At 71.8% G+C, this 115,343-nt stretch carries 92 protein-coding genes, 3 tRNA genes, 1 other RNA gene and 1 riboswitch (2 of these 97 cut by a window edge); of the genes, 37 read left to right on the top strand and 59 right to left on the bottom strand.

What is annotated here, in order from left to right:
• Together sdhA and BJ979_RS06565 are read left to right on the top strand one after the other, a co-directional pair.
• Window positions 1-729: the 3' end of a succinate dehydrogenase flavoprotein subunit gene (sdhA, locus tag BJ979_RS06570; RefSeq protein ID WP_179566370.1), read on the top strand. Its footprint begins 1,068 nt before the window's first position; 729 of the gene's 1,797 nt are visible here — the last part of the coding sequence; the start codon falls outside the window, past its left edge; its stop codon occupies window positions 727-729.
• 40 nt (window positions 730-769) lie between these two features.
• A complete protein-coding gene (locus BJ979_RS06565; RefSeq protein WP_179566368.1) occupies window positions 770-1,570 on the top strand; it encodes a succinate dehydrogenase iron-sulfur subunit in 801 nt (266 codons plus the stop codon).
• A gap of 70 nt (window positions 1,571-1,640) precedes the next feature.
• Here the strand turns inward: BJ979_RS06565 and BJ979_RS06560 are convergent, their stop codons facing one another.
• The 4 genes from BJ979_RS06560 to ptsP form a co-directional block, all read right to left on the bottom strand.
• Entirely contained in the window at window positions 1,641-2,006 is a 366-nt protein-coding gene (locus BJ979_RS06560) for a PIN-like domain-containing protein (RefSeq protein ID WP_343046774.1), read from the bottom strand.
• A gap of 25 nt (window positions 2,007-2,031) precedes the next feature.
• Complete coding sequence (locus tag BJ979_RS06555) at window positions 2,032-2,697, bottom strand: DUF433 domain-containing protein (protein WP_246286708.1); 666 nt, start codon at window positions 2,695-2,697, stop codon at window positions 2,032-2,034.
• A 227-nt stretch (window positions 2,698-2,924) separates the two neighbouring features.
• Complete coding sequence (locus tag BJ979_RS06550; RefSeq protein WP_179566362.1) at window positions 2,925-4,658, bottom strand: sigma-70 family RNA polymerase sigma factor; 1,734 nt, start codon at window positions 4,656-4,658, stop codon at window positions 2,925-2,927.
• 263 nt (window positions 4,659-4,921) lie between these two features.
• Entirely contained in the window at window positions 4,922-6,568 is a 1,647-nt protein-coding gene (gene ptsP / locus BJ979_RS06545) for a phosphoenolpyruvate--protein phosphotransferase (protein WP_343046773.1), read from the bottom strand.
• Window positions 6,569-6,804: 236 nt separating this feature from the next.
• On the opposite strand from ptsP, the gene BJ979_RS06540 reads away from it, so the two are divergent.
• From BJ979_RS06540 to BJ979_RS06520, 6 genes are all read left to right on the top strand, one after another.
• Window positions 6,805-7,818, top strand: a complete 1,014-nt coding sequence (locus BJ979_RS06540) for a YihY/virulence factor BrkB family protein (protein ID WP_179566358.1) — start codon at window positions 6,805-6,807, stop codon at window positions 7,816-7,818.
• Window positions 7,819-7,879: 61 nt separating this feature from the next.
• Window positions 7,880-8,713: an exodeoxyribonuclease III gene (locus tag BJ979_RS06535; RefSeq protein WP_179566356.1), complete on the top strand. Its 834-nt coding sequence runs from the start codon at window positions 7,880-7,882 to the stop codon at window positions 8,711-8,713.
• A gap of 153 nt (window positions 8,714-8,866) precedes the next feature.
• Complete coding sequence (gene trpS / locus BJ979_RS06530) at window positions 8,867-9,868, top strand: tryptophan--tRNA ligase (RefSeq protein ID WP_179566354.1); 1,002 nt, start codon at window positions 8,867-8,869, stop codon at window positions 9,866-9,868.
• A gap of 13 nt (window positions 9,869-9,881) precedes the next feature.
• A complete protein-coding gene (locus tag BJ979_RS06525) occupies window positions 9,882-10,448 on the top strand; it encodes a GNAT family N-acetyltransferase (protein ID WP_179566352.1) in 567 nt (188 codons plus the stop codon).
• The gene (locus tag BJ979_RS18090) at window positions 10,445-10,822 is read left to right on the top strand and encodes an HAD family hydrolase (protein WP_343046793.1); all 378 of its coding nucleotides are present in this window, start codon (window positions 10,445-10,447) and stop codon (window positions 10,820-10,822) included. The genes BJ979_RS06525 and BJ979_RS18090 overlap by 4 nt, the downstream gene beginning before the upstream one ends.
• On the top strand, window positions 10,714-11,229 hold the full coding sequence (locus tag BJ979_RS06520) for an HAD family hydrolase (RefSeq protein WP_343046772.1): 516 nt from the start codon (window positions 10,714-10,716) through the stop codon (window positions 11,227-11,229). Before BJ979_RS18090 ends, BJ979_RS06520 begins: the two co-directional genes overlap by 109 nt.
• A 254-nt stretch (window positions 11,230-11,483) precedes the next feature.
• Here BJ979_RS06520 and BJ979_RS06515 read toward each other — a convergent pair whose 3' ends face one another.
• From BJ979_RS06515 to BJ979_RS06500, 4 genes are all read right to left on the bottom strand, one after another.
• Window positions 11,484-12,395 carry a hypothetical protein gene (locus BJ979_RS06515; RefSeq protein ID WP_179566350.1) on the bottom strand — a complete coding sequence of 304 codons (912 nt, stop codon included), beginning with the start codon at window positions 12,393-12,395 and terminating at the stop codon, window positions 11,484-11,486.
• Between the two features lie 293 nt (window positions 12,396-12,688).
• The gene (gene glpK, locus BJ979_RS06510; RefSeq protein ID WP_179566348.1) at window positions 12,689-14,200 is read right to left on the bottom strand and encodes a glycerol kinase GlpK; all 1,512 of its coding nucleotides are present in this window, start codon (window positions 14,198-14,200) and stop codon (window positions 12,689-12,691) included.
• 132 nt (window positions 14,201-14,332) lie between these two features.
• Window positions 14,333-15,019, bottom strand: a complete 687-nt coding sequence (locus BJ979_RS06505; RefSeq protein WP_218853643.1) for an MIP/aquaporin family protein — start codon at window positions 15,017-15,019, stop codon at window positions 14,333-14,335.
• A 193-nt stretch (window positions 15,020-15,212) separates the two neighbouring features.
• Window positions 15,213-16,937, bottom strand: a complete 1,725-nt coding sequence (locus BJ979_RS06500; protein WP_179566344.1) for a glycerol-3-phosphate dehydrogenase/oxidase — start codon at window positions 16,935-16,937, stop codon at window positions 15,213-15,215.
• A gap of 95 nt (window positions 16,938-17,032) precedes the next feature.
• Between BJ979_RS06500 and BJ979_RS06495 the strand changes: the two genes are divergently transcribed.
• The 7 genes from BJ979_RS06495 (at window position 17,033) to BJ979_RS06465 (ending at window position 24,199) form a co-directional block, all read left to right on the top strand.
• Window positions 17,033-18,016: a sugar-binding transcriptional regulator gene (locus BJ979_RS06495; RefSeq protein WP_179566342.1), complete on the top strand. Its 984-nt coding sequence runs from the start codon at window positions 17,033-17,035 to the stop codon at window positions 18,014-18,016.
• A 164-nt stretch (window positions 18,017-18,180) separates the two neighbouring features.
• Window positions 18,181-18,303: riboswitch (FMN riboswitch) on the top strand.
• A 78-nt stretch (window positions 18,304-18,381) separates the two neighbouring features.
• Complete coding sequence (ribD, locus tag BJ979_RS06490; protein ID WP_179566340.1) at window positions 18,382-19,527, top strand: bifunctional diaminohydroxyphosphoribosylaminopyrimidine deaminase/5-amino-6-(5-phosphoribosylamino)uracil reductase RibD; 1,146 nt, start codon at window positions 18,382-18,384, stop codon at window positions 19,525-19,527.
• The gene (locus BJ979_RS06485; RefSeq protein ID WP_179566338.1) at window positions 19,527-20,222 is read left to right on the top strand and encodes a riboflavin synthase; all 696 of its coding nucleotides are present in this window, start codon (window positions 19,527-19,529) and stop codon (window positions 20,220-20,222) included. Before ribD ends, BJ979_RS06485 begins: the two co-directional genes overlap by 1 nt.
• Window positions 20,219-21,607: a 3,4-dihydroxy-2-butanone-4-phosphate synthase gene (gene ribB / locus BJ979_RS06480; RefSeq protein ID WP_179566336.1), complete on the top strand. Its 1,389-nt coding sequence runs from the start codon at window positions 20,219-20,221 to the stop codon at window positions 21,605-21,607. Before BJ979_RS06485 ends, ribB begins: the two co-directional genes overlap by 4 nt.
• Window positions 21,604-22,098: a 6,7-dimethyl-8-ribityllumazine synthase gene (ribH, locus tag BJ979_RS06475; protein WP_179566334.1), complete on the top strand. Its 495-nt coding sequence runs from the start codon at window positions 21,604-21,606 to the stop codon at window positions 22,096-22,098. Before ribB ends, ribH begins: the two co-directional genes overlap by 4 nt.
• A gap of 232 nt (window positions 22,099-22,330) precedes the next feature.
• Window positions 22,331-23,758, top strand: a complete 1,428-nt coding sequence (locus tag BJ979_RS06470; protein WP_179566332.1) for an MFS transporter — start codon at window positions 22,331-22,333, stop codon at window positions 23,756-23,758.
• A 153-nt stretch (window positions 23,759-23,911) separates the two neighbouring features.
• A complete protein-coding gene (locus tag BJ979_RS06465) occupies window positions 23,912-24,199 on the top strand; it encodes a GNAT family N-acetyltransferase (protein WP_179566330.1) in 288 nt (95 codons plus the stop codon).
• Between the two features lie 18 nt (window positions 24,200-24,217).
• Here the strand turns inward: BJ979_RS06465 and BJ979_RS06460 are convergent, their stop codons facing one another.
• From BJ979_RS06460 to BJ979_RS06445, 4 genes are all read right to left on the bottom strand, one after another.
• Window positions 24,218-25,075, bottom strand: a complete 858-nt coding sequence (locus BJ979_RS06460; protein WP_179566328.1) for an ABC transporter permease — start codon at window positions 25,073-25,075, stop codon at window positions 24,218-24,220.
• On the bottom strand, window positions 25,072-25,989 hold the full coding sequence (locus tag BJ979_RS06455) for an ABC transporter permease (RefSeq protein ID WP_179566319.1): 918 nt from the start codon (window positions 25,987-25,989) through the stop codon (window positions 25,072-25,074). The genes BJ979_RS06460 and BJ979_RS06455 overlap by 4 nt, the downstream gene beginning before the upstream one ends.
• The gene (locus tag BJ979_RS06450) at window positions 25,986-26,921 is read right to left on the bottom strand and encodes an ABC transporter ATP-binding protein (RefSeq protein ID WP_179566311.1); all 936 of its coding nucleotides are present in this window, start codon (window positions 26,919-26,921) and stop codon (window positions 25,986-25,988) included. Before BJ979_RS06450 ends, BJ979_RS06455 begins: the two co-directional genes overlap by 4 nt.
• A gap of 62 nt (window positions 26,922-26,983) precedes the next feature.
• The gene (locus BJ979_RS06445) at window positions 26,984-27,319 is read right to left on the bottom strand and encodes a CHY zinc finger protein (protein ID WP_179566303.1); all 336 of its coding nucleotides are present in this window, start codon (window positions 27,317-27,319) and stop codon (window positions 26,984-26,986) included.
• Window positions 27,320-27,450: 131 nt separating this feature from the next.
• On the opposite strand from BJ979_RS06445, the gene BJ979_RS06440 reads away from it, so the two are divergent.
• A complete protein-coding gene (locus BJ979_RS06440; RefSeq protein WP_179566301.1) occupies window positions 27,451-29,361 on the top strand; it encodes an ABC transporter ATP-binding protein in 1,911 nt (636 codons plus the stop codon).
• Between the two features lie 52 nt (window positions 29,362-29,413).
• Here the strand turns inward: BJ979_RS06440 and BJ979_RS06435 are convergent, their stop codons facing one another.
• The 6 genes from BJ979_RS06435 to ykgO all read right to left on the bottom strand — a co-directional run bounded on the left by BJ979_RS06435 (window position 29,414) and on the right by ykgO (window position 34,671).
• Complete coding sequence (locus BJ979_RS06435) at window positions 29,414-29,995, bottom strand: isochorismatase family protein (RefSeq protein ID WP_179566299.1); 582 nt, start codon at window positions 29,993-29,995, stop codon at window positions 29,414-29,416.
• A gap of 32 nt (window positions 29,996-30,027) precedes the next feature.
• The gene (locus BJ979_RS06430) at window positions 30,028-31,560 is read right to left on the bottom strand and encodes a D-alanyl-D-alanine carboxypeptidase (RefSeq protein ID WP_179566297.1); all 1,533 of its coding nucleotides are present in this window, start codon (window positions 31,558-31,560) and stop codon (window positions 30,028-30,030) included.
• A 360-nt stretch (window positions 31,561-31,920) separates the two neighbouring features.
• On the bottom strand, window positions 31,921-32,292 hold the full coding sequence (locus BJ979_RS06425) for a histone-like nucleoid-structuring protein Lsr2 (RefSeq protein ID WP_179566295.1): 372 nt from the start codon (window positions 32,290-32,292) through the stop codon (window positions 31,921-31,923).
• Window positions 32,293-32,544: 252 nt separating this feature from the next.
• A complete protein-coding gene (gene sufU, locus BJ979_RS06420) occupies window positions 32,545-32,994 on the bottom strand; it encodes a Fe-S cluster assembly sulfur transfer protein SufU (protein WP_179566293.1) in 450 nt (149 codons plus the stop codon).
• Window positions 32,991-34,340: an aminotransferase class V-fold PLP-dependent enzyme gene (locus BJ979_RS06415; protein ID WP_179566291.1), complete on the bottom strand. Its 1,350-nt coding sequence runs from the start codon at window positions 34,338-34,340 to the stop codon at window positions 32,991-32,993. The genes sufU and BJ979_RS06415 overlap by 4 nt, the downstream gene beginning before the upstream one ends.
• 208 nt (window positions 34,341-34,548) lie before the next feature.
• Window positions 34,549-34,671: a type B 50S ribosomal protein L36 gene (ykgO, locus tag BJ979_RS06410; RefSeq protein WP_179566289.1), complete on the bottom strand. Its 123-nt coding sequence runs from the start codon at window positions 34,669-34,671 to the stop codon at window positions 34,549-34,551.
• Between the two features lie 132 nt (window positions 34,672-34,803).
• Here ykgO and BJ979_RS06405 point away from each other — a divergent pair, with 132 nt between their 5' ends.
• The 3 genes from BJ979_RS06405 to BJ979_RS06395 all read left to right on the top strand — a co-directional run bounded on the left by BJ979_RS06405 (window position 34,804) and on the right by BJ979_RS06395 (window position 37,855).
• Window positions 34,804-35,856: a GTP-binding protein gene (locus BJ979_RS06405; protein ID WP_179566287.1), complete on the top strand. Its 1,053-nt coding sequence runs from the start codon at window positions 34,804-34,806 to the stop codon at window positions 35,854-35,856.
• 131 nt (window positions 35,857-35,987) lie between these two features.
• Entirely contained in the window at window positions 35,988-37,418 is a 1,431-nt protein-coding gene (locus BJ979_RS06400) for an NAD(P)/FAD-dependent oxidoreductase (protein ID WP_179566285.1), read from the top strand.
• Window positions 37,415-37,855, top strand: a complete 441-nt coding sequence (locus BJ979_RS06395) for a cupin domain-containing protein (protein ID WP_343046618.1) — start codon at window positions 37,415-37,417, stop codon at window positions 37,853-37,855. The genes BJ979_RS06400 and BJ979_RS06395 overlap by 4 nt, the downstream gene beginning before the upstream one ends.
• 34 nt (window positions 37,856-37,889) lie before the next feature.
• Here the strand turns inward: BJ979_RS06395 and BJ979_RS06390 are convergent, their stop codons facing one another.
• From BJ979_RS06390 to BJ979_RS06335, 12 genes are all read right to left on the bottom strand, one after another.
• Window positions 37,890-38,795, bottom strand: coding sequence for a DUF1444 domain-containing protein (locus BJ979_RS06390; RefSeq protein ID WP_179566283.1), 906 nt, complete (start codon window positions 38,793-38,795; stop codon window positions 37,890-37,892).
• A 128-nt stretch (window positions 38,796-38,923) separates the two neighbouring features.
• A tRNA-Thr gene (locus BJ979_RS06385) sits at window positions 38,924-38,996 on the bottom strand.
• A gap of 111 nt (window positions 38,997-39,107) precedes the next feature.
• Window positions 39,108-39,770, bottom strand: a complete 663-nt coding sequence (locus BJ979_RS06380; RefSeq protein WP_179566281.1) for a TetR/AcrR family transcriptional regulator — start codon at window positions 39,768-39,770, stop codon at window positions 39,108-39,110.
• Window positions 39,770-41,371: an alpha/beta hydrolase gene (locus BJ979_RS06375; protein WP_179566280.1), complete on the bottom strand. Its 1,602-nt coding sequence runs from the start codon at window positions 41,369-41,371 to the stop codon at window positions 39,770-39,772. Before BJ979_RS06375 ends, BJ979_RS06380 begins: the two co-directional genes overlap by 1 nt.
• Window positions 41,368-42,525, bottom strand: a complete 1,158-nt coding sequence (locus tag BJ979_RS06370) for a DNA polymerase III subunit delta' (RefSeq protein ID WP_179566279.1) — start codon at window positions 42,523-42,525, stop codon at window positions 41,368-41,370. Before BJ979_RS06370 ends, BJ979_RS06375 begins: the two co-directional genes overlap by 4 nt.
• A gap of 150 nt (window positions 42,526-42,675) precedes the next feature.
• Window positions 42,676-43,332, bottom strand: a complete 657-nt coding sequence (tmk, locus tag BJ979_RS06365; protein ID WP_343046617.1) for a dTMP kinase — start codon at window positions 43,330-43,332, stop codon at window positions 42,676-42,678.
• Window positions 43,333-43,342: 10 nt separating this feature from the next.
• Window positions 43,343-46,066: a type I DNA topoisomerase gene (gene topA, locus BJ979_RS06360; RefSeq protein ID WP_179566278.1), complete on the bottom strand. Its 2,724-nt coding sequence runs from the start codon at window positions 46,064-46,066 to the stop codon at window positions 43,343-43,345.
• A gap of 134 nt (window positions 46,067-46,200) precedes the next feature.
• Window positions 46,201-46,581, bottom strand: a complete 381-nt coding sequence (locus tag BJ979_RS06355) for an Rv3654c family TadE-like protein (RefSeq protein ID WP_179566277.1) — start codon at window positions 46,579-46,581, stop codon at window positions 46,201-46,203.
• Window positions 46,582-46,674: 93 nt separating this feature from the next.
• Window positions 46,675-47,139, bottom strand: coding sequence for a TadE family type IV pilus minor pilin (locus BJ979_RS17535; protein WP_246286704.1), 465 nt, complete (start codon window positions 47,137-47,139; stop codon window positions 46,675-46,677).
• Window positions 47,136-47,426 (bottom strand): DUF4244 domain-containing protein, encoded by a 291-nt coding sequence (locus BJ979_RS06345; RefSeq protein WP_246286703.1) that lies wholly within the window; start codon window positions 47,424-47,426, stop codon window positions 47,136-47,138. The genes BJ979_RS17535 and BJ979_RS06345 overlap by 4 nt, the downstream gene beginning before the upstream one ends.
• Window positions 47,427-47,584: 158 nt before the next feature.
• Window positions 47,585-48,508 (bottom strand): type II secretion system F family protein, encoded by a 924-nt coding sequence (locus tag BJ979_RS06340; protein WP_179566276.1) that lies wholly within the window; start codon window positions 48,506-48,508, stop codon window positions 47,585-47,587.
• A gap of 326 nt (window positions 48,509-48,834) precedes the next feature.
• Complete coding sequence (locus tag BJ979_RS06335) at window positions 48,835-49,794, bottom strand: TadA family conjugal transfer-associated ATPase (protein ID WP_343046616.1); 960 nt, start codon at window positions 49,792-49,794, stop codon at window positions 48,835-48,837.
• 906 nt (window positions 49,795-50,700) lie between these two features.
• Between BJ979_RS06335 and acs the strand changes: the two genes are divergently transcribed.
• The gene (acs, locus tag BJ979_RS06330) at window positions 50,701-52,665 is read left to right on the top strand and encodes an acetate--CoA ligase (RefSeq protein WP_246286702.1); all 1,965 of its coding nucleotides are present in this window, start codon (window positions 50,701-50,703) and stop codon (window positions 52,663-52,665) included.
• A gap of 76 nt (window positions 52,666-52,741) precedes the next feature.
• Here acs and BJ979_RS06325 read toward each other — a convergent pair whose 3' ends face one another.
• Window positions 52,742-53,227, bottom strand: a complete 486-nt coding sequence (locus tag BJ979_RS06325) for a RidA family protein (RefSeq protein ID WP_179566264.1) — start codon at window positions 53,225-53,227, stop codon at window positions 52,742-52,744.
• Window positions 53,224-53,394 carry a Sp36 family protein gene (sp36, locus tag BJ979_RS06320; protein ID WP_179566262.1) on the bottom strand — a complete coding sequence of 57 codons (171 nt, stop codon included), beginning with the start codon at window positions 53,392-53,394 and terminating at the stop codon, window positions 53,224-53,226. Before sp36 ends, BJ979_RS06325 begins: the two co-directional genes overlap by 4 nt.
• A 53-nt stretch (window positions 53,395-53,447) precedes the next feature.
• On the opposite strand from sp36, the gene BJ979_RS06315 reads away from it, so the two are divergent.
• The 4 genes from BJ979_RS06315 to BJ979_RS06300 all read left to right on the top strand — a co-directional run bounded on the left by BJ979_RS06315 (window position 53,448) and on the right by BJ979_RS06300 (window position 57,763).
• Window positions 53,448-55,988 carry a transglycosylase domain-containing protein gene (locus tag BJ979_RS06315; protein ID WP_179566260.1) on the top strand — a complete coding sequence of 847 codons (2,541 nt, stop codon included), beginning with the start codon at window positions 53,448-53,450 and terminating at the stop codon, window positions 55,986-55,988.
• A complete protein-coding gene (locus BJ979_RS06310) occupies window positions 55,988-56,950 on the top strand; it encodes a metallophosphoesterase (RefSeq protein WP_179566253.1) in 963 nt (320 codons plus the stop codon). Before BJ979_RS06315 ends, BJ979_RS06310 begins: the two co-directional genes overlap by 1 nt.
• A 31-nt stretch (window positions 56,951-56,981) precedes the next feature.
• A tRNA-Pro gene (locus tag BJ979_RS06305) sits at window positions 56,982-57,055 on the top strand.
• A gap of 93 nt (window positions 57,056-57,148) precedes the next feature.
• Window positions 57,149-57,763: a hypothetical protein gene (locus BJ979_RS06300; protein ID WP_179566251.1), complete on the top strand. Its 615-nt coding sequence runs from the start codon at window positions 57,149-57,151 to the stop codon at window positions 57,761-57,763.
• A 104-nt stretch (window positions 57,764-57,867) separates the two neighbouring features.
• Here the strand turns inward: BJ979_RS06300 and BJ979_RS06295 are convergent, their stop codons facing one another.
• From BJ979_RS06295 to BJ979_RS06285, 3 genes are all read right to left on the bottom strand, one after another.
• Window positions 57,868-58,533, bottom strand: a complete 666-nt coding sequence (locus BJ979_RS06295) for a thymidine kinase (RefSeq protein WP_179566249.1) — start codon at window positions 58,531-58,533, stop codon at window positions 57,868-57,870.
• Window positions 58,534-58,535: 2 nt separating this feature from the next.
• A complete protein-coding gene (locus BJ979_RS06290; RefSeq protein ID WP_179566247.1) occupies window positions 58,536-59,246 on the bottom strand; it encodes a response regulator transcription factor in 711 nt (236 codons plus the stop codon).
• 147 nt (window positions 59,247-59,393) lie between these two features.
• A complete protein-coding gene (locus BJ979_RS06285) occupies window positions 59,394-60,548 on the bottom strand; it encodes an Rv2578c family radical SAM protein (protein WP_179566245.1) in 1,155 nt (384 codons plus the stop codon).
• Window positions 60,549-60,699: 151 nt separating this feature from the next.
• Between BJ979_RS06285 and BJ979_RS06280 the strand changes: the two genes are divergently transcribed.
• Window positions 60,700-61,200 (top strand): helix-turn-helix transcriptional regulator, encoded by a 501-nt coding sequence (locus BJ979_RS06280; RefSeq protein ID WP_179566243.1) that lies wholly within the window; start codon window positions 60,700-60,702, stop codon window positions 61,198-61,200.
• Window positions 61,201-61,234: 34 nt separating this feature from the next.
• On the opposite strand, the gene BJ979_RS06275 is transcribed toward BJ979_RS06280, so the two are convergent.
• From BJ979_RS06275 to BJ979_RS06255, 5 genes are all read right to left on the bottom strand, one after another.
• Window positions 61,235-62,941 carry an ABC-F family ATP-binding cassette domain-containing protein gene (locus BJ979_RS06275; RefSeq protein WP_218853456.1) on the bottom strand — a complete coding sequence of 569 codons (1,707 nt, stop codon included), beginning with the start codon at window positions 62,939-62,941 and terminating at the stop codon, window positions 61,235-61,237.
• A 474-nt stretch (window positions 62,942-63,415) separates the two neighbouring features.
• Entirely contained in the window at window positions 63,416-64,408 is a 993-nt protein-coding gene (locus BJ979_RS06270; protein ID WP_343046615.1) for a LacI family DNA-binding transcriptional regulator, read from the bottom strand.
• Window positions 64,409-64,623: 215 nt separating this feature from the next.
• A complete protein-coding gene (locus BJ979_RS06265; RefSeq protein ID WP_179566239.1) occupies window positions 64,624-66,093 on the bottom strand; it encodes a malate:quinone oxidoreductase in 1,470 nt (489 codons plus the stop codon).
• A gap of 74 nt (window positions 66,094-66,167) precedes the next feature.
• Window positions 66,168-66,959, bottom strand: a complete 792-nt coding sequence (locus BJ979_RS06260; protein WP_246286701.1) for an SGNH/GDSL hydrolase family protein — start codon at window positions 66,957-66,959, stop codon at window positions 66,168-66,170.
• Window positions 66,960-67,014: 55 nt separating this feature from the next.
• Window positions 67,015-68,085: an aspartate-semialdehyde dehydrogenase gene (locus BJ979_RS06255; RefSeq protein WP_179566237.1), complete on the bottom strand. Its 1,071-nt coding sequence runs from the start codon at window positions 68,083-68,085 to the stop codon at window positions 67,015-67,017.
• 126 nt (window positions 68,086-68,211) lie between these two features.
• Between BJ979_RS06255 and BJ979_RS06250 the strand changes: the two genes are divergently transcribed.
• Both BJ979_RS06250 and BJ979_RS06245 read left to right on the top strand, forming a co-directional pair.
• On the top strand, window positions 68,212-69,411 hold the full coding sequence (locus BJ979_RS06250) for an exonuclease SbcCD subunit D (protein WP_179566228.1): 1,200 nt from the start codon (window positions 68,212-68,214) through the stop codon (window positions 69,409-69,411).
• Window positions 69,408-72,443 (top strand): AAA family ATPase, encoded by a 3,036-nt coding sequence (locus BJ979_RS06245; RefSeq protein ID WP_179566226.1) that lies wholly within the window; start codon window positions 69,408-69,410, stop codon window positions 72,441-72,443. Before BJ979_RS06250 ends, BJ979_RS06245 begins: the two co-directional genes overlap by 4 nt.
• 173 nt (window positions 72,444-72,616) lie before the next feature.
• Here the strand turns inward: BJ979_RS06245 and BJ979_RS06240 are convergent, their stop codons facing one another.
• From BJ979_RS06240 to BJ979_RS06215, 6 genes are all read right to left on the bottom strand, one after another.
• A complete protein-coding gene (locus BJ979_RS06240) occupies window positions 72,617-73,882 on the bottom strand; it encodes an aspartate kinase (protein ID WP_179566224.1) in 1,266 nt (421 codons plus the stop codon).
• A 166-nt stretch (window positions 73,883-74,048) separates the two neighbouring features.
• On the bottom strand, window positions 74,049-74,447 hold the full coding sequence (locus BJ979_RS06235; RefSeq protein ID WP_179566222.1) for a VOC family protein: 399 nt from the start codon (window positions 74,445-74,447) through the stop codon (window positions 74,049-74,051).
• An 86-nt stretch (window positions 74,448-74,533) separates the two neighbouring features.
• Window positions 74,534-74,968 carry a helix-turn-helix transcriptional regulator gene (locus tag BJ979_RS06230; RefSeq protein ID WP_246286995.1) on the bottom strand — a complete coding sequence of 145 codons (435 nt, stop codon included), beginning with the start codon at window positions 74,966-74,968 and terminating at the stop codon, window positions 74,534-74,536.
• Window positions 74,969-75,305: 337 nt separating this feature from the next.
• Complete coding sequence (gene recR, locus BJ979_RS06225; RefSeq protein ID WP_141161861.1) at window positions 75,306-75,905, bottom strand: recombination mediator RecR; 600 nt, start codon at window positions 75,903-75,905, stop codon at window positions 75,306-75,308.
• A complete protein-coding gene (locus tag BJ979_RS06220) occupies window positions 75,905-78,967 on the bottom strand; it encodes a DNA polymerase III subunit gamma and tau (RefSeq protein WP_179566220.1) in 3,063 nt (1,020 codons plus the stop codon). The genes recR and BJ979_RS06220 overlap by 1 nt, the downstream gene beginning before the upstream one ends.
• Window positions 78,968-79,233: 266 nt before the next feature.
• The gene (locus BJ979_RS06215) at window positions 79,234-87,375 is read right to left on the bottom strand and encodes an IPT/TIG domain-containing protein (RefSeq protein WP_179566217.1); all 8,142 of its coding nucleotides are present in this window, start codon (window positions 87,373-87,375) and stop codon (window positions 79,234-79,236) included.
• 448 nt (window positions 87,376-87,823) lie between these two features.
• Here BJ979_RS06215 and ffs point away from each other — a divergent pair.
• Together ffs and BJ979_RS06205 are read left to right on the top strand one after the other, a co-directional pair.
• An RNA gene (gene ffs, locus BJ979_RS06210) (signal recognition particle sRNA small type) lies at window positions 87,824-87,920 on the top strand.
• A gap of 101 nt (window positions 87,921-88,021) precedes the next feature.
• Window positions 88,022-88,669 carry an SDR family oxidoreductase gene (locus BJ979_RS06205; RefSeq protein WP_179566215.1) on the top strand — a complete coding sequence of 216 codons (648 nt, stop codon included), beginning with the start codon at window positions 88,022-88,024 and terminating at the stop codon, window positions 88,667-88,669.
• A 27-nt stretch (window positions 88,670-88,696) separates the two neighbouring features.
• Here BJ979_RS06205 and BJ979_RS06200 read toward each other — a convergent pair whose 3' ends face one another.
• Together BJ979_RS06200 and pta are read right to left on the bottom strand one after the other, a co-directional pair.
• Complete coding sequence (locus tag BJ979_RS06200) at window positions 88,697-89,821, bottom strand: acetate/propionate family kinase (protein WP_179566213.1); 1,125 nt, start codon at window positions 89,819-89,821, stop codon at window positions 88,697-88,699.
• The gene (gene pta, locus BJ979_RS06195; protein ID WP_179566211.1) at window positions 89,818-91,932 is read right to left on the bottom strand and encodes a phosphate acetyltransferase; all 2,115 of its coding nucleotides are present in this window, start codon (window positions 91,930-91,932) and stop codon (window positions 89,818-89,820) included. Before pta ends, BJ979_RS06200 begins: the two co-directional genes overlap by 4 nt.
• A 158-nt stretch (window positions 91,933-92,090) precedes the next feature.
• Here pta and BJ979_RS06190 point away from each other — a divergent pair.
• From BJ979_RS06190 to BJ979_RS06180, 3 genes are all read left to right on the top strand, one after another.
• A tRNA-Ser gene (locus BJ979_RS06190) sits at window positions 92,091-92,175 on the top strand.
• 173 nt (window positions 92,176-92,348) lie between these two features.
• A complete protein-coding gene (locus BJ979_RS06185) occupies window positions 92,349-93,800 on the top strand; it encodes a hemolysin family protein (RefSeq protein WP_179566209.1) in 1,452 nt (483 codons plus the stop codon).
• A complete protein-coding gene (locus BJ979_RS06180) occupies window positions 93,787-94,860 on the top strand; it encodes a hemolysin family protein (RefSeq protein WP_179566207.1) in 1,074 nt (357 codons plus the stop codon). The genes BJ979_RS06185 and BJ979_RS06180 overlap by 14 nt, the downstream gene beginning before the upstream one ends.
• A 50-nt stretch (window positions 94,861-94,910) precedes the next feature.
• On the opposite strand, the gene BJ979_RS06175 is transcribed toward BJ979_RS06180, so the two are convergent.
• A complete protein-coding gene (locus BJ979_RS06175) occupies window positions 94,911-95,633 on the bottom strand; it encodes a DUF998 domain-containing protein (protein ID WP_179566205.1) in 723 nt (240 codons plus the stop codon).
• Window positions 95,634-95,770: 137 nt separating this feature from the next.
• Here BJ979_RS06175 and BJ979_RS06170 point away from each other — a divergent pair, with 137 nt between their 5' ends.
• The 4 genes from BJ979_RS06170 (at window position 95,771) to BJ979_RS06155 (ending at window position 99,287) form a co-directional block, all read left to right on the top strand.
• Window positions 95,771-96,373, top strand: a complete 603-nt coding sequence (locus BJ979_RS06170; protein WP_218853454.1) for a TetR/AcrR family transcriptional regulator C-terminal domain-containing protein — start codon at window positions 95,771-95,773, stop codon at window positions 96,371-96,373.
• Window positions 96,374-96,750: 377 nt separating this feature from the next.
• Window positions 96,751-97,842, top strand: coding sequence for a magnesium and cobalt transport protein CorA (locus tag BJ979_RS06165; protein ID WP_179566201.1), 1,092 nt, complete (start codon window positions 96,751-96,753; stop codon window positions 97,840-97,842).
• A gap of 105 nt (window positions 97,843-97,947) precedes the next feature.
• The gene (locus BJ979_RS06160) at window positions 97,948-98,571 is read left to right on the top strand and encodes a hypothetical protein (RefSeq protein ID WP_179566199.1); all 624 of its coding nucleotides are present in this window, start codon (window positions 97,948-97,950) and stop codon (window positions 98,569-98,571) included.
• Window positions 98,572-98,612: 41 nt separating this feature from the next.
• Window positions 98,613-99,287 (top strand): hypothetical protein, encoded by a 675-nt coding sequence (locus BJ979_RS06155; protein WP_179566197.1) that lies wholly within the window; start codon window positions 98,613-98,615, stop codon window positions 99,285-99,287.
• A gap of 1 nt (window position 99,288) precedes the next feature.
• Here the strand turns inward: BJ979_RS06155 and BJ979_RS06150 are convergent, their stop codons facing one another.
• The 3 genes from BJ979_RS06150 to BJ979_RS06140 all read right to left on the bottom strand — a co-directional run bounded on the left by BJ979_RS06150 (window position 99,289) and on the right by BJ979_RS06140 (window position 103,437).
• Window positions 99,289-101,232, bottom strand: coding sequence for a helicase HerA-like domain-containing protein (locus tag BJ979_RS06150; RefSeq protein ID WP_179566195.1), 1,944 nt, complete (start codon window positions 101,230-101,232; stop codon window positions 99,289-99,291).
• 102 nt (window positions 101,233-101,334) lie between these two features.
• Window positions 101,335-102,636 carry a saccharopine dehydrogenase family protein gene (locus BJ979_RS06145; RefSeq protein WP_179570072.1) on the bottom strand — a complete coding sequence of 434 codons (1,302 nt, stop codon included), beginning with the start codon at window positions 102,634-102,636 and terminating at the stop codon, window positions 101,335-101,337.
• Window positions 102,637-102,672: 36 nt separating this feature from the next.
• Complete coding sequence (locus BJ979_RS06140; protein WP_343046614.1) at window positions 102,673-103,437, bottom strand: phosphatase PAP2 family protein; 765 nt, start codon at window positions 103,435-103,437, stop codon at window positions 102,673-102,675.
• A gap of 259 nt (window positions 103,438-103,696) precedes the next feature.
• Between BJ979_RS06140 and BJ979_RS06135 the strand changes: the two genes are divergently transcribed.
• Window positions 103,697-105,223, top strand: a complete 1,527-nt coding sequence (locus BJ979_RS06135) for an HNH endonuclease signature motif containing protein (protein ID WP_179566193.1) — start codon at window positions 103,697-103,699, stop codon at window positions 105,221-105,223.
• A 177-nt stretch (window positions 105,224-105,400) separates the two neighbouring features.
• Here BJ979_RS06135 and BJ979_RS06130 read toward each other — a convergent pair whose 3' ends face one another.
• The 7 genes from BJ979_RS06130 to BJ979_RS06100 all read right to left on the bottom strand — a co-directional run.
• Window positions 105,401-106,627 carry a multidrug effflux MFS transporter gene (locus BJ979_RS06130; RefSeq protein ID WP_179566191.1) on the bottom strand — a complete coding sequence of 409 codons (1,227 nt, stop codon included), beginning with the start codon at window positions 106,625-106,627 and terminating at the stop codon, window positions 105,401-105,403.
• A 270-nt stretch (window positions 106,628-106,897) separates the two neighbouring features.
• Window positions 106,898-109,120 (bottom strand): ArnT family glycosyltransferase, encoded by a 2,223-nt coding sequence (locus tag BJ979_RS06125; protein ID WP_179566189.1) that lies wholly within the window; start codon window positions 109,118-109,120, stop codon window positions 106,898-106,900.
• Complete coding sequence (locus tag BJ979_RS06120) at window positions 109,117-110,448, bottom strand: bifunctional glycosyltransferase family 2/GtrA family protein (protein WP_179566187.1); 1,332 nt, start codon at window positions 110,446-110,448, stop codon at window positions 109,117-109,119. Before BJ979_RS06120 ends, BJ979_RS06125 begins: the two co-directional genes overlap by 4 nt.
• Before the next feature lie 187 nt (window positions 110,449-110,635).
• On the bottom strand, window positions 110,636-111,730 hold the full coding sequence (locus BJ979_RS06115; protein ID WP_179566185.1) for a substrate-binding domain-containing protein: 1,095 nt from the start codon (window positions 111,728-111,730) through the stop codon (window positions 110,636-110,638).
• 85 nt (window positions 111,731-111,815) lie between these two features.
• Complete coding sequence (gene mmsB / locus BJ979_RS06110; protein ID WP_179566183.1) at window positions 111,816-113,183, bottom strand: multiple monosaccharide ABC transporter permease; 1,368 nt, start codon at window positions 113,181-113,183, stop codon at window positions 111,816-111,818.
• Window positions 113,183-114,712: a multiple monosaccharide ABC transporter ATP-binding protein gene (mmsA, locus tag BJ979_RS06105; protein WP_179570068.1), complete on the bottom strand. Its 1,530-nt coding sequence runs from the start codon at window positions 114,710-114,712 to the stop codon at window positions 113,183-113,185. The genes mmsB and mmsA overlap by 1 nt, the downstream gene beginning before the upstream one ends.
• Before the next feature lie 254 nt (window positions 114,713-114,966).
• A protein-coding gene (locus BJ979_RS06100) for an ROK family transcriptional regulator (protein ID WP_179566181.1) crosses the window boundary here: on the bottom strand, window positions 114,967-115,343 show its 3' portion. Its footprint extends 817 nt past the window's final position; the window shows 377 of its 1,194 coding nt (coding positions 818-1,194); the start codon falls outside the window, past its right edge; the stop codon is at window positions 114,967-114,969.

Below are 115,343 nucleotides of genomic sequence, written 5' to 3'. Positions count from 1 at the left end.
GTTCCGGTCATGCCGACCGCGCATTACGCGATGGGCGGCATCCCGACCAACGTGAGCGCCGAGGTGCTGCGCGACAACACCACCGTCGTGCCCGGCCTCTACGCCGCCGGCGAGTGCGCCTGCGTCTCGGTGCACGGCTCGAACCGCCTCGGCACCAACTCGCTGCTCGACATCAACGTCTTCGGCAAGCGCGCGGGCAACAACGCCGCCGCCTACGCCAAGACCGCCGAGTTCACGCCGCTGCCCGAGGACCCGGCCAAGTTCGTGCGCGAGCTCGTCGAGACCACGCGCAACGCGACCGGCACCGAGCGCATCGCCTCCCTCCGCAAGGAGCTGCAGGAGGAGATGGACAAGAACGCGCAGGTGTTCCGCACCGACGAGTCGCTCGCCAAGGTGACCGAGACCATCCACTCGCTGCGTCAGCGCTACCAGCAGATCTCGGTGCAGGACAAGGGTCACCGCTACAACACCGACCTGCTCGAGGCGATCGAGCTCGGCTTCCTGCTCGACCTCGCCGAGGTCGTCGTGTTCTCCGCCCGCAACCGCAAGGAGAGCCGCGGCGGCCATATGCGCGACGACTTCCCGAAGCGCGACGACGAGAACTACATGAAGCACACGATGGCGTATCTGACCGGCGACCCGCACTCCGCCGACGCCGCCGACCACATCACCCTCGACTGGAAGCCCGTGGTCGTCACGAACTACCAGCCGATGGAGCGCAAGTACTGATGGCCGGCTCGCCGACCTTCCGTGACGAGAGGAAGCACTGATGGCCGAGGCCGCTGTTCTCGAGGGATCGAACTCCCCCGCACCCGCCGATGACGCTGCGCTGAAGCCGTTCACGGTGACGCTGATCATCCGCCGGTTCGACTCGGAGTTCGACGACGAGCCGCGCTGGGTCGACTACGACGTGGAGCTGTTCGCGACCGACCGCATCCTCGACGCGCTGCACAAGATCAAGTGGGAGCAGGACGGCTCGCTGTCGTTCCGCCGCTCGTGCGCGCACGGCGTCTGCGGCTCGGATGCGATGCGCATCAACGGCCGCAACCGCCTCGCCTGCAAGACCCTGATCAAGGACCTCGACATCTCGAAGCCGATCTACGTCGAGGCGATCAAGGGTCTGCCGCTCGAGAAGGACCTCATCGTCGACATGGAGCCGTTCTTCGCCTCCTACCGCGAGGTGCAGCCCTTCCTGCAGGCCTCGGGCAAGCCGGAGAAGGAGCGCATCCAGTCGGTCGCGCAGCGCGAGCGCTTCGACGACACGACCAAGTGCATCCTCTGCGCTGCCTGCACCTCCTCGTGCCCGGTGTTCTGGACCGACGGCCAGTACTTCGGCCCGGCCGCGATCGTGAACGCGCACCGCTTCATCTTCGACAGCCGCGACGAGGCCGCCCAGGTGCGCCTCGACATCCTCAACGACAAGGAGGGCGTGTGGCGCTGCCGCACGACCTTCAACTGCTCCGAGGCCTGCCCCCGCGGCATCGAGGTCACGAAGGCGATCGCCGAGGTCAAGGCGGCCGTGCTGCGCGGCAAGCCCGACGTGCCGAAGTCCGACCTCGTGTCGGCCTGATCGGCACCACGCACCATCCGGACGGCGCGGCTCCTGCGGGAGCCGCGCCGTTCGTCGTCTCGGGCCTGTCTCAGCGCAGTTGGATGCGATGAAGCTTGGCGACATCGACGCCGAGTACGAAAGGCCCGGGGTTCCTCGCGGCTCGCCCGATCGCCGACTCGTTGTCGAGCAGACGCCGCAGCATCTCAGAACTGGTGAGCTGCGCCGAGGCGATCACCAGTACTCGCGCCGCGTTATGGCGGATCGCCTCAGCTTCCAGCGGGCGTTTCGCGATCGCGCGATCCTTGCAGATCAGGACCTCGCCCCGGTTCGTCGCCTCGGTGATCCATTCGACGTCCGTGACTCTCTGCGAGCGTGTCGGCCCGTACCTCTCGTCCATCGTCGTGAGCGCCCGCCCGGCACGAGAGGGGACCCGATGCCGCGATCGATGAAGAATCGGAGTTCGGGATCCATCCGACTACTCAGGCGGCGAGTCGGTTGAGATTCAGAACATCGTCGTACCCGACCCCGTAGTCGTCGGCGACATCCCCGATGCTCTCTCCTGCGCGGAGGCGAGAGAGCACGTCGTCGACCGACACCGACCGGGACGCGAGAGAGGGCCGCCCTCCGTTGATCCGCGGATCGACTTGTACCGTCGGGCCGGGGTACTGCGGAAGACGCAGCACCGACGCGTAGCCGAAATCGCCGAAATCGATGTGACGCAGATAGTCCTCGACGACCTCGTTGAAGACCGCATCGCCGTTGCGGACGACGACCAGACGACGGTCGCCGGGATCTTTGCTGTCGAAGAGGATCTCGGCACCGTCGGTGAGCAGTTGTCCGTTGGCGAGGGCGTGCTCGAGACCGATTCCGTTCTTGAGGATCTCGACGGCAGGACGGATTCGCTGCAGCGGCAGCCCCGCCTTGCGGAACGCGTTGAGCACGAAGATCTCAGCGAGGCCGATGAACGGGATCGTCAATCCGCGACCAGCCGAGGCCGAGCCGATCACCGGAGGGTGCTCGGTCGATCCGTCGCGGTAGCCGTTGATCCAGCGATGAACCGTCGACCCGCTCACGCTCACGATCCGCGCCGCATCCGACTGCGAGTACAGCGGGATGAGATATTCGCGCGGGATCTCCGGGTACATGCCGTGATGGTACCGATCGCCGGAGACAGCGGGCAGGGCGGCGGGCCGGTCTGTGGAGAACGCAGAAGGACCGGCGTCGACCGGGCACTGGGATGCTCGGTCGACGCCGGTCCTGCGCCCTCGATTCGACGTCGGAGGGCTGCGACGCTGGGACCGTCGCGTGAGAAGAGACCGAGCGTTCCACGTTCTATGACGCGGAACCGCGAAGAAGTTTTCCGGCGAGCTCGTCAGTTGAGCAGCTTGACCACGACGCCGAGCGGGCCGGTGTCGAGGCTGAGCGGGGCCGTCAGCCCGAGCAGGTTCAGCACGCTGCCGATCGCGCCCCCGGCCTTCTGCGTCAGCGAGACGCTGCCGGCGGTCGTGGGCAGCGCGTCGATGTGCAGCGACCAGCGCCCGTCGGAGCCGACCGTCGTCGTCGCCCAGACCGCGCCGGCGGCCTGCGCCGCGACCGTCGCGCCCGGGGTGCCCCTGCCGCTGAGATCGAGAGCGACCGTGGTCGACACCGGAGCTCCGGGCGGGGCGGACTGGCCGGGAGGGGCCGTCGAGGGCGTGACCGCGCCGACCGCTCCGTTCACCGCACCGCCGACCGCATCCGCCGCACCGCCGACCACGGGGGCGACGACGCCGTTCACGACACCGCCCGCCACTGGGCCGACACCCGACACGACGCCGCCCACCAGGCCACCCGAATCGGTCTGGTCGCCGGACGTCGTGCCGGGTTCGGCGCTGCCGTCGGTGGCGGCATCCCCTGATCCGGTCGAGGTGGTCGTGTCGGCGCCGGTTGCCGCCGACGGGGTCGCCGCGCTGTCCAGGCGCAGCGCGCTCGCGGCGGCCGCCGGCGCGGAGGCCGCGACAGGGTCGGGCGCGGCCGACGTCGCCGTCGCGCTGAGGCCGACGGCGCCGCCGATCACGACCACGAGGGCCGCTCCGCCGAGGATCGAGCTGAGACCGCTGAACGCGCCGGCGCCGACGACGGCCGCACCGGCGGCTCCGGTTCCGGCGGCCACGGTCGAGGACGCGGCGGATGCGGTGGCCGCGGCTCCGGCGGCGGCCGACGCGCTCGAGGCCGCTCCACTCGTCGCCGCGGCGATCCCGGTTCCGGCTGCGGTCGCCGTCGCGCCGAGAGCCGCCGGCACTGCGGGGATGGCGGCCGCCATCGCCGCGCCCGGCGCGGCCAGCTGCGAGAGCACCGCGCCGCCGACGACACCGCCGAGCAGCAGCGGGATCATGACCAGCGCGAGGTGCGATCCGACCTCCTCGACCTCCTCGGAGATGATCGAGCACTTCGCGCAGTCGGCCAGGTGCGCATCCAGTCGGCGCTGCTCGCGGGCGGCCAGACTCTTGCGGGCGTTCGAGCCGAGGTGCTCCAGCGCCCAGCGGCACTCGCCCGCGGCGTCGGAGTCGTTGACGTGCGCCTGCAGCCACGCGGCGCGCAGCCCCTCGCGGGCGCGGTACGACAGCGCAGCCGTCGCGTTCGGCGTGATGCCGAGGATCGGGGCGACCTCGTGCGGGTCCATCCCCTCGATCTCGGTGTACCAGAGCACGGTGCGCCAGCGCTCCGGCAGCGAGCGGAACGCCCGCGCGGTCAGGGTGCGGTCGAGCGCCTCGGCGGCGGGGTCCTTCGGGATCCGCTCGTCTTCGACCTCGTCGATCGTGTCGACATCCACCTCCCGCGACTGGGCGGTGCCCCAGCTCGCCGCGAGATTGCGGATCGTCGTGTAGAGGTACGGGCGGAACGCCGTCGCGGGCCCGCCGCCCGCCAGAACACGCTGGTAGATGCGCACGTAGGCCTCGCTGACGAGGTCATCCGCATCGATACTCGACGTGATCTGGCGGGCGACACGAGCGGCAGGACGGTAGTGACGGAGCCACAGTTCGCCGAACGCGCTGCGATCCCCCGATCGCGCGTGCTCGATCAGCTCCGCATCCGAAGGCTGCACCTTCGATTCCTGATCGCTCATTCCCCCGTTGTCTCTCTCGTGAGGTGGGCCTCTTTCCCATCATCCTCGGTCGATCGGAACCCGTCGAGGCCGGCTCCGTTCATCTGAGAGACCAGAGGGGTTCGGAGTGATGACGCGAGGGGATGACCCCACTTCGGGGGTGATCTGATCTGCGCTCGTGTCCGTTCGGCGCTCTCGACGACGAAAACGGGTGGATGCGCGGCTCGGGTGAGCCGGTCATCCACCCGCTTCGGGGTCGCGGGGGCTGTGTCGAGCGACCGGCCTCAGGCCGTGCGGGCGGCCTCGCGGGCGCCGTCGGCCGAGTGCGCGGCGAGCGCCGCCGCGGCCTTGGCCTTTGCCTGCTCGAGCGTGACGCCGGCGAGCTCGGCGCGCACGTCGGCGAGCGCCGCCGGGGTCATGGACAGCGTGGTCGCGCCGAGGCCGACGAGCACGACCGCGAGCTGCGGGTCGGCCGCGGCCTCGCCGCAGATGCCCACGCCCTTGCCGGCGGCGGCGCCCGCGTCGCCGAGCGACTTCACGAGGCGCAGCACGGCCGGGTGCCACGGGTCCTGGTAGCTCGCGACGCTGCCGAGCATGCGGTCGGCGGCGAGCGTGTACTGGGTGAGGTCGTTCGTGCCGATCGAGACGAAGTCGGCCGACTCGAGCACCTGGTCGGCGACGACGGCGAGCGAGGGCACCTCGGCCATGACGCCGACGGTGTTGAGGCCGAGCTTCTTGCCGTACTCGACGAACCAGGCTGTCTCCTCGGCGTCGGCCACCATCGGGGCCATGACCCAGAGGTCGGCCTCGGTCGCATCCTGCGCGTTCTTCAGGGCGGTGAGCTGGTCGTGCAGGATCTGCTCGCTGGCCCGCAGCGCCCGCAGGCCGCGCAGGCCGAGCGCCGGGTTCTCCTCGTGGGCGTCGTTGAGGAAGCTCAGCGGCTTGTCGGCGCCGGCATCGAGGGCGCGCACGACGACCTTCTTGCCCGGGAAGAACTCGAGCAGTGCCGTGTACTGCGCCGTCTGGGTCTCGACGCTGGGCGCCTCACTCGCGTCGAGGAACAGGAACTCGGTGCGGAACAGGCCGACGCCCTCGGCGCCGAGCTCGACCGCTGCCGGGCCATCTTTCGCCGAGCCGACGTTCGCCAGCAGGGGCACCTTCGTGCCGTCGGCGAGGGCGCCGTCGGTGATCGGGGCGGCGGCCTGGGCGACGCGGTCGGCGATGCGCTGCTCGGCGTCGGCCACCTGCTCTGCGCTCGGGTCGACGACCACGGCGCCTGCGGCCGCATCCAGCACGATGCTCGTGCCGTCGGCCAGCTCGAGCGCACCGGTCACGCCGACGATCGCGGGGATCGACTTCGAGCGGGCGAGGATCGCCGTGTGGCTCGTCGGGCCGCCGTCGCTCGTGACCAGGCCGAGCACCTTCTCGAGGTCGAGCAGAGCCGTGTCGGCGGGAGCGAGGTCGCGGGCGACCAGGATGAAGGGCGTGTCCGACTCGGGAACGCCCGGCGCCGGCACCCCGCGCAGCGCGGCGATGATGCGCTGGGCGACGTCGGCGAGGTCGGTGGCGCGCTCGGCCATGTAGCCGCCGAGGGCGACCAGCTGCTCCTGGAACGACGCGAAGGCCTCGTGCACGGCGCGCTCGCCGGTCTTGCCGCCGTCGATGCGGGCGGTGACGTCGTCGGCGAGCATCGGGTCCTGCGCCATCATCACGGCCGCCTCGAGCACCTGCTGCGCCTCGCCGCCCGCCTTCTGAGCGCGGGCACCGAGATCCGCGGCGACCTTGGCCACCGCATCCTGCACCTTCTGCTTCTCGGCGGCGACGTCGCCGCCGTGCTGCTCGTCGGCGGGAGCGGCGAGCGGCTCCGGCATCCTCAAGATCGTTCCGACCGCCACGCCGCGACCGACGCCGACTCCACGAAGCTCCACGATGACTCCTTCTGTGCGGCGCCGGGTGGTGGTGAGGGGATGCGCCGCGACGGGTCCGCTCAGCCTAGCCAGTCGAGCGGGGACGCTGGATGGGCGAGACCGTCGGGCGTGCAGGCCGGCGCGTGCTGACGCTCGCGTGCCGACGGTCGCCGCGAGTGGTTCGGCCCGCCGGCGACGCGGCGGCTGGACGCGGCGTGAGAACGCGCCGGAGCGCGGGACCGCTTCGCTAGCGTCGAGGGATGGACGGGATCAAGCGGCTCGTGGCGTGGGTTCAGCAGACGCGGGCCGTGCGGGTGTTCCAGCGCTACAGCTCGCAGCGCGGGCCCATCCTCGCCAGCGGACTCGCCTATCAGGCGCTGTTCGCGATCTTCGCCGCGATCTGGGCCGGGTTCTCGATCGCCGGTCTCGTGATCAGCGGCGACCAGGTGCTGCGCGAGCAGCTGATCTCGACGATCGGCGGCGTCGTCCCGGGCCTCATCAAGACCAGCGCGGGCGGCGCCGGCGCGATCGACCCCGACGTGCTGCTCGCCGCCCCGGCGTTCAGCCTCACCCTCGTGATCTCGCTCGTCGGCCTGCTCGTGACCGCGCTCGGGTTCCTCGCGTCGCTGCGCGACGGCATCCGCGTCATCTTCGAGCTGCCCGCACTCACCGGCAACCCGGTGCTGCTCAAGGTGCGCGACCTCGTCGTCGGGCTCGGCTTCGCGGTCGTGCTGATCGCCTCGGCGGGGCTCTCCTACTTCGGCACGACCGGCGCCGAGACCGTGCTCGGCTGGCTCGGCATCTCGAGCGACTCGGTCATCGCCTTCGTCATCACGCGCATCATCACGATCGGCGTCATGTTCGCGCTCGACGCGTTCACTCTCGTCGCGCTCTACCGCGTGCTCACCGGCGTGCGCATCCCCGTCGAGCGGCTGCGCGGCGGGGCGATCATCGGCGCGGCCGCGCTCGGTGTGCTCAAGGTGCTCTTCTCGGCCGCGATCATCGGCGGCGTCGGCAGCAACCCGCTGCTGAAGTCGTTCGCCGTGATCCTCGGCCTCCTGATCTTCTTCAACTTCGTCTGCCAGGTCATCCTCATCGGCGCCGCCTGGATCGTCGTCGGGCTCGACGACAAGGGGATCGTCGCCGACCCGGTGTTCCTGCAGAAGCGGATCGTGGAGGCGCGCATCCTGCTGGCCGATCACGGCTACGCGAGCGGGCGTCCGCTCGAGCACAAGCGCGGGCGGGTGCGGATCGAGCGCGAGCCGCTCGGCTGATCCGGTGCCGGCGCCGATGCCGGCGTCGGCGAGTGTCAGCGGCCGTCCCTAGGCTGGGCGCATGCCCCGCCCCCTCCGCATCGTCAGCGTCAACGTCAACGGCATCCGCGCCGCCTTCCGCAACGGGATGGGGCCGTGGCTCGACGGGCGCGAGGTCGACATCCTCGCGCTGCAGGAGGTGCGCGCCGAGACCACGCACCTCGAAGAGCTGCTCGGCGACGAGTGGGACATCCTGCACGACGCCGCCACCGCGAAGGGCCGCGCCGGCGTCGCGATCGCCTCGCGCCGCAAGGCCAGCATCCACCGCGTCACCTTCGGCGCCGACGACTTCGACAGCGCCGGCCGCTGGCTCGAGGCCGACTACGAGGTGGATGGGTCGATCGTCACGGTCGTGAGCGCCTACGTGCACTCGGGCGAGGTCGGCAGCCCGAAGCAGGTCGAGAAGTTCAAGTTCCTCGACGCCTTCGCCGAGCGTCTGCCCGCTCTCGCCGAGCACAACCCGCTCGCCGTCGTGATGGGCGACTTCAACGTCGGCCACCGCAAGCTCGACATCAAGAACTGGCGCGGCAACCAGAAGAAGGCCGGCTTCCTGCCGGAGGAGCGCGCCTACCTCGACCGCTTCGTCGGCGCCGAAGACGCGGAGGACTACAACCGCGGCGGCGGCCTCGGCTGGGTCGACCTCGGGCGCCGCTTCCACGGCGAGGTCGAGGGCCCGTACACGTGGTGGTCGAACCGCGGCCAGGCCTTCGACAACGACACCGGCTGGCGCATCGACTACCAGCTCGCCACCCCGGCGCTCGCCGAGAAGGCCGTCGCCTACACGGTCGACCGCGCGGCGTCGTACGCCGAGCGCTGGTCGGACCACGCGCCGGTCGTCGTCGACTACCAGCTGTAGGTGGATGCGGCGGCGCGCGTCGGCTGGGCCGGGTGCGTTCCGTCCGTCGACCAGCGGTTCCGCTCGTTCTTCCCCGGGTCGCGCGATGCCGGGTTCTGCACAGCAGGCTGACCGGCCGCGCATCCGCCGCTCCCGACCTGGAAGACTGGGGCCGTGACCGCACGACTCTTCTCCGGAATGCAGCCCTCCGCCGACTCGCTCCACCTCGGCAACTACGTCGGGGCTCTCCTCCAGTGGAAGAAGCTGCAGAACGACTACGACGCCGTCTTCTGCGTCGTCGACCTGCACGCGATCACCGTCGCGCAGGATCCGGCGAAGCTGCGCGAGGCCACCCGCCGCACCGCGGCCCAGTACATCGCGGCCGGGATCGACCCCGAGTCGAGCATCCTCTTCGTGCAGTCGCACGTGGCGGCGCACCCGCAGCTGGCCTGGGTGCTCGACACCATCACGGGCTACGGCGAGGCCGCCCGCATGACCCAGTTCAAAGACAAGTCGCAGAAGCAGGGCGCCGACGCGACCACGCTGGGGCTCTTCGCCTACCCGGTGCTGATGGCCGCCGACATCCTGCTCTACAACGCCGAGGTCGTCCCGGTCGGCGACGACCAGAAGCAGCACGTCGAGCTCACCCGCGACCTCGCGACCCGCTTCAACTCGCGCTTCGGCGACACCTTCGTGGTGCCCGAGGTCAAGACCCTCGCCGACGGCGCCCGCATCTACGACCTGCAGAACCCCGGCTCGAAGATGTCGAAGTCGGGCGACTCGCCGCAGGGCATCGTCTGGCTGCTCGACGAGCCGAAGGCCGTCGCGAAGAAGATCAAGTCGGCGGTGACCGACACCGAGCGCGAGATCCGCTTCGACCGCGGGGCCAAGCCAGGCGTCTCGAACCTCCTCTCGATCCTCTCCGGCGTCACCGGCACCCCGGTCGCCGACCTCGAGGAGAACTTCGCGGGCAAGGGCTACGGCGACCTCAAGACCGAGACGGCGGATGCGGTCGTCGCCGAGTTCGAGCCGGTGCGCACGCGCGCGCTCGAGCTGCTCGACGACCCGGCCGAGCTCGACCGTCTGCTCGCCCACAACGCCGAGCGCGCCGCCGCGATCGCCGACGAGACCCTGCGCCTCGCCTACGACCGGGTCGGCCTGCTGCCGCGCGTCTGAGGCCGGCCACGTCGTGCAGCCCGTCGTCCTGACGACCGAGCGCCTCGTGCTCGAGGTGCCGACGCTCGACGACGTCGATCGCATCGTCGAGTACTGCCGCGATCCGCTGTTCGAGCGCTGGCTCACGACGCCGTGGCCCTACGAGTGGCACCACGCGACGGGGTGGGTGAAAGGGCTCGTGCCGGGCTGGCACGAGGATCGCGAGCTCACCTGGGCGCTGCGCACCGAGTCGGGCGGCGAGCTGCTCGGCGTCGTCGGCGTGACGCTGGGCACGCCGGATCGCCCCGCCGGGATGATCGGCTTCTGGCTCGGGGGTCCGCATCGGGGCTTCGGCTACATGCCCGAGGCGGCGCGCGCGGCGATCGACTGGGTGTTCGCGCAGGGGCTGCTCGACGAGATCCTGTGGGAGGCGGTCGTGCCGAACCGGGCGTCGCTCATCGTGGCCCGCAAGCTCGGCTTCACCTACACGGGAACGCGCCAGGCCGACATCGTGGGCCGCGACGGCGACCGCCCCTCGTCGTGGCACGCGGTGCTCGGCCGCGACGACGACCGCGGCGTGAAGGCGGGGTGGCCCGAGTGAGCGACGACGACTCGGTGCGTCCGGGCATCCGCGTGGCCCTGTTCGACCTCGACGACACCCTGTTCGCGCATCGCGCGGCGGTGGATGCGGCGATCATCGAGCACCGTCGCGAGCTGCCCGGCTGGTCGCCCGCCGAGGACGCCGCCGAAGCGCGACGTTGGACGGATCTCGAAGAGCACCACTACCACCGCTACCTCGCCGGCGAGCTCGACTTCCTCGGCCAGCGGGCCGCGCGCGCCCGCGACTTCGCGGCGCCCTACGGACTCTGCTCGACGACCCCGCCGAGGCCGAGACGTGGTTCGCGCGCTACTTCGAGCGCTACCGCGAGGCCTGGCGTCTGCACGACGACGCCCTCGCCTGCCTGCACGAGCTGACCGCGCCGAGTGCCGGCTCGGGGGCGGGCGCCGCCTCCGCCCCGCTGCGCCTCGGGATCATCACGAACGGCGACCTCGCGTTCCAGACGCGCAAGCTCGAACGGCTCGAGCTCACCGCCCACGTCGAGCACTTCGTGGCGAGCGGCGACTTCGGCGCGACGAAGCCGGATGCGTCGATCTTCCTGCACGCGGTCGATCTCTTCGGTGTCGAGCCGCACGAGGCGGCCTACATCGGCGACCGCTTCCGCACGGACGCCGTCGGCGCCGCCGACGCCGGCCTCACCGGCGTCTGGCTCGACCGCCCCGGCCGCGCGACCGACGCCGAGCGCACCGAGGCCGCCACCCGCGGCATCCCGATCCTCCGCTCCCTCGCCCCGCTGCCCGCGCTACTCCGCCCGCACCCCTGACACGCGCCGCCCGGCGTCCGCGCCCGGCGCCTCTCAGGAGCGCTCTCGTGGCAGCAGCATCACAATTCAGGACCCGCGGCGCGCAATTCAGGATCGGTCACCTCGACACGGCGAAAACTGGCCCGTGTCGGCGCCGAATCCTGAATCAGGCGGCCACGGATCCTGAATTGTGAAGCTGCTGGCGCGGTCGCGCATGTTCGGGCAGCGGCACGGGTCGAATGGCGCCCGAGGACCGCCGAGTGAACGTCCAGCGACTACGAGTCCGCAAGCGCAAGGCGCTCGAGGCGACGCAACGCGCGATCTGCCTTCGCACGGGCACCAGGTACCCGCCGATGCGTTCGCACTGCCGCGATCAGCGCGAGCGCGATCGCGCGCCGCGAGTAGATGACCTGGCCGTAGCGGAATCGCAACGTGGCGCGGCCGGCCTGAGCGTGCAGCAGATCACGGCGCCGATCCGAGGCGACGTCCGATTCGCGATGATGATGTTCGTGTCCGTCAGTCTCGACCACGATCCATCCTTCGATGACGAGGTCCGCTCGTCCGATACCCGCGTAGTCGACCTGTATCCGCAGATCGAACCCCAGGGCTAGCGCGAGGTCTCTGACGACGGTCTCGATTCCCGACTCCGCACGCCCGTCGACCGGAGACAGCTGACGTCCGACGGTCATCGGTATCGACGCGAGCACGGTCCCGAGGTCACGGCGAGAGAGCTGTCGCGTTTCCACAGCGCTGTCGAGCGAAGCCAGGAACGCGGGCGGCTCGAGACAGCGCGAGGACATGATCAGCGCATCGACGAGGCCGACATGGGATGCCGTTGCCGATTCGGGTCGGTGAAGCAGCGTCCAATGCACCTTGCAGTCGACACGATCCCCGCCGTCGGCCATGCGTTGGAATCGATCATCAGGTGTCCTCAGACGCGATCGCGATGGTTCGACCTGCACGTGCAATCGGCCGTCGTCGAGCACCCAGATCCCCCGCGATCGCAGCTCCGACACGCACGCCAGCCGCCCGCCGACTCGGACGGCGCGGATCATGTCCGCCTCGTCATCGGGGCGGGCGTAGTGGCCGCGGCGCACGCGGATCAGCCGGCCGACGTGAACCTCGTGTGCGATCCGGTCACCGGTCAGTCCGGTCGCGATCAGCTCGCCCCTCGTCACGGCATCCACATACCGACCCTGCCGCGCCCTGTCTCATTGCGGGGCGACCGCGAAACGAGCCGGGGACAGTTTCGCGCCGCGCCGTCTGTGGAGGACTCACTCGTCACGCAATTCAGGATCCTGCGGGCGTTTCGGCGAAAATCTCGGCCAGAAGCGCGACCGATCCTGAATTGTGAAGGATCCGATCCTGAATTGGGAAAGGCGAGCTCGCGCGGGGACGGGGAAGGGCCCGGCGACCGGAGTCGTCGGGCCCTTCCTCGCAGGGGCGCTGCTCAGTACACGCGCCGATCAGCGCGCGCGGATCACTTCACGTCGGCGTCGACCCAGTCCATCGACTTGGTGACGGCCTTCTTCCAGAGGCGCAGCTGGCGGGCGCGCTCGTCGGCGTCGAGGTTCGGCTCCCAGCGCTTGTCCTCCTGCCAGTTGGCGGCGAGATCCTCGAGGCCCGACCAGAAGCCGACCGCGAGGCCGGCCGCGTAGGCGGCGCCGAGGGCGGTGGTCTCCGCGACGACCGGACGCACGACCGGCACGCCGAGGATGTCGGCCTGGAACTGCATGAGCGTGTCGTTGGCGGTCATGCCGCCGTCGACCTTGAGCTCGGTCAGCTCGACACCCGAGTCGGCGTTGACGGCCTCGATGACCTCGGCCGTCTGGAAGGCGGTCGACTCGAGGGCGGCGCGGGCGATGTGGCCCTTGTTGACGTAGCGGGTGAGGCCGACGAGGGCGCCACGCGCATCCGGACGCCAGTAGGGCGCGAACAGACCCGAGAACGCCGGCACGATGTAGGCGCCGCCGTTGTCCTCCACCGACTTGGCCAGCTCCTCGACCTCGGGGGCGGAGGAGATGATGCCGAGGTTGTCGCGCAGCCACTGGATGAGCGAGCCGGTCACGGCGATCGATCCCTCGAGCGCGTAGTGGGTCGGCTGGTCGCCGAGCTTGTAGCCGACGGTGGTGAGGAGGCCGTTCTTCGAGTGGACGATCTCGGTGTCGGTGTTGAAGATCAGGAAGTTGCCGGTGCCGTAGGTGTTCTTGCTCTCACCGGCGGCGAAGGCGGCCTGGCCGAAGGTGGCGGCCTGCTGGTCGCCGAGGATGCCCGAGACGGGCACCTCGCGCAGCAGGCTCGACGACTCGACGTTGCCGTAGACCTCGGACGACGACTTGATCTCGGGGAGCATCGACTTCGGCACGCCGAAGTCGGCGAGGATGTCGTCGCGCCACGACAGCGTCTCGAGGTCCATGAAGAGGGTGCGCGAGGCGTTGGTGACGTCGGTCGCGTGCACGCCGCCGTCGGTGCCGCCTGTCAGGTTCCAGAGAACCCAGCAGTCGGTGGTGCCGAACAGCAGGTCGCCGGCCTCGGCCTTCTCGCGGGCGCCCTCGACGTTGTCGAGGATCCACTTGATCTTGGTGCCCGAGAAGTAGGTGGCGAGCGGCAGGCCGACGATCGACTTGTAGCGCTCGACATCGCCCTGGGCGAGCTCGTCGACGATCGACTGGGTGCGGGTGTCCTGCCAGACGATGGCGTTGTAGACGGCCTTGCCGGTGGTCTTGTCCCACACGACGGCGGTCTCGCGCTGGTTGGTGATGCCGACCGCGGCGATGTCGTGACGCGTCAGGTCGCCCTTCGAGAGCGCCTGGCCGATGACCTCGCGGACGTTGTCCCAGATCTCCGCCGGGTCGTGCTCGACCCATCCCGCCTTCGGGAAGATCTGCTCGTGCTCCTTCTGACCGGTGGAGACGATGCTCCCCTTCTTGTCGAAGATGATGGCACGCGACGAGGTCGTGCCCTGATCGATCGCGATGACGTAGTCAGCCATGTGCTGAAGACTCCTTTGTCGGATTGTGCGGGGAGGTGCGGGGAGATGCGGGTGGAGCTGCGACGGGGCCCGGCCGGGATGACCGCCCGGACCCCGTCAGTGGAGCAGGTTGTTCCGTGATGCGGCTGTGGCTCAGCCGAGGGTGAGCAGCGGCGCGGCGATACCGGCGATGGCGCCACCGATCAGCGGGCCGACGACCGGGATCCACGAGTAGCCCCAGTCGCTGGTGCCCTTGCCCTTGATCGGGAGGATCGCGTGGGCGATGCGGGGTCCGAGGTCACGGGCCGGGTTGATGGCGTAGCCGGTGGGACCACCGAGCGAGGCGCCGATGCCGACGACGAGCAGCGCGACCGCGAGGGCGCCGAGCGCGCCGAGGTTGACGCCCTCACCGAGCTTGCCGGCGCCGAAGCCGAGGATGACGAAGACCAGCACGAAGGTCGCGATGATCTCGGTGACGAGGTTCCATCCGGCGCTGCGGATGCCGGGGCCCGTCGAGAAGACGCCGAGCTTGGTCGCCGGGTCGGGCTCCTCGTCGAAGTGCTTCTTGTAGGCGAGGAAGACGAGCACGGCGCCGATGATGGCTCCGACCAGCTGCGCCGCGAGGGCGACGAAGAACTGGGCGGCGCCGATCGCACCGGTGATGAGCAGACCGACCGACACAGCCGGGTTCAGCTGCGCACCCGAGTACTGCGACACGATCACACCGGCGAAGACCGCGAGGCCCCAGCCGAAGTTGACGAGCAGGAACCCGCCGGCGTTGCCCTTGGTCTTGGTGAGGGCGACGTTCGCCACCACACCGCCACCGAGCAGGAGCAGCATCGCGGTGCCGATCAGCTCGGAGACGAAATACAGTCCCAGGTTGGTGTCCACGTTGACCTTTCTCGGGCTTCGCCGGCGAAGCGTCCAGAGCTTCGATACACCGGGATGCCGTGTGATTTCAGGGGAAAGCTAACGACTGTGCGCGATTTCTGACAAGCGAAACGCGTGCACATCCGTCCATTTCTCTGTTTGTTCAAGCCCCCGTCGGCGTGACGAGCGGCAGCACGACCCCGTGGGCGTCGCGCAGCAGGGTGACGGCGGCATCCACCTCGGCAGTGCGACGGGTGTCGTCCCAGCCGAGCTCGGCGGCGGCGATCCCGGCGATCTCGTCGAGCAGGTCGAGGCTGAGCCCGCCGACGAAGGCGAGCGAGGTGCGGCGCAGCAGGATGTCGTCGAGGTGCACGACCTGCTCGGCGCGCACGAGGTGGGCGATCTCGCCGACGCTGTATGCACGATCGTTCACCAGCGACTGGTCATCCGTTCCCGCGATCGCGGAGATGACCTCGGTCGCGCGGGTGCCGTAGCGCTCGAGCAGCTGCTCGACGCGGGCGGCGTCGAGGCCCTGCGCGTTGTCGCGCACCCAGGCGCGGCGCGCGGCGTCGTCGGCCGGCCAGTTCTTGCCGCCGCCGATCGCGAGGCCCGCGGTCGAGACGGCGCGCTCGACGCCGAGGCGCTCGAGCACCTCGTTCGTGAGGTGCTCGGCGAGGGCGCGGAACGTCGTCCACTTGCCGCCGACGAGGCTGAGCGTCGGCGTCCCGCCGAGCGAGCCCTCCTCGATGCGGTAGTCGCGGGAGACGAAGCCGGGGGCGGTGTCGTCGTGGCGCGGCAGGGGGCGGATGCCCGAGAAGCGGTAGACGATCTGCGAGCGGTCGACGGCGATCTTGGGGAAGACGTGCTTCACCAGGTCGAAGAAGTAGTCGACCTCCTCCTCGGTGCAGACGACCGGCTGCGCGGGGTCGGCGTCGATGTCGGTCGTGCCGACCATGACGCGGCCCTTGAGCGGGTAGATCAGCACGATGCGGCCGTCGGAGTGCTCGAAGAAGATCTCGCGGCCCTTGGTCGCGGCGACGAGCTCGGGGTTGTCGAGCACGATGTGCGAGCCCTTGGTTCCGCCCATGAACTTGGTCGGGGTGCCGAGCGCGGCGTTGGTCAGGTCGGTCCACGGGCCGGAGGTGTTGACGACGAGGTCGGCCGTGATCTCGAAGGTGTCGCCGGTGAGGGTGTCGCGCACGGTGACCGTGCCATCCACCGCCCCGACGGCCTCGAGGTGGTTGACCGCGCGGGCCTGGTCGCCGCCGGCGACGGCGCCGTCGTGCAGCACGTCGAGGGCGATGCGCTCCGGGTCGTGCATCGAGGCGTCGTAGTAGGTGGCGGTGTACTTCAGGCCCGGGTTCATCTCGGGCAGGTCGGCGAGGGCCTTCTTGCGGCCGAGGAAGCGGTGTCGGGGAACCGAGCCGCCGTCGCGCGAGAAGGTGTCGTAGATCGTCAGGCCGACCTTGATGAGCGCGGCGCCGCGCTCCTTCGGCTTGCCCTGCTTGTGGGTGATGAAGCGGAAGGGCGCCGAGAGGATGCCGCTGAACGTCGAGAAGATCGGCACCGTCGTCTGCAGCGGCTTGACGTAGTGCGGCGCGATGCGGATGAGTCCGTTGCGCTCGACGACCGACTCGTTGACGAGGCGGAACTCGCCGTTCTCGAGGTAGCGGATGCCGCCGTGCACCATGTGCGACGAGGCGGAGGACGCACCGGAGACGAAGTCGCCGCGCTCGACGAGCACGACGTCCACGCCCTGCAGCGCGAGGTCGCGGAACGTGGCGATGCCGTTGATGCCGCCGCCGATGACGAGCACCTGGGCTCGAGGGCGGGCGCGCAGCGCCTCCAGGTCGGAGCGGTTGGGGGACGTCGGCGTCGACGGGCTCACGTGGATCTGCCTTCCTCGGGTGGTTTCTGGGTACAGTCATACCGGCGGCGCACGATCTTGCAAGCCGTTTGAACGAACGTGCAGAGGAACGGACGATGACGATCCAGAGTGTCGAGCGCAGCAGCGCACCCGACTCGATCAAGTCGCGGGAGGCGCTGCGGGCGGCCCAGCTCTACTACCTGCAGGACCTGACGATGGATGCCATCGCCCGCGAGCTGCACACCTCGCGCTCCTCGGTGTCGCGGCTGCTCAGCTTCGCCCGCGAGACCGGCCTGGTGGAGATCAGCATCCACTCGCCGCTCGATCTGTCGACCCGCACACAGCACGAGATCCGCACCCGCCACGGCGTCACCGCCCACGTCGTGCCGGTGCCCGACCGCATCAGCGAGGTCGATCGGCTCGAGCGCGTGGCCATCTCGGCCGCACGCATTCTCAGCGGCCTGGTCGACTCGAACATGACGATCGGCATCGCCTGGGGCTCGACCCTCAGCGCCATGGGACGCCACCTGCTGAGCAAGAAGACGCACAACGTGCACCTCGTGCAGCTCAACGGCGCCGCCAACACCCGCACCTCGGGCATCCCCTACGCGGGCGAGATCCTCAGCCGCTTCGGCCTCGCCTTCGGGGCCGAGCCGCACCAGTTCCCGGTGCCGGCGCTGTTCGACGACCCGGAGACGAAGAAGGCGCTGTTCCGCGAGCGCAGCATCCGCCGCGTGCTCGACCTGCAGCGGCGCACCGACCTGGCCGTGTTCGGCCTCGGCTCCCCCGGCGCCGTCGTGCCCAGCCACGTCTACGCCGGCGACTACTTCGACCAGGCCGACCACGCGATCCTGCGCAAGGAGGGCGTGGTCGGCGACGTCGCGACGGTGTTCTACCGCGCCGACGGATCCGACGACGGCATCGCGCTCAACGCCCGCTCCTCGGGCCCGAGCCTCGACGAGCTGCGCGCCATCCCCCGCCGCCTCTGCGTCGTCAGCGGACTCTCGAAGCTCGACAGCCTGCGCGGCGCGCTCGAGGCCGGGATCATGACCGACCTCGTCGTCGACGAGGACACGGCGCGGCACCTGGTCGACGCCTAAGAGCTCGGTCGACGCGGGCGGAGCCACCAGCCGCGCGGCACCTGGTCGACGCGGAGCCCCCTGTCCCTGCGCGCACTGCCCCTGCCCGGACGCGCACCGTGCGACCGCGTGTGACGCGCGGGAATACGCGCGACGGATGCCCGTTGTATCGTGCAGAGAGAAGCAATGTGCTCCGGGGTCGGTGAAAATCCGAGCCGGCGGTGATAGTCCGCGAACCTCACTTCGGTGAGGCCGATCTGGTGGAACTCCAGGACCGACGGTCAAAGTCCGGATGGGAGGAGCGCAGGGCGTCCGACGTGTCGGGCGTCCCGCGGCGCATGCCGTCACCCCCGGACCCTGCTCGAGAACGAGTTCAGGAAGACCGGATGACCGAGACCACGCCGCAGCGCACCGCGAGCCCCGCGCCCGCCGATGCCCCGTCCGCCGCGCCTGCCGCCCGCGTCGACGGTGCGAGGATCGACGCCGCGACCATCGAGCAGGCGCTGCGCCACGCGCTGACGCTGGCCGCGCGCGGGCCCGTCACCGGCGGCAACCCCCAGGTGGGATGCGTGCTGCTCGACGCCGAGGGCCGCACGGTCGCCGAGGGCTGGCACCACGGCGCCGGCACCCCGCACGCGGAGATCGACGCGCTGTCGAAGCTGCCCGTTCCGCATGACGCGCGTGGACTCACCGCCGTCGTCACCCTCGAGCCCTGCAACCACACCGGCCGCACGGGCCCGTGCAGCGAGGCGCTGATCGCCGCGGGCGTCGCCCGCGTCGTCTACGCGGTCGCCGACCCGGGCGCGAGCTCGTCGGGCGGCGGCGCACGGCTGCGCGAAGCCGGCGTGGATGTGGAGGGCGGCGTGCTCGAGGCCGAGGCCGAGTTCTTCCTGCGCCGCTGGCTGACCGCCGTGCGTCGCGGACGCCCCTGGGTGACCGTGAAGTGGGCGTCGACGCTCGACGGCCGCGCGGCCGCCGCCGACGGCACGAGCCAGTGGATCACCGGCGCCGCCGCCCGGCAGCGCGTGCACGAGCAGCGCGCCGCGAGCGACGCGATCCTCGTCGGCACCGGAACGGTGCTGGCCGACGACCCCTCGCTCACGGCCCGCGGCGACGGCGGCGAGCTGCTCGCCGCGCAGCCGGTGCCGGTCGTCGTCGGCGAGACCGCGGTGCCCTCGGACGCGGTGCTGCGCTCGCATCCGGCCGGCCTGATCGAGACCGGCACGCGCGACCTCGCGGCGGTGCTCGCCGACCTGGATGCGCGCGGCCTCCGCCGGGTCTACGTCGAGGGCGGTCCGACCCTGGCCAGCGCGATCATCGCCGCCGGCTACGCCGACGAGTACCTCGTCTACCTCGCCCCCGCCCTGCTCGGCGGCGACAGGCTCGCCCTCGGCGACCTCGGCATCCGCACCATCGGCGAGGCGCTCAGCCTGCGCGTCACCGGCGTCGAGCAGCTCGGCGACGACCTGCTGATCACGGCCGAGCCGGCCCCCGCATCCACCACCGCTGTCACCAGCACCAAGGAGAACTGATGTTCACCGGAATCATCGAAGAGCGCGGCGAGATCATCGCCTGGCAGCCGCAGGGCGACGCGGCCCGCATCACCGTGCGCGCGCCCCTCGCCGCCTCCGACGCCCACCACGGCGACTCGATCTCGGTCAGCGGCGTCTGCCTGACCGTCGTCGACCAGGGCGCCGACTGGTTCACCGCGGATGTCATGGGCGTCTCGATCGCGATGAGCACCCTCGGTCAGCGCCAGGCCGGCGATCGCGTCAACCTCGAGCGCGCCATGGCGGCCGGCGGCCGTCTCGGCGGGCACATCGTGCAGGGCCACATCGACGGAACCGCACGTCTTCTCACCGTGGAGCAGGCCGACGGCTGGCGCGTGCTGCGCTTCAGCCTCGACGCCGAGCACGCGCCCCTGGTGGTGCGCAAGGGCTCGATCACGGTCGACGGCGTCTCGCTCACCGCGAGCGGCGTCGGCGACGACTGGTTCGAGGTCTCGCTCATCCCCGAGACCCTCGCCGCGACCACGCTCGGCGCGCTCGAGCCGGGCGCCGAGGTGAACATCGAGACCGACATCCTGGCCCGGCACATCCTGCGCCTGGCCGACCTGGGCCGACTGCCCGAGCACGCCGCCGCCCTCATGAACACCGCGGGCTCGTCCGAGCACGCCGGCACCACCACCGACACCACCACCACCGAGGAAGAGCAGGTGCGCGCATGAGCCTCGCGAGCATCCCCGAAGCACTGCAGGCCCTGCGGGAGGGCAAGCCCGTCATCGTCGCCGACGACGAGGGCCGTGAGAACGAGGGCGACGTCATCCTCGCCGCGCAGAGCGCCAGCCAGGAATGGATCGCCTGGACGGTCAAGCACAGCTCGGGCTTCATCTGCGCCCCGATGACGAACGAGATCGCCGACCGGCTGAACCTGCCGCCGATGGTCGAGCACAACGAGGACCCGCGCGGCACCGCCTACACGGTCAGCGTGGATGCGGCCGATCGGCTCAGCACCGGCATCAGCGCCAGCGACCGCGCGCACACCCTGCGCACGCTGGCCGATCCGGCCTCGACGCCCGCCTCGCTCTCGCGCCCCGGCCACATCATGCCGCTGCGCGCCGTCGACGGCGGCGTGCGCGAGCGCGACGGTCACACCGAGGCCGCGGTCGACCTGATGAAGCTCGCCGGGCTCATCCCCGTCGGCGCGATCAGCGAGATCGTCGCCGACAACGGCGAGATGGAGCGCCTGCCCGGACTCATCGCGCTGGGCGAGCGCGAGGGCGTGCCGGTCATCACGATCGAGGAGCTCATCCGCTTCATGGAGGCGAACCGCTGCGAGACCGACCCCGAGCCGGTCGTCGACGTGAGCGAGTGGCAGCGCGTGACCTTCGAGGTCGAGACGACCGTGCCGACCGAGCACGGCACCTTCCGCGTGCGCGCCTACCGCGACCGCTCGACCGGCGCCGATCACGTCGCCTGGATCTCCGACGGCCCGGACGGCGTCGCGCCCGCCGACGGCACGCTCGTGCGCGTGCACTCGGAGTGCCTGACCGGCGAGGCCTTCGGCTCGCTCAAGTGCGAGTGCGGACCCCAGCTGGATGCGGCGCTCGAGACCATCCGCGACCAGGGCGGCGTCGTGATCTACCTGCGCGGCCACGAGGGTCGCGGCATCGGGCTGATCAACAAGCTGCGCGCCTACCGCCTGCAGGAGGACGGCCTCGACACCCTCGACGCCAACCTGCGCCTGGGCCTGCCCGCCGACGCGCGCGACTACGGCGCCGCGACCGCGATCCTCGACGACCTCGGAGTGGAGCGGGTGCGCCTGCTCAGCAACAACCCCGAGAAGGCGCGCCAGCTGCGCGAGCGCGGCATCGAGATCGACGAGCTCGTGCCGCTCGTCGTCGGCGTCGGCGAGTTCAACGAGGGCTACCTCGACGCCAAGCGCGACCGGATGGGCCACGCCCTCCCGGCGCACGAGGTGCTCGACGAGGCCCGCCGCAGCGCCGTCGGCCGCGCGGGCGCGCTGCCCGTCGTCGGCGAGGTGACCGGCAGCATCCCCACCGCATCCACGACCACCACGACTTCCGCACCGACCGAGAGGACCGCATCATGAGCGGCGAAGGACAGCCCACCTACGAGATCGACGGCCGCGGCCTGAAGGTCACGATCGTCTCCGGACTCTGGCACCACAAGATCGCCGACGGCCTGCTCGCCGGCGCCCGCCGCGTGCTCGAGGCCTCGGGCGCCGAGATCACCGAGGTGCAGGTGCCCGGCAGCTTCGAGCTGCCCGTCGCCTCGAAGGCCGCCCTCGACGCGGGCGCGGATGCCGTGGTCGCCCTCGGCGTGATCGTGCGCGGCGGCACCCCGCACTTCGAGTACGTCAGCTCGGCCGCGACCGACGGACTCACCCGCGTCGCCCTCGACACCGGCAAGCCGGTCGGCTTCGGCGTGCTCACCCTCGAAGACGAGCAGCAGGGCATCGACCGCGCCGGCTACCCGGAGTCGAAGGAGGACAAGGGCGCCGAGGCCGCCTCGGCCGCTCTCGCCACCGCGATCGTGCTGCGCCAGATCGCGGGCCACGCTCGCACGAGCATCCCGGCCTGACCCGCGCCAGCTCCACCCGTCGACCCCGGCGCGCTTCGGCGCTCCGGGGTCGACAGCTGTCGGGCAGTGGTCGGAACACGGTTCTGAACAGGCGTAAGGTTTCCACCGGGTCGCCACAAGCGACCGCCCCTCCCACCACCTCGCGCCCCGCCGTCGAGCGAGCACGCCGCTGAACCCGCGCGGCGACTCGGCTCCGGCCCCGTGGCGCCGCTCACCCTCCCTGGAGTCCCGCATGTCCGCGTCGTCCACGACGCCCACCGGCAGCCCCGCCGGAAGCACCCCCGGCGGTCCCGCCGCCCCGGTCAACAAACGCTCGCGCGTCGTCTTCGCGAGCCTCATCGGCACCTCGATCGAGTTCTACGACTTCTACGTCTACGCGACCGCCGCCGTGCTGGTCTTCCCGGCGCTGTTCTTCCCCAACGCGGATGCGACCACCTCGCTGCTGTCGTCGTTCGCCTCCTTCGGCGCCGCCTTCATCGGCCGCCCGCTCGGCTCGATCCTGTTCGGCCACTTCGGCGACCGCATCGGCCGCAAGACGACGCTCATCGCGGCGCTGCTCACGATGGGCATCGCGACCTTCCTCATCGGCTGCCTGCCCGGCGCATCCACGCCCGGCTGGGCTGTGCTCGCCCCGGCGCTGCTCACGCTGTTCCGCTTCGGCCAGGGCATCGGCCTCGGCGGCGAGTGGAGCGGCGCCGCGCTGCTCGCGACCGAGAACGCCCCCGAGGGCAAGCGCGCGATCTACGGCACCTTCCCGCAGCTGGGCGCCCCGATCGGCTTCATCATCGCGAACGGTCTGTTCCTCATCCTGAACCTCACGATGACGCCCGAGACCTTCGCCGACTGGGGCTGGCGCGTGCCGTTCCTGGCGAGCGCGCTGCTCGTGATCGTCGGCCTGTACGTGCGCTTCCGCCTGGTCGAGGCGCCCGCCTTCACGAAGGTCGTCGAGCAGAACGCCGTCGCGCGGGTGCCGCTCGGCCGGGTCTTCCGCTTCAACTGGTGGCAGCTCATCCTCGGCACGTTCATCATGCTGGCGACCTACGTGCTCTTCTACCTGATGACCACGTTCACGCTGACCTACGGCACGACCCCGTCGACCGTCGAGGCCGGCAAGGCGGCGGCGGATGCGGCCGGCAAGCCCTTCAACGCCGACGCCTTCCTCGCGGGACTCGGCTACACCCGCACCGACTTCCTGATCATGCTGATCGTCGGCGTCGTGTTCTTCGGCATCTTCACGCTCGTCGCAGGCCCGCTCGCCGAGCGCTTCGGTCGGCGCAACATGCTCTCGGTCGTCACCGCCGGCATCTTCGTGTTCGGGTTCCTGTTCGTGCCGCTCGCCGACGCCGGCTTCGTGGGCGTCATGCTCTGGCTGATCATCGGCTTCTCCCTCATGGGCCTGACCTTCGGCCCGATGGGCGCCACGCTGCCCGAGCTGTTTCCGACGAACGTGCGCTACACCGGCTCGGGGGTCAGCTACAACGTGTCGAGCATCATCGGCGCGGCCGTCGCCCCGATCATCGCCCTGGCGCTGTGGGGCCTCGCGGGCGGCAGCATCATCCTCGTCGGCATCTACCTGAGCGTCGCCGCCGTGCTCACCTTCGCGGCGCTGCGTCTGTCGAAGGAGACCAAGCACGCCGACTTCTCGACGATCGTCGAGTGAGCGACCCGCGCTGACGTCGGCGGCCGCCCCGGTCGCCGTCTCGCGCCCAGAGCCCGGTGCCGCACTCGCGGCGCCGGGCTCTCGCGCATCCAGCGGGCAGCATCCAGCGCCCCGCACCCAGCGCTCCGCCGCCCTTTCGCGCACACTGGGGTCATGGCGGATGTCGTGATCGAGGACCAGAAGGATGCGTCGCGCTACGCGCTCAGCGTCGACGGCGAACTCGTGAGCGTGCTCGACTACCGGGTTCTCGGCGAGCAGATCTCGTTCCCGCACACCTTCACCAAGCCGCAGCACCGCGGACACGGCTGGGCCGAGAAGCTCGTCGACTTCGCGATCGACGACGTGGAGCAGAACTCCGCACGCCGAGTCGTGCCGATGTGCTGGTACGTGGCGCAGTGGTTCGACGCGCACCCCGAGCGCGCGGGGCTGCTCGCGCGCTGAGCCGGCCGACGCATCCCCTCAGTCGAGGAAGAGGGCCCGCAGCCGCCGCGTCGTGAACACCATGCCGATCGCGACCATCACCGCGTAGTAGGCGACGTGCACGAGCAGCATCGGCCCGATCGCCCCGGTCGTCAGGCTGCGGATGAGCTCGACGCCGTGCCAGAGCGGCATGGCCTGGATGAACCACTGGATCGGCTCGGGGTAGACCGTGAGCGGATAGAACGTCGCCGACAGCAGGAACATCGGCAGCATGACGAACTGGATCCAGTCCATGTGCTGGAAGGTCTTCAGGTAGCTCGTGATCGCCATGCCGATGCTCGCGAAGCCGAAGGCGATGAGCAGCAGGGCGGGCAGGGCGAGCACGGCCGTCCACGACAGGTTCAGCCCGAGCGCGGTCATGACGACGAGGAAGATCGTGCCATAGACGCCGCCGCGCAGCAGCGCGAGCAGGATCTCGCCGAGGGCGATGTCGAGCGGCCCGAGACTCGTGGCGAGCATGCCCTGATAGAGCTTGCCGAAGTGCATCTTGAAGAAGACGTTCCAGGTGGAGTCGTAGACGGCGCCGTTCATCGCCGAGACCGCGAGCAGCGCCGGCGCGATGAACGCGGCGTAGCTGATCGGGTTGCCGGCCGGGTCGGTCACGCCGGTCACATAGCCGCCGAGCCCGACGCCGAGCGAGAGCAGGTAGAACACCGGCTCGACGACGCCGGTGAGCACGACGATCCAGTTGGTGCTGCGGGTGGCGACGAGGCCGCGCACGACGACCGAGCGGGCGTTGCCGGCGTAGAGCGCGCGCACGCCTCCGCCGCGGCGACGGGGGCCGGTTCCGTCGCCCCGCGAGCGGGCGGCGGCGACGCGCGCCGTCGTGCTGCTCACTTGTCGAGCCTCCGCTTCACGATGCGCTGACAGAGCAGCCAGCCGACCGCGGCGAGCGCCAGCAGGTAGGCGAGGTGCACGAGCGTGAGCCAGAACGGCTCGGTCGGACCGTAGGCGACCTGACGGCCGAGCTCGCTCGCGTGCCAGAGCGGCGAGAGCCATCCGATCGGCTGCAGGTAGACGGGCAGCTGGGTCAGCGGGAAGACGGTTCCGCTGAACAGGGTGAGCGGCAGGATCACGACGCGCTGCAGCACCGCGAACTGCCCCTTGTCCTCCTTGATCGTGGCGGCGTAGGCCGCGACGAGGGTCCAGGAGAAGCCGGCCAGCAGGCCGATCGGGATGAGCAGCACGCCGGCGGGCGAGGGCATCGCCCCGAACAGCAGGATCACCAGGTAGTAGATGGTGACCGTGATCGTCATGCGCACGGCCGCGAAGAGGAAGTGCCCGGTCACGATCTGCGGGCCGGAGATCGGCGCCGCGTTCATGCCGACGAACACCGGGTTCCACTTCAGCCCGAGCAGGATGCCGAAGGTGAACTCCTCGGTCGCGACGAGCGTGCCGGCGGTGACCAGCAGCGCCGGCGCCACGAACTCGATGTAGCTGACAGGCCCGTTCGCACCGCCGGGGCCGACGTTGCCGGTGATGAGCGTCGCGAGCCCGACGCCGAAGGCGAAGAGGTAGATGAGGGGCGTGCCCGTCGCGGTCGCGATCATCGTCACGCCGAACTTGCTCATGGTGCGCAGCTGGTGCTCGGCGACGAACAGCGGGCCGAGCCGGCGCGGTCGGGAGCCGGTCGCGAGCAGCTCGTCACGGGTCGGGTACGGCCGGGCGCCGCCCGTCGTCGAGGAGCCGGGGCCCGTGCCCGGCGACGGCGCACCGGCGCCCGCGCCCGCGTTCGGAGTCGCGGAGCTCATTCGATCAGCGACCTTCCCGTGAGCCGCAGGAAGACGTCCTCGAGGCTCGACCGCCGCACGAGCGAGGTGACGGGCTCGAGTCCGCTCTCGATCACGGCGGCGAGCGCGTGCTCGCCGTTGTCGGCGTAGACGAGCACCCGGTCGGGCAGCTCCTCGATGCGCTCGCCCAGGCCGGCGATCGCGCCGATGCGCTTCGCCGCATCCGCGTTACGGTCCGAGCCGAAGCGCACCTCGACCACCTCGCGCGTCGAGTGCTGGCGGATGAGCGCCGCCGGGCTGCCCTCGGCCATGATCTGCCCCTTGTCGACCACGACGAGCCGGTCGCAGAGCTGCTCGGCCTCATCCATGTAGTGGGTCGTGAGCACGAGCGTCGTGCCCTGCTCCTTGAGGCGGAACAGGCGATCCCAGAGGATGTGCCGCGCCTGCGGGTCGAGGCCGGTCGTCGGCTCGTCGAGCAGCAGGATGCGCGGGTCGTTGATGAGCGCGCGGGCGATCGTGAGACGGCGCTTCATGCCGCCGGAGAGGTCGTCGACCTTGCTCTTCGCCTTGTCTTCCAGCTGGGCGAAGGCGAGCAGCTCGTCGGCACGCTGCGCGATCACCCGGCGCGGGAGCCCGAAGTAGCGGCCGTAGACGAGCAGGTTCTCGCGCGCCTGCAGCTCCATGTCGAGGTTGTCGAGCTGCGGCACGACGCCGAGCTGCGCGCGGATCTCGGGGCCGTGGCGGTCGGGATCGAGCCCCAGGATGCTCAGCTCGCCGGCTGTGCGCGTCGACACCGCCCCGACCATCCGCATCGTCGTCGACTTGCCGGCGCCGTTCGGCCCGAGCAGCCCGAACGACTCCCCCGGCGGCACGTCGAAGTCGATGCCGCCGACCGCGACGGTCTCGCCGTAGACCTTCGTGAGACCGGCGGCGTGGATGACAGGTTCGCTCACGGGTTCACCCTAGACAGACCGTGCGACATCGTGAACAGCGTCTACGATCGCGCCGCATCCGCTCAGACGGCGAAGTACAGGTGGGTGTGCAGCGCGCATCCCGGGTTGAATCCGGCGCCGCAGCGCGGGCACGAGGAGTCGGCCGCGAGGTACTCGGCGATCGTCAGCTCGGCCTTGCATTCGCCGCACAGCACCGCCCGGGTGTCGCGCGCATCGAGCGGCCAGACCTCGGCCGGGTGGTCGACGGTCTCGGCATGGCACGCGTGGCACGGGTAGTAGTCGCCGCAGCAGGCGAAGCGGATCGCGATCACGTCGAGCTCGCTGCGGTAGTGGATGCAGCGGGTCGCGTCGTCGACGACCGGCCCGAGCACACGGGGTGCGGGCGCGGCGGTCGTCATGCCGCCATCGTGCCACGGCCCCGGACGACGGGCCGCCCGGAGCCACCTCCGAGCGGGGATGTGGGACGCTCTACGGTGGACCGCGCCCCGGGCGTCGGCCCGGCCGAGACCCCCGCGCCCTGGAGAGAACCGTGAGCTCCCCCGCATCCCCCGCCCCTGCGCGCCGCAGCCCCTTCGCCCGCCCGGCGAAGGACGACGGCCCGCGCGCCTCGCTGCGCGACCTGCTGCCCTACCTGACCGAGCACCGCGGGGCCCTCATCGCGGTCGTGCTGCTGAGCCTCGTCGGCGCGGCCGCCTCGCTCGCGCAGCCCGCCCTGGTCAGCACGGTCATCGGCCGCGTCGAGAAGGGCGCGAGCCTCGGCCCGCTCACCTGGCTGCTCATCGCGCTGGTCGTCGTGAGCGCGCTCATCTCGGCCGTGCAGCACTACCTGCTGCAGCGCACCGGAACCAGCGTCGTGCGCTCGGCGCGCGTGCAGCTCGTGCGCCGCATCCTGCACCTGCCGATCACCGAGTTCGACCTGCGCCGCACCGGCGACCTGGTCTCGCGCGTCGGCAGCGATACGACCCTGCTCTACGCGGTCATGACCCAGGGTCTGGTGGATGCGGTCGGCGGCGCCGTCGTCTTCATCGGCGCGATCATCGGCATGGCCGTCATCGATCCGGTGCTGCTCGGGTTGACCGTGCTGGTCGTCGCCGTCTCGATCGTCGCGGTCGTGCTGCTGAGCGGGCGCGTGCGTGTCGCCAGCCGCCAGCAGCAGGAGCGCGTCGGCGACCTGGCCGCCTCGGTCGAGCGCGCCGTCAGTGCGATCCGCACCGTGCGCGCGGCCGGCGCGACCGAGCGCGAGGGCGCCGAGATCGAGAAGGACGCCGACGCGGCCTGGGGCGCCGGCATCCGCGTCGCCAAGGTGTCGGCGCTGATCGTGCCGATCGCGGGCATCGCGATGCAGGCCTCGTTCCTGGTGGTGCTCGGCGTCGGCGGATTCCGCGTCGCGAGCGGAGCGATCACGGTCGCGAGCCTGGTCGCGTTCATCCTCTTCCTGTTCCTCATGATCATGCCGCTGGCCACCGCCTTCGGTGCGATCACCTCGGTCAACCAGGCGCTCGGCGCGCTGGGCCGCATCCGCGAGATCATCGCGATCCCGAGCGAGAGCGAGGGGGATGCGGCGACCGCCGCCCGCGCGACGAGCCTCTCGGTCGCGCCGGTCGTGAGCGGGGCCGTGACGGCGCTGGCCGTCGACGAGCACGAGGATGCGGCGATCCGCTTCGACGAGGTCGTGTTCCGCTACCCCGAGGCCGCGCACCGCACCGAGCGCGAGAAGGAGATCGCCGCCGCGGTCGGCACCGTCGCCGAGCCGCGCGATCGCACCGTGCTCAAGGGCGTCTCCTTCGCGGTGCCGAAGGGGCAGCGCACCGCGCTCGTCGGGCCGTCGGGCGCGGGCAAGAGCACGATCCTCGCTCTCATCGAGCGCTTCTACGACGCCGACAGCGGGCGCGTGCTGTTCGGCGAGCGGGATGTGCGCACGATCGACCGCGGCGAACTGCGGTCGCAGCTGGGCTACGTCGAGCAGGATGCGCCGGTGCTGGCCGGCACGCTGCGCCAGAACCTGACGCTGGCGGCATCGGGAGCGAGCGACGAGGACTGCATCCGCGTGCTGCGCGAGGTCAATCTCGGCGCCGTGCTCGAGCGCAACGAGCTCGGCCTCGACGCGCCCGTCGGCGAGGACGGCGTCATGCTCTCCGGCGGCGAGCGTCAGCGCCTCGCGATCGCCCGGGCGCTGCTCGCGGCCCCGCCCGTGCTGCTGCTCGACGAGGCGACGGCCGCGCTCGACGGCGTCAACGAGCAGCTGCTGCGCGAGGCCATCGACCGCGTCGCCGCCGACCGCACGCTGCTCGTGATCGCGCACCGCCTCTCGACGGTCGTCGACAGCGACCGCATCATCGTGCTCGACGGCGGCCGGGTCGCCGGCATCGGAACCCACGCCGAGCTGCTCGAGTCGACGCCGCTCTACCGCGAGCTCGCGCGGCACCAGCTGCTCGTCTGAGCAGCCGCCCCGCGCGATGCCGCGCGGCTGACGACGCGCCGGCCGACGGTGGCTAGACCAGCACGGCCCCGGCGGCCGCGAGCTCGGCGAGGGCCGCGGTCGACGACTCCGGGGCGACACCGGCGATGAGCGAGGTCAGGATGCGCACCCGGCGTCCGCCGCGCAGCGCGTCGAGGGCGCTGGCACGCACGCAGTAATCGGTCGCGATGCCCACCACATCCACCTCGTCGATGCCGCGGCGGGCCAGCTCGTCGGCGAGCGTGCTGCCGTCGGCGAGGGTCCCCTCGAAGGCCGAGTAGGCGGGAACGCCCTGCCCCTTCTTCACGTGCACGTCGATGAGCGAGGCATCGAGCGCTGGGTGGTACTCGGCGCCGAGGGTGTCGGCGACGCAGTGCACCGGCCAGGTCTCGACGTAGTCGGGCTCGGCGCCGTCGGCGAAGTGCCCGCCATTGGTGTCGTCGCCGTGGTGCCAGTCGCGCGAGGCGACGACGAGCCCGTAGCGCTCCGGGTCGTCGCCGAGCAGCTGAGTCACGCCCGCGGCGACCGCCGCCCCGCCGCGCACGCCGAGCGCGCCGCCCTCGGTGAAGTCGTTCTGCACATCCACGATCAGCAGAGCCCTGGTCGCTGCCGCCATCGGCGTACCTCCTTGCTCGCGGATGCCCGCGCTCAGATGCTGGACAGATTCGCGCCGCAGTCGCGCAGCGCCGCGGCGAGCGCGTCGAGCGCGGGATCGGCGCTCTCGTTCACGGCGTCGCCGACGCCGAGGAAGGCGAAGGCGAGCATGGTGCCGTCGGCGGACTGCACGGTTCCGATCAGCGTGCGCACCCCCGGGCCGCCGCCGCTGAAGGCCTCGACCGCGCCGTCGGCCGCGCCGGTGCCGCCGAAGCGCCCCGCCAGCGCGCCGCTCTGGCCGCTGCGGCCCAGCTGGCTGCGCAGCAGCGCGAGCTCGTCGTGGCCCTGCGCGATCTCGGCGGCGAAACGCGAGAGGAAGACCGCCGAGACGGCGTTCTGGTCGCTGAGCCCGGAGCCGTCGTGCACGACGATGCCGGTGGTCGCGACGCCGTAGCCGGCGAGCGCCGTCGCATAGGTTCCGGTGAGCGACGCCGCGCTGCCGCCGTCGCCCTGCTTCTTCGAGACGAGCCGGCCGAGCGTCTCGGCGAGCGTCGCGTCGTCGAGGGTGAGCATCTGACCGACCAGCTGCGAGATCGGCTGCGACTGCACCTGGGCGATCTCGGTGCCGCCCGCGGGGGCGGTCGCGGCGAGGGTCGTGGCGTCGTCGGCGACGAGAGCGGGCGCCGCCGCCCGCAGCGCCGCGAGCGCCTTCGGGCCGACCGCGGCGACCGGGTCGTCGGAGCGCGGGCTGATCGCCGCAGCCGGGTCGGCACGGTCGCCGTCGAGCTGCAGCGAGGTCACCTTCGACACGACGCCGGTGGTCTGCAGCGTGGTCGGCCACGACGCATCCCAGCTGTCGCCCGTGCCCCAGTAGCTCGCGTCGAGCACGACCTTCGCGATCTTCTTGCCCGGGTGACGCTCACCCCAGGCCTTCGCGGCCGTGCTGAGCAGGTCTGCGAGCCGCGGAGCGCCGGCGTAGACCGAGACGCCGCCGGCCGGCAGCCCGCTGAGGGTGACGTCCCCGTGGCCGACGACCGCGATCGAGTCGTCTCCGGCGTCGATCACGGTGGTCGGGATGCGGTAGTCGGGCCCGAGCACGCTGAGCGCGGCTCCGGCCGTGAGCAGCTTCATGGCGGAGCCGGGGCGCACCGGGGTCGCACCGCCGCGGTCGTAGAGGGCGTCGCCGCCGGTCGCCGAGATGACGGTGCCCTCGAAGGTGCCGAGCCGGCCGTCGGCGGCGAGCGGGCTGATCGAGCAGCTGCGCAGTCGCAGGGGCGCGGGGATCGTGTCGGGTCGCGGGCGCGCGCTCGGCTTCGCGGAGGCGGCGTCGTCGGCCTTCTCCTCGGCGGCCGCGCGGCTCACGGCCATCTCGTGACCGCCGGCGACAGCGAGGGTGCCGAGCAGGGCGAACGCGGCGACGAAGGCGAGCGCGCCGATCAGCAGCCGACGCTCGCGGAGTCGCGCGACGACGCCGGCGAGGCGATCGCGCGGCGGGGCGCTGGACGCGGACGCGGCGGAGGATGCGGGGGCCGGCGATCCCGGTGCGGGATGCGGCGATCCCGGTGCGGGGTGCGGCGCGGCGGTCACGGAGTCCGGCGATCCCGGTGCCGGATCAGACGCAGGAGGCACGGAGCCGACGGGCTCGGGAGCGCTCGCCGACGGCTCGGGATCTGTCCCTCGCCTGCTCTCGCCGTCACGCGGCGGCGTCTCGTCCGTCACGCCGTCATCCTACGAGCGCCCGCCTGGGGCCGGCCTGCGGTGCGGGCAGAGGCGCACTGGTGGCCTCTTCACGCAGCGCGACCCGCGCAACTCCCCGAGCCCGCCGGCACACGCCGATGGGCCCCGCACCTGGCGGGGCCCATCGAGGTCGTGTGGTCGGAACGCGGCCGGTGGTCGCTTCCGATCGCGCGGCGTCGTCGCGCCGGGCGACGACGACGGCGGCTCGGCTCAGTGCGCCTTGTCGTAGGCGTCGAGGATCTCGCCCTTGACGCGACCGCGGTCGCCGACGCTGTAGCCGTTGGCGTTCGCCCATTCGCGGATCGCGGCGAGGTCTTCGGGGCTGCGGCCGCTGCCGCTCGATCCCGACCCGCCGGAGCCGGCGGCGCGGGCGCCGGAGCGGCGCAGTCCCGAGGGGGCGCCGACGCGGGTGCCGGCGTCGATGAAGGGCTGCAGCGCGGCCTCGAGCTTGGCGACGTTGTCGTCGGAGAGGTCGATCGAGTACTGCACGCCGTTGAAGGCGAAGGTCGTCGAGCGGGTGCCGTCGGGCAGGTCCTCGCCGCTGAGGTCGTCGGTGAACTGGATCACTGTGCGTCGCGCCATAAACCGAACACTAATGCGGAAAGCGGATTAGTCGCACATTATCTCCGCGCGCCAGCAATTCTTCTTCATGATTCCCCTAACCCGCATCCCTTTCCCGCAATCCGCGAAAGCGCCCGCGCAGAGAATCGATCGGTCGCAAATCGTCGCCTCGGCACCCCCGCAGGCGACGATGTGCGACCGATCGATTTCGGGATGCCGCAACGAGAAGGTCTCGCCCGGCCATGGTGGCGGGCCATCGCGACGGGACAGACCTCAGGCGTCGAGGCGGGTCAGCGCGTCTTCGGCGGCGACCCAGGCGAGCATCGCGCACTTCACGCGCGCGGTGTAGCGCGAGACCCCGCCGAGCGCGGCGGCATCCTCGAAGAGCTCTTCGTCGATCTCGATCGCGCCACGCGAGCGCAGCGCCTCGCGGAACTGCCCGATGCGCTCGTGCAGCACGGCGGGCGTCCAGTCTTCGGCGAGGCCGGCGAGAAGGGAGGCGGAGGCCTGCGAGATGGCGCAGCCCGAGCCATCCCACGACACGCGCTCGAAGGTGCCGTCGGCGCCGGGATGCAGCTCGAGCGTGATCTCGTCGCCGCAGGTGGGGTTGATCTGATGCGAGCTCGCGGCGGTGTCGCCGCTCAGGGCGCCCTTGCCGTGCGGGTGCTTCGAGTGGTCGAGGATGACCTGCTGGTACAGCGACTGCAGTTCTGACGAGCTCACGCGGCGCCCCCCTCAGGTCCGCCGAAGAAGGCGACGGTCTTCGCGACGGCATCGAGCGCCCGATCCACCTCGGCCTCGGTCGTGTACAGGTAGCCCGAGGCGCGCGTCGACGACGTGACGCCGAGACGGCGGTGCAGCGGCTGCGCGCAGTGGTGCCCGACGCGCACGGCCACGCCGAGATCGTCGAGGAACTGGCCGACGTCGTGCGAGTGCACGCCGGCGACGTCGAAGGAGGCGAGGCCGACGCGGGGGATGCCGGCGGCCGGCCCCAGCAGGCGCACACCCGGGATCGCGGCGAGCCCGGCGGCGAGGCGCTGACCGAGCGCGGCTTCGTGGGCGGCGATGCGATCCATCCCGACCGCCGAGAGGTAGTCGACGGCCGCGGCGAGCGCGATCGACTGCGACACCTTCTGGGTTCCCGCCTCGAAGCGCTGCGGCGCGGGCAGGTACTCGGAGGCCTCGAGGGTCACGGTCGTGATCATCGAGCCGCCGGTGAGGAACGGCGGCAGCGCATCCAGCAGCTCCTGCTTGCCGTAGAGCACGCCGACGCCGGTCGGCCCGAGCATCTTGTGGCCCGAGAAGGCGGCGAAGTCGACATCGAGCGCGTGCAGGTCGACGCGCGCGTGCGGAACCGACTGGCAGGCGTCGAGCACGACGAGCGCTCCGACCTGGCGGGCGCGGGCGACGAGCGTCGCGACCGGGGCGATCGCGCCGGTCACGTTCGACACGTGCGCGAAGGCGAGCACCTTGGTGCGCTCGGTGACGATCTCGTCGAGGCGGTCGAGGTCGAGCACGCCGTCGTCGTCGACGGGGATGATGCGCAGCGTCGCGCCCGTGCGCGCGGCCAGCTCCTGCCAGGGCACGAGGTTGGCGTGGTGCTCGGCCTCGGTGCTGACGATCTCGTCGCCGGGGCCGAGGCGGAAGCGCTCGGCGGCGGCTCCCCCGCGGCCGAGGCTCGCGTTCGAGATGCCGTAGGCGACGAGGTTGATCGCCTCGGTCGCGTTCGACGTCCAGACGATCTCGTCGGGGTCGGCGCCGACGAAGCGGGCGACGCTCGCGCGCGCGTCCTCGAACAGCTCGGTCGCCTCGGCGGCCATGAGGTGCGCGCCTCGATGCACGGCGGCGTTCGAGTGCAGCAGGTAGTCGCGTTCGGCGTCGAGCACGGCGAGCGGACGCTGAGCGGTCGCCCCCGAGTCGAGGTAGGCGAGCGGATGCCCGTTCACCTCGCGCGCGAGGGCCGGGAAGTCGGCGCGGATGCGGGCGACCTCGGCCTCGGTCAGCGGGAGCGCGGCGGCCGGGGTCGCGAGGGCGGGAGCAGGGGTGCTGGATGCGATGCTGGAAGTCATGGGAGGGGCGCGCCGCCGGCGGTCTCGCCGCGCTGGACGCGCCCCTCCAGGGTACCGGCGGCATCCCCATGCCGCCGGGCCCGGTGCGGATGTGACGCCGACCGCGTCACGCCCGCGACGGCGCCGTCGTCGCCACCACGCGGCGACGGCGCCGCGGTCGGATGCCGGACGGGATTCCCGAGCCGGTTCCGCAGTCGGCTTCCCGGGTTCAGCCCTGACGGCCCTTCATGCGCGGGTTCTTCTTGTTGATCACAAAGATCTTGCCGCGGCGCTTGACGACCTGGGCACCCGGCTGGCTGGCGAGGGACTTGATCGAGGCACGCACCTTCATGGCGCTTCCTTTCGGTCGGGGATGCGCGCGGTGTCCACAGGCCCGACGACTCGGACTCCTGGGCTCGGCCGATCGACCGCCATCGCGCATCCGTTTAATGAGAACTGTTGTCGATAACGTAGCATCGTCCGCATGCATTCCCCGCGCTTCCGCATCGTGCTCGGCCCCGACCCGGTCGCCCGCCGCCGCACGGCCGACCGTCTCGCCGAGCTCGACGAGGTGCGCGCCGTGCACCTGCACGACGCCCACGACAGCTGCGCCGACGCCTGCCGCGGCGTCGCCGCAGCCGTCGACGCCGGCATCGAGTCGGGGCGCGGACGCGTCATCAGCGCGCCCGCCGACACTCGGCCGCAGCACCTCCTCGAGCTGCTCGGCAGCGCGGCCGAGCACACGAGCCTCGTGGTGCACGTCGACCCGGCACTGCTGCTGGTCGAGCTCGCCGACGAGCGGCTCATCGACGACGGCGAGCACCAGGGCAGCCTGATCGCCCGCTCGTCGGTGCTGGTCGAGCAGATCGAGCACGCCGGCGCCCTCGTCGTCGACCACCGTCGCGCCCCCGACGCCGACGCGCTCAGCCGGATGCTCGCCCTGCTCAGCCACCTCGCGCCCGACGCGCGCCTGGTGCTGCCGCGCGGGGCGCACTGGCGCGACCGGGTCAGGTCGGCCGGGTCGGCCGGGTCATCGCGCGGACGCTCTGCCGCGCCGCATGCGTCGGGCACCCCCGGAGCGCTGCGCATCCCCGTCGAGCCCGGCTGGGTCAAGGTGCTGAACGGCGACCACGCTCCGTCGTTCGCCGACCCGCGCGTCAGCACGCTGCGCTACACGAACCCCGTGCCATTCCACCCGCGCCGCGTGCTCGCGCTGCTGCAGGGCGGCTGGTCGCACGGCGACTTCGGCGCGATCATCCGCTCGGCCGGCTTCTGCCGCTTCGCGACCCGGCCCGGCGTGACCGGGTTCTGGGATCAGGCGGGCGGCTCGATCGGCATCGAGCCGGCGGCGCGCGACACCGCCGAGGGCCCGCTCAGCGCCGGACAGGATCTCGCGATCACCGGGTTCGCCCTCGACGCGGTCGGCCTCACCGCCGCCCTCGACGCCTGCACGCTGCGGCCGGACGAGCTGCTCGCCGGTCCGGAGCTCTGGGCGAAACTCGTCGACCCCCTGCCGGAGTGGCAGCCGCGGACCTGATCGCGCGCCGATTCGACAGCACTCACGAAGGTCCACCACGAAATCCGTCGTGCCAAACGGCTGAAACCACTGGATTCCGCCGGACAGGCCCCGCTAGCCTGCCGGGAACGACCGCGCCGGAAGGACATCCCGTGCACCGCACCGTCTTCGAACGACAGGCCCCGCCCGCGAGCGCGATCGACCACGCGCTCGCCGACACCCGGCACGAGGTGTTCTGGCTCGACGACGTCGACCGGCCCGCGCATCCGCGCCTCGAGGGCGACCACGACGCCGACCTGGTGATCGTCGGCGGCGGGTACACCGGGCTCTGGACGGCGATCGTCGCGAAGGAGCGCAACCCCGCCCTCACGGTCGTGCTGCTCGAGGGCAAGCGGATCGGCTGGGCCGCGTCGGGACGCAACGGCGGCTTCGTCGAGGCGAGCCTCACCCACGGCGAGGAGAACGGCCAGCGCCGCTGGCCCGAGGAGCTGCCGCTGCTCGACGCCCTGGGCCTGCAGAACCTCGACGAGATCGAGGCCACGATCGCCCGCTACGACATGAAGGTGGATGCGCAGCGCACCGGCACCCTGGCGCTCGCCGTCGAGCCGCACCAGGTCGAGTGGCTGCGCGAGGAGCCCGTCGACGACGACCACGTCTTCCTCGACGAGTCCGCCGTGCGCGCCGAGGTGAACTCGCCCACCTATCTCGCCGCCACCTGGGACAAGCGCGGCACGCTGCTCGCGCATCCCGGCAAGCTCGCGATCGAGCTGGCCCGCGTCGCGGTCGGACTCGGCGTCGAGATCTTCGAGCACTCCCCCGCCCGCTCGATCGACGACGACCCGAGCGGCCCCGCGGACGCGGGCGTCATCGTCGCGACCTCGCGCGGCTCGGTGCGCGCCGAGCAGGCCGTGCTGGCGACCAACGTCTTCCCGTCGCTGCTCAAGCGCAACCGGCTCATGACCGTGCCGGTCTACGACTACGTGCTCGCGACCGAGCCGCTGGATCCCGCCCAGCTGGCCTCCATCGGCTGGACGAACCGGCAGGGCCTCGCCGATGTCGCCAATCAGTTCCACTACTACCGGATGACCGCCGACGACCGGATCGTCTTCGGCGGCTACGACGCGATCTACCACTACGGCGGCCGCGTGCGGGAGTCGTACGAGGATCGCCCCGAGTCGTACCGCAAGCTCGCCTCGCACCTGCTGACGACCTTCCCGCAGCTGGAGGGCATCCGCTTCAGCCACCGCTGGGCGGGCGCGATCGACACCAGCACCCGCTTCTGCGCCTTCTACGGCACCGCCCGCGGCGGCCGCGTCGCCTACGCCGCCGGCTTCACCGGGCTCGGCGTCGCCGCGACCCGCTTCGCCGCGCAGGTCATGCTCGACCAGCTCGACGGCGCCGACACCGAGCGCACGCGGCTGCGGATGGTGCGCGAGCGTCCGCTGCCCTTCCCGCCCGAGCCGGCCGCCTCGATGGGCATCAACGCGACCCGCTGGTCGCTCGACCGCGCCGACCACAGCGAGGGCCGCCGCAACGTGCTGCTCAAGGCGCTCGACGCGGTCGGGCTGGGGTTCGACTCGTGACGCCGGGCGACGGCGTCGGGTTCACGCCGGCGGAGCACGTGGATGCGCTGGGGCTCGCCCTCGATCACGAGGCGCTGCCCGTCGACGAGGTCGAGTCCGGCGCGCCGACGACCGGGGTCTCGGAGCTCGGGACGCTGCCGGGCGGCGCGGCTGACGCCGGGTCGGGATCGGGATCGGGCTCGGGCTCGGGCTCGGGCGCCGTCGACTACGGCATCTGGGAGATGAGCGTCGGCGCCGCCCACGACGTCGAGGCCGACGAGCTCTTCGTCGTGCTCGCCGGGCGCGGCACGGTCGAGTTCCTGGATGCCGAACCGGGCTCGGCCGAGCGCATCCTCGACCTCGCCGCGGGCTCGGTCGTGCGCCTCCACGCCGGCCAGCGCACCCTCTGGACGATCACCGAGCCCCTGCGGAAGGTCTACGTCACGCCGAGCGTGTGACGTCAGGCGCCGGCATCGGCCCTGTCGCCGCCGCTCACGCGTCGAGACGCGACGCGACCTCGCCGAGGCGCCCGCGCGCATCCACCGCTCCCGGCCCCAGGTCGGGGTTGCCGGTGATGCGCTCGATCTCGCCGTCGAACCAGAAGTAGAGATCGGGGCTGATGAGGCCGCCGGGCAGCGGACCGTACTCGCCGCTCGCGAAGCCGTCGACGACGGCCTTCAGCTGGCCGACGGCGACGAGCGACTGCGCGTCGCGCACGACGATCAGAGCGATGAGGCTGCGGTGCGGCACCGCGAAGATCACGCCGTGCGGCGCCGGTCCGACCTCGGTGCGCACCAGATGCTCCATGTTCGCGACCTTCGTCGCGATGAACAGCGAGTCGCCGACCAGGATCGTGATCTCGGAGCTGAGCGCGTCGCGCTCGTCGATCGGCTCGGCATCCGCGTTGCGCTGACCGAGCTCGTAGGCCTCGTCGAGGCCGATCGCGAGATCGCCCAGCGCCGCCCCGGTCAGAGTCGCGACCGTGTCGGGGAAGTCGATGCCGAGCGCCAGCACGAGCCCGGGCGCGAGGGGACGGGCGTAGCCGAGGTCGGTGGGATCCTCCGGGCCGAGATCGGCGAGCAGCCGGGTGCGGATCTGCGTGCGCAGCGCCTCGGCGTCGAGCACCGCGTCGCGGTCGGAGTGCATCGCCGCGTCGACGATCGCGATGTGGTTCTGCACGATCTCCGGCCACTGCCGCTGCGGCGCTCCGTGGCACTGGGCGATCAGGTTGCCCAGCTGGTAGGTCGTGCTCCCGTCCGCGCGCAGCAGCGGATTCGCCGGATCACCGGTCGACTCGAGCACGGTCTCGATCCCCCGCTCGGCGAGCGCGGTGCGCGCCAGTCGGGTCACCTCAGCGACCAGGTCGTCCTCCGACGGCTTCCTGCCGAACCAGCCCATGCGCATCCCCCTCGACCCGGCCACCGTAGACCGCGCCGGCGACGGATGAGCGGATCTCACGCGGCGGTTCGATCGAGGCCGCCCGGGAAACACGGAAGCCCCGGTCTCACGACCGGGGCTTCCAACGGAGCCACCTGAGAGAATCGAACTCTCGACCTATTCATTACGAGTGAATCGCTCTACCAACTGAGCTAAGGCGGCGTGCGCCGCGAACGGCGGCACGGGAAACGAGCATAGCCGATGCGAGCGGGTGCTCCTGCACCACATCCGCGGGTCAGGCGCCGACAGCTCGTCGCCCGGGTCAGCCCGGGGTCAGCCTTCGAGGCGGATCGTCTCGCGCAGCGCGGCGAAGGCGCGGCGCACCATCGTCGCCAGGTCGTCGTCGCCCTCGTGGTCGGCCCAGGCGATCCAGGCGTGACGCAGTGCGCCCGACGCCGAGAAGACGAGCAGGCGCGCGCGCAGGAACGCGGCCTCGGCATCCGCGAAGGTCTCCGGGTGCTGCGCCGCGAGACGCTGCGCGACGACTCCGGCGAGCTCGAGCTCGTACTCGCGCATGCCGGTCATGCGCTGGGCGACGAGCTGCGGCGACACCTTGACCAGCTCGCGACGCAGCAGCACGACCTCGCGGTCGGCGAGCGTCGCATCCACCGAGGCCACGACGAGTTCGGCGAGGTCGTCGAGCAGCAGCCCGCGCGCGGCGACGAAGGTCTGGATGTGCTCGGCCGCCGGCAGCGAGGGCAGCTCGCCCGAGACCGCCTCCTCCTTCGACGCGAAGTAGTTGAAGAAGGTGCGCGGCGAGACGTCGGCGAGACGGCTGATCTCGTCGACCGTCGCGCCCTCGAGGCCGCGCTCCTTGACGAGCTGCGCGGCCGCGAGCAGGATCGCGCGGCGGGTGGCGCGGCGCTTGCGCTCGCGCAGGCCGACCGGCTCGTCGGCGTCGGACGCGGGGGCGGTGGTGTCGCGGAAGTCGCTCATCAGCAGTCCGGGTCCTTCGTCGGAACCTTGTCGTCGAGGAAGAAGCCGTCGACCGCGTTGTTCACGCAGGAGTTCGACTTGTTGTACGCCGTGTGGCCCTCGCCGTTGTAGGTGACGAGGTGGCCGTTCTGCAGCTGCTTCGCCATCGCCTGCGCCCACACGTACGGGGTGGCCGGGTCGTTCGTGGTGCCGACGACGATGATCGGCGCCGAGCCGTCGGCGCTGATCGCGACGCGGTCACGCGTCCCCTGGAACGGCCAGCCGACGCATCCGGCGCCGCCGAAGGCCATCTGCGGTCCGAACAGCGGCGCCTCGTCGGCGAGCTGCACCGCCTGCTGGCGCATCGTCGCCGGATCGGAGTCGTCGTTCTTGTAGTCGAGGCAGTTGATCGAGATGAACGCCTCGGTCGAGTTGTCGGCGTAGTCGCCCTTGTCGTCGCGCGAGTAGTACGCGTCGGCGAGCTGGAAGGCGACCTGCGCGCTGCCGCTGAACACGTCGGAGAACAGCTGGTCGAGATAGGGCCAGCTCTCCTTGCTGTAGAGCGGGTAGATGATCGCGGTGAACAGCGCGCTCGTGCCCAGCTCGCGGCCGTCGCTGTCCAGGATCGGGCTCTGCTGCACGCTGCCGAACAGCTGCTCGACCTCGGCGACCGAGTCGTCGACCGAGCTGGCGAAGGGGCATCCCTTCCGCGTCAGGCAGTCCTTGAGGTAGGCGCGGAACGCGCTCTCGAAGCCCTTCGCCTGCGTGAGCGTCACATCGAAGTCGCTCGTCGCCGGGTCGAGGGCGCCGTCGAGCACGAGGTGGCCGGTCTTCTTCGGGAACAGGTCGGCGTAGGTCGCGCCGAGGAAGGTGCCGTAGGAGTAGCCGAGGTAGTTGAGCTTCTTGTCGCCCAGTGCCGCGCGCAGCATGTCGAGGTCGCGCGCCGCGCTGACCGTGTCGACATGGCCGAGCAGCTCGCCGGTGCCCTTGAGGCAGTCCTGCCCGAACTGCTGGTTGCTCTTCTCCGCCGCCGCGAGCCACTCGTCGCTGCCCGGCGTTCCCGGGGTGATCCCGTAGATGTACTCGTCGAAGGCCTTCGGGTCGGTGTAGCAGCTGACCGCGCTCGAGTGCCCGACCCCACGGGGGTCGAAGCCGACGATGTCGTAGCTGGCCTGCAGCTTCTTGCTCGTCGCGTAGTCGACGCTGTCGCGCACGAAGTCGTAGCCCGATCCGCCCGGTCCGCCGGGGTTGATCAGCAGCGAGCCCTTCGCGTTCCCGCTCGTGGCCGGCTGACGGATGAGCGCCAGGTCGATCGACTCCCCACCCGGGTCGGCCCAGTCGAGGGGGGCCTTCGCGGTGGCGCACTGCATGCCGTCGCTGCAGCCCTTCCAGGAGAGCTTCTGCTGGTAGTAGGGCTTGAGCGCCGCATCCACCTTCTCGTCCGACGGAGTCGAGGTGCGGCTGCCCTGCGGCGGCATGAACCACTGCACGCAGCCGCTCAGCCCGACCGCGAGCGCGGCGGCCAGGGCGACGACGGCGAGACCGCGGCGACGGCCGCTCACGGCGCGCCGATCTCGCACGGAGACGGCGGGGTCGTCGGGGTGGGCGGATGCTCGGCTCATGCTGCGGCTCCGGAGCTCGGGCGGCTGCGCACCGCGGTGATCAGGGCGGCCTCGAGGGCGAGGGCAGGGGCGACGTTGCCGGTGATGCGCTCGCGCGCCTCGGCCAGGCCGTCGAGGGTGGCGAGCGTCTGCGGCGCCGAGCAGGTCGCGGCGGCGGCCTCGAGCTTGTCGAGGATCGCGAGGTTCACGAGCTGCGCGCGGTCGAGGTCGAGCCCGAGCTGCAGCAGCAGGATGTCGCGGTAGAGCGAGAGCAGGTCGACGAGGATGCGGTCGATGCCGTCGCGCAGACTGCGGGTCGCGCGGCGCTTCTGGTCTTCTTCGAGGTTCTTGAGCTGGCTGCGCAGCGCCGGCGGCACGGTTCCGCCGGGTTCGATGCCGAGCGAGCGCAGCACCTCGTCGCGTTCGCGGTGATCGCGCTCCTCGGTGATCGCGCTCGCGTCGGCGCCGGCGACCTCGAGCAGCTCGGCGGCCGCGCGCACGGCGCCGGGCACCGAGCGCAGGCCGAGCGCCAGGTCGAGGGTGCTGCTGCGGCGGCGGCGCGCTTCGTCGTCGGTCGCGAGGCGACGCGCCATGCCGATGTGCGACTGGGCCTCGCGGGCGGCGCGCGCGGCGACATCCGCCGGCACGCCCTCCCGACGGGCGATGAGCTCGGCGACCTCGTCGACGGTGGGGATGCCGAGGCGCACGCTGCGCACGCGCGAGCGGATCGTGGGCAGCAGGTCGGCCTCGCTGGGGGCGCAGAGGATCCAGATGGTGCGCTCCGGCGGCTCTTCGAGCGCCTTGAGCAGCACGTTGCTGGTGCGCTCGGGCATCCGGTCGGCATCTTCGATGACGATCACGCGGTAGCGGCCGACCGACGGTGAGAACTGGCTCGCCGTGACGAGCTTGCGCACCTCGTCGATCGTGATGACGACCTTCTCGGTGCTGAGCACGGAGAGGTCGGGATGCGTGCGGGCGTCGACCTGCGCGTCGGTCGCCTCCTCCTGCCCGGGCCGGGCGAGGAGCGCGCTGGCGAAGGCGTAGGCGAGGGTCGAGCGGCCGGAGCCGGGAGGGCCCGTGATCAGCCAGGAGTGGGCGAGGCCCTGCCCGGTCTCGGCGGCGCGGCGCACGGAGGCGACGGCATCAGCCTGGCCGATGAGGTCGTTCCAGCCCATGGGATCCTCTCGCTGCGCCGGCGGGCTGTCGCTTCTCGGTCGACTCGGAGATCGGTCGAGTCGGTGATCGGTCGAGCAAGAAGCGGGTGCCGGTCGGGTCGCGCTCAGCCTAACCGGCGCATCCGACGTGATCCGGTGAGGCGGGTGGGGTCAGCTCCCGGCGCTGCGGCGTTCGAGCAGCTGCTCGACGCGGGCGCGGATGTCGGCGGCGATCTCGTCGATCGTGCGGCGCGCATCCAGCACGAGGAAGCGCTCGGGCTCGGCGGCGGCGAGTTCGAGATACGCGGCGCGCACCCGGCCGTGGAAGTCGCTCTTCTCGGCCTCGAGCCGGTCGTAGCGGTCGCGGGCGGCGTCCAGTCGCCCGCGCCCCTCGCCCTCGTGCAGGTCGAGCAGCACGGTGAGATCGGGCAGCAGCCCCTCGGCGGCCCACAGCGACAGGTCGCGGATCTCGGTGCCGTCGAGCACGCGGCCGGCGCCCTGGTAGGCGACGGAGGAGTCGAGGTAGCGGTCCTGCAGCACGACCTCGCCGCGCTCGAGCGCGGGACGCACGACCGTGGCGATGTGGTGCGCGCGGTCGGCGGCGTAGATCAGCGCCTCGGCGCGCGGGGCGATGTAGCCGCGGCGGTGCAGCACGATCTCGCGCAGCTCGAGCCCGAGCTCGCTGCCGCCGGGTTCGCGCGTGCGCGTCAGCGTCTCGCCGCGTTCGGCGAGCCAGTCGGCGAGGATGCCCTGCTGCGTGGTCTTGCCCGAGCCGTCGCCGCCCTCGAACGTGATGAAGAGGCCGGCGGCGGTCACTGCGTCCGTCACGTCTCCGCGGTCACTTCTTCTTGGTGGCGGTGGTGCGCTTCGCGGGGGCGCGCTCGGCGGGGGCCTTCTTCTTGACCGGCCCCTTGGCGCGCTTGTCGGCGATCAGCTGCACGGCGCGCTCGAAGTCGACGTCGTCGACCTCCTCGCCGCGCGGGATGGTCGCGTTCGTCTCGCCGTCGGTGACGTACGGGCCGAAGCGGCCGTCCTTGATCTTGATCGGCTTGCCGCTGACCGGGTCGGCGTCGAACTCCTTGAGCGCGCTGGAGGCACGGCGGTTGCCGTACTTCGGCTGCGCGAGCAGCTCGAGGGCGCTGGTCAGGTCGATCGCGAAGATCTGGTCTTCGCTCTCGAGCGAGCGGGTCTCGGTGCCCTTCTTGAGGTAGGCGCCGTAGCGACCGTTCTGCGCCGTGATCTCGGCGTCGTCGGCCGGGTCTGTGCCGACCACGCGGGGCAGCGTGAGCAGCTTGAGCGCGGTCTCGAAGTCGATCGTGGCCGGGTCCATGCTCTTGAAGAGGGATGCGGTGCGCGGCTTGACCGCGGCCTCCTTCTTCGCGCCGCGCTTGGGCTTCGGCTTCTCCTCGGCCGGGACGACCTCGCCGGTGGCGGCGTCGACGACGGGCTCCGGCTCGGGCTCGAGCTCGGTCACGTAGGGGCCGAAGCGGCCGTCCTTGACGACGATCTGCTTGCCGTTGGCCGGGTCGGTGCCGAGCACGCGGTCGCCGATCACGGGGGCGTCGACGAGCTCGCGGGCCTTGGCCGGGGTGAGCTCGTCAGGAGCGAGCTCCTGGGGGATGTTGACACGGCGCGGCGTCTCCGATCCCTCTTCGACGACCTCGAGGTACGGGCCGTACTTGCCGATGCGCAGCGTGATGTCGTCGCTGATGCGCACCGAGTTGATGTCGCGCGCGTCGATCTCGCCGAGGTTGTCGACGACGCCGCGCAGTCCCTGGTGGGCGTCGTTGCCGAAGTAGAAGCCGTTCAGCCAGTCGGTGCGATCCTGCTCGCCGCCCGCGATGCGGTCGAGGTCGCCCTCCATCGCGGCCGTGAAGTCGTACTGCACGAGCTCGCTGAAGTGGTCTTCGAGCAGCCGGACGACGCTGAACGCGATCCAGTTCGGCACGAGCGCGGTGCCGCGCGGGGTGACGTAGCCGCGGTCGACGATCGTCGAGATGATCGCGGCGTAGGTCGACGGGCGCCCGATGCCGAGCTCCTCGAGCGTCTTGACCAGGCTCGCCTCGGTGTAGCGCGGCGGCGGGCTGGTCTCGTGGCCCTTGGCCTCGACGTCCTGCGCGTGCAGCGCCTGGCCCTCGGCCAGCTCGGGCAGACGCGACTCGTTGGGCTCGGCCGGGGTGTCGCGGTCGTCGTCGCGCGACTCCTCGTAGGCGGCGAGGAAGCCGCGGAAGGTGATGACAGTGCCGGATGCGGTGAGCTCGGCGGTGCCGTTCTCGGGCGTCGCGGCCTCGATCGTGACGGTCGCGGTGGAGCCGCGGGCGTCGGCCATCTGCGAGGCGACGGTGCGCTTCCAGATGAGGTCGTAGAGCTTGAGCTCGTTGCCGCGCAGCGTGCCGGTGAGCGAGTCGGGGGTGCGGAAGGTGTCGCCCGAGGGACGGATCGCCTCGTGCGCCTCCTGCGCGTTCTTCGACTTGCCGCTGTAGACGCGCGGCTTCTCGGGGATCGTGTCGGCGCCGTAGAGCTTGGTCGCCTGCGCGCGGGCCGCGTCGATCGCCTGCTTCGAGAGCCCGGGCGAGTCGGTGCGCATATAGGTGATGAAGCCGTTCTCGTAGAGCGACTGCGCGGTGCTCATGGTCTGGCGCGCGGTGAAGCGCAGCTTGCGCGCGGCCTCCTGCTGCAGCGTCGAGGTCGTGAACGGCGCGGCGGGGCGGCGCGTGTAGGGCTTCGTCTCGAGCTTGGCGACCGCGAGCTTCGCGCGGTCGTCGCGGATGCCGGCGGCGAGCGCCTCGGCGGCGGCCTGGTCGAGCGCGACGGCCTCGCCCTTGAGGGCGCCGGCGTCGGTGAAGTCGCGGCCGGTGGCGACGCGCTTGCCGTCGAGGCGGGCGAGTCGGGCCGCGAAGTGCGGGGCGCCGTCGGTCGCGGCGGTGGCGAGCTCGACGTCGAGATCCCAGTAGCTGGCGGTGACGAACGCGAGGCGCTCGCGCTCGCGCTCGACGACGAGGCGGGTCGCGGCCGACTGCACGCGGCCGGCGGAGAGGCCGGGCCCGATCTTGCGCCAGAGCACGGGCGAGACCTCGTAGCCGTAGAGGCGGTCGAGGATGCGGCGGGTCTCCTGCGCGTCGACGAGCGCGGTGTCGAGCTCGCGGGTGTTCTGCTGCGCGGCCTGGATCGCATCCTTGGTGATCTCGTGGAACACCATGCGCTTCACGGGCACCTTGGGCTTCAGCACCTCGAGCAGGTGCCAGGCGATGGCCTCTCCCTCGCGGTCTTCATCCGTTGCGAGGTAGAGCTCGTCGGCCTCCTTCAGCGCCTTCTTGAGATCGGTGACGGTGCGCTTCTTCTCGTCGCTGACGACGTAATAGGGCGCGAAGCCGTTCTCGACGTCGATCGAGAACTTGCCGAGCGGGCCCTTCTTGAGCTCGGCGGGCAGGTTCTTCGGCTCGATCAGGTCGCGGATGTGACCGACCGAGGCCTGCACCTCGTAGCCGTCGCCGAGGTACTGGGCGATCGTCTTGGCCTTCGCCGGCGACTCGACGATGACCAGCTTCTTCGTGGCGGGCACGGGGCTCCTTAAGAACAGAGAGGGACGCGCGGATGCCGTGGTCGAAAGAGCCGGGCCCCCGAGCGACTCGACCGGCGGCGCGGTGAGCGCGGTCGGCCGGGTGTTTCGAGGCACACCATACACATCTCCGGCTGTCAAGTGCTTTCCCCTCCACCCGGACCACGGCTGTCGTCGCCGCGCCCGGAGCCCGGCGCGCCGTCCGGCGGCGGCCCGGCTCGCGCTCGGGCGACGAGGGGGATGCCGGCGAAGTCGCCGCGCACCTCGACTGTCGCCTCGGCGCCTTCGATGCGGCAGTCGGCGAGCGCCGCGCGGTGCTCACCGGCCAGGCGTGCCGCCTGCGTGCACGGGTCGCCGGAGACGGCTCCAGATGCGGTGTCGGCGGCGGCGAGGGCGGCCGCATCCGCCGCCGCGATCATCCGCTGGCGCTCGGTGAGCCCGGCGCCGAGTCCGACCACGGCGAGGGCGATCCCGGCTGTGACGACCACGATGCCCACCCCGGCGATTCCGCCGCTCATGTCGCCGCGTCCGTCAGAGCGTGCGCCCCGATCCCCGCGCCGATCGCTCTCGCAAGCCCGCTCCCGGCGTCCGTCATGGTCGACACCGTGCTCTCAGCGCCCGCCGCCGAGGGCGCAGCCCCGGGCGCTGACCTCGAGGCCGAGGGCTCCCGCCGCGCCCGAGGCACGGGCTGTCACCGTCGCGCAGACGAGATCGCCGTCATCGCTGCGCGTGACGCTCGCGGAGCCGAGGGCGCGCCCGGCCAGCGTCGCGTCGTCGCCGCGCGCCCAGGAGCGAGCGGCGTCGGCCGCCGCGTCCTGCGCGCGCAGCTGGGTCGCGGCGAGCTGCACCGCGCCGAGGCAGAGAGCGAGGGCGGCGAGCACGGCCGGCAGCACGATCGCGAACTCGGCGGCGGCACCGCCGTGCTCGCTGCGGAGGCGTACGTTCGAGCCGGAGCCGCGACGCGATCCGATCTGCGCCGTGGGGTGCACTGCCGATTCGAGCTCCGACTCGAGCCCGAGGGCCCGCTCGATCGCGAGCTCGCCCGCATCCGCTCCGCGCCGCCCTCGCCCGCTCATCCGGCGACCGTCAGCGCCTTGTGCACGAGATCGGTGAGGATCTTCTGCACCTCGCCCGACTTGAGGATCACGACCAGCAGCCCGGCGAAGCCGACCGCCGCCATGATCGTGATCGCGTACTCCGCGGTCGCGGCACCGCCGTCGTCGGCGAGTCGGGCGCGGATGCCGCCGCGCTGCGGAGCGATCCAGCGCTCCGGCGCGAACGCCACCGCGGATGCCGGTCCGGGTGTCGGCGCGACCGCCGCCGCCCGGGATGCGGGCATGCGCCCGCCGTTCTGCTCGCTCATCGCTGCTCCTTACTTCTCCGTGTCGTGTCGGAGGGTCGTATCGGTGATGTCACCGGCACCGCCGGATGGCGGACCGGGTGGGGCTGCGGCACGAGCAGGTCAAGACTGCCCGCCGTCGCCGAGGCACGGGCGGCCGAGACGCCCATCCGTGGACGACGTCACAGAACCCGCGCTGTGGAGGAGACGAGCGAGATCACGACGGGCAGCACTCCGAGCGCCAGGAACGAGGGCAGCACGCACACGCCGAGCGGCAGCATGAGCCGCACGCCCAGGGCCGCGGCCCGACGCCGCGCCTCGGTCGCCGCCCGCCGTCGCGCCTGCTCCGCCTCCGCGCGCAGCAGCCGCGCGGCCGGCACCCCGGCACGTCGGCTGAAGCGCAGCGCCGCGGCGACCGTGCCGTCACTGCTGAGCAGCCCGACATCGTCGAGCGCGGCATCCACCAGCTCGCGGGCGCGCTCGACGCCGAGTCCGCTCGAGACGGCGACCGCGACCAGCTCGGCCGCGAGGCCGGGAGTCGGGTCGGAGCTGCGAGCCCGACGCACGAGTCGGCGCGACCACACGGCGCCGCCGATGAGCAGCGCCAGACCGACCACCAGACAGACGAGTCCGGGCGCGGTGCCGAACAGCGTGCCGATGGTGTCGGTGCCGATCGCGAGCCCGAACAGGATGCCCACCACCGGCAGCACGACGACGATGCGCGCCGACGCGGCCGGCCCGGCGAGCGCGACCTCGACCTCCCGCACCGACTCGTCGAGGCCGGCGAGCACGAGCGCGAGCCGGTCGAGGGTGGGCGCGATCGGCGCACCGCTCGCGGCCGCGACGCTCCAGGCGGCGGCGACCGGCGCCCAGGATCGCGCGAGCTCGGGCGGCGCCGCCGCGACGGCATCGGTGATGGCCGCGGTCAGTGGGTGCCCGTCGGCGAGTCCGTCGACGACGGCCGCGGCGATCCCCTCCGCGGCGGCGTCCTCCGCGGCGAGCGCGGACGCGGGCTCGCCGCCGTGCGCTTCGCGATCCCGGTGGGAGCCCTCCTCGACGGCGAGGTGCCGCCACGCCGACTCGGGTGCGAGCCCGGCATCGAGCATGACCGCGAGCCTGCGCACATCGAGGGCAGCGGGGCCGAAGTCGGCGCCGCGCCGACGGCGTCGCCGCAGCGGGCCCCCGCGATGCCCGCGAGCGACATCGGCTGATGCGCGGCCGGCCCCGTCCCGTCCCGACCGTCGCCGCCCGCGGCCGGCGCGCTCGCTGCCGGCGCGCTCGCTGCCGACCCGCTGACCTCCGACCCGCTGACCTCCGACACGTTCGCCGCCGGACCGTTCCGCTCCGGTCCGTTCTGCTCCGGCCCAGTCGTCGCCGTCTCGTCCCGCGCCCTCCCGCGCGTCCGTCCTCGCTGGCATCTCCGGATCGGCGCTCACGTCGGTTCCACCGCGAGGCGCCCGCGCTCATCGAGCACCGGGCGACCGATCGCGACCAGACGCCGTCGCCCCTCACGACGCTCGAGGTGCAGCACCGCGTCGATCGCGCTGACCGCCTGCCGCGCGAGCGCCTCGGCGCCGAGGCCGACGGTCGCAGCGAGGGCCTCGAGCCGCGACGGCACGTCGGCGAGCGAGTTGGCGTGCAGGGTTCCCGCTCCGCCGTCGTGACCGGTGTTGAGCGCCGACAGCAGCTCGCGCAGCTCCGCCCCGCGGCATTCGCCGACGACGAGCCGATCGGGCCGCATCCGCAGCGCCTCGCGGACGAGCCGGTCGAGGCCGATGCCCCCGCTGCCCTCGAGGTTCGCCTGCCGAGCTTCGAGCGCGACGACGTGCGGATGCGCGATGCGCAGCTCGCCGACGTCCTCGATCACGACGATCCGCTCCGACGGCGGGGCGAGCGCGAGCAGCGCGCCCAGCAGAGTCGTCTTGCCGCTGCCGCCCGCGCCGGTGACGAGGATGTTGCGGCGGGCCAGCACGAGCTCGCGCACCCGGTCCGCGTCCCCGTCGCGCGAGAAGAAGCCGCTGTCGCGCAACGCCGAGAATCCGGGCGGCGACTGCCGCGGAAGCCGGATCGACAGCACCGGGCCACCCGGAGACACCGGCGGCAGCACCGCGTGCACGCGCACCCCGTCGCCCAGCCGCACGTCCATGCACGGGGTGGCCTCGTCGACGTGACGGCCGCCCGCGGCGATCAGCCGCACGGCGAGCTCCCGTGCCTGCTCGGCGGAGAGCCGGGCATCGCCGTCCGGCTCGAGCCCTCCCCCGCGGTCGACCCAGAGGGCGCCGTCGGCGGTGAGGAACACGTCGGTCGCCCGCGGGTCGGCGACGAGCGGGCTGAGCGGACCGAAGTCGATCTCGCTGAGATCGTCGCGTCCGGCGACGGAGGCGAGCCGCACCGATCCTGGGTCCCGCAACGAGGTCGGCGACGGCCCGCCCCCGGTCCGCCCGCGCGACGACGCCAGCGCCCAGCCCGCGGCGGGGACACGGCCGGAGACAGAGCCGCCGAAGCCGGTATCCGTGCCCGCGGCAGAAGCCTGCGCCCCCGCATCGTGGGGCACGACGCCCGGCCGCGCGACGAACGGCAGCACGGGGGTCGCATCGTGCCCGGCGGGCGGCTCGGCTGTCTGGTCAGCGAGGTTCGCGGAGGGAGGTTCGCGCATCCCCCGACTCTGGGCCGCCTCGACGTCGGCGAACGGATGCGGCGACGATCGGTGGACAGCTCGCGGCTGTGGAGAACGCCGTCGCCCGCGTCGCGGAATCGTCCCAGATCGGGAACGCCGCCGAGCCTCACGGCGCCGGCAGTCGAAGAACCGCGCCGGCCGTTAAAGAGGGGCGGCGCCCATCGGGGGGAACGGGCGCCGCCACGGCAACACAGGATCGGGGGGAATCGCTTGCGTTGCAGAGCCGAAGTCACCCTCGGCTGGCTTGAGTGTACTCCAAATGGGGGGCTTGGCAACGGCGTGTACCCCGTAATTCCGGGGATCGCGACCAGGACTCATGCGAATGCACGGATTCGCGGCCGGCAACGTACCCCGTCGGCCGCGACGACACGCCGACGCGTCTCGCCGACGCCCCTCCGGCGCACGACTGTCGCGACCATGACACGGCGATGGCACCACGCCGACAGCCGACCCATGACGCCCAGCCGGTCGCCCCTCCGCGTCGTCTGCCGTCATCTCCCCGAGCGCGCAACCCGGCCGCAACCCGCCCGTGATTAGGATCGAGAACACCGAACCACCGCAGCGCTGCGGCGACCAGGCACGTCGCGGCGTCACGCCAGAGAAACAAGGATGACGACGTCCATGAACTCGATCGACAGCCTGCTCCACGAGACCCGCCGCTTCCCTCCCGCCCCCGCGTTCGTCGAGAACGCGGTCGCCGGTCCGGAGCTCGCGGAGGCCGCCGCCGCCGACCGCCTCGCCTTCTGGGGCGACCAGTCGCGGCAACTGCTCTCGTGGTCCACTCCCTTCACCCAGACGCTCGACTGGAGCGAGGCCCCGTTCGCGAAGTGGTTCGCCGACGGCAAGCTCAACGTCGCGTACAACTGCCTCGACCGGCACGTCGAGGCCGGCAACGGCGACCGCATCGCGCTGCACTGGGAGGGCGAGCCGGGCGACAGCCGCTCGATCACCTACGAAGAGCTCACCGCCGACGTGAAGCGCGCCGCGAACACCCTCGCCGGGCTCGGCGTCGGTCACGGCGACCGGGTCGCGATCTACCTGCCGATGATCCCCGAGGCCGTCGTGGCGATGCTCGCAGTCGCCCGGCTCGGCGCCATCCACTCGGTCGTCTTCGGCGGCTTCAGCGCCGACAGCCTGCGCGCCCGCATCGACGACGCCGAGGCCAAGCTCGTGATCACGGCCGACGGCGGCTGGCGCAAGGGCAAGGTCTTCCCGCTCAAGAACGCGGTGGATGCTGCCCTGGCCGACGGCGAGAGCACCGTCGAGCACGTGCTGGTGGTGCGCCGCGGCGAGAACACGGTCGAATGGACCGAAGGTCGCGACCTGTGGTGGCACGACACGGTCGAGGAGGCGAGCGACGAGCACGAGGCGGAGGCCTTCGACGCCGAGAACCCGCTGTTCATCCTCTACACCTCGGGCACGACGGGGAAGCCGAAGGGCATCCTGCACACCTCGGGCGGCTACCTCACCCAGACCGCCTACACGCACAAGAACGTCTTCGACCTGCACCCCGAGACCGACGTCTACTGGTGCACCGCCGACGTCGGCTGGATCACCGGCCACAGCTACGTCGTCTACGGCCCGCTCGCGAACGGCGCCACGCAGGTCATCTACGAGGGCACGCCCGACACCCCGCACCCGGCGCGCTGGTGGGAGGTCGTCGAGAAGTACCAGGTGTCGATCTTCTACTCGGCGCCGACCGCGATCCGCTCGTTCATGAAGATCGGGCGGCAGGAGCCGCAGAAGTACGACCTGTCGAGCATCCGCCTGCTCGGCTCGGTGGGCGAGCCCATCAACCCGGAGGCGTGGATCTGGTACCGCGACATCATCGGCGCCGGAGCCGCGCCGATCGTCGACACCTGGTGGCAGACAGAGACCGGCGGCATCATGATCAGCGCGCTGCCGGGCGTGACGACGCTGAAGCCGGGATCGGCGCAGGTGCCGCTGCCGGGGATCTCGGTGGATGTGCTGAATGAAGACGGCACGCCCGTCGCCAACGGCGAGGGCGGCCTGCTGGTCGTCACCGAACCCTGGCCGAGCATGCTGCGCGGCATCTGGGGCGACCCGGAGCGCTTCGTCGAGACCTACTGGTCGAAGTTCCCGGGCGGCGACGGCGAGCCGCCGCAGTACTTCGCCGGCGACGGCGCCCGCAAGGACGAGGACGGCGACATCTGGCTGCTCGGCCGGGTCGACGACGTCATGAACGTCTCGGGCCATCGCCTCTCGACGGCCGAGATCGAGTCGGCGCTGGTGTCGCATCCGTGGGTCGCCGAGTCGGCGGTCGTCGGCGCGAACGACGAGACCACCGGTCAGGCGGTCGTCGCCTTCGTGATCGTCAAGGCCAGCCAGGCGGATGTCGCGACGGCGGCCGAGGCGGCGGATGTGCTGCGCGCCCACGTCGCCCAGCAGATCGGCGCGATCGCCCGACCGCGCCAGGTGTTCATCGTGACCGAGCTGCCGAAGACCCGCTCGGGCAAGATCATGCGGCGCCTGCTGCGCGACGTCGCCGAGGGCCGCGAGGTCGGCGACACGACGACGCTCGCCGACACGAACGTGATGCAGATCATCACCGACAAGCTGAAGTAGGCAGCGGCCCGCGAACGACGAAGGCCCCTTCACCGCATCCGCGGGAGGGGGCCTTCGTCGAATCCGGGACGCCGGCTCAGGCGAACTCGACGACCAGCTCGACCTCGACGGGCGCGTCGAGCGGCAGCACCGCGACGCCGACCGCGCTGCGGGCGTGGATGCCGGCGTCGCCGAAGACCTCGCCGAGCAGCTCCGAGGCGCCGTTGATCACGCCCGGCTGGCCGGTGAAGGCCGGGTCGGAGGCGACGAAGCCGACGACCTTGACGACGCGGGTGACGCGGTCGAGCGAGCCGATCACGCTCTCCACGGCGGCGAGCGCGTTGAGCGCGGCGGTGCGGGCGTAGGCCTTCGCGTCCTCGGCCGCGACGAGTCCCGACCCCGCGGCCGCATCCGCTGCGACCTTCCCGGTCGCCGGCAGGGCGCCGTCGGTGAAGGGCAGCTGGCCCGAGGTGTAGACGAGGTTCCCGGTCGTGACGGCCGGAATGTAGGCGGCGACCGGAGCGGCGACGGCCGGCAGGGTCAGCCCGAGCTCGGCGAGACGCGCCTCGATGCGACCGCTCACGCCTCAGCTCCCGCCGCCGCGACCGGACGCTTCAGATAGGCGACGAGTCCGCCCTCGGGACCGGTGACGATCTGCACGAGCTCCCAGCCCTGGGATCCCCAGTTGTTGAGGATCGCCGTCGTGTTGTGGATCAGGAGCGGCGTCGTCAGGTATTCCCAGGTCGGCATCGTTGGGCATCCATTCAGTCGGGGGCGAGGGGCCGTAACGTACCATCGAGCCTATGCCTGCCCAGAAGAAGACGGTGAGCTCGCTCATCGGCGCCACCCTCGGCACCCTCGGTTTCAGCGCCCTCGCCGGTGTTCTGGTGACCGTCATGGTCGCCCCGGCCCTCGCCGTGACCGGCATGACCGCCTCGAGCACCATCGGCATCTTCGAGGGTCTGCCCGACTACATCACCCTCGGGAAGCAGAAGCAGCAGAACGAGATCTACATCACCGGTCCCGACGGCAATCCGCTGAAGATCGCGACGGTCTACGACCAGAACCGTCAAGAGGTCAAGCTCGACCAGATGAGCGACTGGGTCAAGAAGGCCGCCATCGCCGGTGAGGACGTGCGCTTCTACGAGCACGGCGGAGTCGACCTGCAGTCGCTCATGCGAGCGGGCTTCGGCTACGCGACCGGCTCGGGCGACACGGGTGGATCGACGCTCGCGATGCAGACCGTGCGCAACATCCTCGTGCAGAAGGCCCTCAACGAGAACGAGGGCGACAAGGACGCGCAGGAGAAGGCCTACAACGACGCGACCGTGGCGACCCCGAGCCGCAAGCTCAAGGAGATCAAGCTCGCCATCAGCCTGGCCAAGCAGTACTCCAAAGACGAGATCCTGCAGGGCTACCTCAACATCGCGAACTTCGGTGTGAACACCTACGGCGTGCAGGCCGCCGCCAACCAGTACTTCTCGGTCAACGCGAGCGATCTGACGATCGCCCAGTCGGCCTCGATCATCGCGATCACCCAGAGCCCCGACCAGCTGCGCCTGTCGAACCCCGACAACTACGCGAAGAACCAGGAGCGGCGCGACTACATCATCAAGAAGATGTACGCGGCCAAGTTCATCGACGAGAAGCAGCGCGACGAGGCCCTCGCGACCCCGGTCGATGCGAACTTCGTGCACATCACGCCGCCGACCAGCGGATGCGCCTACGCCGACCCGAACTACCGCCTCCCCTGCGACTACCTGCGCAACTCGATCACCGAGCTGACCTCGCTCGGTGCGAACGCCACGGAGCGCAAGGAGAACTACAAGACCGGCGGCTACAAGTTCTTCCTGTCGATCGACGCGAACGCGCAGATCGCCGCCCGCACGGTGCTGCAGCAGCGCGCCCCCGTCGACGAGACCCGCTTCCAGCTCGGCGCCGCCGCGGCGACCGTGCAGCCCGGCAGCGGCCGCATCCTCGTGATGGCGCAGAACAAGGACTTCGACGACCGCGGGAGCACCGACACCACGACGACGGCGATCAACTACACCGCCGACGTCGATCACGGTGGATCGCGCGGCTTCCAGCCCGGATCGACCTACAAGCCGATCACGCTGCTCGCCTACCTCGAGGCCGGCAACGGCGTGAACCAGTCGTTCGACGCGAGCGTGAAGTCGCTCCCGTTCTCGAAGTTCAAGACCTGCGGCGCGACCCCGGGCGGCGGCTCGTTCCAGTTCCGCAACGACGCCAATGAGAGCGGCCCCTTCACGGTCGCTCGCGGTACCGCTCAGTCGGTCAACTCGGTGTTCCTGCAGATGGCGACCAAGGTCGACCAGTGCGACATCGCCGACGTCGCCGCGAAGCTCGGCATCCACAACGCCTACGACTCGAAGAAGCCGCTGCAGACCGTGCCGATCTGCGCGATCGGCACCTGCGACAACAACGTCGGCCCGCTCATGATGGCCGCCGCCTACGCCGCGATCGTCGACCACGGCAACTACTGCAAGCCGACCATCGTCGACAAGATCATCGCGCCCGACGGAACCGAGCTGCCGGGCCAGGTGGGCGACTGCACGCAGGCGATCCCGGCCAACGTCGCCGACACCGCGGCGAACGTGATGGGCGGCGTGTTCGCCAGCGGCGGTACCGCCGTCGCGGCCCGACCGAACGATGGCAGCTTCTACGCCGGCAAGACGGGTACCACCGATGAGGCCAAGCAGACCTGGACGAACGGCGCCACGACCGCCGCGTCGACCTCGCTCTGGGTCGGCAACATCTCGGGCGGCCAGAACCTGCGCCGCATCTCGGTGAAGGGCATTCGCGCGGCCGAGCTGCGCAACAGCATCTTCAAGGGGATCGCGACCGCGGTCGACATCAACCACAAGGGCGAGCGGCTCCCGGCCGCCGACCCGAACCTGCTGACCGGAAAGCCGACGATCGTGCCCGATGTGACGGGGCAGACGATCGATAAGGCGCAGCCGATCATCGAGAACGCCGACCTGCTCTTCGCCGACGGCGGCCAGATCGACTCCGACCAGCCGGCCGGCACTATCGTGCGCACCGACCCGGCGGGCAGCTCCTCGGTCGCGAAGGGCACGACGGTCACCGTCTTCACCTCGAACGGGCAGGGCAAGACAGTGCCCGATACGACGGGGCAGACGCTCGATCAAGCCAAGAAGACCTTGAACGACGCCGGCTTCGCGAACGTCGCCCAAGGTCAATGCACGGCCACGAGCCAACCCGCGGATGCGCAGCCGGTCGTGACGGCGCAGACTCCCGCGGGAGGGGCGATGGCCAACCCGTCGACGCCGATCACGCTCGACTACAAGAAGTTCCGCTGCTGATGGCGCGCGCCGGCCGCACGACGGCGACCGCCCTCGGGCTGACCGTCGCGGCCGGCGCCGCGGTCGCCGCCTACGGCGTCTTCGTCGAGCGCACGCGCTGGACGGTGCGCGAGGAGATCCTGCCGATCCTGCCCCCGGGCAGCCGCGACATCACGGTGCTGCACCTCAGCGACCTGCACATGGCGCCGTGGCAGCACGGCAAGCAGGAGTTCGTGCGCTCGCTCGCGCGCTACGAGCCCGATCTGATCGTGGACACGGGCGACAACTACGGTCACCCCGATGCACTCGACGCGCTGCACTACGCGCTGGAGCCCTTCGCGGGCACGGCCGGCGTCTTCGCCCACGGTTCGAACGACTACTACGGACCGGTGCTGAAGAACCCCTTCGGCTACTTCTTCCCCAGCGAGGGCCACGGCAAGCGGCCGATGGATCTCGACACCGCCGGTCTCAACCGGCTCTTCGAGCTCGACTTCGGCTGGCTCGACCTCAACAACCACGCCCGCGCGATCGAGCTGAAGGGCACGCGCCTCGAGTTCTTCGGAACCGGCGACGCGCACCGCGGCTGGGACCGACTGGATGCGCTGCCCGGCACGATCGAGGAGCTGCGCGAGAACGTCGAGTGGTCGAGCGACGAGGTCGAGCCGGTCGTGAGCATCGGCGTGACCCACGCGCCCTACCGGCGGGTGCTGGATGCGCTGACCACCCAGGGCGCGGATCTCATCTTCGCCGGGCACACGCACGGCGGTCAGGTGCGCATCCCCGGGCGTCCCGCCCTCGTCACCAACTGCGACATCCCGCCGGCGCAGGCGCAGGGTCTCAGCGTGTGGCGCAGCGCTCGCTCGAGCGCCTTCCTCGACGTCTCCGCGGGCCTCGGCACCTCGATCTACGCACCCGTGCGCTTCGCGTGCGCACCCGAAGCGGTGGTCGTGACACTGACCGCCTCAGAAGTCGGCTATCCTTGACAGGTTGCCGCTCGCGGCAGCACTTCAAGACCGGGGTATGGCGCAGTTTGGTAGCGCGCGTCGTTCGGGACGACGAGGTCGCAGGTTCAAATCCTGTTACCCCGACAGATCTGAAGAGAACACAGCAGAAGAGGGTCGCCTTCGGGCGGCCCTCTTCCGCGTTTCCGTTCCGCGGTGATGGCACGACAGAATCGAGACGTGTCCGACTCCCCCGTTCCGCCGTCGAGCGAGCCGACCGCGACGCACACCGCGACGCGCATCGCCCCGCATCTCTCGGCGATCGTCGTGGCACTGGGCGCACCGGCCCTCGCGGCGCTCATCGCACGCCCCTTCGCGACCGCCGCCGGCACGATCCTGAACGGCGGGCTCGACACCTCGGTCTCCGCGGTGATCCTCACCTCGCTCGCGGTCTCGCTCGGCGCGCTCGTGATCGCGCTGGGCGACTCCGAGCAGCCCGAGCCCCCGCTCATCCCCGTCGCCCGCTGGGGGTTCGCAGTCGGTCTCGCGCTGACGCTCGCCTGGGCCGCGGTGCTGGCGTGGCTCAGTCTCAGCGGCGCTTCCCTCGGAGACGCGGATCGCCCTGGACTCGACCTGCTCTCGACGCGCACCCAGGAGGTGTCGGAGTTCGTGCGCTGGGGACTCCCCTGGATCGTGACCGCGAGCGTCGCCGTCGTGACCGGGCTCGGCCTCGTGCGCACGGCCGGCAAGCCGCAGCGCCGCCACCTCGTCCGCGGCCTCCGCTACGCGATCGCCGCCGTCCCGATCCTCGCCGCGGTCATCACGGCCCAGCTCATCATCCGCGCGGTCGGCTAGCCGGTCACGTCACGACGCCGCGCCGCCGCGCGGATTCCGAGGTCACGGCTCGCGGGCTCGCGGGCAGGCGAAGTCGCCGTCACAGCCCGCGAACTCGCGGGGTCTCAGGCGAAGTCGGCGTCGGGGCCCGACTTGTAGCTGAAGTCGAGGCGGGGGCGCCAGCCGTTGTTGAGCACGCCGCCGCTCTCCTCGAGGTAGCAGGCGCCGCAGAGCGACTCGTAGCCGACGGCGACGCCGTCGATCGCGACCTGCTCGCCGTCGAAGATGAACCGGCCGTCGACGGTGCGTGCGTTGAAGACGGCCTTGCGGCCGCAGCGGCAGATCGTCTTGAGCTCTTCCAGGGAGTGCGCGACCTCGAGCAGGCGACGGCTGCCGGGGAAGGCGACGGTCTGGAAGTCGGTGCGGATGCCGTAGGCGAGCACCGGCACGTCGTCTTCGATGACGATGCGGAAGAGGTCGTCGACCTGGCCCTCGGTGAGGAACTGCGCCTCGTCGACGAGCAGGCAGCTGACGTCCTTCTCGGTGCGCTCGATCACGGCGCGACGCTCGCTGGCGAAGGTGGCGCGGATGTCGTCGTCGGGCCCGACGGTGAAGTCGACCGAGCGCGTGACGCCGAGGCGGGAGACGATCGCGTCGTCGCCCTTCGAGTCGACGGAGGGCTTGGCGAGCAGCACGTGCTGGCCGCGCTCCTCGTAGTTGAACGCCGCCTGCAGCAGCGCGGTGCTCTTGCCCGAGTTCATCGCGCCGTAGCGGAAGTAGAGCTTCGCCATCGCTACTCCAGGATCCCGTCTTCCGCCGCGCGGCGGATCAGCTCGGCCTTCTTGCCCGCGGGGCGGCCCACCTTGGCGTACTTCTCGCGCACGCGGCGCAGGTAGGTCTTCGCGGTCTCGTACTGCACGTTCATCTCGGCGGCGACCTCGGCGGTGCTGTGGCCGGCGACGTAGAGCTTGAGCGCTTCCTCCTCGCCCGGGCTGAGCCGCGGGCGCACGTGCTCGGGATGTGCTGCGGCACCCGAGGGCGGCGGGCGCCATCCGCCGGCCGTACCGGCATCGTCGAGGCCCATGACCCGTCGGGCGGCCTCCATGACCTCGGCCATCGGGAGCGTCTTGGCCAGGAACTCGGCGGCCCCGGCGGCCATCGCGCGCTCGCGGGCCTCCGGGGTGTCGAGACTCGTCAGCACGACCACCTTGGCTCCGGCCGCGCGGCAGGTGCGCACGCGGGCCTCGATGCTCACAGGCTCGGCGAGCTGCAGGTCGAGGAAGACCATCTCGGTCGGGAACGCCGGGCTGTGCACGAGCTGCAGCCAGCTGGTCGCGGCGAGCACGACGTCGAAGTCGGGGGCGTTGCCGGCGATCCAGCTGCTGAGCGAGTCGAGCAGCACCTCGTGGTCGTCGAGCAGGGCCAGACGCACCGGCGAGCGGCGCGGCGTGCGCACACCGAGCGGGTCGCCGCCGGGGGCAGCGGAGACGCCCGGGATGCTCATTCCTCCAGATTAGAGGGTGTGGCGCGTCGCGCCCGGCAACGGGCGTCGCGCAGGTCGGGCCCGGGCCCCGCGGCTCCGGGCTCGCCGGTCGTCTCGCACTGCTCACGGATCTCGCCCTCCGCGGCCTCCCATCGGGTTCCCCTGCCTTCAGAACAGCTTCGGCTGCAGCGCCTCGGCGGCGGCCGGGCTCAGCTCGGCCGCGAGCATCCGTTCGGCGCCATCGGCGACGGCGCCACCCGACGAGGAGGGATCGCCGTGCGTCGTGCCGTCGAAGCCGACCTTCGGCTGCGGCCCGGTCGGGCGCGAGCGCAGCCCGCTCGAGCGGATCGCTCCGGTCGACGGCTCCTCCTGCGCGCGGCCGAGACCGTGTTTGCGCAGCAGCGGCTGCATCTTGGCGGCGAGCCAGCGCCGGTAGTCCTTCGGCGCGTAGTTCGAATCGCGGTAGAGATCGGTGTAGCGGCCGACCAGGTCGGGATGCTCGCGCGCGAGCCAGGAGAAGTACCACTCGCGCGCGCCCGGGCGCAGATGCAGCGCCGAGTAGGCCACCGAGCTCGCCCCGGCCTCGGCGATGCGGCCCAGTGCGCGGTCGAGATGGTCGCGGCTGTCGGTGAGCCAGGGCAGCACCGGCATGAGGAAGACGCTCGGGCTGAAGCCGGCATCCCGCGCCGCCGCGATCGTGGCCAGCCGCGCCTCGGTGCTCGGGGCGCCCGGCTCGATCGACTTCTGCAGCTCGGGGTCGAAGACGGCGATCGACATCGCCAGGTCGACGGGCACGCGCTCGGCGGCCGCCTGCAGCAGCGGCAGGTCGCGCCGCAGCAGGGTGCCCTTGGTGAGGATGCTCAGCGGGGTTCCCGACGCGGCGAGCGCCGCGATGACGCCGGGCATGAGCCGGTAGCGCCCCTCGGCCCGCTGATACGGATCGGTGTTGGTGCCGAGCGCGACCGGATGATGGCCCCAGCTCGGGCGGGCCAGCTCGCGCTCGAGCACCTCGGCGACGTTGACCTTGACGATGATCTGCTCGTCGAAGTCGCGCCCGGCATCCAGGTCGAGGTATTCGTGGGTGCGCCGGGCGAAGCAGAAGACGCAGGCGTGACTGCACCCGCGATAGGGGTTGATCGTCCAGCCGAAGGGCAGTGCGGCCGCCGTCGGCACGTGGTTGAGCGCGCTCTTGGCCATCACCTCGTGGAAGGTGATTCCGGCGAATTCGGGAGTGCTGACCGAGCGGACGAGGTCGTGCAGGCGCGCCAGCCCGGGCAGCGCGCCCTGCTGCTCGGCATCCAGCTGCTGCCCGCTCCATCTCATGCTCGACATTCGAACATACGTTCGATATGGTGTCAATGCACCGCGTTTCCCGGGGCGCCGAGAGCCTGTCGGGTCGCTGTCGTGAAGCTGTCGGGTGATCGTCGTGCTGCTGACGTGGAGCCAGAAGCCGGGCATTCTTAGCGTGATGGGCATGAACGAGACCCGCATCAGCACCCTCCGCCGCGAACGCGGCTGGACCCAGGAGCGCCTGGCCGAGCACAGCGGCGTGACCGTGCGCACCATCCAGCGGCTCGAACGCGGCGACGACGCCAGCCTCGAGACCCTCACCCTCGTCGCGCGCGCCTTCGAGGTGCCGGTCAGAGACCTCTTCGAGACGGTCGAGAAGCCCGAGTTCGGTGAGGCCGTCGACGGGCTCGACGCCCGCACCGAGCGCGAGCAGCAGCAGCGCGACCGCGCCACCCGCTCGTGGCGCAGCCTCTACGTCGGCATCGGCGTCGTGCTGGCGATGGGCATCACGGTCGTCGTGGCCATCACGCATCTCGGCATGCTCTACCTCGCCCTCGGCGCCTACTGGGCGGGCGGCGCACTGCTCGGCCGCTGGCTCATGGATGCGGTGATCGAGCCGCGTCTCGACGAGCGCTATCCGCTCTCCCGCAGCAGCCGCGAGCCCCGCGCGGATCGATCGCGCTGAGGCCCGCGGCGGCCACGGGATCAGATGGCGCCGGTCAGGCCGCCGCCGCCCCGCGCACTTCGCCCCCGGTCAGCGCCAGCTCGGCGCCGTGCCAGCGCCGCCGCAGCCAGCGGTCGTGACTCGCGATCACGACGGCGCCCGGGTAGCCGCCCAGCGCATCCTCGAGCTCCGTCGCCAGGCCGAGCGACAGGTGGTTCGTCGGCTCATCGAGCAGGAACACGTGCGGCGGCTTCGCGATCACCAACGCCAGCGCCATGCGCCGCTGCTGCCCGATCGAGAGCCGGCCGACCGGACGGTCGAGATCGCGCGCGGCGATCAGGCCGAGGTCGACGAGCGGATGCCGCTCCGCCCGCTCGGCGCCGAGCCGCTCCTCCCAGAGCGTCCGCGGCGTGCGCGATCCGTCGGGCCAGCGCACGTCCTGCCGCAGCAGCCCGATGCGCAGCCCCCTGCGGCGGCGCACCGCGCCACGCACGGGGAGGTCGCCGGCGAGCACCGAGAGCAGCGTCGACTTGCCGGCGCCGTTCGGTCCGGTGATGAGCAGGCGCGCATCCGGGGCGATCTTCAGCTCGTCCACCCGCAGCCGCCCGTCGACCCGTGCGTCGTGCAGCCGGATGAGCGGCTCGTCGTCGTCGAGCACCTGCGAGCCACGGGGGATGCCGGTGAAGCTGAGCAGCGGGGGCGGCGCATCCACCCGACTCGCCTCGAGCTCGTCGAGCCGGCTGTGCGCGGCCCGCACCCGACGGCTGATCTGCTGCTGCACGCGGTTGCCCTTGAGCCCATACGACATCTTGTTCTTGTCGCGAATGGCGCGGGCGTGGTTGATGGCCGGAGCCACAGTGACGACCGCATCCGCCAGCCGCTCGACCTCGTCGGACTCCTCGGCGAAGCGCTGCTCCCAGCGCACCCGCTCGGCCGCCTTCGCCGCGAGGTAGTCGCTGTAGCCGCCGCCGTAGCGGGTGGTGCCGTGCAGCGCCGGATCGATGTCGAGCAGGTCGGTCGCCACGTCGTCGAGGAAGGCGCGGTCGTGGCTCGCGAACACCAGCGGACCGCGCCAGGCGCGCAGCTGACTCGCCAGGAAGCCCACGGCGGCATCGTCGAGGTGGTTGGTCGGCTCGTCGAGCAGCAGCGCATCCGGGCGTGAGAGCAGCAGTGCGGCCAGGGCGACGCGGCTGCGCTGCCCGCCCGAGACCGTGTCGACGCGGCGGTCGAGCTCGAGCGCACCGACGCCGAGGCCGTCGAGCAGCTCGTCGCGGCGCGCATCGAGCGTCCACAGGTCGAGCTGCTCCGAGCGCTCGAGCGCCGAGGCGTAGCGCTCATCGGCGGCCGCACTCGTGCCGAGCCCGCGCGCGGCCGACTCCAGTTCGCGCTCGAGCTCGCGCAGCGGGGCGATCGCGGCGTCGACGAGGTCGCTGAGCTGTGCGGATCCGTCGACCGTGACCTCCTGCCAGAGCAGACCGACCGAGGGCGGCCCGGTGACGCGGCCCTCGTCGGGCTGTTCGGCCGCGGCGAGGATGCGCAGCAGGGTCGACTTGCCGGCGCCGTTCTCGCCGATGAGGCCGAGGCGGGCGCCGGGTGCGACGGTCAGCGAGACGTCGTCGAGGATGCGCCGGTCGCCGTAGGCGTGCGTCACGCCGACCGCGCGCAGCGGGGCCGACGGGTCGCCGGATCCGGTCACCCCGCGGCGCGCGGGAGCGCTCTGCACGGGCGGCGTGGTGTCGAGGATGGTGTTCGGGGATCGCAAAAGAGGGCTCCTTCGGTTCGGCGTCGGAATCGGCGCCGGAGCCGGATCCGGGAGCGGGCGTGGAGTTCGTCCGGGATCGTGGTGACGAGCGACGCCGGTCGCGACGCCGCCATAGGATGCGGAGGTCGTCGGCCGGGATCGGTCGTCGGATGGTGATCGGAACGGCGGGGCGGAGGACCGCCGGACCGTCAGGCCACCGGGATTCGGAAGAGACTCCCCGCGCCACTCGCACGGGACGCCGGATCGGCGCACGTCACCCGCCGGGCAGCTGCCTCAGACGCGGGTCGGACGGAGTCTCAGATCTTCACGGGGAGCGACGCTAGACCCGCTCGGCGAGTTCGTCAACAGCCGTTCTTCGTTTCTGCCCGCGGCCACGCGACACGGGCGGCTCCCGCGGCAGGGTCGAGCAGCGATCCGCGCGGAGGCGCGAGAAGCCCGGGTCGAGATCATGCCCGAACCGGCATATGGCTGGAATCAGGGGGCAGGAGGGGCCGTCACCGACGCGCGCCGCACCAGCTCGCAGGCGAGCCTCGCTTCGCGCGGAGCGGCATCCGCCTGTCCGGTGATGAGCGCCTCGAGCCGGGTGATCGCGAGCCGCCCCATCGCGTAGTGCGGCAGCGCGACCGTGGTCAGCACCGGGTCGAGTCCTTCGGAGATCGGCCAGAAGTCGTCGACGCCGACGACCGAGAGCTGCTGTGGGATGCGCAAGCCGGCCGCCTGGGCGACCTGGTAGACGCCCATCGCCATCTGGTCGTTGAAGCACAGGACGGCCGTGATCTGCGGATGCCGACGCAGCAGCTCGGTCGCCGCGCGACGCCCCGCGACCGCGTCGCCGATGCCGGGCACGCGGATGACCGGGCCGGTGAGCCCGCACTCGCGCATCGTCGCCAGGAACCCCGCCTCGCGGCCGTCGCGGGCCATGCCCGGCTGCTCGAGGGTGAGGTGCGCGATCTGCCGGTGCCCGGCCTCGATGAGGTGCTCCGTCGCGATGCGACCGATCTGCACCTCGTCGGGCACGATCGACGGCTGCGCGCCGGCACGGTCGACCGCATCCACCAGCATCGTCGGATGCGCGCCGAGCGTCGCCGGCACATCGGCCAGCTGGTGGAACATGCGCGCGTAGACGACGCCGTCGACCTGCTGGGCGAGCAGGGTCTCGATCTGGCGCTCCTCGAGCCCGTCGTCGCGCGCCGAGTCGACCACCATGAGCATGAGCCCGAGCTCGGATGCCGCATCCTGCGCGCCCGTGATCACCCGGCCCGAGAAGGGGGTCGCCGCGATCTCGTCGCTGACGAAGCCGATCAGCCGCGAACGCTGACTGCGCAGGGCGCTCGCGATGCGGTTGGGGGCGTAGCCGAGCTCGCCGGCGATGCGCTTGACGTGCTCGCGCGTGGCGGCGCTGACCTGGCCGCGGTCGTTGAGCGCGTGCGACACGGTCGTGACCGAGACGCCAGCCTGCCGGGCCACCTCGCGGATCCCCACCCGCTGCGCCATCGCACCCTGCTCTCTGCGCGTCATCGCGCTCCCCCGCGTCGCCTCTCGCGCGCGGCGCGGGCGACGGTCCGCGCTGAGAAGCGCGATGGGCTCAGCGTAGTCAGCGGATGGGCGGATGCCGACTCCCGACGCGACCGGAACGTCGGCGGTCGCAGATCAACCCCGGCGGCGGGGCGTCAGCGGGCCGGTCAGGGCTGGATCTGCAGCGCCGCCGCGGTGCGCCCGAGAGTCGCCGCAGCGACCTTCTCGTCCGCGCCGACGGTGGCGCCGTAGCTCGGCACCATCTCGGTGAGCTTCGGCGTCCACTCCGCGATCTTGTCGGGGAAGCACTTCTCGGCGAGCGTCAGCATGATCGGCACGGCCGTCGAGGCGCCCGGCGAGGCGCCGAGCAGACCGGCGATCGAGCCGTCGGCGGCCGAGACGACCTCGGTGCCGAACTGGATGACGGCCTTGCCGTTCGCATCCTTCTTCATGACCTGCACGCGCTGGCCGGCCGTGATGAGGCGCCAGTCAGAGCCCTTCGCGTTCGGCGCGAACTCCTGCAGCGCACGGATCTTCTTGGCGCGGCTGGCGAAGACCTCGCCGACGAGGTATTTGACCAGGTCGAGGTTCTTGAGCCCGGCGCCGAGGAAGGTCGAGATGTTGTGCGGGCGCAGTGCCTGGAAGAGATCCAGCAGCGAGCCCTTCTTGAGGTACTTCGTCGAGAAGCCCGCGTAGGGCCCGAAGAGCAGGCTCGCCTGGCCGTTGACGACGCGGGTGTCGAGGTGCGGAACCGACATCGGCGGAGCGCCGACCGACGCCTTGCCGTAGACCTTCGCCGCGTGCTGGGCGACGACCTCGGGGTCGTCGGTGCGCAGGAACTCGCCGCTGATCGGGAAGCCGCCGAAGCCCTTGATCTCAGGGATGCCCGACTTCTGCAGCAGGTTGAGCGCGCCGCCTCCGGCACCGACGAACACGAAGCGCGCCGTGACCTCGAGCACCGTTCCGCCGATCTCGTGACGGATGCGGATCTTCCACAGCCCGTCCTTGGTGCGCTTGAGGCCGATCACCCGGTGGTCGGTCTTCAGCTTCGCGCCCTTGTCGGTCATCGCGCCGACCAGCAGACGGGTCAGGGCGCCGAAGTCGACGTCGGTTCCCGCGGCGATGCGGGTCGCGGCGATCGGCTGGTCCTTGCGGCGACCCGGGATCAGCAGCGGGGCCCACGAGCGGATGACCTTCGCATCCTCGCTGTACTCCATACCGGCGAAGAGCGGGTGGTCCTTGAGCGCGTCGAAGCGGCGACGCAGGTAGTCGACGTTCTTCTCGCCCCACACGAAGCTCATGTGCGGAACCTCGTTGATGAACGCCTTCGGGTCGGGCAGCGCACCCTCGTCGACCAGGTACGACCAGAACTGGCGCGACACCTGGAACTGCTCGTTCACCTCGATCGCCTTGCTGACGTCGATCTGCCCGTTCTTCTCGGGCGTGTAGTTCAGCTCGCAGAGAGCCGAGTGGCCGGTGCCCGCGTTGTTCCACGGGTTGGAGGACTCCTGCGCGATGTCGCCGAGGCTCTCGAAGATCGAGATCGACCAGCCGGGCTCGAGGCGCTGCAGCAGGGTTCCGAGGGTCGCACTCATGATTCCGCCGCCGATCAGGGCGACGTCGATGGGCTTGCTCACCGGGCCAGTCTAGGCGCGCGCGACGCGCCCGGCTGACGCACGGGAGTCGCGCTCAGGTCGAGCGGATGACCGACTCAGCGGGTCGCGGGCAGACCCAGCCGGGTGAGCGCCGCATCCATCCGCCGCGCGAAGTCGGCGTGACCGGCGGCGTTCGGGTGCAGGCCGTCGTCGGCGAGCACGCCGCGCTTCGCCGCGCCGTCCATCCAGTGGGATGCCCCGCTCACCCAGTCGGCGCCGATGCGTTCGGCGGCGGCGTGCACCCAGCGGATGATCTGCGCGAGCGAGTCGGGGCGCTCGTCCTGATACCAGAACGGCTCGACGACGATGAAGCGGGCGTCGGGGAGCTTCTCGTGCAGCCGGTCGAGATCGCGGTCGATCGCGGCGTGGATCTCGTCAGCGCCGCCGTCGTAGCTGAAGTTGTCGTTGAGCCCCATGGTGACGACGACGATGTCGGGCTTCGCGGCGATGATCTGGCCCGGCAGGTCGCGATCGCCGCGCTGGTTGACGAAGCCGAGGCCGTTGAGGCTCGGGTTGAACTCGCGCCAGCCGCGCTCCTCGCTGATGAGGGCCGGCCAGCGCTCGGCCTCCGGGTCGGAGAGCGCCGTGCCGATCGTGTACGAGTCGCCGTAGAAGGCGACGAGCTCGCCGTCGGGGTCCCCGTGGTCGATGATCGGGGTGCTCGGGTCGCTCGTCACGGCGCCTCCCTGGCTGTTCTGGCCGTTCGCGCCGCCCGTGTCCGAGCCGGGCCCGGCGCCGATGCAGCCGGCCAGCCCGATCGCCGCCGCGAACGCGACCGCGCCGGTCAGCATCCGCCTCAGCAGAGGCGGAGCCGACCGGCGCGGACGACGTGCGGTGAGCGCATCCATGCCGGGTATTCGATCCCAGCGAAGTTGCGGTTCGGTGTGAGGGGCGCGGGTCGGCTCAGGCCGCGACGAGGCGCGCGGCGAGCAGCTCGGCGATCTGCACCGCGTTGAGGGCGGCGCCCTTGCGCAGGTTGTCGTTCGAGATGAACAGCGCGAGGCCGCGGCCGCCCTCGACGCCCTCGTCCTGACGGATGCGGCCCACCAGGCTGGGGTCGACGCCGGCGGCGGCGAGCGGCGTCGGCACGTCGACGAGCTGCACGCCCGGGGCGTCCTTCAGCAGGTCGCGGGCCTCGGCCGGGCTGATCGCCTCGGCGAACTCGGCGTTGATCGAGAGCGAGTGGCCGGTGAAGACGGGCACGCGCACGCAGGTGCCGCTGACCGGCAGGCCGTCGATCTCGAGGATCTTGCGCGACTCGTTGCGCAGCTTCAGCTCTTCGACGGTCTCGGCGAACTCGACGGGCACCTCGTCGGAGGTGACGAAGTCGCCGGCGTGCGGGATGACGTTGAAGGCGATCGTGGTCGGGAAGGCCTGGGCGGCCGGGAAGTCGACGGCCGATCCGTCGTGGACGAGCTCGATCGCATCCTGACCGACCGCGGCGGTCGCCTCGGCGAGCAGCTCCTCGCCGCCGACCAGACCGGCGCCGGAGACGGCCTGGTAGGTGCTGACGATGAGGCGGGTCAGCCCGGCCTTCTCGTGCAGCGGCTTGAGCACCGGCATCGCGGCCATCGTGGTGCAGTTCGGGTTCGCGATGATGCCCTTGACGGCCTGGTCGATCGCGTGCGGGTTGACCTCGCTGACGACCAGCGGAACCTCGGGGTCGATGCGCCACGCGGAGGAGTTGTCGACGACGGTGACGCCGGCGGCGGCGAAGCGCGGGGCCTGCACCTTCGACATGGTCGCGCCAGCCGAGAAGATCGCGACGTCGAGCCCGGTCGGGTCGGCGATCGACGCATCCTCGACCGTGATCTGCTCGCCCTTGAAGGGGAGCGTCGTGCCCGCGCTGCGGGCCGAGGCGAAGAAGCGGATCTCGGAGATCGGGAAGTCGCGCTCTTCGAGGAGGCGGCGCACGACGGCGCCGACCTGGCCGGTGGCGCCGACGACGCCGATGCGGATGCCGGGGTTGCTCATGCGCTCATCGTAGACGGGGGCGCGGACGCGGGCCGACCGTGTGACGGGCTCGGGGCCACGGGGCGCGAAGCGGCTCGGGCGGGCGGCGTCGCATTCATGTCGTCCGCCGCCGATAGCGTCGAGAGCATGAAGCTGCTGCACACCTCCGACTGGCACATCGGGCGCACCTTCCACGGGCACTCGACGCTGGAGGCGCTGCGTGCGGTGCTCGCCGAGATCCCCGTGATCGTGGGCGAGCGGGGTGTGGATGCGGTGCTCGTCGCCGGCGACGTGTTCGACTCGGCGGCGCCCTCGGCCGACGCCTTCCGGCTGCTGTCGGATGCGGTGCGCGCGATCCGCGAAGCCGGCGCGACCGTGATCATGACGAGCGGCAACCACGACTCGGCGGCGCGGCTGGGTTTCCAGGCGGAGTACGCGGCGCTCGGCGGGGTGCACATCCTCACCGACCCGGCGACGATCGCGGCGCCGGTGACCCTGAGCGACGAGCACGGCAAGCTGGATGTCTACGGCATCCCCTATCTCGAGCCGGTGCTGGTGCGGCACGGCTGGGGCAGGCCCGAGCTGCGCACGCAGGCGCAGGTGCTGGATGTGGCGATGGAGCGGGTGCGAGCGGCGATCGCGGAGCGGGCTGCGGCGGCGGCAGCAGCAGGCGAGGGCACGGCGGTGCGCACGGTCGTGCTCGCGCACACCTTCGCCTCGGGCGGCGCGGCGGAGGCCGAGGCGAGTGACGTCGAGCGGGAGATCCGGGTCGGGGGCGTGGATGCGGTGCCGCTCGGTGCCTTCGACGGCGTCGACTACGCGGCTCTCGGGCACATCCACGGGCGGGCGCAGCTGGCCGAGCACATCCGCTACAGCGGGGCGCCGCTTCACTACTCCTTCTCGGAGGCGGCGAAGGTGCGCGGCGGCTGGCTCGTCGAACTGGATGCCGACGGGCTCGCCGCGGTCGAGTGGGTCGATCTGCCGGTGCCACGGGCGCTCGCCGTGCTGCGCGGCACGCTCGAGGAGCTGCTCTCGTCGCCGTCGTTCGCTGACGCCGAGCAGCGCTGGGTGAGCGCCGTGCTGACCGATCAGGCGCGACCGAGCGAGGCGATGCGCCGGCTGCAGAGCCGGTTCCCGTGGTGCGCGCAGCTCGGCCACGAGCCGGCGGGCGGCACCGCGGCCGACGGCGCCGCGAGCTACGCCGAGCGGGTGCAGGGGCGCAGTGACGAGGAGCTGGTGGCCGGCTTCCTCGCGCATGTGCGCAACGGCGTGGGCGCGAGCGCCGCCGAGGAGGACCTGGTGCGCGAGCTCGTAGCCGAGGTGCGCGGCGAGGAGGCGGCCGCGTGAGGATCCTGCGCGTCGAGATGGAGGGCTTCGGCCCGTTCAAGAGCCGGCAGGAGGTCGATTTCACGGCCTTCGCCGACGACGGCATCTTCCTCATCGGCGGGCGCACCGGCGCCGGCAAGACCTCGATCCTCGATGCGATCTGCTTCGCGCTGTACGGCCGGGCGCCGCGCTACGACGGCGCGAGCCCGCGGCTGCGCAGCGACCACTGCCTGCCCGACGACCCGACCAGCGTGGTGCTCGAGTTCGAGGCGGGCGCGGAAGTCTACCGGCTGACGCGCTCCCCCGAGTACGAACGCCCGGCCCGCCGCGGCGGCGGGCTCACGACGCAGGCGCCGACGGCCGTGCTCGAGGTGCGCCGCGGCGACGAGTGGGAGGGTCTCGCCGCGAAGCCGCGCGACGTCGGCATCGCGGTCGACGACATCGTGCAGCTCTCGCGCGAGCAGTTCCAGCAGGTGATCCTGCTGGCGCAGAACCGCTTCCACGAGTTCCTGCTCGCCGACAGCGACAACCGTCAGCGGCTGCTGCGCACGCTCTTCGGCACCGAGCGCTTCGAGGACTACGACCGGCGGCTGCAGGAGCGACGCAAGGCGCTCGACGACGAGCTCGGCCGCGCCCGGGTGGGCCTGCACGCACTCGTCGAGCAGGTGGCGCAGCTGATCGAGCAGCCGCATCCGGAATCGGATGCGGGACTGGCGGAGTGGGCCGCGAGCGGCGCCGCTCTCGCCGAGTCCGCGGCGGACGCCGCCGAGGCCGCGCGCGATGCCGCGCAGACGGCCGAACGCGCGGCGGCCGAGCGGCGCGACGCCGCCCGCGTGCTCGCCGAACGACAGAAGCGTCTCGCCTCGGGACGAGAGCGGCTGATCGCGCTCGAGCAGCGTGAGAGCGAGGTCGCGCCGTACGCCGATCTGATCGACGGCGCCGAGAGGGCCGAGCGGCTGACCGAGACGGGGCGGCGGCGCGAGCGCGCACGACGACGTCTCGACGAAGCGCGAGCGAGCGTGGATGCCGCGCGGGACGCGGCCGGTGAGCTCCCGGATCTGAGAGCCGATGCCGACGCGGCGCCGACTGCCGGCGCGCCGGCAGCGGCGACCTCAGCGAGCGTCGAAGACCGCCGCGCCGCGATCGAGACGGCGGCCGTCGCGGCCCTGATCGACCGGTCGACCCGCGAGCTCGGCGGGCTCGAGAGCGCGGCACGGCTCGAGACGGAGCTGCCGACGCGCGACCGGGCCGCGACCGCAGCGCAGGCCGCACTCGCCCAGCACGACGTCGACGCGACCGAGCTGGATGCCGAGCTCACGACCCTGCTCACCCGACGTGAGCGACTCGTGGCAGACCTCGACACCGCGACCGCCGGTGCGGCGCCGTTGGAGGCGGCGGCCACCGAGAGGGCCGCTCTGCGCGAGGCCCGCGACGCCGCGCGCGCCGCCGCCGCGCTCGAGCCCGAGCTGACCTCCGCCGAGACCGCTGCGCTGGCCGCCGCCGAGCAGCGCACCGCCGCCGCCGGCGCCGCGACGGAGCTGCGCCGACGACGTCTGCTCGGGCAGGCGGCCCACCTCGCCGGTGAGCTGAACGCGGGCGAGCCGTGTCCGGTCTGCGGCGCGGTCGAGCATCCCGCCCCCGCGAGCTGGGACGACGATCCCGTCGACGACGACGACGTCACGGTCGCCGAGGAGCGGGCCGAGGCCGCCGCAGGCGCGTTGCGCCGCGCGGACGACGCCGTCGCGGCTCTGCGGCAGCGCATCGCCGCGCAGCGTGGCGCCGCCGGAGAACGCGGAGTCGACGAGCTCGAGACCGCCGAGCGCGGAGCCGCCGAGCGCGTGCACGCGGCCGAGACCGCGCGCGCCGAGCAGACGCGACTCGTCGACGAGCGCACGTCGTCTGAGCAGCGCGAGCAGAGCATCCGATCCCGTCAGCAGACCCGATCGACCGAGCGGGCCGAGCTCGCCACCGAGCAGACGCGCACGCAGGAGGCGGCGCAGAGCGCCCGCGACGAGGTGGCCGCGGCCCGCGGCGAGCACGCGACCGTCGCCGCGCGCGTGGCCGAGCTCACCGCGACGCGGCGGACGGCCGAAGCGCTGCGGGACGCCCTCGCCGAACAGGGCACCGCGACCGAGGCATCGATCGGGGCCGAGGAGGACTGGGTCGCCCAGCGCGCGACACAGGGCTTCGCCGACGATGAGGCGGTCACCGCCGCCGCGCTGCCCGCCTCGGAGGTCGGGCGGATGCGGTCGACCGTCGACGCGGTCGCACTCGGCCTGGCCGAGGTGCGGGGTCTGCTCGGCGCGGACGACCTGCAGTCGGTTCCCGATGACCCGGCTGACGTCGACAGCGCCGCGGAGGCGCACGCGACCGCGGGCGCCGCGGCCCGCGACGCTCTCGTGCGCGCCTCGACCCTGCGTGACGCGGCGACGCGCACGGCCCGGCTCGCGGGGCAGGTGCGGGCGACCACCGACGAGCTCGGCGACCTCGTCGAGCGCGCCGACACCGTGCGGCGCCTCGCCGACACGGTGCACGGGCGCAGCCCCAACGAGTACGGGATGAGGCTGGAGTCGTATGTGCTCGCAGCCGAGCTCGAGGAGATCGTCGCGGCCGCCAACGAGCGCCTGCGCTCGATGACCGCCGGCCGCTACCTGCTCGAGCACAGCGACCAGCGGCTGCGGAAGAACGCGCAGGGCGGGCTCGACCTCAGCGTCATCGACCAGCACACCGGCGTGCCGCGCCCGCCGCGCTCGCTCTCCGGTGGTGAGACCTTCCTCGCTTCGCTCGCGCTGGCCCTCGGGCTCTCGGAGGTCGTGACGGCGCGGGCCGGCGGCATCCGCCTCGACACCCTGTTCATCGACGAGGGCTTCGGCTCGCTCGACGGCGACACCCTCGAGATCGCGATGTCGACGCTCGACGGCCTGCGGCAGGGCGGACGCACGATCGGCCTGATCAGCCACGTCGAGGCGATGAAGGAGGAGATCCCCTCGCGCGTCAGCGTCGACATCTCGGCGCAGGGCTGGAGCGAGATCCGGGTCGGCGAGGTCGCCTGAGCCGGCACGCGCGACGCGGGACGACGGTCAGGGAGCGCCGGGGTGACAGGCCCGGCGCCGACTAGCCCGGGAACGCCGGGAACGACAAGCCCGAGAACGACGGAGCGCGCCGACCCCGAGGGTGCGGCGCGCTCCTGACGCGGTGCGAGCGTCGATCCGATCGTGAGACCGGATCAGCGACCCGTTCCGGCGTAGACCTTCGCCTCGCCGTCGGAGTCGAGCCCGAAGGCGGTGTGCACGACCTGGGTCGCCTTCGCGAGCGAGTCGGCGCGGGTGACGACCGAGATGCGGATCTCGCTGGTGGAGATCATCTCGATGTTGATGCCGTTGTCGCTGAGCGACGTGAACAGCTGAGCCGAGACGCCGGCGTTGGTGCGCATCCCGGCGCCGACCACCGACAGCTTGCCGATCTGGTCGTCGTACTGCAGCGACTGGAAGCCGACCTCGGGCTGCTCGGCCTTGAGGGTCGTCAGCACCTTCTGACCGTCGGACTTCGGCAGGGTGAAGGAGATGTCGGTGAGGCCGGTGGAGGCGGCCGACACGTTCTGCACGATCATGTCGATGTTGGCGCCGGTCTTGGCGACGATCGTGAAGATCTCCGCCGCCTTGCCGGGCACGTCGGGCACGCCGACGACGGTGATCTTCGCCTCGCTGAGGTCGCCGGCGACACCGGTGATGATCGGCTCTTCCACTTTCTCTCCCTCGGTGGGGTTGATGACCAGGGTGCCCTCGGCGGGGCTGAACGACGAGCGCACGTGCAGGGTGACGCCGTGGCGGCGGGCGTACTCGACGGCGCGGATGTAGAGCACCTTCGCGCCGGCTGCCGCCAGCTCGAGCATCTCCTCGCTCGTGATCGTGTCGATCTTGTGCGCGCGCGGCACGACGCGGGGGTCGGCGGTGAAGACGCCGTCGACATCGGTGTAGATCTCGCAGACGTCGGCGTTCAGCGCGGCGGCGAGGGCGACGGCGGTCGTGTCCGAGCCGCCGCGGCCGAGGGTCGTGATGTCGCGCGAGTCACGGTTGAAGCCCTGGAAGCCGGCGACGATCGCGATCGCGCCCTCGTCGAGGGCCTCGCGCACGCGCACCGGCGTGACGTCGACGATGCGTGCGGCGCCGTGCTGCGCATCCGTGATCATGCCGGCCTGGCTGCCCGTGTAGCTGCGGGCCTCGTGGCCGAGGCTCTTGATCGCCATCGCCAGCAGCGCCATCGAGATGCGCTCGCCCGTGGTGAGCAGCATGTCCATCTCGCGGGCGTCGGGGATGGGCGTCACCTCGTGGGCGAGGTCGATCAGCTCATCGGTGGTGTCGCCCATGGCGCTGACCGCCACGACGACCTCGTTGCCCGCCTTGCGGGTCTCGACGATGCGCTTCGCGACGCGCTTGATGCTCTCGGCGTCGGCGACACTGGATCCGCCGAACTTCTGCACGATCAGGCTCACTACGGCCGACTCCCGGTTGCTCGATTCCTCGGGAATCATATCGAGCGCGCGGGGTCCCCCTGACCGCGTGTCGCGCCGCCGGGCTCCGCGAGAGTACGCACTTTGCGCTGTGACACGCCGGGCCGACGCCGCAAAGTACGTACTCTCGCGGAGAAGGGACCGCGGCTCAGGCGGCCGAGATGCGCACCATGTTGCCGGCGGGGTCGCGCACGGCGCAGTCGCGCGGGCCCCAGTCCTGGTCGGTCGGCTCCTGCACGATCTCGGCGCCGGCCTGCTGCAGTCGGGCGAAGGCCGCATCCACGTCGTCGCTGAGGAAGACGATGTTCGGCAGCAGTCCCTTGGCGAGCAGCTCGCCGATCGCCTCGGCGTCGGCGGGCGCGCGGCCCGCGTGCGGCTGGGAGAGGACGATCTCGGCGGCCTCGCCGGGCACGCCCAGGGTGACCCAGCGTCCGTCGCCGTAGGCGATGTCGTTGCGGGTCTCGTAGCCGAGGCCGTCGCGGTAGAACGCGATCGCGGCGTCGACGTCATCGACGGTGATGTTCACGAAGCGGAGTCCGATGCTCATGACGTTCACGCTAGGCGGGCGGATGCGCATCCGGCTTCTCGGATCCTGCTCGATCGCGTCGGGGTGATGCCAGCGAGCGGGACGGGCTACGAGGATGCGGAGGGCGGAGCGGCCAGCGGGCGCGGCAGCCGCGTCGGGCGGGCCACGGAGCGGGCGACGCAGGCCGGCATCTCCTCGAAAGGCGAGTGCGGTCGGGCGCGATACGCACTCGGCGACTCGCCCGTGATGCTCGTGAACGCCGTGCTGAAGGAGCCGAGAGAGCTGTATCCGACGGCCATACACGCCTCGGTCACGCTCGCGCCGCCGCGCAGCAGCATCATCGCCCGCTCGACGCGGCGGGTCATCAGGTAGGCGTTCGGCGTCTCGCCGTAGGCGGCGCGGAAGCGGCGCGAGAAGTGCGCCGACGACATGTGCGCGTGGCGGGCGACCGCGGCGACGTCGAGGCCGCTCGCGAACTCGCGATCCATGAGGTCGCGGGCGCGGCGCAGCGCCACCAGCTCGGCGCGACGCTCCGGCGTCAGCGCCACGGCCGCATCCTGTCGAGGCTCGAGCCACGGCCCGCGTCGACGCTCGCGGTCATGCCGACCGGGCGAGCACATGAGTTGCCCGAATCCGCGATCATCGGGATCCGGCACGCCGCGGAAGTGGGCAACTCGGGATCACCAGCCGGCGAGTCGCCCAGTTCGGCCGGGTTCGGCGCACGGAACCCGACCGAAGTGGGCAACTCGGGCAGGTTCCGGGCGCCAGGGAAGGGCAGAACAGGGTGCGCACGCAGGCCAGAGCCCGCGTGCGCAACGGGGCGCGCGGGCGGCACGGGAATCGAACGCACGGGAGTCGAGCGCACGCGCATCCGCCCGGTCAGTGCTCGACGACGCGGCGGCCCTCGAAGGCGCGCCCGAGGGTGACCTCGTCGGCGTACTCGAGGTCGCCGCCGACCGGGAGCCCGGACGCGAGGCGGCTGACCCGGAGTCCCGGCTGGATGAGCAGCCGCGAGAGGTAGGTCGCGGTCGCCTCGCCCTCGAGGTTCGGGTCGGTCGCGATGATGACCTCGGTGACGGTGCCGTCGGCGAGGCGCTGCACGAGCTGGGTGATGCGCAGCTGATCGGGGCCGATGCCGTCGATCGGGCTGATGGCGCCGCCGAGCACGTGGTACAGCCCGCGGAACTCGCGGGTGCGCTCGATCGCGACGACGTCCTTCGCCTCCTCGACCACGCAGATCACGCTCGGAACGCGACGCGGGTCACGGCAGATCGAGCACAGCTCGCCCTCGGCGACGTTGCCGCACTGCTGGCAGAAGCGCACCTTGTCGCGTACCTCGGCGAGCACCTCCGACAGACGCGTCGGGTCGTAGCTCTCGGTCTGCACGATGTGGAAGGCGATGCGCTGCGCCGACTTCGGGCCGACGCCGGGCAGGCGGCCGAGCTCGTCGATCAGCTCCTGGACGATCCCCTCGTACATCAGAAGTCATCCCCGCGCGGCGGCTCGGCCACGGGCTTCACCGTCGGGGCGATCGTGTGCTCTTCGATGAAGGTCGCGCCCAGGATCTCGCGCACGACGGCCTCGCCGTAGCGCTGACCGGTGGGCGCGCCGGGGCGACGCGGCGCCGTGGGCGCCTGACGGGCTGGCCGCGGCGCGGCGGCCGTCGTCGGCGCGGCGGTCGACGGCGCGGAGGCGGATGCGGAGCTGCGTCCGGCGGGACGCCCGCCCTCGTCGGGCGGCGGCGGTGCGTCGTAGTCCGGCGGGGCATCTTCGTCGCGCGGCTCGGGCTCGGAGGCCGGGGAGCTGCTCGACCCCGCACCGGACGCGTCGGCGGCACCCGAGCCCCCGCGCGCGGGGACCGTGCCGACGGCGGGACCGGGACCGGCCTTCGGCCCACCGCGCAGCGCGGACGCGGGCCGGATCGAGTCGGGCAGCGACGACAGGTCGACGGCGGGGCCATCGAACGACGCCCCCGAGTCGAGGCCGGGCGCGGCCCAGCCGTCGGCGTCCTTGCCGCCCACGATGGGCTCGATCTCGGGGTCGGCCGCGTCGGGCTGCGCGGCAGCCGGCTGGGCGGTCGGGTCGGAGTCGGGGATGCGCGCGACATTCCAGCCGCCCGGCGACGCGGGTGCGGCAGGGGCGGCCGATGCGGAGGGCGTCGACGCCGAGCCCGACGAGCTCGCGGGGGCTGACGACCGCGAACGGGAATCCGCGCCGCGCGGCCCGGCGCCACCGGCGGTCGACGTCGAGGACGCGGAGCCGGATGCCGACCCCGACGCCGCGGGGCGGCTGTCCGAGCTCGGCCCACCGGTCGGCGCCGACGATCCGCCGGCGTCGGCGTTCGAGGGAGCCGCGGCGGGGTCGCCGGCAGTGCCGGCCGGGCGCCCGGCGCCGGTCGGCCCGGCGCCGCCCTGCCCGGGTCCGCCCTGCCCGCCGGTGCCGCCCTGACCCGGGCCGCCGCGGCGGACGAGGAACTTCACCCGGATGCCGAGCACCTGCTGGATCGCTGCGCGCAGCTGCTCGCTCGGCGTCTCGAGCGCGGCCTGCGCGCTGCCCTTGAAGCCCTCGGAGTCCTTCTCGCTCGGGAAGCTCAGCACGAGCACGTCGCCGTTCAGGTCGAGCACGGTCGCGGTGAGCACGACCATCCAGGCCTGGCGCCGCGACTTCTGCACGACCTCGAGCACCTCGGGCCAGGCGTCGCGCAGCTGCTGCACGGTGACCGGTCCGACCGGCGCCGGCGCCTCGGGTCGCTCGGCCCGACGCGGCTCGGAGGTCGGCACGGCGGTCTCGGCCGGCAGCTCGGGCGCGCGCGGTGCGGCGGCGTCGCGCTCAGCGCCGTCGCCGGACTGCGCGCCGGCTGCGGCGTCGGCGGATGACGTGGATGCGGGGGCCGCGTCGCGCGAGCCGGGTGCGGCCGACGACGCCTCGGCGGCGACACCATCGCCCGGCGAACCGGCGGCGGACGCCCCGTCGACGGAGTCGGCGGGAGCGCTCGGCGCCGACGAGACCGGCTGGGACGAGCCCGGAGCCGACGAGACGGGAGCCGACGAGCTCGAGCCGGTCGACGACGATGCCGCAGCGCCCTGCCCTGACACGCCCTGCCCCGAAGCCCCCTGCCCCGAAGGATTCTGACCGGCCGCGGCGGCGGCTGCGGCCGCGGCGGCGGCTGCGGCCGCGGCGGCCGCCTTCGCGCGCGGCGATGCGGCGCGCATCGCCGCGATCCCGGTGAGACCTGACTCCGTGGGCGGAACGTCGCCCGTTGAACCCGTCGAACCCGACCAACCGGCCGAGCCCGACGCGGATCCCGCGCCTGAGTCGGATCCTGCGCCCGAACCCGACACCGGCGCCGCGCCCGAGGCGCCCGACCCGGTCGCATCCTGGATGCCGACCCGGCGCTCGAGCCGCTCGACGCGCGCCAGCGCGCCGCGCTCGGTCGCATCGGCGGCGGGCACGAGCAGGCGGGCGAGCAGCAGCTCGAGGTGCAGGCGCGGCGAGGTGGCGCCCGACATCTCGGTCAGCGCGCTGTTGGCGATGTCGGCGGCGCGCGACAGGGCCGCGGTGCCGAAGGCCCCGGCCTGACGGCCCATGTGCTCGAGCTCGTCGGCGGGAACACCGCGTAGCACGGCCGCGGCGCCCTCGCGGGTCGCGGCGACGACGATGAGATCGCGCAGGCGCTCGAGCAGGTCCTCGACGAAGCGGCGCGGATCCTGGCCGGTCTGGATGACGCGGTCGACCCCGGCGAAGGCGCCCGGCGCGTCGGCGACGGCCAGCGCATCCACGATCTCGTCGAGCAGGGCGCCGTGGGTGAAGCCGAGCAGCGCGACCGCGCGCTCGTACTGCACGAGGGCGCCCTCGCTGCCGGCGATGAGCTGGTCGAGCAGCGACAGGGTGTCGCGCACCGAACCACCGCCGGCGCGCACGACGAGCGGCAGCACGCCCGGCTGAACCTCGACGCCCTCGCTCTCGCAGAGCTGCTGCAGGTAGTCGAGCATCGTCGCGGGCGGCACCAGCCGGAAGGGGTAGTGGTGCGTGCGCGAGCGGATCGTGCCGATGACCTTCTCGGGCTCGGTCGTGGCGAAGATGAACTTGACGTGCTCCGGCGGCTCTTCGACGAGCTTGAGCAGGGCGTTGAATCCCGCGCTCGTGACCATGTGGGCCTCGTCGAGGATGAAGATCTTGAAGCGGTCGCGGGCCGGTGCGAAGGCGGCGCGGTCGCGCAGGTCGCGGGCGTCGTCGACGCCGTTGTGGCTGGCCGCGTCGATCTCGATCACGTCGAGCGATCCGCCGCCGCCGCGCGCGAGCTCGACGCAGCTCGGGCAGACGCCGCAGGGGGTGTCGGTGGGGCCCTCGACGCAGTTGAGGCAGCGGGCGAGGATGCGCGCGCTCGTGGTCTTGCCGCAGCCGCGCGGGCCGCTGAAGAGATAGGCGTGGTTGACCCGGTCGGTGCGCAGGGCGGTGCGCAGCGGATCGGTCACCTGCGACTGTCCGATCAGCTCGGCGAAGTTCTCCGGTCGGTACCGGCGATACAGGGCTGTGACCACCCGCACAGACTACCCGCGACCACCGACGCCGACCGGCCCGGAGGAGGGCCGCATCCACCCCCGCGCGCGTCGCGCCGAGCAGCCGCCGAGACCGCGCAGACGACCGACGCGGACGACCGCTGAAAGAGGGGATGCGATCGTCCGCGCCGGAGGTTCTGTTCAGGTGTGCGGGAGAGAGAGCTTCTGGGCCGAGCCGCTGATCGGGAACCCGATCGAACGGACCCGGGCGAAGCGGGGGAGCCCACCCGAAGGGCTCCCCCGCCCGGTCACCGGCGGGCGAACCGCCGGCGGCGTGCACCGTGGAGGAGGAGGGCTGCACCCGCGAACAGCATCGCGAGAGCCCCGAATACCCACCGACCTCCATCGGTGCCGGTGGCCGCGAGGCCACCGCTTCCGGCGGCGCTGGACGACGGACCCGAACCGTCGCCCGGCGTGCCGGGGTCTGCTGCCGCGACGTAGGTCATCGTCCAGGGGAGCGAGCCTCCCGTCGCGGTCAGGATGCGCACCTGCACGTCGCCGGGGGCGTGCGGCGGGGCGATGACCTCGATCGTGTTGTCGTCGATGACGGTGAAGCCCGAGCCGAGCACGCCGTCGAAGGTGACACCGGTCGCGTTGGCGAAGTTGCGCCCGAAGATGCGGATGCGCACGCCGCCGGTGGGCAGGGTGTCGTGGCTGACGTCGGTGACCACCGGGTCGTCGGCGCCGACGTAGCCGAATCCGTCGTCGAGGGTCACGTCGCCCTTCGGGTTGCGGATGAGGATGCGCACGTTGCCGGGCGCGTGCCCGGGCGTCGTGACCGTGACGGTGTTGTCGTCGACGACCGTGACGTCGGTGCCCGGCGTTCCGCCGAACTCGACGTCGGTGGTGCCGGTGAGGCCCTCGCCGCCGAGGGTGACGCTGGTGCCGCCCTCCGCCGGTCCGGCGTTCGGCGTGACGGTGCCGACGCTGGGGGCGACCCCGGCGAAGGTGAAGCCGCCGACGCTGGTGAGCGTCACGGTCGGCAGCGTCACGACCACGTCGGCGGCGCCGGGCGCGTGGGCCGGGCTGACGACGGTGACGGTGTCGGCATCCACGACGGTGAGGCCGGTGGCGGGCGTCCCGCCGATGGTCACCGCGGTGGCGGAGCCGACGCCGGGGCCGCTGATCGTGACGACGGTGCCGCCGTCGGCCGGTCCGGCGTTCGGCGAGACCGACTGGATGCTCGGCGCGGTCGCGAGGTAGGTGAAGCCGCCGGGCACGGTCGGGTTGCCGTTCGGGTGCTGCACGAGCACCGGGACGCTGCCGGCCGCGTGGGCGGGCGCCGCCACCGTGATGGTGGTGTCGTTCACGATCGTGAACGAGCCGCCGGGGGCGCCGTCGAAGGTGACGCCGGTCGCTCCGGCGAAGCCGGTTCCGGTGATCGTGACGGTGGTGCCGCCCGCGGTGCCGCCGCTGGTGGGCGTCATCGAGCTCGCGGTCGGCGGCACCGGGGCTCCGGTGTAGGTGAAGCCGCCGGTCGAGGTGAGCGTCGTGCTCGGCAGGGTGACGACCACATCCACGGCTCCGGCGGCGTGCGCCGGGGCGGTGACGGTGATCGAGTCGGCGCCGTTCGACACGAGGCCGGTGCCGGCCGTGCCGCCGAAGCTCACGCCGGTCGCCGCGCCGAGGCCCGGTCCGGTGATCGTGACCTCGGTTCCGCCCGCGGCGGGGCCGCTGGTCGGCGCGATCGTCTGGATGGAGGCGGGCGGCGCCGTGTAGGTGAAGCCGCCGGGCACGGTCGCGTCGCCGTTCGGGTGCCGCACGACGACCGCCGCGGTGCCGGCGGTGCCGGCGGGCGTGGTCACCGTGATCGTCGTGTCGTTCGTCACGACGAAGGAGGTGCCCGCGGTGCCGCCGAAGGTGACCCCGGTGGCGCCGGTGAAGCCGGTGCCGTGCACGACGACCGTGGTGCCGCCGACCGTGGCGCCGCTGCTCGGGTCGAGCCCGGTGGCGGTGGGCGCGGTCGGGGCGCCGGTGTAGGTGAAGCCGCCCGTCGAGGTCAGCGGGCCGCTCGGCAGGGTGACGACCACATCCACCGCTCCGGCGGAGTGCGCCGGCGTGGTGACGCTGAGGCTGTTCTCGTCGCCGTCGGCGCCGGGGGTGAGGTCGGTGCCGGGGATGCCGCCGAAGGTCACGTTCGTGGCGGCGGCGATGCCGGGGCCGGTGATCGTGACGGTGGTTCCGCCGGCGGCGGGGCCGTTGTCGGGCGTGATCGCGGTGATCGACGGGGCGGTGCCGGTGTAGGTGAATCCGCCGGGCACGGTCGCGTTCCCGTTCGGGTGCTGCACGACGACCGCGGCGTTCCCCGCGGCGCCGGCGGGCGAGGTGACGACGATCGTGGTGTCGTTCGTCACCGAGAACGAGGTGCCGGTCGCGCCGCCGAAGGTCACTCCGGTCGCGCCCGTGAAGCCGGTTCCGGTGATCGTCGTCGTCGTGCCGCCCGCGGTGCTGCCGGTGGCCGGGTCGATCGCGCTCGCCGTCGGGGCGGTCGGCGCACCCGTGTAGGTGAAGCCGCCCGTCGTGGTGAGCGTGGCCGTCGGCAGAGTGACCGTCACATCCACCGCTCCGGCGGAGTGCGCCGGGGTGTGCGCGGTGATCGTGTCCGCGTCGACGCGCGTCAGCTGCGTTCCGGCGAGCCCGCCGAAGGTGACGCCGGTCGCGTCGCCGAGGCCGGATCCGCTCAGCGTCACCGTGGTGTCGCCGGCGGCCGGTCCGCTGTTCGGCGTGATCGAGTCGATCGAGGCCGGCGGGGCGACGTAGGTGAAGGTGCCCGGAACGGCGACGTTCCCGTTCGGGTGCTGCACCTCGAGGGCGACGCCACCGGCGGCGTGCGCCGGGCTGGTGACGGTGACCGTCGTGTCGTTCACGACCGTGACCGGCTGCACGACGCCGTCGATCGCGACGCCGGTCGTGCCGGTGAGGCCGGTTCCGGTGATCGTGATCGTCGTGCCGCCCGCGGTCGTGCCGCTGACCGGCGTGAGGCCGCTCGCAGTCGGCGGCACGGGCGTGCCGCCGGTGTAGGTGAAGCCGTTCGTCGACGTGAGCGAGCCGCTCGGCAGGGTGACGACCACATCCACCGCTCCGGCCGCGTGGGCCGGCGTGGCGACGCTGATGCTGTCGTCGCTGATGCGGGTCACGGTGCCGGCGTCGGCGCCGCCGAAGCTGACCGCGGTCGCCGCGCCGAGGCCCGGGCCGCTGATCGTCACGGTGGTGCCGCCGGCCGCATCGCCCGCGTTCGGGTCGATGGACTGGATCGACGGCGGGATGGCTGTGAAGGTGAAGGGATCCGCGAGGGTCACGTCGCCGTTCGGGTGCTGCACGACGACCGGCACGTTGCCGGCGGCGTGCGCCGGGGTCGTGACCGTGATGCTGGTGCCGTCGGGGCTGACCGTGAACCCGACGCCGGCGGTGCCGTCGAACGTGACCCCGGTCGAGCCGGTGAAGCCCGAGCCGTCGATCGTGACGGTCGTGCCGCCCGCGGCCGAGCCGGTGTTCGGCGTGAGGCCGTTCGCGGTCGGCGGGGCCGTGCTGATGAAGGAGTACGCGCCCGCCAGCGTGCTGTCGCCCGCCGGGTGCTGCACGACCACGTCGACGGTGCCGGCGACGTGCGCCGGGGTGGTCGCGGTGATGTGCTCGGCGTCGACGACGGTGACGTTCGTCGCCGCGGTGCCGCCGATCGTCACCCCGGTCGCGCCGGTGAAGCCGGTGCCGGTGATCGTGACCGTCTGCTGGCCGGTGTCGGGGCCGGATGCGGGAGTCACGCTCGCCGCCGCGGCCGGCGGCAGGTAGGTGAAGGCGCCCGCGCTCGTGGCGCCGCCGAAGGGCGTGGTGACGACGACATCCACCGCACCCGAGGCGTGCGCCGGGGCGACCGCGGTGATCTGGGTGTCGCTGTCGACCGTGAAGCTCGTCGCGGCCACGCCGCCGAAGCTGACGGCGCCCGCGTCGGTGAGGTTCGAGCCGATGATCGTGACGCTCGTGCCGCCGGCGATCGGGCCGCTCGCCGGGGTCAGGCCGGTGATGGCCGGGCCGGGCCGGAAGCTGTAGCCGTTCGTCTGGGTGACGGTTCCGCCGGGGGCGGTGACCGCGACATCCACCGCGCCGGCGGCGTGCGCCGGGGTGACGGCGGTGATCTGGGTGTCGCTGTCGACCGTGTAGCTCGTCGCCGGGGTTCCGCCGAAGGTGACGGCGTCAGCGCCGGTCGTGCCGGTGAAGCCGGTGCCGGTGATCGTCACGCTCGTGCCGCCGCCGGTCGGACCCGAGAGCGGCGCGATGCCGCCGATCGTCGGCTGCGGGGCCGGCTGCAGGAAGGTGAAGCCGCCGGTGAGCGGGGCCGAGGTGCCGCCGGGCGTCGTCACGGTCACGTTCACCGCGCCCGCCGCGTGGGCCGGGGTGGTGACGTCGATCGTGTCGGCGTCGACGCGGGTGATCCCGGTGCCGGCGCTGCCGCCGAAGGAGACCGCGGAGGCGTCGCCGAGGGCCGTGCCGGTGATGCGCACCACGTCGCCGCCGGCGGTCGAGCCGGTGTTCGGCGTGATCGAGCCGATGACCGGGGTCGCGACCGTGTAGGTGAAGGTGATCGGCGCCGAGGCTCCGTCGGGGTGCTGCACCACCACGGGCACGCCGCCGGCCGCGTGAGCGGGCGAGGCGACCGTGATCTGGGTGTCGCTGACGATCGTGAACGCGGTGCCCGCGTCGCCGCCGAAGGTCACGCCGGTGGCGCCGCTGAAGCCGGTGCCGGTGATCGTGACGTTCGTGCCGCCCGCGGTCGGGCCGGTGGCCGGGGCCAGGTTCGACGTGGTCGGCGCCTGCGGGTCGCGGAACAGGAATCCGTCGGCGATGGTGACGTCGCCGGCCGGGTCGCGCAGCACGAGGTTCACCGACCCGGCGGCGTGCGCCGGGCTGGTGACCACGATCTGCGTGGGCGACTGGCTCGTGATCGTGCCCGCGGTCGTGCCGAACTGCACGGCGGTGACGCCGTCGAGGTCGGTTCCGGTGATCGTGACGGCGGTGCCGCCGGCGGTCGGGCCGGTGACCGGCGTGTGCGCGGTCACGACGGGCGCACCGTCGGGGATGAAGGTGAACGAGCGGGTGACGTCGCCGCCGGGCGCCTGCACGACCAGGTCGACCGCGCCCGGCGCGTGCGCCGGCGTCGTGACCGTCACCTGGGTCGGGGTGACGACGAGGCCGGTTCCGGCGGTGCCGCCGAAGGTCACTCCGGTCGTGCCGCCGAGGTCGGTGCCGGTGATCGTGACGACGGTGCCGCCGAGCTGCGTTCCGCTGGCCGGCGAGACGGTGGTCACGTTCGGCACGGCCGGCGGCTGGAAGGTGAAGCCGCCCGCCAGCGTCGCGGCGCCGCTCGGGTGCTGCACCACCACATCCACCGGTCCGGCGGCGTGCGCCGGGGTGGTGACGGTGATCTGGGTGGGCGAGACGACAGTGAACGCGGTTCCGGCGGTGCCGTCGAAGGTCACGCCGGTCGCGCCGGTGAAGCCGGTGCCGGTGATGGTCGTGGCCGTGCCGCCGGCGGTCGGTCCGACGACCGGGTCGATCGAGGCCGCGGTCGGCGCGGGCGGCGGTGTGTAGGTGTAGCCGCCGTCGATCGTCGTGTCGCCGTTGGGGTGCTGGATGACGATGCTCACCTGGCCGGGCGTGCGGGCCGCGGTCGTGGCGCGCAACGCCGTGTCGCTGATGATCTGCACGCCGGTGGCGGGCACGCCGCCGAACTGCACGCCGGTGGTGCCGGTGAATCCGGTTCCGGTGAAGAGCACCGTGGTGCCGCCGGTGCTCGGGCCCTGCTGCGGGGTGTAGCTCGTCACGGCCGGCTTCTGCGGGGCGACGTAGCTGTAGGCGCCGGGGGCGGTGGCGTCGCCGCCGACCGCGGCGGTGCCGTGCACGACCACGTCGGCCGGACCGGCGGTGCCGGCCGGGGTCGTCGCCGTGATGCGGGTGTCGCTGACGACGGTGACGTTCGTGGCCGGGGCGCCGCCGATGTCGACGCCGGTCGCGCCGGTGAAGGCGCGGCCGTCGATCGTGATCGGGGTGCCGCCCGCGGCGGGGCCGGAGGTCGGCGTCACGGTCGTGATCGCGATGACCGGGTCGTAGACGTAGGGGCTGGTGCCCGAGGTGCCCGCCGGAGTGGTGACGGCGACGCCGACGGTCGCCGCGGTGTGCGGCGGCGTGGTCGCGGTGATCTGCGTGCCGGCCGCGTTCACGGTGACGGCGGTCGCGGGGATGCCGTCGAAGGTGACCGCGGTCGTGCCGGTCGCGCCCAGGTTGGTGCCGGCGATCGTGACGACGGTGCCGCCGGTCTCCGGGCCGTGGCCGGGCGTGATGCTCGCGATGGCCGGCGCGAGGGGCAGCGGGTTCGCGTAGGTGAAGCCGCCGGGCAGGGTCGCCGTGGTGCCGCACGGGGCGGCGCTGGTGACGCCCACATCCACCGTTCCCGCCGCGTGGGCGGGCGTGGTGACGGTGAGCTGCTGGGCCGAGTCGCGGCTGACGATCGTGCCGGCGGTGCCGCCGAAGGTCACGCCGGTGACGGTGTCGAGGCACGAGCCAGTGAGGATCACGGTGGTGCCGCCCGCGAGCGGACCGGTGTTCGGCACGGCCGCGGTCAGCGCCAGCGCCGGCACGTAGGTGAAGGTCCCGGGCTGCGACGGCCCGGCCGCGGTCGTGACGACGACCGGCACCGCCCCTGCCGCGTGGAACGGGGTCTTCACGGTGATCTGCGTGTCGGTGACCGACTGGATGATGCCGGGCGTGCCGCCGAAGGTCACGCCGGTGGCTCCGGTGAATCCGGCGCCGGTCAGGGTGACGACGGTGCCGCCGGCCTCCGGCCCGCTGGACGGACTGATCCCGTCGACGCGGGGCGCGACCGCCTTGGCGTTGCCGTCGACCGCCTGGCCGACCTCGCCGTTCGCGAGGTTGAGGGTGAGCACATCCCCGCCCCCGGCGGAGAAGTTGAGCAGACGCAGCTGCAGCGCGGTCTCGCTGAACGGCCGGCCCGCCTGCGCGGGCGAGGGACTCTGCACGTTGGCCCGCAGCGACAGCACCGTGTTGAGCAGGCTCAGGACCGGCTGCAGCGTGTTCGTCACCGGGGTGATGAGCAGCGGACGCAGCGCGGTGATCGCGGTGCCGACGCTCGCGGTGGTCTGCGTCAGCAGGGTGCCGAGCGTGCCGGTGAGCAGGCCGACGACCGTGCCGACCGAGAGGGTGAGGCCGACGGCGTTCACCTTGACCGCGGTCGGGGCGAAGGTTCCGTCGAGCAGCTGGCCGAGCGGCGCCGCCACGTTGACCGTGATCGCCGGGCTGCCGAGAACTGCGAGCTGCACGTTGAGGTTCACGGCGGCCGAGCGGATCGCGGTCACCAGGTTCGCCTGCAGCTGGTCGACCGCCGAGCCGACGAGCGAGAGCACGGATCCCGAGATCGCCTGCAGCGCGGCGGCCGAGAGCACCTCGGTGTTCGGGTCGAGGCCGTTGAGGCCGCCGTTGATCTTCGACAGGTCGGCCGAGATCTCGCCGGTCGTGAGGTTGATGCTGACGCTGCCGTCGGCCGTGGTGAGCGTCTGCGGCAGGGTGACCGACGTCAGGTCGACCGTGATCGAGGAGTTGTTGGTCGCGGCCGGTGTCGTGATCAGGTTGCCGGCGACCGAGAGCAGGCCGCGCAGGCTGTTCTGGGTGTTCGTCAGCAGCGTGCCTGCGCCGGTCGTGAGCTGGCCCTGCACGGTGGTCTGCAGCGCGCTGACGCGCGGCGTGACGATGCCGTTGAGGCTCTTCAGCGTGTTGCTGGTGAGGCGCAGCTTGCCGCCGGCGATCTCGTACTTGCCGACCGGCGTGCCGCCCTGGGTGCTCGAGGCGCTCGCGCTGAGGGCGCCGAGGTCGAGGTGCGCATCCGCCAGCTCGCCGGTGAGCTGAGCCCCGAGGATGTCGTGCAGGTCGAAGGTGAGGTTGCCGGGCACCTGGCTGGGGGGAACGGTGCCGACGCCGATCACGCCGTCGTTGCCGACGAGACCGGAGGCGCCGATCGAGCTGGCGTCCGGGTCGGACTTCGCATAGGAGGAGAGCGCGCCGGCGTTCGTCAGGTGCACCGGGATGCCGAGGTTGCCCGGCAGCGCGATGTTGAACCCGTTCAGCACCGAGGCGTTGAGGTTGTGCCGGTCGATCTGCGTCGCCGTCGTCCCCAGGTTCTGCGTCGCCGAGGTGTTGAGCGCGCCGTCGATGGCGCTCACCAGCGACCCCGAGAGGAAGGTGCCGCTCGCGCTGGAGCGGTCGCCGGGACTGGCGCTGCTCGGGGCGATGCCGACGAGGAAGACCCCCGTCATCACCGCCGCGACGAGAGCCAGCCCCCGGCTCCCCCACGTGCTGAACTTCTCGGCGCGCGTACGCGCCATCGTCATTTCCCCCATGTCACACATCCCCGTGTCCTGATCCGACTAGACGGAGAGCGAACTCGGGTGGTTGGTCCGGGTTTCGGGTTCCCCGTCGGGTGACTGACATTCAGATTACGCGGGCAGTGCTCGTTTTCAACCCCCCATCGGACTCATCCGGGCATCCCCCAGGCGCCGCGAGGCGGTCGGAAACGGGCACACGGGGGCACCAAACGGACATCGTCCGGTCGAAAACAGACTCGGCTCCCTGAAAACGCGGGCGAGGTAGCCCAGGATGCCGGGACACCGCGGCGGACGACGGCCAACCGAGGATGCGGTTCTCCTCGGTTCGAATCCGCTCCGACGCGCCCGGAGGGATTGCGCCCGACGTGAACTCGAGTTACGCGCGGGCGCGGTGATGAATGGTGTCGGGCCGCGAACGGCCGCACCGCCGGCTCCCGCTAGACTGATCCCCGGCTCCCCGCGTGGCGCCATCCAGGCCAACTCCCCCAGGGCGGAAACGCAGCAAGGGTAACCGGGCTCTGGCGGGTGCGCGGGGGGTCCTTTTCTTTGCGCGGCGTATGCCGTCTCGACCGCGCGTTCCTCCTCGCCTCCTGAGCGATCACGCCCGCACCGGCATCCCGCGCGCCGGATGCGGTGGACTGACGGCATGGACATCGCGATCGCGGGCGGTCACGGCAAGATCGCCCTTCTGCTCTCTTCCCTGCTCAGCGCCGACGGGCACCGCGTGCGCGGGCTCGTGCGCAACGCCGACCACGGCGACGACCTGCGCGCGGTCGGTGCCGAACCCGTCGTGCTCGACCTCGAGAAGGCCGACGACGCGGAGGTCGCCGAGGCGATCGCCGGCGCCGACGCGGTCGTCTTCGCGGCCGGCGCCGGCCCGGGCAGCACCGCCGAGCGCAAACTCACCCTCGACCGCGACGGGGCCATCCTGCTCGCTGATGCCGCCGTTCAGGCCGGCGTGCGGCGCTATCTGATCGTCTCGGCGATCGGCACCGACAGCTTCGACCCCGAGTCCGACGACGTGTTCCAGATCTATCTGCGGGCGAAGAGCGAGGCGGATGCGGCCGTGCGCGAGCGGGATCTCGACTGGACGATCGTGCGCCCCGGCGGCCTGAAGGACGAACCGGGGACGGGCTCGGTCTCCGCCGCCCCGGAGCTGCCGCGCGGCGACATCCCCCGCGCCGACGTCGCCGCCGTGCTGGCCGAGCTGCTGCGCTCGGGCGGCGCCGTGCGGAAGCAGTTCGACCTCACGACCGGGTCGACGCCGATCGCGGAGGCCGTCGCGGCGCTCTGAGGATCAGCCCGACGATCAGCCGGAGGATCAGCGCGCCAGCGCGAGCGCCTGCTTCGCGATCTCGAGCTCCTCGTCGGTCGGGATGACGAGCACCTCGACCGGCTGACGGTCGGGCGAGATGCGGCGCTCGGCGCGGGAGTCGAGCTCGTTGCGGTCGTCGTCGATGCGGATGCCGAGGAACTCGAGGCCGGTCATCGTGCGGCGGCGCAGCAGCGGGTTGTTCTCGCCGATGCCCGCCGTGAAGGCGATCACGTCGACCCCGCCGAGGATCGCGGCGTAGGCGCCGACGTAGTGCTTCACCCGGTGCCGCCAGATGGCCAGCGCCTGCTCGGCCCGCGGCTCGCCCTCGGCGGCGGCCCGCTGCACGTCGCGCATGTCGCCCGTGCCGGTGAGTCCGAGCAGCCCGCTGCGCTTGTTGAGCAGCGCATCCAGCTCGCCGAGGTCGAGGTCGGCGACACGGCCGAGGTAGGGCACGATCGCCGGGTCGAGGTCGCCCGAGCGGGTACCCATCACCAGGCCCTCGAGCGGCGTGAGGCCCATCGAGGTGTCGACGCTGCGGCCGCCGTCGACCGCGGTGATGCTCGCGCCGTTGCCGAGGTGCAGCACGATCTGCTTGAGCTCGCCGAGCGGCCGGCCGAGGAACGCGGCGGCCCGCTCGGTCACGTACTTGACGCTCGTTCCGTGGAATCCGTAGCGCCGCACCGCGTGCCGATCGGCGAGCTCGCGGTCGATCGCGTATCTCCATGCCTCTTCCGGCATGGACTGGTGAAAGGCGGTGTCGAAGACGGCCACATGGGGCACATCGGGGAAGGCGGCGCGGGCCGCGCGGATGCCGTCGAGGTTCGCCGGATTGTGCAGCGGGGCGAGGTCGTTGAGCTTCTCGATCTCGGCGATCACGGCGTCGTCCACGACCACCGCGCGGTCGAATCGGGCGCCGCCGTGCACGACGCGGTGACCCACCGCCGCGACCTCGGCATCGGGGCCGAGTCGCTCGAGCACGATGCGCATCCCCTCGTCGTGGTTCGCGGCGTCACCGCCCGGCTCGCCCAGTCGTTGCAGGGTTCCCGAGAGGATCGTCTCGCCCGCGACGGGGTCGACGAGCTGGTACTTGATCGACGAGGAACCGGAGTTGACGACGAAGACGCGGCTCACTGAGCACTCCCCTGGGCCTGGATCGCGGTGATCGCGACCGTGTTGACGATGTCGCGCACGAGGGCTCCGCGCGAGAGGTCGTTGATGGGCTTGTTGAGACCCTGCAACACGGGTCCGATGGCGACCGCGCCGGCGCTGCGCTGCACGGCCTTGTAGGTGTTGTTGCCTGTATTCAGATCGGGGAATACGAATACCGTCGCACGGCCCGCGACGGCCGAATCGGGCATCTTCGTGGCCGCCACGGTGGGGTCGGCGGCCGCGTCGTACTGGATGGGCCCCTCGACCAGCAGATGCCCGGCGCGCTCGCGCACGAGCGCCGTCGCGGCGCGCACCTTGTCGACATCGGCGCCCGTTCCCGACTCCCCCGTCGAGTAGCTCAGCATCGCCACGCGCGGGTCGATGCCGAACTGCCGGGCGGTCGCGGCCGAGCTCACCGCGATGTCGGCGAGCTGCTCGGAGGTGGGGTCGGGGATCACCGCGCAGTCGCCGTAGACGAGCACGCGGTCGGCGAGCGCCATGAGGAAGACGCTCGACACGACCGAGACGCCCGGCTTCGTCTTGATGATCTCGAAAGCGGGACGGATGGTGTGCGCCGTCGTGTGCTTGGCGCCCGACACCATCCCGTCGGCGAGTCCGAGGTGCACCATCATCGTGCCGAAGTAGCTGACGTCGGTGACCGTGTCGGCGGCCTGGCCGACCGTGATGCCCTTGTGGGCGCGCACGCGGGCGTACTCCTCGGCGAAGCGCTGCCGCAGCTGCTCGTCGAAGGGGCTGATCACCGCCGCGTCGCGCAGATCGACGCCGAGCTCGAGGGCGCGGGAGCGCACCGCCACCTCCTCGCCGAGGATCGTGAGCTGCGCGGTGCCGCGCTGCAGCAGCATCCCCGCAGCCTGCAGCACGCGGTCGTCGTCGCCCTCGGGCAGCACGATGTGCTTGCGGTCGGCGCGGGCGCGGTCGAGCAGGCCGTGCTCGAACATGAGCGGCGTGACGACCGTCGGGGGCGCGAGGTCGAGTCGGGAGGCGAGAGCCTCGCCGTCGACGCTGCGTTCGAACAGGGCGAGCGCCGCCTCCTGCTTTCGCGGGGAGTCCGCGGCGAGACGGCCACGGGTTCGCGTGATGCCGACCGCGGTGTCGAAGGTGCCGGACTCGACCGTCGCGACCGGCAGCGGCGAGCCGAGGCCGTCGAGCAGCCGGGTGATGGATGCGGCGGGCTCGAACCCGCCGTTGAGCAGCACGCCCGCGAGAGAAGGGAAGGTGTCGGAGGAGTGAGCGAGGATCGTGCCGAGCAGCACATCCGACCGATCTCCCGGAACCACGACGACCGCGCCCTCGAGCAGGCGCGGCAGCACGTTCTCGAGCGACATCGCCGCGATCACGGTGCCGAGCACCTCGCGGTCGAGCAGCGCATCCTCGCCGCGGATGAGCCGCGCATCCAGCGACTCGACCAGCGTGCGGAACGACGGCGCGACGAGCAGCGGGTCTTCGGGGATCGCCCAGACGGGGATATCACTCGAGGCGGCACCGCCGGCGCCGTGCTCGGCCGCCTCCACCGCGGCGACGACCTCGCCCAGCTGGTCGGGATCGGCGCGGTTCACGACGACGGCGAGCAGACCGGCGTGCTCGGCGCGCAGCTCGGCGCGGGTGACCTCGGCCACCTGCCGCAGCTCGGCCGGGGTGCGGGCGGCGGTGCCATCCTGCCCGCGTCCGCCGAGCACGAGCAGCACCGGGGCGCCGAGGTTCGCGGCGACGCGGGCGTTGAAGCTCAGCTCGGTCGGGCTGCCGATGTCGGTGTAGTCGCTGCCGACGATCACGACCACATCGCTCGCCGCCTCCACCGCCGCGAAGCGCGTGACGATCTCATCGAGCGCCCCATCGGGGTCGTTGTGCACGCGCTCGTAGCTCGTGCCGACGCAGGTGTCGTAGTCGAGATCGGCGGTCGAGTGCGCCAGCAGCAGCTCGAGCACGTAGTCGCGCTCCTGCGTCGTGCGGGCGACCGGCCGGAAGACGCCGACGCGCGTGGCGCGGCGCTGCAGCAGCTCGACCACGCCGAGGGCGACGGTCGACTTGCCGGTGTGACCTTCTGCTGAGGCGATGAAGATGCGAGTCGTCACGCCCTCCAGCGTAGAAGTAAGGATGACCTCACAACCTGGGAATCGGCGCGGGTTCGCAGCGCGCGGATGCGGTGCCCTGCCAGGGCCGCGGTGCCTGCGGACGGCGGCGCCCCGAATGCCCGGTAGGATGGGCGACGGCTTCGCCTCGGCGAGTGCCAGGAGGATTCGCCTAGTGGCCTATGGCGCACGCTTGGAAAGCGTGTTGGGTGAAAGCCCTCGGGGGTTCGAATCCCCCATCCTCCGCAGGTCGAAGAGCGCGGTTCCCACTTCGGGAGCCGCGCTCTTCGCGTTCCCGCTGACCGCGGCGCGCTCGCGTTTCGCGCCCGGCGTTCTCCGAGCATCCTGATTTACGGTCGTCGCATGGACGACTGCCATAGACCCAGCCTGCCCATCCGCGTCGCCGACGGAGGTGACGCGTGCCCGAGTGGCTCGGTCTGATCCTCGGCACCCTGCTCACCGTCGGAACCGGCGTCTTCGTCGCGAGCGAGTTCGCCCTGGTGAACCTCGACCGCCACGAGCTCGAAGGCCGGCGCGACCGCGGTGAGAAGCGGCTCGGCCCGGTGATCGGCGCGCTGCGCATCACCTCGACGCACCTCTCCGGCGCCCAGCTCGGCATCACCCTGACGACCCTGCTGGCCGGCTTCACCTTCGAACCGGCGATCAGCAGCCTGCTGCGCGGCCCGCTCACCGGCCTCGGCATCCCGGATGCCGTCGTGCCCGGCGTCGGCGCCGTCGTCGCGATCGTGCTGGCGACGCTGTTCTCGATGATCCTCGGCGAGCTCGTGCCGAAGAACTTCGCGCTCGCCCTCCCCCGCCAGACGGCGAAGCTCGTCGTGCCGCTGCAGGTGGTGTTCACGACCGTGTTCCGGCCCGTGATCGCGCTGTGCAACGGCACCGCGAACGCGATCATCCGGCGCATGGGCATCGAGCCGAAGGAGGAGCTGTCGGGGGCGCGCACGGCCGAGGAGCTCGGCTTCCTCGTGCGGCGCTCCGCCGTCGAGGGCACCCTCGACCCCGACCACGCGACCCTGCTCGACCGCACCCTGCGCTTCGCGCAGCACGACGTCGCCGACGCGCTGACCCCGCGGGTGCGGATGGTGACGGTCGCCGCCGACGACTCGGCGCACGCCGTGATCGCCGCCTCGCTCGCCTCCGGGCACTCGCGCTTCCCGGTCACCGGCGCCGATCGCGACGACATCGTCGGGCTCGTGCACGTGAAGCAGGCGTTCCGCCTCGACCCGGGCGAGCGCGACGGCGTGACCGCGGGCGATCTCGCGACGGCGGCGCTGTTCGTGCCCGAGACGGCCGCCGTCGACGGCGTGCTGCAGACGCTGCGCCGCTCGGGCGGGCAGCTCGCGATCGTGCTCGACGAGCACGGCGGCACCGCCGGACTCGTCACCCTCGAAGACCTCATCGAAGAGCTCGTGGGCGAGCTGCGCGACGAGCACGACCGCATCCACCAGGCCGTGGTGCGCGACGGCGAGGGATGGATGCTCGACGCCGGCCTGCGCCCCGACGAGGTGCGCCAGCTCACCGCGACGGGCGGCGGGGCCGCCGCGATCGTGCCCGAGGGCGACGACTACGACACGGTCGGCGGGCTCGTGCTCGACCGGCTGGAGCGGGTTCCCGAGGTCGGCGACGCCGTCGAGCTCGAACACGGCGCGCTCACGGTCGTGCGGATGGACGGGGTGCGCGTCGCGCGACTGCGCTGGACGCCCGCCGCCGACAGACCCGACAGAACCGACAGCGAGCGAGCCGACGCCGAGCGAGCCGACGCCGAGGGGCCCGGAGCCGAACGAGCCGAGCCCGCATCCACCGCCCCGGATGCCCGCGACCGACAGGAGGTGAGCGCTCATGGCGAGCAGTGACATCGCCGGCCTGATCTGGCTGTTCGTGCTGCTGATCGTGAACGGCTTCTTCGTCGGCGCCGAATTCGCCGTCATCTCGGCGAAGCGCTCGCAGATCGAGCCGCGCGCCGCTGCCGGCAGCCGCGCCGCGAAGACGACCCTCTGGGCGATGGAGCACGCGACGCTCATGCTGGCGACGAGCCAGCTGGGCATCACGGTCTGCTCGCTCGTGATCCTCAACGTCAGCGAGCCGGCGATCAAGCACCTGCTCGAGGTGCCGCTCGGGGCGACCGCGCTCAGCGGGGATGCGATCGCGGTGATCGCCTTCGTCGTCGCGCTGCTCGCGGTGACCTTCCTGCACGTCGTGTTCGGCGAGATGATCCCGAAGAACCTCGCGTTCTCGGTGCCGGATCGCGTCGCCCTGCTGCTCGCGCCGCCGCTCGTGCTCGTGGCGCGCATCCTGCTGCCCGTGATCGGGTCGCTGAACTGGCTCGCGAACGGCATCCTGCGACTGTTCAAGGTGCAGCCGAAGGACGAGGCGACGAGCGCGTTCACGCTCGACGAGGTCGCCGGCATCGTGGCGGTGTCGACCCGCGAGGGTGTGCTCGACGACCGGTCGGGCGCGCTGCAGGCGGCGTTCGAATTCACCGACAAGCGGGTGCACGACATCGAGGTGCCGACGACGCGGATGCGCACGCTCGCCCGCGACGCGACGCCCGCCGACGTGCGGGCCGCGGTGGCCGAGACCGGCTGGTCGCGCTTCGTGCTGACTGACGCCGATGCGTCAGGCGTCGCCGAGCCCGTCGCCGCCGAGCCCATCGCGTACCTGCACCTCAAGGACGTGCTCGACCTGACGGGCGCGGCGGATACGCAGCCGGTTCCGGCGAAGCGGATGCGCCGTCTCGTCACGCTCTCGCGCGACGCCGAGCTCGAGGACGCTCTCGACCGGATGCGCCGCGACGGCGTGCACGTCGCCCGAACGGCCGACGCCGAGGGGCGCATCCACGGCGCGGTGTTCCTCGAGGACATCCTCGAGGAGCTCGTCGGCGAGATCGACGACAGCGCGCACGCGGTGAGCTGAGTCGCGCCGGCGGCGGGAAGCTGGGGCGCGCCGACGCGGGGAGCCGTCGCCTACTCGGCGGCGCGACCCTGCTCGGGGCGCCCCTGCTCGGCGCGCTTCGAACGCAGCGGATGCGGCGACCAGGCGTAGATCTGCGACGCCGCGCGGGCGAGCCAGGCGCACTGGGCGAGCACGGCGATCCACAGCAACGCGGTGCCGAGCGCGACGAGCGGACCGTTCGAGAGGGCGGCCCCGCCGACGAAGCCGACGAGCACGAGCACGCCGAGCAGGATGCTGAACCCCGCCAGGCGCGGACGCCCGAGCGCGCGCACCCATCCGGCGTACGCGAACGCGGCGACGGCGATCGCGACGAAGCCGATGGCGCCGAAGAGCAGGTGCAGGATGCCGGAGAGACTGAACTCGCCGCCCGCCGATCCGGACGGGAAACCGGCGACCGGGTCGGGAGGGAAGACGGCGCTGAGCGCGAGCCCGCCGCCGTAGACGATCGTGAGCGCGCCGATCGCGAGACCGCGCCCGCTGCGGATCGCCCGCAGGATGCCGACAGCCGCCGCGATGACCATGAGCGCCGTGAGGCCGAGGTTCGCCCGCTGCAGCCAGCCCAGATCGCCGAGCATGAGCAGGGAGAGGGCGTGCCGCGTCAGATCGAACCCCGGGCGGGTCAGGGCGAGCACGAGGCCGACGACGACGTAGAACGGACCGGCCACGACGCCCCAGCCGAGCAGGCTGCGGGTGACGGCGGCGGCGCCGTCGAGGTCGGGGTTCTTCTCGGCCATCACGGTCTCCTGCACTCATGGGTGCATTAGTGCACTCGGCGGTACGGTAGCGACATCGCGACGGCCGACGCAAGCATCCGACCGCGGCGAGCGCCGCGCACGAGAGGACGACGATGACCGAGCACGAGGACCCGCGCGTGACCCGATCGCGCGCGCTCATCCTCGACGCGGCGGCCGTCGTCTTCCTCGAGCACGGCTACGTGGAGGCGACGGTCGACCAGATCGCGGCGGCCGGCGGCGTGGCCAAGCGCACGATCTACAACCTGTACGGCGAGAAGGATGCGCTGTTCCGCGCCACGATCCTGCGCTCGATCGCGACCGCCGACCGATTCAGCGCCTCCCTCGCCGCCGAGGTGCTGGCCGTCGACGACCCCGCCGCCGAGCTGCCGGATATCGCGGTGCGGCTCGCCGAATCCGTGCTGCTGGGCCCGGTGCTGCCGCTGCGACGGCTGCTCGTGACCGAGTCGCGCCGCTTCCCCGACCTCGCCGAGGAGTACCGCGACCGCGCCCCCGAAGCGGTCATGCGCGCGCTCGCCGCCCTGTTCGTGCGCCTAGCCGAACGCGGGCTGCTGCGTGCGGCGCCCGGGCGCCTCATGGCCGAGCACTTCGCCTTCCTCGTGATGGGCGCCGACCTCGACCGCGGCACCTTCCTGCCGCTCGACGTCACCGCCCGCCGCGTGCGCACCGCGGCCCGCGCCGGCGCCGCCGCGTTCCTGCGCGCCTACGCACCCGTGCCCTGACTCATCGAGCGCGAGCGGGAGCCCGCCGTCGAGCCCGAAACGGGGGCGTGCGCCCCCGCCGCGGAAGAGGCGTATCCTTGCCGAGGCCCGCGCCCCGCGCGAGCCCGAGACGCCCGGTCGACGCCCAGCGCGACGGCCCCGCGAGACCCGCAGAACGAACCGCGAGAGGCAGGTGACGCGCACGATGATCGGCGATCATGATCCGCAGAAGCGCCGTCGCTCCTGCCTCGGCGCTTCTGCGTCCTGATCCTCCTCCCTCGTCCCGGCACGAGGCGGATGGATGCCCGCGTCCGCGGCTGACTCAGCTCGCGCCCGCGCATCCACTCGTCTGACGCCGGGTCTGCGCACGCCTGCCTCCTGACACCTCAGGAGGAGTGATGACTCTCATCGACACCGGCATCTACCGCGACGGCGCACGCCTGGCCGCCCCTCCCGAGACGCATCTCACCTCCGAGAGCCTCGTGGGCACCGACGATCTCGCCTGGATCGGCCTGCTGCGCCCGACCGCCGCCCAGCTGACCGAGCTGGCCGAGGAGTTCGACCTGCACCCGCTCGCTGTCGAGGACGCGCAGAAGGGCCACCAGCGGGCCAAGCTCGAGCGGTACGACCACACGCTGTTCCTGGTGCTGCGGCCGGCCTGGCTCGCGGGCGCCGACGCCACCGCCGCATCCACCGCCGACGGCGTCACGGTCGAGTCGGGCGAGATCCACGTCTTCGCCGGGCCGCACTTCGTGATCACCGTGCGGCACGCCGACCGCCCCTCGCTCGCCGGCGTGCGGGCGCGGCTCGAGGCGAACCCGCAGACGCTCTGCGGCGGCTCGGAGGCCGTGCTCGCGGCGATCCTCGACGAGGTCGTCGACGGCTACGCGCCCGTCGTGCACGGCCTGCAGGAGGGCGTGGATGCGCTCGAGGACGAGCTGCTGCGCGGCAAGGCCGACCCGGCCGCATCCCAGCGCATCTACCACCTGCTCTCGCAGGTGATCGACTTCCAGCGCGCGATCGGCCCGTTGCCCGACATGCTGCACGGGCTGCTGCGCGGCTCGCGCAAGTACGGCGCCGACGACGAGGTGCAGAACCAGGTGCGCAACGTGCTCGACCACGCGCTGCGCATCACCGAGCGGGCGGATGCCTTCCGCGCGCTGCTCGAGAGCCTCCTCACCCTGCACTCGACCCTCGTCACCCAGGAGCAGAACGAGGGGATGCGCCGCATGACCCGCGCCAGCCTCGCCCAGGGCGAGGAGAGCCGGCGGCTCGCGCAGATCCAGCTCGAGCAGGGCGAGCAGACGAAGAAGATCACGTCGTGGGCGGCGATCCTGTTCGCGCCGACGCTCATCGCGGGCGTCTACGGCATGAACTTCGACGCCATGCCCGAGCTGCACTGGGCGTGGGGTTACCCCTTCGCGATCGCGCTCATGCTGGGGCTCGGCGCGGGGCTGTGGTTCGTGTTCAAGCGCAAGCGCTGGCTCTGAGAGCGGTTCGGGGTGCCCCCGAACCGGGGTGCCCCGAACTGGGATGACGCGCGGATCCGGCAGAGTTGTCACCATCGAGACAGCAGACCCGAGGAGGAGGACGGGGTGACGACCATGACGACGCCGACGACGCTCGTCTTCGCGCGCCTACGCCGATCCATCCTGGTCGGCGCGATCACGGCTCTCGTGCTCGCGCTCGTGCCGGTGACCGTCGCCCTCGTCGTGCTCGGCGACGGCCTGCTGCCGACCGTGCTCATCGAGTCGGCCATCGTGATCACCTGCGTCGTGCTCGGCATCCGTCAGCTCACGATCCACGTGCGACTCACCGATCGCGAGCTCAGCGGCAACGGCATCTTCAGCCCGATGGTGCGCGTCGACCTCGACGACGTGCACGAGGTGCTGCTCGTGCCGACCTTCGTCGGGGCTGCTCCCGACCCGGTGCTGCAGATGCTCGTGCGCGACGCGACCGGGCGCCGGCTGTTCCGCCTGCGCGGCAACTTCTGGGATGACGGCCTGCTCGAGAAGCTCGCCGCCGCCCTGCCCGTGCCGGTGCAGACCGTCGCCGAGCCGGTGACGTCGAAGGCGTTCTTCGAGACCTACCCGGGCAGCGAGTACTGGTTCGAGAACAAGCCGTGGCTGCGCGTCGCGGCGATCCTCGGCGCCGGCGTGCTCGTGCTCGGCGTCGCCGCGGGCGCGATGCTCGCGCTCGGCGACCGCATTCCCGGCTGAGACACCTTCACGTCCGGCCCGCGAGCGGGCAGACTGCCTCCATGCGCCGATGCTCGATGTGCTCGCTGCCGTACGAGATCGGCGAAGACCGCTGCTCGGCGTGCGGGACCCGGCTCGACGCCCGCGCCCCGGTCGACGGCCGCGCGAGCCGGGAGCCTGCGACGCCCGCGGAGGTGCCGACCCGCGACCTCGATCGACTGCGACGGACGCGCGCGATCGCCTCGACCGGCTCGGCGATCGTGCTGCTCGGGATCTTCGCGGCCGGCGTCGCGCAGCTCGTTCTCTGGAACGACCTGCGCCCGGAGTTCTCCCGCGGCGACCCGCTGCTGCTGCTCTATCTGGCGCTCGCGCTGGCGGCCGTCCTGCTGACCGGAGCGCCCGGGCGCACTCTCGCGCACTATCCCCTCGACGGCCTGCTGCGGCGCGGTCGACCGCGCTGGTGGAAGGGCCTGCTCGCGGGGGCGATCGCGGCCGGGCTCTACCTCGCGGCGAATGAGCTCTTCGCGCGCGGACTGCTGCTGAACGGTCGCGAGCGCTCCGGCGATCCGAGCACCGCCGAGATCGTCGCGCTGACGGATGCGGGGATCCTCATCTCGTACGCGTCGATCGCGGTCTGGCTGATCTGGACGGCGATCGCGCCGCTGCTCGGGCCTCAGCTCATGATGGTGCGCCAGCGCCGCATCCTCGCGAAGCGCGAGCGCTCGACGACGCGCTGACCTACTTGCGCTTCAGCGTGCCGAAGATGCCGCGCACGATCTCGCGGATGACCGTGCGACCGGTCGTCGAGCCGAGGATCTCCTCGGCCACCGACTTCTCTCGGCGGGTGGATGCGCGGCTCGACGAGGTGCGGGTCGTGGTGGCGCGGCCCTGACTGCGGCGAGCCTCGGCGAGGGTGCGCTCGTAGTCGCGCTGCGCCTGGACCTTCGCCTTCGCCTCGTCCTTCGCGCGCTTCTCGTCGTCCTTGACCTTCTGCGCGGCATCCGCCTCGGCCTGGGCCTGCTCCTCGGCGGCGCGGTCGGCCGCGGCGGCGGCATCCATCTTCGCGGCCAGGATCTCGCGCGCCGACTCGCGGTCGATCGCGGTGCCGTACTGCGCGAGCAGCGGCGAGGCGTTCACGGTCGCCTGGATCTGCTCGAGCGGCGTCGGCGACATGGAACCCTGCGGGGCGCGCAGGCGGGTCCAGGCGACGGGCGACGGCGCGCCCTTCTCGTTCATGACGGTCACGATCGCCTCGCCGGTCGCGAGCGACTGCAGCACCTCGCCGAGCTGGTAGCCGCTCTTCGGGTAGGTCGTCACGGTCGCCTTGAGCGCCTTCGCGTCCTCGGGAGTGAAGGCGCGCAGCTGGTGCTGCACTCGGCTGCCGAGCTGGGCGAGCACATCCGACGGCACGTCCTTCGGCGTCTGCGTGACGAAGAAGATGCCGACGCCCTTCGAGCGGATGAGGCGCACCGTCTGGGTGATCTGCGCCACGAAATCCTTCGACGCGTCCTTGAACAGCAGGTGGGCCTCGTCGAAGAAGAACACCAGCTTCGGCTTGTCGAGGTCGCCGACCTCGGGCAGGTCGTTGAACAGATCGGCCAGCAGCCACATGAGGAACGTCGAGAACAGCGCCGGCTGGTCGGCGACGCTCGGCACCTCGAGCAGGCTGACGATGCCGCGGCCGTCGGCCGTCGTGCGCAGGAACTGGGCCGTGTCGATCTCCGGCTCGCCGAAGAAGACATCCGCGCCCGCGTCGGCGAAGCCGATCAGCTCGCGCAGGATGACGCCTGCGGTCGCCTTCGACAGGCCGCCGAGCTGGGTGAGCTCATCCTTGCCGTCGTCGCTCGTGAGGAAGGTCAGCACCGCCCGCAGGTCGCTGAGGTCGAGCAGCGGCAGGCCGGCCTGGTCGGCGTAGTGGAAGACGAGCGCCAGGCTCGACTCCTGCGTCTGGTTGAGGCCCAGCACCTTGCTGAGCAGCAGCGAGCCGAAGCTCGAGACGGTCGCGCGGATCGGGATGCCGGTGCCGAGCCCGCCGAGCGTGTAGTACTCGGTCGGGGCGGCCTGCGGGGCCCAGTCCTGGCCGATGCCGCGCGTGCGGGCGAGCAGCTTCTCGTTGCCCTCGCCGGGGCTCGCGATGCCCGAGAGATCACCCTTGATGTCGGCCGCGAACACCGGGACTCCGTTGGCGCTGAGCTGCTCGGCGAGCACCTGCAGCGTCTTCGTCTTGCCGGTTCCGGTGGCGCCGGCGACGAGGCCGTGGCGATTGGTCATGCCGAGCGGGATGCGCACGGGCACGTCGGCGAGCGCGTCGCCGTTCACGAGGGCGCCCATCTCGAGCGCGGGACCGTCGAAGGCGTACCCGGCGCGGATCGCGTCGACCTGGGGTGCGGTGAGCGGGCCGGGGGCGGCGGGAGCGGCTGGTGTCGCGGGAGCTGCGGGAGCGGCGGGGACGGAGGCGGGTGCGGCGGGAGCGGGAGCCGCGGTAGTGGCGGGCTCGGCGGGTTCAGCGTCGACTGCGGGCGCGGATGCAGGAGTCGTCGCGGCGGTCGGCTCGACGGTCGCGGGCGTCGCATCCCGTTCCGCGTCCGCCCCGGCGTGCTCCGCCTCGGCGGCGGCGAGCGCCGCCTGCGCCTCCTCGAGCGCCCGACGTGCAGCAGCGACCTTGTCCTCGGCGTCACTCATGCCCTCACCCTATTGAGAGCGCCTTCCCGCTTCCACGGTCGGGGATCGTGCGCTCGCGTCGGTATGGAGTGCTGATGCCGACGAGGTGGCACGATCCTCGGTTCAGCTCGACGTGGTGGGGGTGCGTTCTTCGTGGCCGTAGGGCTGTCCGTAGCCGCCGTCGGCGACGGGGCGGGCCATGAGCTCGAGGAAGGGGCGGGCGGCGAAGGCCTCGGGGCCGAGGACGCCGGTGCCGGTCCAGACGCCGGTCGCGAGCAGTTCGAGGGCGATGACCGGGTTGAGGGCGGTCTGCCAGACGACGCACTGGGTGCCGTATTCGGCCATGGTCCATTCGTTGTCGGCGACGTGGAACAGATACACCTCCCGCGGGCGCCCCTCCCATTCGGTGCCGACCGCGCCGGTCCCGGTCACGAGCACGCCGGCGCAGGTCTTGCCGGTCATGCGGGGGCCGATCGTCGCGGGATCCGGCAGGGATGCCGCCACGACATCGCGGGGGGCGACCTCGACCGGGCCGGCGGCCGAACGCACGCGCACCGGGGCGGTCTTGTCGAGGCCGAGGAGGTTGAGTGTCTTCAGCACGCCGATGAACTCGGCCCCGAGGCCGTACTTGAACGTCACCCGGCGAGCGTCGAGCCAGCGCGGCATCAGCAGCACTTCCTCGTGCTCGACGTTCACGCATTCGACCTCGCCGATGCCCTCGGGGAAGACGAAGGTCTCCGGCTCGCTGAACGGCGGCGTCGTGAACCAGCCGCGCTCCTTCTCGAAGATCACCGGCGGGTTCAGGCATTCCTCGATGGTCGTCCAGATCGAGAACGACGGCGCGAAGATCTCCGCCCCGGTCTCGTCGCGCACGACCAGGTTCGCGCCGTCGCGCACGCCGAGCTCGTCGATCGACTCGAACAGCACATCCGACGCGTAGCGGGCGAGCACATCCGACAGCCCCGGCTCCACGCCGATGCCGACCAGCGCCAGACGCCCCGCGCTCTCCCAGTCGCCCGCCTGCGCGAACTGGTCGTCGCCGAGCTTCACCCCGGTCTCGGTGTGCGGATCGGTCGGATGCGGCTCCGACAGCGACATCGCCATGTCGAGGTAGTCGGCGCCGGCATCCAGTGCGCCGCGGAAGATCGTCGGCACGAACTTCGGCTCGACTGCGTTCATCACGTGCGTCACCGCGTGCTCGGTCGCGACCCGCGTCACATCGGCCGGATCGGAGGCGTCGATGCGGGCCGCCCGGAACCGCGACGCGACCTCGTCGCCGTGCCGCTCGCGGATCCACGCGACCGTGCGCTCGGCTCGCGCCGGGTCGTAGTCGGTCACGACGATCAACTCGTAGAAGGAGCGTCGCGCGGCGATGCGCGCGAAGGCGTCGCCGACACCGCCCGCCCCGACGAGAAGGATGCGCATGGTCGGGGCCGCGGCGTCGTCGCTCATGGCGCGAGGCTAGCGCGCACCCCCGCCGCCGGGCGAGGGGTCGGCGTACCGCGCCGCCGCGAGGTCGCGTCGCCGCTGCCGCTCGCGCTCGACCGGCCCGGCGAGCGCCGCCCATCCCAGCAGCCCGACCGCGACGCCGATGAGCAGCCCGCCGAGCGTGTCGGTCATCCAGTGCGCGCCGAGGTAGGTGCGGCTCAGCATCATCGCGACGACGTAGACCGCGCCGAGCACCCAGACCCAGCGCCGCGCGAGCAGCACTCCGAGCACGACGGCGAGCGTGGCGGCGTTGGCGGTGTGGCCCGAGGGGAACGACCCCGGATCGACGGCGACGAGGATGTCGTGCGGCCGCGCCCGTCCGAACAGCGCCTTGAGCAGCTGCACGAGCCCGGCGCTGGCTCCGCACGCGAGCGCCCAGTACAGCGCGGCCCACGGCCGCCGCACGATCAGCAGCACCGCGAGCACCCCGAGCGGCACGACGAACACCGCGAACCAGCCGCCGCCGATCGCGTTGAACAGCAGCGACGGCACCTCCCAGATCGGGTTGCGGTGCTCGATGATCTCGGCCATCCACTCGCGGTCGATCCCGGGCGGCTGGCTGCCGCGCACGGCCAGCAGCGCGCCCAGTCCGAAGGCGGCGGCGAGCACGATCAGCGCGGCGAACAGGGCCGGTCGGCGGCGCGCGGCGGTGACGGGATGCGCGGCCGCCTCGCGCGGGGTCAGCGGCCGCCCGGCGCTCCCGCGGTCGTCATCAGCGGGAGTCGGCGGAACGGGCACCCCGTCACGCTAGGCCATGGCCTCGGACAGTCCTCGCCGATCGAGCCTCCGCACAGCATCTCGGCGCTCGCGCGACGGACCGATCGCGAGCAAATCCGACGGCCGATCAGGATCCCGGGCTCGAACGGATGGTTCGCGTGGTCTCGTGTGTGGTCCTGGGCCCCCCGTGTCGGATGTCGGTGGAATGTGCATCTGATCTGCGGTTCTGGTTCGCTCGGGTGTTCCGGCGGATGTCGGTGGTGGCTGTCACAGTGCAGGTATGGAGAAGCCCAGGACGTCACTCGGAGGCGACGGCCAAGCGCCGTTCGCTGATGGCGACGTCGATGGCTTCGTGAGCGCGGGCGGTGGCCGTGTTGCCGGCGAGGTCGTGACGTTGCCGGGGCTGGTGGGTGAGGCGGAGTCGGCGCTCGCGGCGTTGACGGCGGGGCAGGTGGCGGAGGTGCGAATGCTCGCCCGCGCCGGCCAGCTCGCGGAGGCCGAAGCCGCTGGGTCTCCGGTGAACGTGCGGGCACATGACATGGCTCTGCGGTCGATCGCGGCGGAGATCGGGGGAGTGCTCCGCTCCCCAGACAGGACCGTGCAGCGCCGCATCGGCGAGGCACGGGAGATCGTCGAGTTCTACCCTGCCGCGTTGTCGGCCTGGGAGCACGGGTTCATCACCCGAGGGCACGTCACGGTGATCGTCGACGCCGGCCGGGTCGTCCCGGTCGAGCGTCGGGGCGAGTTCGAGCGGGAGGCGATCGAGCGCAGCCTCGCCGATACCCCGAACCGGGTGCGTGCCGGACTCGAGCTCTACGCCCAGATGCTCACCGACCGGAACTTCAGCGAACGGCACGAGGACGCCGCCCGTGGCCGTGCGGTCCGGCTCATTCCGGGGCGGGATGGGATGTGCGACGTGATCGCGACCGTCCCGACGGTGATCGGCGACGGGATCCTGGATCGGTTGACGCGGATGGCGCACGCGGTGCAGGACGCTGCCGAACCGCGCGGAGAAACCACCGCCGACATCGCATCTGCCAGCGGAGCCAGCGCCTCGACGGATCGGCGGACGGTCGACCAAATCCGCGCGGACGTGTTCGCCGACCTGCTCCTCGCCGGCGCCCCGGCGCTCGACGTGACCGCGCAGGGCGACGGTCCCGGTGCGCTGGGTGCGATCCGCGCGCAGGTGCAGGTCACCGTGTCCGCGCTCACTCTCCTCGGCGACGACGAGAACCCGGCCGACCTCATCGGGCGCTCACCGATCGACGCCGGAACCGCCCGCTACCTCGCCGGCGACACCTCGTCATGGACCCGCCTGCTCACCGATCCCATCGACGGCGTCACGGTCGCGGTCGACCGGTACCGGCCCTCGCTCGAGCAGCGCCGTCACCTGCGGGCCCGGGATCAGCACTGCCGCTTCCCGGGATGCCGGATCGCGGCGATCCGCTGCGAGCTCGACCACACCCTCGACCACGCGCTCGGCGGTCCGACGGCACTGATCAACCTCGCCCATCTGTGCCAGCGGCATCACTCGATGAAGCAATTCACCGCCTGGCGAGTGAGACAGCATCCCGGCGGAGTCCTGCAATGGACATCCCCGACCGGCCGCGTCTACCGCGAAGACGCGCCCGCCCCACCCGTGGCGTTCGTGCCACTCGGACACCCCATCCGCTGCCACCGACCGATCCCCGACAGCGGTGAACCTCTCGACGATCCACCGGATCGCCCCCGCGGACTTCGCGACCATGAAACCGGTGCGCCGTTCGCGATCGCGGCGGCCCATGACCCGATCCCGGCCCCGTTCTGAAGCCGAGCGACTCCCTGTCGTCGTCGATCGACCGTGCGCGCGAGAGACCGACGCACTCGATCGCTCACACAGCCGACCCATCACGTCGCGGCAACCGCAACGCTCCTCTGGCCCGACCCGGGCCGGGCCCGGCCCCGCGCTCGCCCGCGCTCGCCCGCGCCGGTCCGGGCGCCCGGCCTACTCGATCGGCGGCACCGTCCGCGGCCGCACGATCGTCCACATGACGACGTTCGCGACGACGTGGCAGCCGATCATGACCGCCGCCATCGGCAGCGCCGAGGTGATGCCGAGCACGCCGACGATCGGCGAGATCACGCCGGCGAGGCCGAAGTTGACGGCGCCGAGCAGCGAGGCCGCCGTGCCCGCCTCGCTGCCGTGGTGCGCGAGCGCGAGCACCTGCACGCTGGGGAACGCGAGACCGCAGGCCGCGAGCATCACGAACAGGGCGACGAGGATCGGGATGAGCGCACCGCCGAGCAGCGCGACGACAGCGATCGAGAGCGAGCTGAGCAGCATGATGCCGATCGCCGTGGCGAGGATCCATTGCGGGCCGATGCGCCGCATGAGCCGCGACGAGAGCTGCGACGCGATCACGAGTCCGAGCGAGTTGACGCCGAACATGATGCCGAACTGCTGCGCGCTGAGGCCGTAGACGTTCTGCAGCAGCAGCGACGAGGCCGAGAGATAGGCGAACAGTCCGGAGAACTGCATGCCGCCGATGATCGCGACGCCGATGAAGACGCGGTCGGTGAACAGCGCCCGATATCTCTGCCGCGCGGTGGTCGTAGCCGAGGGGATGTGGGCGCCCCGCGGCCGCGTCTCGGCCACGAGGAAGGCGGCGACGACGACCGCGACGAAGCCGTAGATCGCGAGGGCGACGAAGATGCCGCGCCAGTCGAAGAACAGCAGCATCTGCGAGCCGATGAGCGGCGCGAGGATGGGCGCGAGCCCGGTCACGAGGGCCAGGCGGGAGAGCATCCGCACGAGCGCGTGCCCGGAGAAGAGGTCGCGCACCATGGCCATCGCGACCACGCCGCCGCCGGCCGCGCCGATGCCCTGCAGCACGCGGAACACGCCGACCCAGACGACGTCGGGCGAGGCGGCGACGCCGATGCTCGCGCCGATGTGCAGCGCTGTCGCGAGCAGCAGCGGCAGGCGGCGGCCGACCCGGTCACTCCAGGGGCCGACGACGAGCTGGCCGAGGCCGAAGCCGACCGTGGTCGCCGTCAGGGTCAGCTGCACCGCCGCATCCGTCGTCGACAGCTCGTCGACGACCTTCGGGAAGGCGGGCAGGTAGAGGTCGATCGTGAAGGGGCCGAGGCCGACGAGCGCACCGAGCAGGATGATGTGCAGGATGCGCTGGCCGCGCGACATGGCGTCGCCGGGGTGCACGAGGGCGGTCATGGGTGAGCGCTCCGGAAGCGGTCGAGATGCGGTGGTGGTGTGGTGCGCTGCGTGATGAGGCTGCGCAGCGGTGGTGCTCCGGCCGCCCCGTTCGCGGTGACGCCGTGCCGTAGTGCAACGGTGCAGCGTGCGCACGATTCCCTCACGGTCGCTCGATCTTCGCAGACGCGACACCTGTCGCGCGACGATGAGCGGGTCTCGATCGCTCCTCGCGATCGAGACCCGCTCCGGTGGGACGCGCGGCGCCCCGGATGTTCAGCTCACGCCGCCTCAGCTCAGGTCGTAGAGGGTGACCCCGTCGACCGTCGTGGCCGTGTAGTTCTCCTCGACCCAGCTGGAGATCGCGCTGGCCGCATCCGAGCCGCCGTTGGAGCGTCCGCTGACGCCGCTGGCGATGAAGTAGTGGATCTCGCCCTTCTTCACGAGGGCCTGGAACTCGGCGAGGGTCGGCGAGGGGTCGCTGCCGTTGAATCCGCCGATCGGCATGACCGGCAGCTCGGTCGCGAGCTGGTAGCCGGCGGCGCTGTTCGAGCCGATCGTCGCGGCCGCCCAGGTGTAGGCGCTCGCGTTCTTCTTCAGCAGGGCCTCGACCTTCGTGCTGACGCTGCTCGCGCCGAGCAGTCCGCCGGCGCCTCCGCCGCCGAAGCCGCCGCGGCCGCCGCCGGTCGAGCTCTCACCGGATGCGGTGCCGCCCTGGCCGGGGAAGCCGCCCTGCCCGGTGGCGCCGGTCGAGCCGCCGGTCGAGCCGGTGCCCGACCCCGTCCCGGTGCTCGAACCCGCCCCCGTGCCGCCCTGCCCGAAGCCCTGTGGCGGGGTGCCGCCGAAGCCCTGCGCGCTCGACGAGCCGTTCGACGAGCCGTTCTGGTTCGACCCGGGGAAGCCGCCCTGACCTCCCCCCGGGCCGCCCATCCCGCCCTGGCCGCCGCCGCGGCCGCCGCCGAAGCCGCCCATCCCGCCCTGCACGCTCGGGCCGGCCGTGACGATCGAGCCACTGTGGCCCTCCGAGACGGTCTGCAGCGAGTAGGCGGCCGGGGCCGCGAGAGCGCCGATCAGCGACACCGCGGCGGTCGCCACGGCGATGCGCCGGCCGAGCGGCGGCAGCACGAGCAGCACCGCGCCGATGACCGCGAGGCCGACGACGACGAACTTGAGCCAGGGCATCCAGTCGCCCGCTCGGGTGAGCAGCGCGTAGGCCCAGCCGGCGCTGCCGAGCAGCACCGCGGCGAGCACGATCCGCGCCCACAGGGCCGAGCGGCGCTCCCACAGCATGGTCGTGCCGATCGCGACGACCGCCGCGATCGCCGGGGCGAGCGCGACCGTGTAGTAGGCGTGGAAGATGCCGGCCATGAAGCTGAAGGCGAGTCCGGTGACGAGCATCCAGCCGCCGAAGATGACGAGGATGGCGCGGCGCACCGAGGTGCGCGGGGCGCGGCGCAGCAGCACGAGGGCGACGACGCCGACGACGAGCGCGGCCGGCAGCAGCCAGGTGATCTGACCGCCGATCTCACCGTCGAAGAGGCGCGTGATGCCGGTCGAGCCCCACATCCCGCCGCCGGTGTTGCCACCGCCACCGCCGCCGGTGACGCTGCCGGTCTCGTTCCCCGTGAGCCGCCCGAAGCCGTTGTAGCCGAAGGTCAGCTCGAGGAAGCTGTTCGTCTGCGAGCCGCCGATGTAGGGCCGCCACGACTCGGGCACGAGCTCGACGATCGCGACCCACCATCCGGCCGACACGATCACGGCGCCGAGCGCGGCGAGCGAGTGCAGCAGTCGCACGCGGAAGGTGCGCGGCGCCGCCCAGAGGTAGACGAGCGCGAGCGGGGGCAGCAGCACGAAGGCCTGCAGCTGCTTGGTCAGGAAGCCGAGGCCGATCATCGCGCCGGCCCACAGCACCCAGCGGATGCGGCCGTCTTCGACGCCGCGGATCGTGAAGTAGGTCGCGAGGCTCAGCAGCAGCACGAGCAGCGCATCGGGGTTGTTGAAGCGGAACATCAGCGCGGCGACCGGCGTGATCGCGAGCACTCCCCCGGCCAGCAGCGCGGTCGCGGCGCTGAAGCGGCGGCGCACGGTGGCGTACACGATCGCGACCGTGATGACGCCCATGATCGCCTCGGGCAGCAGGATGCTCCACGAGCTCAGCCCGAAGAGACGCACCGAGAGGGCCATGATCCACAGGCTCGCCGGCGGCTTGTCGACCGTGATCGAGTTCGCCGCGTCGCTCGAGCCGTAGAAGAAGGCCTCCCAGTTCACGCTGCCGGCCTGCACCGCCGCGGAGTAGAAGGAGTTGGCGTAGCCGCTCGCGCCGAGGTTCCAGATGTAGAGCACGGCGGTGACGGCGAGCAGTCCGAGCAGCGCGGGGCGCTCCCAGAGCAGGGCGCCGCGACGGCCGAGCACGAGGGCGCGGCCCGCTTCGCGCAGGCGCGTGCCGAGAGGAGAGTGGGCGGTGCCGGCGGGGATGCGCCCCGAGCCGGCGGTGGTCGTGGTGGCGGCGCTCATGCTGCGGCGTCCTCCTGGGTCAGCGCGGCGGCGAGCGCGCCGGTCCGCGGGGTCGAGGTGGCCGAGTCGGCCGGGATCGGGGCGGCCGAGGCGGCCGGCGTCGAGTGGATGAGGGATCGCGTGCGCCGGAACACCCACGCCCGCAGCAGCGCGAAGCGCAGCGCGGTCGCGACGAGGTTGGCGACGGTCAGCACGATGAGCTCGGCGACCGGACCCGACTCCGGCCGGGCGGCGTGCAGGGCGAGCAGCGAGCCGGAGGTCAGGCACCAGGCCAGCAGGAACACGAGGAGCCCCTTGACCTGATCGCTGACGAGGCCGGCCCGGCCGCGCACGCCGAAGGTGATGTGGCGGTTGGCCCAGGTGTTCGCGATGGCGGTGAGCAGCAGCGCGACGAAGTTGGCGACCTGCGGGGCGATGACCAGCTGCAGGCCGAGGTAGAGCAGCGCGTAGGCGACCGTCGAGGCCCCGCCGATGAGGCCGAAACGCAGCACCTGTCCGAAGAACCCGGGTCGGTGCACCTGCTCGAAGGGGCGCCGGCCGAGCTCGGCGTAGATCGCCTCGACGGGGATGCGCCGCGAGGCGATGCCGCGCAGCACGCGCACGACGCCGCGCAGGTCAGCGAGGGCGGTGGCGACGATGTCGACCTTGCTGTCTTCGTCATCCACCCAGTCGACCGGCACCTCGTGGATGCGCAGGCCTGAGCGCTCGGCGATCATCAGCACCTCGGTGTCGAAGAACCAGCCGGTGTCCTCGACGAAGGGCAGGATGCGCCGGGCGACGTCGCTGCGCATCGCCTTGAAGCCGCACTGCGCGTCGGAGGCGCGCAGCCCGGTCGCCCGCAGCAGCGTGTTGTAGCCGCGCGAGACGAACTCGCGCTTGGCCCCGCGCACGACGCGCGAGTCGGCGGAGAGGCGGGTGCCGATCGCGAGGTCGGAGTGGCCGGAGAGCAGCGGCGCGACGAGCGGCGCGAGCGCGGCGAGGTCGGTCGAGAGGTCGACGTCGAGGTAGCCGACGACCTCCGCCTCGCTGGTCAGCCAGACCTGCTTGAGCGCGCGGCCGCGGCCCTTCTCGGCGAGGTGCACGGCGCGCACCCGCTCGAGCTCGGCCGCGAGGTCGTCGGCGATCTGCGGGGTCGCGTCGGTGGACGCGTTGTCGGCGATCGTGACGAGCCAGCGGTCGGCGAACTGCCCGGCGAGGGCGGCGTGCAGGGTGCGGATGCTGTGCTCGAGCGAGCGCTCCTCGTCGTAGACGGGAACGACGACCTCCAGCAGCGCAGGCAGCGTCGCCGGCTCGGGCGGGGTCGGGTCACTGGTCGTCTCGGCGCTCATGGGCACGAGCATCCGGTCGCCCGCTATGGCCGGTGCAGGGCCATCCTGTGCGGAGGCCCCGACTCGCTATGACCCGGCTATGCGCAGCCGCCCGGGAACGGCGAAGGGCCGCCCGGATGGATCCGGACGGCCCCTGCCGTGGTGTCGACGCGTGCGGTGCAGCGCCCGCGTCAGAGCCTCGCGCTGCTTACTGCTGGGTCAGCTTCTCGAGGTCGGGGTTGTTCTTGTAGGCCTCGGCGGCGTTGTCCTTGGTGACGACGACCGGCGGGAGGTAGAAGGTCGGCACGTCGACGGAACCGTTGTTCGTCTTCGTGGTGGTGTCGGCCTTGTCGCCCTTCGAGAGCTGCGTGGTCATCTCGATGGCCTTCTTCACGAGGTCACGAGTGTCCTTGTAGATGGTCATGTACTGCTCTCCCGACATGATCAGCGGGATCGAGGCGGCCTCGGAGTCCTGACCGGTCACGACGATGGCGGGCTTGCCGGCGCTCTTCACCGAGGTGAGGATGGCGCGGGCGAGCGTGTCGTTGGGCGACAGCACGCCGTCGAGCTCGGTCGACTGGTACGAACCCTGCAGGATCGTGTCCATGCGGTTCTGCGCGTTCTGCGCGAGCCAGTCCTTCGTGGCGGTCTGCTTGATGTCGGTCTGACCCGAGACGACCTTGAGCGTGCCGTCGTCGATCTTCGGCTGCAGGATCTTCATCGCACCCTGGAAGAAGACGGGGGCGTTGGCGTCACCGGGGTCGCCCGAGAAGAGCTCGATGTTGTAGCTCTTCTTGTCCGGGAACTTGGCCTTGAGGCCGTCGAGCAGGGCCTGGCCCTGCAGCTCGCCGACCTTCTCGTTGTTGAAGGCGACGTAGTAGTCGATGTCCTTCGTGTCGGTGAGGATGCGGTCGTAGGCGATGACGGTGGCACCGGCGGCCTTGGCGTCCTTGACCTGCGTGCCGAGCTGGCCGCCGTCCTTGGCGCCGATGATGATGACCTTCGCGCCCTTGGTCGACATCGAGGCGATCTGGGCCTGCTGGTCGGGAACCGGGGTGCTCTGACCGGCGTACTGCACGTCGGCCTTGAAGCCCGCCTCCTCGATGGCGCTCTTGAAGAGGCCACCGGCGAGAACCCAGTTCTCCGAGGTCTTGTCGGGCAGGGCGACGCCGATGAGCGAGCCCTTGTCGAAGCCCTTGGCGTCTCCGCTGCCGGAGTCGTCAGCGCTGCGGCTGGAGCAGCCGGCGAGCGCGAGCAGCGCGACCGCGGCGACCGCGGTCGTGGTGATGGCGAGCTTTCGCATGTGTTCCGTCACTTTCGTTGTGATGTGTGGTGGTGCAAGGGTCCGGAGCGACGCTGCGATCCGGGGATGGCTACGACGGGCGCCGTCAGGCGTTCGGCGTAGTGCTCGAGGGTCGGCCGGACTGCTCGGCGGAGGCTCCGTCGGGCTCGACCAGGGGACGGTTGAGGGGGTAGGTCATGTTCTCGTCGGCGGCGCTGACCTTCTTGGGGCGCGAGAAGCGCGACATCAGCGAGCGGCCGCCGGAGCGCTTCGAGAGCACGTCGATGCCGACGGCGAGCAGCAGCACGAGGCCCTTGATGATCTGCACCTTGTCGGACGAGACGCCGAGCAGCTGCAGGCCGTTGTTGAGCACGGCGATCACCAGACCACCGACGATCGAGCCGATGACGGTTCCGATGCCGCCCGAGACGGCGGCGCCGCCGATGAAGACCGCCGCGATCGCGTCGAGCTCCCAGCTGGTGCCGTCTCCGGGGCCCGACGACACCGAGCGCGAGATGAAGACCATGCCCGCGACGGCCGCCAGGATCGACATGTTCATCATGACGAAGAAGTTGATGCGCTTGATCTTCACGCCCGACAGCTCGGCGGCGTGCCAGTTGCCGCCGACCGAGTAGATGTGGCGGCCGGTGACGGTGTTGTTGGTCACGAAGGCGTAGATGATGACGAGCGCGACGAGGATGATGCCCGGGATCGGGAAGCTCGTGCCGACGCGGCCGCCCGCGAAGAGGAACGCGGCGACGATGATGACGGCGGCGAGCAGCACGACCTTGACGATGCTGACCCAGAGCGGGGCGCTCTCGGCGCCGACCTTGCGCTGGCGGGCGCGCATCCGGAACTCGTTGATGATCACGAAGACCGCGGCGAGGAGGCCCAGGATCAGCGTCGGCACGTTGTACGCGATGCCGAGGTCGGGGTCGGGCAGGTAGCCGCCGCCGATCTGCAGGAAGATGTCGTCCTTGATCGGCTCGGTGGTCGAGTTGCCCACGAACTGGTTGAGTCCGCGGAAGACGAGCATGCCGGCCAAGGTCACGATGAACGCCGGAACCCCGACGTAGGCGACCCAGAAGCCCTGCCAGGCGCCGACCAGGGCGCCGATGCCGAGGCCGATCAGCACGCCGAGCCACCACGGAACACCGCCGCGGTTCATCGCGATCGCGACGATGATGCCGGTGAACGCGGCGACCGAGCCGACCGAGAGGTCGATGTGGCCGGCGATGATCACCATGACCATGCCGATCGCCAGGATCAGCACGTAGGCGTTCTGGTTGACGATGTTGATCACGTTGCCGGGCTCGAGCGTCTTCCCGCCGGTGAGCACCTGGAAGATGATGATGATCGCGACGAGGGCGCCGAGGATGCCGAACTGGCGCACGCTCGACTGGCCGCCGCCGAACATCTTGCCCAGGTCGCGGATGCCGCCCGACTTCTTCGGGGCTGCTGCGGTGTCGGTCATCAGGCGGCGTCCTTCTTGTTCTTGTCGGAGGTCATGCTCTTCATGAGGGTCTCGGGGTTGGCATCCTTCGCGGAGATCTCGCTCGTGATGGTGCCCTCGAAGATCGTGTAGATGCGGTCGGCGACGCCGAGCAGCTCGGGCAGCTCGGAGGATATGAGGATCACGCCGGCGCCCGACTCGGCGAGCTTGCGGATGATGCCGTAGATCTCGGTCTTGGCTCCCACGTCGATGCCGCGGGTCGGCTCGTCGAGGATCAGCAGGTCGGGGTCGGTGAACATCCACTTCGCCAGCACGACCTTCTGCTGGTTGCCGCCGGAGAGCTTGCCGACGCCCTCGTCGACGGTCGGCGTCTTGATCCGCAGCTCCTTGCGGTACTCGTCGGCGATCTTGTGCTCCTGCAGGTCGTCGACGACGCCGCCAGGGGCGATCTTCGACAGCTTCGCCGACACGACCGAGGTCTTGATGTCGTCGAGCAGGTTGAGGCCGAGCGCCTTGCGGTCCTCGCTGACGTAGGCGAGGCCGTGCTTGATCGCGGCCGAGACGTTGGGGAGCTTGATCTCCTCGCCGTCCTTGAACACCTGACCCGAGAGCACGGTGCCGTAGCTCTGGCCGAAGATGCTCATCGCGAGCTCGGTGCGGCCGGCGCCCATGAGGCCGGCGAAGCCGACGACCTCGCCGCGGCGCACGGTGAAGTTGGAGTGCTTGGCGACGAGGCGCTCGGCGGTCAGCGGGTGCTGCACCGTCCAGTCGCGCACCTCGAAGAAGACCTCGCCGATGCCCGAGCCGTCGTGCGACGGGAAGCGGTTCTCGAGCACACGGCCGACCATGCCGCGGATGATGCGGTCTTCGTCGACGCCGTCGGCCTTCACATCCAGGCTCTCGACCGTGTGGCCGTCGCGGATGATCGTGATCGAGTTGCTGATCGCCTCGATCTCGTTGAGCTTGTGACTGATCATGATGCTCGTGACGCCCTTGTCGCGCAGGTCGCGGATGAGGCCGAGCAGGTGCTGCGAGTCGTTCTCATTGAGCGCGGCGGTGGGCTCGTCGAGGATGAGCAGCTTCACGTTCTTGTTGAGCGCCTTGGCGATCTCGACGAGCTGCTGCTTGCCGACGCCGATGGCCTTGATCTGCGTGTCGGGGTCGTCGCGCAGGCCGACGCGGGTGAGCAGCTCGCGGGCGCGCAGGCGCACGGCCGACCAGTCGATCGAGCCGAAGGGGGTGCGGGGCTCGTTGCCGAGGAAGATGTTCTCGGCGATCGACAGCTCGGGGATCAGCGCGAGCTCCTGGTGGATGATCACGATGCCCGCGGCCTCGCTCTGGCGGATGTCGCGGAAGCGCGCCACCTCGCCCTCCCAGACGATGTCGCCCTCGTAGGTGCCGAATCCGTAGACGCCCGAGAGCACCTTCATCAGCGTCGACTTGCCGGCGCCGTTCTCGCCGCAGATCGAGTGGATCTCGCCCTCGCGCACGCGCAGGGTCACATCGTCGAGGGCGATGACGCCCGGGAAGCGCTTGGTGATGCCGCGCATCTCGAGGATGTAGGGAGCGTCGACCACGGATTGTCCTCCTCGGGAGCAGCAGCGGTGGTGCCGGCGGGTCCGAGGGTGCGGACGACGCCGTCGCGGGTGGTGGTGGCGGGTGGTGCGGATCGTGCTGGTGATGCGCGCACTACTGTAACGCGCATCCGGCTCTCGTCGTCAACTTGTGAACGCACCGGTTCGGTCACGAAAGCCGTGACGGCATCCGCGGGCGCAGATCGCGATCGGAGACGGCGGGGTGCGGGTCAGACGAGCGCGAGCGCGTCGACGTGACGCAGAGCGAGGGATGCGCCGCCCAGCGCCTCGGCGCGGTCGCCGAGCGAGCCCATCGCGATGGTCGTCGAGTCGCCCACCCGCGGCACCGCGTGACGGGAGAAGGAGCGCGCGATCGGCTCGAGGAAGGGCTCGCCGATCGGGGCCAGCGGACCGCCGATGAGGATCACCTCGGGGTTGATCAGATTCGCCATGTTGCCGAGCGCGGCGCCGATCGCCGAGCCGGCGTCCTGCAGCACGCGCAGGGTGCCCGGGTCGCCCTCGACAGCCCGGCGCACGATGTCGGCGGTGCCGTGGTTGCCCGGCTGGCGCCGATAGAGCAACTCGAGCATGACGACCGTCGAGGCGA

Origin of the sequence: Schumannella luteola (genome assembly GCF_013408685.1) — a bacterium.
In the GTDB taxonomy this organism is placed as follows: Bacteria; Actinomycetota; Actinomycetes; order Actinomycetales; family Microbacteriaceae; genus Schumannella; species Schumannella luteola.
The sequence above is the reverse complement of the archived record's forward strand: the minus strand, read 5'-3'. Positions and strand labels throughout refer to the sequence as shown.

Excerpts from the sequence above, each read along its gene's own strand:
- BJ979_RS06470 (WP_179566332.1), top strand. The coding sequence starts at position 22,331 with ATGTCCGCGTCGTCCACGACGCCCACCGGCAGCCCCGCCGGAAGCACC.
- BJ979_RS06250 (WP_179566228.1), top strand. The coding sequence starts at position 68,212 with ATGAAGCTGCTGCACACCTCCGACTGGCACATCGGGCGCACCTTCCAC.
- BJ979_RS06465 (WP_179566330.1), top strand. The coding sequence starts at position 23,912 with ATGGCGGATGTCGTGATCGAGGACCAGAAGGATGCGTCGCGCTACGCG.
- BJ979_RS06285 (WP_179566245.1), bottom strand. The coding sequence starts at position 60,548 with ATGAGATGGAGCGGGCAGCAGCTGGATGCCGAGCAGCAGGGCGCGCTG.
- BJ979_RS06135 (WP_179566193.1), top strand. The coding sequence starts at position 103,697 with ATGGAGAAGCCCAGGACGTCACTCGGAGGCGACGGCCAAGCGCCGTTC.
- BJ979_RS06280 (WP_179566243.1), top strand. The coding sequence starts at position 60,700 with ATGAACGAGACCCGCATCAGCACCCTCCGCCGCGAACGCGGCTGGACC.
- BJ979_RS06495 (WP_179566342.1), top strand. The coding sequence starts at position 17,033 with ATGACGATCCAGAGTGTCGAGCGCAGCAGCGCACCCGACTCGATCAAG.
- BJ979_RS06235 (WP_179566222.1), bottom strand. The coding sequence starts at position 74,447 with ATGAGCATCGGACTCCGCTTCGTGAACATCACCGTCGATGACGTCGAC.
- BJ979_RS06115 (WP_179566185.1), bottom strand. The coding sequence starts at position 111,730 with ATGCGAAAGCTCGCCATCACCACGACCGCGGTCGCCGCGGTCGCGCTG.
- BJ979_RS06150 (WP_179566195.1), bottom strand. The coding sequence starts at position 101,232 with ATGAGTGACGCCGAGGACAAGGTCGCTGCTGCACGTCGGGCGCTCGAG.
- BJ979_RS06215 (WP_179566217.1), bottom strand. The coding sequence starts at position 87,375 with ATGGCGCGTACGCGCGCCGAGAAGTTCAGCACGTGGGGGAGCCGGGGG.
- BJ979_RS06355 (WP_179566277.1), bottom strand. The coding sequence starts at position 46,581 with ATGAGCGGCGGAATCGCCGGGGTGGGCATCGTGGTCGTCACAGCCGGG.
- glpK (WP_179566348.1), bottom strand. The coding sequence starts at position 14,200 with ATGGCTGACTACGTCATCGCGATCGATCAGGGCACGACCTCGTCGCGT.
- recR (WP_141161861.1), bottom strand. The coding sequence starts at position 75,905 with ATGTACGAGGGGATCGTCCAGGAGCTGATCGACGAGCTCGGCCGCCTG.
- BJ979_RS06340 (WP_179566276.1), bottom strand. The coding sequence starts at position 48,508 with ATGCTCGATGCCGGGCTCGCACCCGAGTCGGCGTGGCGGCACCTCGCC.
- BJ979_RS06505 (WP_218853643.1), bottom strand. The coding sequence starts at position 15,019 with ATGCTGCTCCTGCTCGGTGGCGGTGTGGTGGCGAACGTCGCCCTCACC.
- BJ979_RS06315 (WP_179566260.1), top strand. The coding sequence starts at position 53,448 with ATGCCTGCCCAGAAGAAGACGGTGAGCTCGCTCATCGGCGCCACCCTC.
- BJ979_RS06380 (WP_179566281.1), bottom strand. The coding sequence starts at position 39,770 with ATGAGCGACTTCCGCGACACCACCGCCCCCGCGTCCGACGCCGACGAG.
- BJ979_RS06310 (WP_179566253.1), top strand. The coding sequence starts at position 55,988 with ATGGCGCGCGCCGGCCGCACGACGGCGACCGCCCTCGGGCTGACCGTC.
- BJ979_RS06120 (WP_179566187.1), bottom strand. The coding sequence starts at position 110,448 with ATGAGCGCCGAGACGACCAGTGACCCGACCCCGCCCGAGCCGGCGACG.
- BJ979_RS06370 (WP_179566279.1), bottom strand. The coding sequence starts at position 42,525 with ATGGGCTGGAACGACCTCATCGGCCAGGCTGATGCCGTCGCCTCCGTG.
- BJ979_RS06205 (WP_179566215.1), top strand. The coding sequence starts at position 88,022 with ATGGACATCGCGATCGCGGGCGGTCACGGCAAGATCGCCCTTCTGCTC.
- BJ979_RS06345 (WP_246286703.1), bottom strand. The coding sequence starts at position 47,426 with ATGAGCGAGCAGAACGGCGGGCGCATGCCCGCATCCCGGGCGGCGGCG.
- BJ979_RS06130 (WP_179566191.1), bottom strand. The coding sequence starts at position 106,627 with ATGACCGCCCTCGTGCACCCCGGCGACGCCATGTCGCGCGGCCAGCGC.
- BJ979_RS06485 (WP_179566338.1), top strand. The coding sequence starts at position 19,527 with ATGTTCACCGGAATCATCGAAGAGCGCGGCGAGATCATCGCCTGGCAG.
- BJ979_RS06435 (WP_179566299.1), bottom strand. The coding sequence starts at position 29,995 with ATGGCGGCAGCGACCAGGGCTCTGCTGATCGTGGATGTGCAGAACGAC.
- BJ979_RS06535 (WP_179566356.1), top strand. The coding sequence starts at position 7,880 with ATGCCCCGCCCCCTCCGCATCGTCAGCGTCAACGTCAACGGCATCCGC.
- BJ979_RS06540 (WP_179566358.1), top strand. The coding sequence starts at position 6,805 with ATGGACGGGATCAAGCGGCTCGTGGCGTGGGTTCAGCAGACGCGGGCC.
- sp36 (WP_179566262.1), bottom strand. The coding sequence starts at position 53,394 with ATGCCGACCTGGGAATACCTGACGACGCCGCTCCTGATCCACAACACG.
- BJ979_RS06415 (WP_179566291.1), bottom strand. The coding sequence starts at position 34,340 with ATGACTTCCAGCATCGCATCCAGCACCCCTGCTCCCGCCCTCGCGACC.
- ykgO (WP_179566289.1), bottom strand. The coding sequence starts at position 34,671 with ATGAAGGTGCGTGCCTCGATCAAGTCCCTCGCCAGCCAGCCGGGTGCC.
- BJ979_RS06425 (WP_179566295.1), bottom strand. The coding sequence starts at position 32,292 with ATGGCGCGACGCACAGTGATCCAGTTCACCGACGACCTCAGCGGCGAG.
- ribH (WP_179566334.1), top strand. The coding sequence starts at position 21,604 with ATGAGCGGCGAAGGACAGCCCACCTACGAGATCGACGGCCGCGGCCTG.
- BJ979_RS06550 (WP_179566362.1), bottom strand. The coding sequence starts at position 4,658 with ATGAGCGATCAGGAATCGAAGGTGCAGCCTTCGGATGCGGAGCTGATC.
- BJ979_RS06165 (WP_179566201.1), top strand. The coding sequence starts at position 96,751 with ATGACTCTCATCGACACCGGCATCTACCGCGACGGCGCACGCCTGGCC.
- ribB (WP_179566336.1), top strand. The coding sequence starts at position 20,219 with ATGAGCCTCGCGAGCATCCCCGAAGCACTGCAGGCCCTGCGGGAGGGC.
- BJ979_RS06180 (WP_179566207.1), top strand. The coding sequence starts at position 93,787 with ATGGCGAGCAGTGACATCGCCGGCCTGATCTGGCTGTTCGTGCTGCTG.
- mmsA (WP_179570068.1), bottom strand. The coding sequence starts at position 114,712 with ATGCGCGGCATCACCAAGCGCTTCCCGGGCGTCATCGCCCTCGACGAT.
- BJ979_RS06565 (WP_179566368.1), top strand. The coding sequence starts at position 770 with ATGGCCGAGGCCGCTGTTCTCGAGGGATCGAACTCCCCCGCACCCGCC.
- BJ979_RS06290 (WP_179566247.1), bottom strand. The coding sequence starts at position 59,246 with ATGAGCATCCCGGGCGTCTCCGCTGCCCCCGGCGGCGACCCGCTCGGT.
- BJ979_RS06175 (WP_179566205.1), bottom strand. The coding sequence starts at position 95,633 with ATGGCCGAGAAGAACCCCGACCTCGACGGCGCCGCCGCCGTCACCCGC.
- BJ979_RS06445 (WP_179566303.1), bottom strand. The coding sequence starts at position 27,319 with ATGACGACCGCCGCGCCCGCACCCCGTGTGCTCGGGCCGGTCGTCGAC.
- BJ979_RS06260 (WP_246286701.1), bottom strand. The coding sequence starts at position 66,959 with ATGGATGCGCTCACCGCACGTCGTCCGCGCCGGTCGGCTCCGCCTCTG.
- BJ979_RS06255 (WP_179566237.1), bottom strand. The coding sequence starts at position 68,085 with ATGAGCAACCCCGGCATCCGCATCGGCGTCGTCGGCGCCACCGGCCAG.
- ribD (WP_179566340.1), top strand. The coding sequence starts at position 18,382 with ATGACCGAGACCACGCCGCAGCGCACCGCGAGCCCCGCGCCCGCCGAT.
- BJ979_RS06145 (WP_179570072.1), bottom strand. The coding sequence starts at position 102,636 with ATGCGCATCCTTCTCGTCGGGGCGGGCGGTGTCGGCGACGCCTTCGCG.
- mmsB (WP_179566183.1), bottom strand. The coding sequence starts at position 113,183 with ATGACCGACACCGCAGCAGCCCCGAAGAAGTCGGGCGGCATCCGCGAC.
- BJ979_RS06155 (WP_179566197.1), top strand. The coding sequence starts at position 98,613 with ATGCGCCGATGCTCGATGTGCTCGCTGCCGTACGAGATCGGCGAAGAC.
- BJ979_RS06555 (WP_246286708.1), bottom strand. The coding sequence starts at position 2,697 with ATGTACCCGGAGATCCCGCGCGAATATCTCATCCCGCTGTACTCGCAG.
- BJ979_RS06375 (WP_179566280.1), bottom strand. The coding sequence starts at position 41,371 with ATGAGCCGAGCATCCGCCCACCCCGACGACCCCGCCGTCTCCGTGCGA.
- BJ979_RS06390 (WP_179566283.1), bottom strand. The coding sequence starts at position 38,795 with ATGGGCTGGTTCGGCAGGAAGCCGTCGGAGGACGACCTGGTCGCTGAG.
- BJ979_RS06405 (WP_179566287.1), top strand. The coding sequence starts at position 34,804 with ATGCATTCCCCGCGCTTCCGCATCGTGCTCGGCCCCGACCCGGTCGCC.
- BJ979_RS06125 (WP_179566189.1), bottom strand. The coding sequence starts at position 109,120 with ATGAGCGCCGCCACCACGACCACCGCCGGCTCGGGGCGCATCCCCGCC.
- BJ979_RS06455 (WP_179566319.1), bottom strand. The coding sequence starts at position 25,989 with ATGAGCTCCGCGACTCCGAACGCGGGCGCGGGCGCCGGTGCGCCGTCG.
- BJ979_RS17535 (WP_246286704.1), bottom strand. The coding sequence starts at position 47,139 with ATGAGCGGGCGAGGGCGGCGCGGAGCGGATGCGGGCGAGCTCGCGATC.
- acs (WP_246286702.1), top strand. The coding sequence starts at position 50,701 with ATGAACTCGATCGACAGCCTGCTCCACGAGACCCGCCGCTTCCCTCCC.
- BJ979_RS06295 (WP_179566249.1), bottom strand. The coding sequence starts at position 58,533 with ATGGCGAAGCTCTACTTCCGCTACGGCGCGATGAACTCGGGCAAGAGC.